Origin of the sequence: Streptomyces sp. NPDC005648, from assembly GCF_040605395.1 — a bacterium.
Taxonomy (GTDB): domain Bacteria; phylum Actinomycetota; class Actinomycetes; order Streptomycetales; family Streptomycetaceae; genus Streptomyces.
Map to the genome: position 1 here is coordinate 166,963 of NZ_JBEXCS010000001.1, position 115,343 is coordinate 282,305.

98 protein-coding genes are annotated in these 115,343 nt (G+C 72.1%); 60 read left to right on the forward strand and 38 right to left on the reverse strand.

Annotated features, from left to right (window positions below):
- Positions 1-141: 141 nt before the first annotated feature.
- The gene (locus tag ABZT17_RS00835; RefSeq protein ID WP_356342000.1) at positions 142-819 is read right to left on the reverse strand and encodes a DUF6082 family protein; all 678 of its coding nucleotides are present in this window, start codon (positions 817-819) and stop codon (positions 142-144) included.
- A 235-nt stretch (positions 820-1,054) separates the two neighbouring features.
- On the opposite strand from ABZT17_RS00835, the gene ABZT17_RS00840 reads away from it, so the two are divergent.
- Positions 1,055-2,122, forward strand: a complete 1,068-nt coding sequence (locus ABZT17_RS00840; protein ID WP_356342003.1) for an NAD-dependent epimerase/dehydratase family protein — start codon at positions 1,055-1,057, stop codon at positions 2,120-2,122.
- A gap of 18 nt (positions 2,123-2,140) precedes the next feature.
- Here the strand turns inward: ABZT17_RS00840 and ABZT17_RS00845 are convergent, their stop codons facing one another.
- Both ABZT17_RS00845 and ABZT17_RS00850 read right to left on the reverse strand, forming a co-directional pair.
- Positions 2,141-3,382, reverse strand: a complete 1,242-nt coding sequence (locus ABZT17_RS00845) for a helix-turn-helix domain-containing protein (protein ID WP_356342006.1) — start codon at positions 3,380-3,382, stop codon at positions 2,141-2,143.
- Between the two features lie 3 nt (positions 3,383-3,385).
- Positions 3,386-3,538 carry a hypothetical protein gene (locus ABZT17_RS00850; RefSeq protein ID WP_356342008.1) on the reverse strand — a complete coding sequence of 51 codons (153 nt, stop codon included), beginning with the start codon at positions 3,536-3,538 and terminating at the stop codon, positions 3,386-3,388.
- 163 nt (positions 3,539-3,701) lie between these two features.
- Here ABZT17_RS00850 and ABZT17_RS00855 point away from each other — a divergent pair, with 163 nt between their 5' ends.
- From ABZT17_RS00855 to ABZT17_RS00925, 15 genes are all read left to right on the forward strand, one after another.
- Entirely contained in the window at positions 3,702-4,688 is a 987-nt protein-coding gene (locus ABZT17_RS00855) for a DUF3068 domain-containing protein (protein ID WP_356342010.1), read from the forward strand.
- Between the two features lie 193 nt (positions 4,689-4,881).
- Positions 4,882-6,033: a glycosyltransferase family 4 protein gene (locus tag ABZT17_RS00860; protein ID WP_356342012.1), complete on the forward strand. Its 1,152-nt coding sequence runs from the start codon at positions 4,882-4,884 to the stop codon at positions 6,031-6,033.
- Positions 6,030-6,827, forward strand: coding sequence for a class I SAM-dependent methyltransferase (locus tag ABZT17_RS00865; protein WP_356342013.1), 798 nt, complete (start codon positions 6,030-6,032; stop codon positions 6,825-6,827). The genes ABZT17_RS00860 and ABZT17_RS00865 overlap by 4 nt, the downstream gene beginning before the upstream one ends.
- Positions 6,824-11,392 carry an alpha-(1->3)-arabinofuranosyltransferase family protein gene (locus ABZT17_RS00870; RefSeq protein ID WP_356342015.1) on the forward strand — a complete coding sequence of 1,523 codons (4,569 nt, stop codon included), beginning with the start codon at positions 6,824-6,826 and terminating at the stop codon, positions 11,390-11,392. Before ABZT17_RS00865 ends, ABZT17_RS00870 begins: the two co-directional genes overlap by 4 nt.
- Before the next feature lie 4 nt (positions 11,393-11,396).
- Entirely contained in the window at positions 11,397-12,782 is a 1,386-nt protein-coding gene (locus ABZT17_RS00875; RefSeq protein ID WP_356342017.1) for a condensation protein, read from the forward strand.
- Positions 12,779-13,516, forward strand: a complete 738-nt coding sequence (locus ABZT17_RS00880) for a class I SAM-dependent methyltransferase (RefSeq protein WP_356342020.1) — start codon at positions 12,779-12,781, stop codon at positions 13,514-13,516. The genes ABZT17_RS00875 and ABZT17_RS00880 overlap by 4 nt, the downstream gene beginning before the upstream one ends.
- Positions 13,517-13,530: 14 nt before the next feature.
- A complete protein-coding gene (locus ABZT17_RS00885) occupies positions 13,531-14,460 on the forward strand; it encodes a hypothetical protein (protein WP_356342238.1) in 930 nt (309 codons plus the stop codon).
- Positions 14,457-14,681 carry a Trm112 family protein gene (locus tag ABZT17_RS00890; RefSeq protein ID WP_356342022.1) on the forward strand — a complete coding sequence of 75 codons (225 nt, stop codon included), beginning with the start codon at positions 14,457-14,459 and terminating at the stop codon, positions 14,679-14,681. Before ABZT17_RS00885 ends, ABZT17_RS00890 begins: the two co-directional genes overlap by 4 nt.
- The gene (locus tag ABZT17_RS00895) at positions 14,678-15,520 is read left to right on the forward strand and encodes an FkbM family methyltransferase (protein WP_356342024.1); all 843 of its coding nucleotides are present in this window, start codon (positions 14,678-14,680) and stop codon (positions 15,518-15,520) included. The genes ABZT17_RS00890 and ABZT17_RS00895 overlap by 4 nt, the downstream gene beginning before the upstream one ends.
- The gene (locus ABZT17_RS00900; protein ID WP_356342026.1) at positions 15,486-16,097 is read left to right on the forward strand and encodes a hypothetical protein; all 612 of its coding nucleotides are present in this window, start codon (positions 15,486-15,488) and stop codon (positions 16,095-16,097) included. Before ABZT17_RS00895 ends, ABZT17_RS00900 begins: the two co-directional genes overlap by 35 nt.
- Before the next feature lie 109 nt (positions 16,098-16,206).
- Positions 16,207-16,377 (forward strand): FxSxx-COOH cyclophane-containing RiPP peptide, encoded by a 171-nt coding sequence (gene fxsA / locus ABZT17_RS00905; RefSeq protein ID WP_356342028.1) that lies wholly within the window; start codon positions 16,207-16,209, stop codon positions 16,375-16,377.
- A 161-nt stretch (positions 16,378-16,538) separates the two neighbouring features.
- Complete coding sequence (locus ABZT17_RS00910) at positions 16,539-17,840, forward strand: TIR-like protein FxsC (RefSeq protein WP_356342031.1); 1,302 nt, start codon at positions 16,539-16,541, stop codon at positions 17,838-17,840.
- Positions 17,830-21,798 carry an FxSxx-COOH system tetratricopeptide repeat protein gene (gene fxsT / locus ABZT17_RS00915; RefSeq protein WP_356342033.1) on the forward strand — a complete coding sequence of 1,323 codons (3,969 nt, stop codon included), beginning with the start codon at positions 17,830-17,832 and terminating at the stop codon, positions 21,796-21,798. Before ABZT17_RS00910 ends, fxsT (ABZT17_RS00915) begins: the two co-directional genes overlap by 11 nt.
- Before the next feature lie 96 nt (positions 21,799-21,894).
- The gene (locus ABZT17_RS00920) at positions 21,895-23,151 is read left to right on the forward strand and encodes an FxsB family cyclophane-forming radical SAM/SPASM peptide maturase (protein WP_356342035.1); all 1,257 of its coding nucleotides are present in this window, start codon (positions 21,895-21,897) and stop codon (positions 23,149-23,151) included.
- Complete coding sequence (locus ABZT17_RS00925; RefSeq protein WP_356342037.1) at positions 23,148-24,941, forward strand: AAC(3) family N-acetyltransferase; 1,794 nt, start codon at positions 23,148-23,150, stop codon at positions 24,939-24,941. Before ABZT17_RS00920 ends, ABZT17_RS00925 begins: the two co-directional genes overlap by 4 nt.
- A 41-nt stretch (positions 24,942-24,982) precedes the next feature.
- Here ABZT17_RS00925 and ABZT17_RS00930 read toward each other — a convergent pair whose 3' ends face one another.
- Positions 24,983-25,858 carry a hypothetical protein gene (locus ABZT17_RS00930; RefSeq protein WP_356342039.1) on the reverse strand — a complete coding sequence of 292 codons (876 nt, stop codon included), beginning with the start codon at positions 25,856-25,858 and terminating at the stop codon, positions 24,983-24,985.
- 215 nt (positions 25,859-26,073) lie between these two features.
- Between ABZT17_RS00930 and ABZT17_RS00935 the strand changes: the two genes are divergently transcribed.
- The 10 genes from ABZT17_RS00935 (at position 26,074) to ABZT17_RS00980 (ending at position 40,371) form a co-directional block, all read left to right on the forward strand.
- Positions 26,074-27,141 carry a MerR family transcriptional regulator gene (locus ABZT17_RS00935; protein ID WP_356342042.1) on the forward strand — a complete coding sequence of 356 codons (1,068 nt, stop codon included), beginning with the start codon at positions 26,074-26,076 and terminating at the stop codon, positions 27,139-27,141.
- A 122-nt stretch (positions 27,142-27,263) separates the two neighbouring features.
- Complete coding sequence (locus ABZT17_RS00940) at positions 27,264-28,349, forward strand: S1 RNA-binding domain-containing protein (protein WP_356342046.1); 1,086 nt, start codon at positions 27,264-27,266, stop codon at positions 28,347-28,349.
- A gap of 42 nt (positions 28,350-28,391) precedes the next feature.
- Positions 28,392-29,852 carry an acyl-CoA synthetase gene (locus ABZT17_RS00945; RefSeq protein ID WP_356342048.1) on the forward strand — a complete coding sequence of 487 codons (1,461 nt, stop codon included), beginning with the start codon at positions 28,392-28,394 and terminating at the stop codon, positions 29,850-29,852.
- Entirely contained in the window at positions 29,845-31,314 is a 1,470-nt protein-coding gene (locus ABZT17_RS00950; protein ID WP_356342050.1) for a carboxyl transferase domain-containing protein, read from the forward strand. Before ABZT17_RS00945 ends, ABZT17_RS00950 begins: the two co-directional genes overlap by 8 nt.
- A 90-nt stretch (positions 31,315-31,404) precedes the next feature.
- The gene (locus ABZT17_RS00955; RefSeq protein WP_356342053.1) at positions 31,405-31,755 is read left to right on the forward strand and encodes a CU044_2847 family protein; all 351 of its coding nucleotides are present in this window, start codon (positions 31,405-31,407) and stop codon (positions 31,753-31,755) included.
- Positions 31,752-33,416 (forward strand): trypsin-like peptidase domain-containing protein, encoded by a 1,665-nt coding sequence (locus ABZT17_RS00960; protein ID WP_356342055.1) that lies wholly within the window; start codon positions 31,752-31,754, stop codon positions 33,414-33,416. Before ABZT17_RS00955 ends, ABZT17_RS00960 begins: the two co-directional genes overlap by 4 nt.
- Positions 33,417-33,451: 35 nt before the next feature.
- Positions 33,452-34,474 carry a MoxR family ATPase gene (locus tag ABZT17_RS00965; RefSeq protein WP_356342057.1) on the forward strand — a complete coding sequence of 341 codons (1,023 nt, stop codon included), beginning with the start codon at positions 33,452-33,454 and terminating at the stop codon, positions 34,472-34,474.
- 6 nt (positions 34,475-34,480) lie between these two features.
- Positions 34,481-38,425 carry an SAV_2336 N-terminal domain-related protein gene (locus ABZT17_RS00970; RefSeq protein ID WP_356342060.1) on the forward strand — a complete coding sequence of 1,315 codons (3,945 nt, stop codon included), beginning with the start codon at positions 34,481-34,483 and terminating at the stop codon, positions 38,423-38,425.
- A gap of 250 nt (positions 38,426-38,675) precedes the next feature.
- Positions 38,676-39,713, forward strand: coding sequence for a rod shape-determining protein (locus ABZT17_RS00975; protein ID WP_356342063.1), 1,038 nt, complete (start codon positions 38,676-38,678; stop codon positions 39,711-39,713).
- A 121-nt stretch (positions 39,714-39,834) separates the two neighbouring features.
- Positions 39,835-40,371, forward strand: a complete 537-nt coding sequence (locus ABZT17_RS00980) for a hypothetical protein (protein ID WP_356342065.1) — start codon at positions 39,835-39,837, stop codon at positions 40,369-40,371.
- Between the two features lie 86 nt (positions 40,372-40,457).
- Here the strand turns inward: ABZT17_RS00980 and ABZT17_RS00985 are convergent, their stop codons facing one another.
- On the reverse strand, positions 40,458-41,375 hold the full coding sequence (locus ABZT17_RS00985) for a DUF4231 domain-containing protein (protein ID WP_356342067.1): 918 nt from the start codon (positions 41,373-41,375) through the stop codon (positions 40,458-40,460).
- A gap of 578 nt (positions 41,376-41,953) precedes the next feature.
- Between ABZT17_RS00985 and fxsB the strand changes: the two genes are divergently transcribed.
- From fxsB to fxsT (ABZT17_RS01005), 4 genes are all read left to right on the forward strand, one after another.
- Complete coding sequence (gene fxsB, locus ABZT17_RS00990) at positions 41,954-44,101, forward strand: radical SAM/SPASM protein FxsB, inactivated metallohydrolase extension form (RefSeq protein ID WP_356342070.1); 2,148 nt, start codon at positions 41,954-41,956, stop codon at positions 44,099-44,101.
- Between the two features lie 64 nt (positions 44,102-44,165).
- On the forward strand, positions 44,166-44,900 hold the full coding sequence (locus ABZT17_RS00995) for an AAC(3) family N-acetyltransferase (protein WP_356342072.1): 735 nt from the start codon (positions 44,166-44,168) through the stop codon (positions 44,898-44,900).
- Positions 44,901-45,003: 103 nt separating this feature from the next.
- Entirely contained in the window at positions 45,004-46,371 is a 1,368-nt protein-coding gene (locus ABZT17_RS01000) for a TIR-like protein FxsC (protein ID WP_356342075.1), read from the forward strand.
- Positions 46,368-50,309, forward strand: coding sequence for an FxSxx-COOH system tetratricopeptide repeat protein (gene fxsT / locus ABZT17_RS01005; RefSeq protein WP_356342077.1), 3,942 nt, complete (start codon positions 46,368-46,370; stop codon positions 50,307-50,309). The genes ABZT17_RS01000 and fxsT (ABZT17_RS01005) overlap by 4 nt, the downstream gene beginning before the upstream one ends.
- Before the next feature lie 7 nt (positions 50,310-50,316).
- Here the strand turns inward: fxsT (ABZT17_RS01005) and ABZT17_RS01010 are convergent, their stop codons facing one another.
- From ABZT17_RS01010 to ABZT17_RS01020, 3 genes are all read right to left on the reverse strand, one after another.
- Positions 50,317-51,195, reverse strand: a complete 879-nt coding sequence (locus ABZT17_RS01010) for an alpha/beta fold hydrolase (RefSeq protein WP_356342079.1) — start codon at positions 51,193-51,195, stop codon at positions 50,317-50,319.
- Positions 51,196-51,355: 160 nt separating this feature from the next.
- Complete coding sequence (locus ABZT17_RS01015; RefSeq protein WP_356342081.1) at positions 51,356-52,309, reverse strand: anti-sigma factor RsbA family regulatory protein; 954 nt, start codon at positions 52,307-52,309, stop codon at positions 51,356-51,358.
- Positions 52,306-53,166 carry an STAS domain-containing protein gene (locus tag ABZT17_RS01020; RefSeq protein WP_356342084.1) on the reverse strand — a complete coding sequence of 287 codons (861 nt, stop codon included), beginning with the start codon at positions 53,164-53,166 and terminating at the stop codon, positions 52,306-52,308. Before ABZT17_RS01020 ends, ABZT17_RS01015 begins: the two co-directional genes overlap by 4 nt.
- Positions 53,167-53,517: 351 nt before the next feature.
- On the opposite strand from ABZT17_RS01020, the gene ABZT17_RS01025 reads away from it, so the two are divergent.
- From ABZT17_RS01025 to ABZT17_RS01045, 5 genes are all read left to right on the forward strand, one after another.
- Positions 53,518-54,126, forward strand: coding sequence for an ANTAR domain-containing protein (locus tag ABZT17_RS01025; protein WP_356342086.1), 609 nt, complete (start codon positions 53,518-53,520; stop codon positions 54,124-54,126).
- Positions 54,127-54,560: 434 nt separating this feature from the next.
- The gene (locus ABZT17_RS01030; RefSeq protein WP_356342088.1) at positions 54,561-55,166 is read left to right on the forward strand and encodes a toxin; all 606 of its coding nucleotides are present in this window, start codon (positions 54,561-54,563) and stop codon (positions 55,164-55,166) included.
- The gene (locus ABZT17_RS01035; RefSeq protein WP_356342090.1) at positions 55,163-56,353 is read left to right on the forward strand and encodes an MAB_1171c family putative transporter; all 1,191 of its coding nucleotides are present in this window, start codon (positions 55,163-55,165) and stop codon (positions 56,351-56,353) included. The genes ABZT17_RS01030 and ABZT17_RS01035 overlap by 4 nt, the downstream gene beginning before the upstream one ends.
- On the forward strand, positions 56,346-57,764 hold the full coding sequence (locus tag ABZT17_RS01040; protein ID WP_356342093.1) for an FAD-dependent monooxygenase: 1,419 nt from the start codon (positions 56,346-56,348) through the stop codon (positions 57,762-57,764). The genes ABZT17_RS01035 and ABZT17_RS01040 overlap by 8 nt, the downstream gene beginning before the upstream one ends.
- Before the next feature lie 894 nt (positions 57,765-58,658).
- A complete protein-coding gene (locus ABZT17_RS01045) occupies positions 58,659-59,192 on the forward strand; it encodes a hypothetical protein (protein WP_356342095.1) in 534 nt (177 codons plus the stop codon).
- Between the two features lie 99 nt (positions 59,193-59,291).
- Here ABZT17_RS01045 and ABZT17_RS01050 read toward each other — a convergent pair whose 3' ends face one another.
- Together ABZT17_RS01050 and ABZT17_RS01055 are read right to left on the reverse strand one after the other, a co-directional pair.
- Positions 59,292-59,816: a hypothetical protein gene (locus ABZT17_RS01050; RefSeq protein WP_356342097.1), complete on the reverse strand. Its 525-nt coding sequence runs from the start codon at positions 59,814-59,816 to the stop codon at positions 59,292-59,294.
- Positions 59,817-60,027: 211 nt separating this feature from the next.
- Positions 60,028-60,945 (reverse strand): expansin EXLX1 family cellulose-binding protein, encoded by a 918-nt coding sequence (locus ABZT17_RS01055; protein ID WP_356342240.1) that lies wholly within the window; start codon positions 60,943-60,945, stop codon positions 60,028-60,030.
- Positions 60,946-61,224: 279 nt separating this feature from the next.
- On the opposite strand from ABZT17_RS01055, the gene ABZT17_RS01060 reads away from it, so the two are divergent.
- The 4 genes from ABZT17_RS01060 (at position 61,225) to ABZT17_RS01075 (ending at position 67,189) form a co-directional block, all read left to right on the forward strand.
- A complete protein-coding gene (locus tag ABZT17_RS01060; protein ID WP_356342099.1) occupies positions 61,225-61,608 on the forward strand; it encodes a hypothetical protein in 384 nt (127 codons plus the stop codon).
- 58 nt (positions 61,609-61,666) lie between these two features.
- Positions 61,667-62,323, forward strand: coding sequence for a DUF3105 domain-containing protein (locus ABZT17_RS01065; protein WP_356342102.1), 657 nt, complete (start codon positions 61,667-61,669; stop codon positions 62,321-62,323).
- Positions 62,324-62,415: 92 nt separating this feature from the next.
- A complete protein-coding gene (locus ABZT17_RS01070; RefSeq protein WP_356342104.1) occupies positions 62,416-65,433 on the forward strand; it encodes a LuxR family transcriptional regulator in 3,018 nt (1,005 codons plus the stop codon).
- Between the two features lie 124 nt (positions 65,434-65,557).
- Positions 65,558-67,189, forward strand: coding sequence for a S53 family peptidase (locus ABZT17_RS01075; protein ID WP_356342106.1), 1,632 nt, complete (start codon positions 65,558-65,560; stop codon positions 67,187-67,189).
- Between the two features lie 110 nt (positions 67,190-67,299).
- Here the strand turns inward: ABZT17_RS01075 and ABZT17_RS01080 are convergent, their stop codons facing one another.
- The gene (locus ABZT17_RS01080; RefSeq protein WP_356342243.1) at positions 67,300-68,319 is read right to left on the reverse strand and encodes a helix-turn-helix domain-containing protein; all 1,020 of its coding nucleotides are present in this window, start codon (positions 68,317-68,319) and stop codon (positions 67,300-67,302) included.
- Between the two features lie 268 nt (positions 68,320-68,587).
- Between ABZT17_RS01080 and ABZT17_RS01085 the strand changes: the two genes are divergently transcribed.
- Complete coding sequence (locus tag ABZT17_RS01085; protein WP_356342108.1) at positions 68,588-69,379, forward strand: peptidoglycan-binding domain-containing protein; 792 nt, start codon at positions 68,588-68,590, stop codon at positions 69,377-69,379.
- A 272-nt stretch (positions 69,380-69,651) separates the two neighbouring features.
- On the opposite strand, the gene ABZT17_RS01090 is transcribed toward ABZT17_RS01085, so the two are convergent.
- Positions 69,652-70,098 (reverse strand): DUF1772 domain-containing protein, encoded by a 447-nt coding sequence (locus tag ABZT17_RS01090; RefSeq protein WP_356342110.1) that lies wholly within the window; start codon positions 70,096-70,098, stop codon positions 69,652-69,654.
- 123 nt (positions 70,099-70,221) lie between these two features.
- Here ABZT17_RS01090 and ABZT17_RS01095 point away from each other — a divergent pair, with 123 nt between their 5' ends.
- Together ABZT17_RS01095 and ABZT17_RS01100 are read left to right on the forward strand one after the other, a co-directional pair.
- Complete coding sequence (locus ABZT17_RS01095; RefSeq protein ID WP_356342112.1) at positions 70,222-70,800, forward strand: TetR/AcrR family transcriptional regulator; 579 nt, start codon at positions 70,222-70,224, stop codon at positions 70,798-70,800.
- 123 nt (positions 70,801-70,923) lie between these two features.
- On the forward strand, positions 70,924-71,151 hold the full coding sequence (locus tag ABZT17_RS01100) for a hypothetical protein (protein WP_356342114.1): 228 nt from the start codon (positions 70,924-70,926) through the stop codon (positions 71,149-71,151).
- 529 nt (positions 71,152-71,680) lie between these two features.
- On the opposite strand, the gene ABZT17_RS01105 is transcribed toward ABZT17_RS01100, so the two are convergent.
- The 3 genes from ABZT17_RS01105 to ABZT17_RS01115 all read right to left on the reverse strand — a co-directional run bounded on the left by ABZT17_RS01105 (position 71,681) and on the right by ABZT17_RS01115 (position 73,215).
- The gene (locus tag ABZT17_RS01105) at positions 71,681-72,076 is read right to left on the reverse strand and encodes a DUF2267 domain-containing protein (RefSeq protein ID WP_356342116.1); all 396 of its coding nucleotides are present in this window, start codon (positions 72,074-72,076) and stop codon (positions 71,681-71,683) included.
- A gap of 163 nt (positions 72,077-72,239) precedes the next feature.
- Positions 72,240-72,635: a DUF2267 domain-containing protein gene (locus ABZT17_RS01110; RefSeq protein ID WP_356342118.1), complete on the reverse strand. Its 396-nt coding sequence runs from the start codon at positions 72,633-72,635 to the stop codon at positions 72,240-72,242.
- Between the two features lie 145 nt (positions 72,636-72,780).
- Positions 72,781-73,215, reverse strand: coding sequence for an Hsp20/alpha crystallin family protein (locus ABZT17_RS01115; RefSeq protein ID WP_356342120.1), 435 nt, complete (start codon positions 73,213-73,215; stop codon positions 72,781-72,783).
- Between the two features lie 129 nt (positions 73,216-73,344).
- Here ABZT17_RS01115 and ABZT17_RS01120 point away from each other — a divergent pair, with 129 nt between their 5' ends.
- The 3 genes from ABZT17_RS01120 to ABZT17_RS01130 all read left to right on the forward strand — a co-directional run bounded on the left by ABZT17_RS01120 (position 73,345) and on the right by ABZT17_RS01130 (position 75,901).
- A complete protein-coding gene (locus ABZT17_RS01120; protein ID WP_356342122.1) occupies positions 73,345-74,040 on the forward strand; it encodes a type III effector protein in 696 nt (231 codons plus the stop codon).
- A gap of 105 nt (positions 74,041-74,145) precedes the next feature.
- Positions 74,146-74,712, forward strand: a complete 567-nt coding sequence (locus ABZT17_RS01125; protein ID WP_356342124.1) for an isochorismatase family cysteine hydrolase — start codon at positions 74,146-74,148, stop codon at positions 74,710-74,712.
- 250 nt (positions 74,713-74,962) lie between these two features.
- Complete coding sequence (locus ABZT17_RS01130; RefSeq protein ID WP_356342126.1) at positions 74,963-75,901, forward strand: chlorophyllase; 939 nt, start codon at positions 74,963-74,965, stop codon at positions 75,899-75,901.
- Here ABZT17_RS01130 and ABZT17_RS01135 read toward each other — a convergent pair whose 3' ends face one another.
- On the reverse strand, positions 75,902-76,777 hold the full coding sequence (locus tag ABZT17_RS01135; RefSeq protein ID WP_356342128.1) for a LysR family transcriptional regulator: 876 nt from the start codon (positions 76,775-76,777) through the stop codon (positions 75,902-75,904).
- A gap of 121 nt (positions 76,778-76,898) precedes the next feature.
- On the opposite strand from ABZT17_RS01135, the gene ABZT17_RS01140 reads away from it, so the two are divergent.
- On the forward strand, positions 76,899-77,897 hold the full coding sequence (locus ABZT17_RS01140) for an NADP-dependent oxidoreductase (protein WP_356342130.1): 999 nt from the start codon (positions 76,899-76,901) through the stop codon (positions 77,895-77,897).
- Positions 77,898-77,952: 55 nt separating this feature from the next.
- On the opposite strand, the gene ABZT17_RS01145 is transcribed toward ABZT17_RS01140, so the two are convergent.
- From ABZT17_RS01145 to ABZT17_RS01165, 5 genes are all read right to left on the reverse strand, one after another.
- Positions 77,953-78,540 (reverse strand): sigma-70 family RNA polymerase sigma factor, encoded by a 588-nt coding sequence (locus ABZT17_RS01145; RefSeq protein ID WP_356342132.1) that lies wholly within the window; start codon positions 78,538-78,540, stop codon positions 77,953-77,955.
- A gap of 166 nt (positions 78,541-78,706) precedes the next feature.
- The gene (locus ABZT17_RS01150) at positions 78,707-79,372 is read right to left on the reverse strand and encodes a hypothetical protein (protein ID WP_356342134.1); all 666 of its coding nucleotides are present in this window, start codon (positions 79,370-79,372) and stop codon (positions 78,707-78,709) included.
- 68 nt (positions 79,373-79,440) lie between these two features.
- On the reverse strand, positions 79,441-80,454 hold the full coding sequence (locus tag ABZT17_RS01155; RefSeq protein WP_356342136.1) for a hypothetical protein: 1,014 nt from the start codon (positions 80,452-80,454) through the stop codon (positions 79,441-79,443).
- A gap of 182 nt (positions 80,455-80,636) precedes the next feature.
- The gene (locus ABZT17_RS01160; protein WP_356342138.1) at positions 80,637-81,368 is read right to left on the reverse strand and encodes a hypothetical protein; all 732 of its coding nucleotides are present in this window, start codon (positions 81,366-81,368) and stop codon (positions 80,637-80,639) included.
- 27 nt (positions 81,369-81,395) lie between these two features.
- Positions 81,396-81,941, reverse strand: a complete 546-nt coding sequence (locus ABZT17_RS01165) for an RNA polymerase sigma factor (RefSeq protein ID WP_356342140.1) — start codon at positions 81,939-81,941, stop codon at positions 81,396-81,398.
- Between the two features lie 107 nt (positions 81,942-82,048).
- Here ABZT17_RS01165 and ABZT17_RS01170 point away from each other — a divergent pair, with 107 nt between their 5' ends.
- The gene (locus ABZT17_RS01170; RefSeq protein ID WP_356342142.1) at positions 82,049-82,957 is read left to right on the forward strand and encodes a serine/threonine-protein kinase; all 909 of its coding nucleotides are present in this window, start codon (positions 82,049-82,051) and stop codon (positions 82,955-82,957) included.
- A 32-nt stretch (positions 82,958-82,989) separates the two neighbouring features.
- Here the strand turns inward: ABZT17_RS01170 and ABZT17_RS01175 are convergent, their stop codons facing one another.
- Positions 82,990-83,382: a hypothetical protein gene (locus ABZT17_RS01175; protein ID WP_356342144.1), complete on the reverse strand. Its 393-nt coding sequence runs from the start codon at positions 83,380-83,382 to the stop codon at positions 82,990-82,992.
- Positions 83,383-83,642: 260 nt separating this feature from the next.
- Positions 83,643-85,154 carry an amidase family protein gene (locus ABZT17_RS01180; RefSeq protein ID WP_356342146.1) on the reverse strand — a complete coding sequence of 504 codons (1,512 nt, stop codon included), beginning with the start codon at positions 85,152-85,154 and terminating at the stop codon, positions 83,643-83,645.
- Positions 85,155-85,284: 130 nt separating this feature from the next.
- Here ABZT17_RS01180 and ABZT17_RS01185 point away from each other — a divergent pair, with 130 nt between their 5' ends.
- Positions 85,285-85,941 (forward strand): TetR/AcrR family transcriptional regulator C-terminal domain-containing protein, encoded by a 657-nt coding sequence (locus tag ABZT17_RS01185; RefSeq protein ID WP_356342148.1) that lies wholly within the window; start codon positions 85,285-85,287, stop codon positions 85,939-85,941.
- 70 nt (positions 85,942-86,011) lie between these two features.
- Here the strand turns inward: ABZT17_RS01185 and ABZT17_RS01190 are convergent, their stop codons facing one another.
- Entirely contained in the window at positions 86,012-87,571 is a 1,560-nt protein-coding gene (locus tag ABZT17_RS01190) for a GH32 C-terminal domain-containing protein (RefSeq protein WP_356342150.1), read from the reverse strand.
- Between the two features lie 184 nt (positions 87,572-87,755).
- Between ABZT17_RS01190 and ABZT17_RS01195 the strand changes: the two genes are divergently transcribed.
- Genes ABZT17_RS01195 through ABZT17_RS01210 form a run of 4 tightly spaced genes read left to right on the forward strand, consistent with a single transcriptional unit; the run spans position 87,756 to position 92,371 of the window.
- Positions 87,756-89,165, forward strand: a complete 1,410-nt coding sequence (locus ABZT17_RS01195; protein WP_356342152.1) for an extracellular solute-binding protein — start codon at positions 87,756-87,758, stop codon at positions 89,163-89,165.
- Positions 89,162-90,112 carry a sugar ABC transporter permease gene (locus ABZT17_RS01200; protein ID WP_356342154.1) on the forward strand — a complete coding sequence of 317 codons (951 nt, stop codon included), beginning with the start codon at positions 89,162-89,164 and terminating at the stop codon, positions 90,110-90,112. The genes ABZT17_RS01195 and ABZT17_RS01200 overlap by 4 nt, the downstream gene beginning before the upstream one ends.
- 13 nt (positions 90,113-90,125) lie before the next feature.
- Complete coding sequence (locus tag ABZT17_RS01205) at positions 90,126-90,980, forward strand: carbohydrate ABC transporter permease (protein ID WP_356342156.1); 855 nt, start codon at positions 90,126-90,128, stop codon at positions 90,978-90,980.
- Positions 90,977-92,371: a glycoside hydrolase family 32 protein gene (locus ABZT17_RS01210; RefSeq protein ID WP_356342158.1), complete on the forward strand. Its 1,395-nt coding sequence runs from the start codon at positions 90,977-90,979 to the stop codon at positions 92,369-92,371. The genes ABZT17_RS01205 and ABZT17_RS01210 overlap by 4 nt, the downstream gene beginning before the upstream one ends.
- Here ABZT17_RS01210 and ABZT17_RS01215 read toward each other — a convergent pair.
- The gene (locus ABZT17_RS01215) at positions 92,334-93,398 is read right to left on the reverse strand and encodes a LacI family DNA-binding transcriptional regulator (RefSeq protein WP_356342245.1); all 1,065 of its coding nucleotides are present in this window, start codon (positions 93,396-93,398) and stop codon (positions 92,334-92,336) included. The genes ABZT17_RS01210 and ABZT17_RS01215 overlap by 38 nt on opposite strands.
- A gap of 241 nt (positions 93,399-93,639) precedes the next feature.
- Positions 93,640-94,203, reverse strand: coding sequence for a methyltransferase domain-containing protein (locus ABZT17_RS01220; RefSeq protein WP_356342160.1), 564 nt, complete (start codon positions 94,201-94,203; stop codon positions 93,640-93,642).
- Between the two features lie 132 nt (positions 94,204-94,335).
- Between ABZT17_RS01220 and ABZT17_RS01225 the strand changes: the two genes are divergently transcribed.
- The 5 genes from ABZT17_RS01225 to ABZT17_RS01245 all read left to right on the forward strand — a co-directional run bounded on the left by ABZT17_RS01225 (position 94,336) and on the right by ABZT17_RS01245 (position 99,253).
- Positions 94,336-95,604 (forward strand): histidine kinase, encoded by a 1,269-nt coding sequence (locus ABZT17_RS01225; RefSeq protein WP_356342162.1) that lies wholly within the window; start codon positions 94,336-94,338, stop codon positions 95,602-95,604.
- Complete coding sequence (locus tag ABZT17_RS01230; protein ID WP_356342164.1) at positions 95,601-96,305, forward strand: response regulator transcription factor; 705 nt, start codon at positions 95,601-95,603, stop codon at positions 96,303-96,305. Before ABZT17_RS01225 ends, ABZT17_RS01230 begins: the two co-directional genes overlap by 4 nt.
- Before the next feature lie 335 nt (positions 96,306-96,640).
- Positions 96,641-97,636 carry a hypothetical protein gene (locus tag ABZT17_RS01235; RefSeq protein WP_356342166.1) on the forward strand — a complete coding sequence of 332 codons (996 nt, stop codon included), beginning with the start codon at positions 96,641-96,643 and terminating at the stop codon, positions 97,634-97,636.
- Between the two features lie 167 nt (positions 97,637-97,803).
- Positions 97,804-97,986 (forward strand): hypothetical protein, encoded by a 183-nt coding sequence (locus ABZT17_RS01240; protein ID WP_356342168.1) that lies wholly within the window; start codon positions 97,804-97,806, stop codon positions 97,984-97,986.
- A gap of 7 nt (positions 97,987-97,993) precedes the next feature.
- The gene (locus tag ABZT17_RS01245; protein ID WP_356342170.1) at positions 97,994-99,253 is read left to right on the forward strand and encodes an MFS transporter; all 1,260 of its coding nucleotides are present in this window, start codon (positions 97,994-97,996) and stop codon (positions 99,251-99,253) included.
- Here ABZT17_RS01245 and ABZT17_RS01250 read toward each other — a convergent pair whose 3' ends face one another.
- Both ABZT17_RS01250 and ABZT17_RS01255 read right to left on the reverse strand, forming a co-directional pair.
- Entirely contained in the window at positions 99,254-101,029 is a 1,776-nt protein-coding gene (locus ABZT17_RS01250) for an alpha/beta fold hydrolase (RefSeq protein WP_356342173.1), read from the reverse strand.
- The gene (locus ABZT17_RS01255) at positions 101,026-102,168 is read right to left on the reverse strand and encodes a pyridoxal phosphate-dependent aminotransferase (RefSeq protein ID WP_356342175.1); all 1,143 of its coding nucleotides are present in this window, start codon (positions 102,166-102,168) and stop codon (positions 101,026-101,028) included. The genes ABZT17_RS01250 and ABZT17_RS01255 overlap by 4 nt, the downstream gene beginning before the upstream one ends.
- A 43-nt stretch (positions 102,169-102,211) precedes the next feature.
- On the opposite strand from ABZT17_RS01255, the gene ABZT17_RS01260 reads away from it, so the two are divergent.
- Positions 102,212-102,736 carry a pyridoxamine 5'-phosphate oxidase family protein gene (locus ABZT17_RS01260; RefSeq protein ID WP_356342177.1) on the forward strand — a complete coding sequence of 175 codons (525 nt, stop codon included), beginning with the start codon at positions 102,212-102,214 and terminating at the stop codon, positions 102,734-102,736.
- Here ABZT17_RS01260 and ABZT17_RS01265 read toward each other — a convergent pair.
- The 8 genes from ABZT17_RS01265 to ABZT17_RS01300 all read right to left on the reverse strand — a co-directional run bounded on the left by ABZT17_RS01265 (position 102,681) and on the right by ABZT17_RS01300 (position 112,674).
- Positions 102,681-105,449 (reverse strand): hypothetical protein, encoded by a 2,769-nt coding sequence (locus ABZT17_RS01265; RefSeq protein ID WP_356342179.1) that lies wholly within the window; start codon positions 105,447-105,449, stop codon positions 102,681-102,683. The genes ABZT17_RS01260 and ABZT17_RS01265 overlap by 56 nt on opposite strands.
- Positions 105,450-105,453: 4 nt before the next feature.
- Positions 105,454-106,740: a pitrilysin family protein gene (locus ABZT17_RS01270; RefSeq protein WP_356342181.1), complete on the reverse strand. Its 1,287-nt coding sequence runs from the start codon at positions 106,738-106,740 to the stop codon at positions 105,454-105,456.
- Positions 106,737-107,312, reverse strand: a complete 576-nt coding sequence (locus ABZT17_RS01275; RefSeq protein ID WP_356342183.1) for an NAD(P)H-dependent oxidoreductase — start codon at positions 107,310-107,312, stop codon at positions 106,737-106,739. The genes ABZT17_RS01270 and ABZT17_RS01275 overlap by 4 nt, the downstream gene beginning before the upstream one ends.
- Complete coding sequence (locus tag ABZT17_RS01280; RefSeq protein ID WP_356342185.1) at positions 107,309-108,274, reverse strand: NAD(P)-dependent oxidoreductase; 966 nt, start codon at positions 108,272-108,274, stop codon at positions 107,309-107,311. Before ABZT17_RS01280 ends, ABZT17_RS01275 begins: the two co-directional genes overlap by 4 nt.
- On the reverse strand, positions 108,271-108,999 hold the full coding sequence (locus tag ABZT17_RS01285; protein WP_356342187.1) for a class I SAM-dependent methyltransferase: 729 nt from the start codon (positions 108,997-108,999) through the stop codon (positions 108,271-108,273). The genes ABZT17_RS01280 and ABZT17_RS01285 overlap by 4 nt, the downstream gene beginning before the upstream one ends.
- On the reverse strand, positions 108,996-109,571 hold the full coding sequence (locus ABZT17_RS01290) for an NAD(P)H-dependent oxidoreductase (protein ID WP_356342189.1): 576 nt from the start codon (positions 109,569-109,571) through the stop codon (positions 108,996-108,998). The genes ABZT17_RS01285 and ABZT17_RS01290 overlap by 4 nt, the downstream gene beginning before the upstream one ends.
- Positions 109,568-111,850, reverse strand: a complete 2,283-nt coding sequence (locus ABZT17_RS01295; protein WP_356342191.1) for a tetratricopeptide repeat protein — start codon at positions 111,848-111,850, stop codon at positions 109,568-109,570. The genes ABZT17_RS01290 and ABZT17_RS01295 overlap by 4 nt, the downstream gene beginning before the upstream one ends.
- A 452-nt stretch (positions 111,851-112,302) precedes the next feature.
- On the reverse strand, positions 112,303-112,674 hold the full coding sequence (locus ABZT17_RS01300; protein ID WP_356342194.1) for a MerR family transcriptional regulator: 372 nt from the start codon (positions 112,672-112,674) through the stop codon (positions 112,303-112,305).
- A gap of 118 nt (positions 112,675-112,792) precedes the next feature.
- Here ABZT17_RS01300 and ABZT17_RS01305 point away from each other — a divergent pair, with 118 nt between their 5' ends.
- Positions 112,793-113,875 (forward strand): alkene reductase, encoded by a 1,083-nt coding sequence (locus tag ABZT17_RS01305; RefSeq protein ID WP_356342196.1) that lies wholly within the window; start codon positions 112,793-112,795, stop codon positions 113,873-113,875.
- A 26-nt stretch (positions 113,876-113,901) separates the two neighbouring features.
- Positions 113,902-114,240: an antibiotic biosynthesis monooxygenase family protein gene (locus tag ABZT17_RS01310; RefSeq protein WP_356342198.1), complete on the forward strand. Its 339-nt coding sequence runs from the start codon at positions 113,902-113,904 to the stop codon at positions 114,238-114,240.
- 118 nt (positions 114,241-114,358) lie between these two features.
- Here the strand turns inward: ABZT17_RS01310 and ABZT17_RS01315 are convergent, their stop codons facing one another.
- Complete coding sequence (locus ABZT17_RS01315; RefSeq protein WP_356342200.1) at positions 114,359-114,883, reverse strand: hypothetical protein; 525 nt, start codon at positions 114,881-114,883, stop codon at positions 114,359-114,361.
- Between the two features lie 241 nt (positions 114,884-115,124).
- Positions 115,125-115,250 (reverse strand): hypothetical protein, encoded by a 126-nt coding sequence (locus tag ABZT17_RS01320; RefSeq protein ID WP_356342202.1) that lies wholly within the window; start codon positions 115,248-115,250, stop codon positions 115,125-115,127.
- Positions 115,251-115,343: the final 93 nt, after the last annotated feature.

Sequence of the window (115,343 nt, forward strand, 5' to 3'; positions counted from 1 at the left end):
ACCCTCCCACCGGGCTCAGGTATCGGCGAAGGAGAAACGCTCGTAGTGGTTCCGCGAGAGGTTCTGATGAGTGCGGGCTGGAATCCACCTAATCCATGAAAACTCGGCCCGGATCGGCACTCCGCCGGTCCGGGCCCGTCGCTACTCCGGGATATCCAGTCTGCGCGCGTACGCGACCTCGGCCATGTCATAGAATTTCCGCATCACGCCGCCGTGCGGGGTCGTACGATCCCGACCTCGGCGGGTCGCCTGCCAGAAATCGCGCACGACCCCGCTTTCAAAGATGTGATATAGGCTGTACTCGACCTCGGCATCCGTGAAGTAGCCCAACTCGTAGCACATGCAGTGATGCGAGATGATGAGGTTGCAGTACATGTACTGCTTCTGCCGGCTCGCAGAGACCCCCGCACCGTACCTGGGCCAGCACTCCATCAACACCGGGTCCTCGATGGCCATATGGAGCAACTTCCGGTGCTGGCTCCGCACCGCCGCCTCGGCCGCGCGCTGAGCGCTCCTGTACTGCTCCTGGGCCCCCTCGCGCTGCAATGCCAATTCCAGGCGCTGCGCTTCGAGTGCTTCCCTGTGCATCCGAGCCTCTTCGCCCTGCTGATGAAAAGTCCGGGCGATATATATGAGGACGACGACCGAAGCTGTGGCGGCAGCAGCACCGTACGCCTGACCGGCATTTCCCTGAGAGTTCGACTGAATTCCCGGGAGATTTGTCAGCGCAATGGTCAGGCCTACGGAAACCAGGCAGGACGCCACGACGACAATTCCCATCATGCGAATCTCACGCACCCAACCCGAGCCCGTCATCATGCCCCCTGGACCCCGTCTGCGCATTGGCATCGACCGCGCCATCCGGAGAATTCCCTCGAATTGACACCCGGAAACCAGCGACAGAAGCACGGATGGCGCACGGAAGCACGGAGCTGACCCACCTTTTTTCCGTCCTGTCCCAACCGACCGTTCCGGCAACAGCCGTCGGACCGATAGGCTCGCCGAACGGAAGGCTCCTCTTCCTTCGACCGACACAGACGTTACCGGAGTGCGAGTGAGCGACATAGAGAACAACGGGGACGGAGTTTCTGTCCTCGTGACCGGTGGCAGTGGTTTTGTGGGGAGTCATCTTGTTCTGGGGCTGCTGCGGCGGGGGTATCGGGTGCGCGCCACCGTCCGCGGTACTGCCGCCTCCTCGAAGGTCGCCCCGCTGCGGGCCATGCAGGACGAGCACCCCGGCCGGCTGGAGCTCTTCGCGGCGGATCTGCTCGTCGACGGGGCCTTCGACGAGGCGATGAAGGGGTGTGAGGTCGTGTTTCATGTGGCCTCGCCGTTTCTGATGCCGGAGAAGATCAAGGACGGGCAGCGGGACATGGTCGAGCCCGCGTTGACGGGGACGCGGAATGTGCTCGGGAGCATCGAGCGCACGCCGAGTGTGCGCAGGCTGGTGTTCACGTCCACCGTCGGCGCCGTCTTCGGGGACTACGTCGACGTCATGGCCATGGAGGGGCGGGTGTTGAGCGAGGGGTACTTCAACACCACCAGTACGGTGGAGAACAACCCCTATCACTACGCCAAGACCGTTGCGGAGCAGGCCGCTTGGGAGGCCGAGCGGGCGCAGGAGCGGTGGCGGATGGTGTCCGTCAATCCGGGACTGGTGCTGGGCCCCTCCCTCACCCCCGCCTCCGAGTCCGGCAGCCTCTTCCTCCTCGAAGAGCTCTTCAAGGGGTACTTCTTCTACGGCGCGCCCGACTTCAGCTTCACCACCGTCGATGTGCGCGACCTCGCCGACGCTCATATCGCCGCCGCCGAGACCCCCGACGCGCACGGCCGGTACATCCTGGCCGCCGAGACGATGTCGTCGTTCCATGAGATGGCCCGGATCATCCGGACCCGGTATCCGAGGGATCTGCGGCTGCCCCGAACCCGCCTTCCCCACTGGCCCGTTCGTATCCTCGGCCCCGCCTTCGGCCTCACCCAGGACTACATCCGCAAGCATCTCGGCATCCGCTTCGAGGTGGACAACCGGCGTGGCGTACGGGAGTTGGGGATCAGCTACCGGCCCGTCGAGGAGACCCTCCTGGACCACTACGAGGCATGGCGGCGGCAGCGCGGCAGGTGAGGGGAGCGCGGAGTCCGGTCACCGCCGTCCCGTCTCCCCCAGGACCCCCCTCAACCGCTGCGCCCTGAGCACCAGTTCCAGCTCGAAGCGGCGGTCGGGGTCGTCGATCTCGTCGCCCCACAGTTCGCGGATCTGGCGGAGCCGGTAGCGCACCGTCTGGGGGTGGACGCCGAGTCTGGCGGCCACCTCCGGTGCTCCCCCCCGCGTCTCCAGCCATGCCAGCAGGGTCTCCGCGAGGCGCCGCCCGTGCGTCGGGCCGCAGTGTCCGAGGGGGGCGAGGCAGCGCAGGGCGAGGTCGTCGATGAGTTCCTCCGGCTGGAGAAGGACCAGCGCCTCCGTGTGCTCGGTGCAGTACAGGACGTCCCCGGCGGGCAGCAGCCGCCGTTCCATCAGATGTACGGCCGCCTCGGCCCAGCGCAGCGACTTCGCCGCGTCGGCGAGGGGGACGGGCGGGCCGATCGCGCCGGACCAGCCGGTCAGGGCGCGGTGGAGGAGTTCGGGGCGGCCGGCCGCGTCCGGTTCGGGGACGACCATACGGGGCTGCTCGTACTCCATGTCGAGCAGGATGCCCTGGCCGACGGCGGGTGCGACCGCCTCGCGGGCCGGGCGCAGAAGCACCCCGACGGCGACCTTCCGGGGCAGCGGCCAGCCGACCCGGGCGGCCCGCTCGGTGAGCGCGTCGGCCGGATCGCCCCGGTGGTGTTCCGCCAACAGCAGTTCCATCAGACGGCGTTGGAGGCGCAGCCGTTCGCCGGCCTGTCTCGCGGCGGCCTCCGCGTAGCCCCGTACGGACTGGTCGACCAGGCCGTCCAGGTACTGGTAGCCCGCGTCGACGAGTTCGTACATCGCCGGGGGCGGGATGTCGACGCGCTGGCCGATGTCGGCGAAACGGCGCCAGGTGAGTCGTACGCCCATGCGGTAGATCGCCTGGAGCGAGTCGAGGCTGCGGCCGTGCAGGCCCTCACCGCGGCCGAACTCCTGGAAGACGCCCGGCGGAACCGTCGGACGGCCCTCCGACTTCTCCAGGTGCTCGATGAAGACCTCCAGGGCGCGCCGGATGCCGATCAGGGCCATCGGCTCCCCCGACTCGTCCAGGACGAGCGGCAGTTGGGGGTACTCGCGCTGGATCTCGCTCAGGATCTCCTCGGCGAGCGCGGGTGCCTCCGCCATGGCGAGGGCGGCGAACCGGCGGACCTGGAAGCGGGGGACGTCGTGCCATGCCGAGCGGGCGGCGACGGCCGGCGGGCGAGCGGGCGTCACGGGTCAACTCCCTTGCCCGGCTTGCTCGTACGTGATCAGCGGGGTGTTGGGCTGGTCGGGGGTCCGGTCGAGCAGCCCGACGATGCCGAGGGCGGCGCCCACGGCGAGTGCGGCGGCAGCCACGACGGTGAGTGCGGCTGCGAGCAGTCTGGACATCGCAGGGTCAGCCTCTCTGTCCGGAGGTCGTCCCCACCCCGGTGTCCCACCCCTGCCTGTCGGCCCAGTTTCGACAGGCATTGACACTTTCGTCAAGAGGAGCCTACGGTCTGCGGCCCATAGAACGGCCCGAACTCCGTCACCACGCCCCAGGAGTGTCCGGATGCGCCGTACAGCCTCCCCTCTTTCCCTGATCCTGCTGGGACTCGGCACGTTTCTGCTGGTCCTGGCGCCGCTGCTGGTCTGGTACGTCGAGCCCAGGGCCGCCGTGAACCCGATCGACATCGACACCACGGCCGTGTACCGCGGCACCGGTGCCTACTTCGACACCGACGAGCTGGACACCGTTTACGACAAACGCATCACCGTCACCCAGCAGGTGCGCGGCAATGTCGCGGACAGCGAGAAGAGCGGGCGGGCGGTGTGGGACGTGACGACGACGGTCGACACGGACAAGACCCTGCCGGCCGCCGATCCGCATGACGCGCTGGAGTTCTTCGTCAATCGCTGGGTGACGAACCGGCGCACCAACCAGCCGGTGCACTGCTGCAAGGAGAACCCGTACTTCGAGGGCGACGCCTATCTGAAGTTCCCCTTCGACGTGCAACGACGCTCCTACACCTGGTGGGACAACTCCCTCGACGACACCGTGGTGCTGCACTACGCGGGTACCAGGAAGATCCAGGGGTACACGGGTTACCGGTTCACCGGAACGGTCCCGCCCACCAAGATCGGAACACGTCTCGTCCCCGGAGCGCTGGTCGGCCAGAACGACAAACCGCAGGTCCTGGCCGAGGAGTGGTACTCCAACCACGGCATCGAGCTGGTCGTCGACCAGCGCACCGGCCGGGTGCTCTACGCCCAGGTCGGACCGCGCCGGACGCTGCGCGCCCCGGGGCACAAGTACGACGACGTGTTGCTCCTGGACAGCAAGAAGCTGGGGTTCACCACCGCGACGCAGAAGGCCCAGGTGAAACTGGCGAAGAAGGAGAGCGGTCAACTGCGCATGGTGGGACAGACGTTGCCGATAACCGCCGCTGTGGCTGGATTCGTACTGGCGGTGGTGGGTGGCGTTTTGGTGGTACGCGGGCGCAAGCGCCCGGAACCGGAGGAAATGGCCGAGTTGCCGGAGCCCCAACTCACGATGTGACATGACGTCAGTTCTAATAAAGCCGCAAATTGTCACCTCGGTGAGTAGCCGCGGCGGACGGCTGGGCGAAAACTGTCCAACCCCACCCCGCACAACGAGTCCACATCCCACACCGACGAAGAGCTCAGTCCCCCCACAGCAAGTCCAGAAAGCCACCACTGAGTTCCGCACCCCGAGACGAGTTGGAGCACCCATGCCCCAGCACGTGCCGTCCCCGCTGCAAGCGGCCCACCCCTGGGCTCCGCAGCACCTCCAGGCGCTCCCCCCACAACCGCGCCGCATCGTGTTCCTCGCCCACCGGGACCTCGGCAACCCGGCCGCCGGCGGCTCGGAGCTGCTGGTCGACCGGCTCGCCGAGGGCCTGACCGCCCTCGGCCACCAGGTGACGCTGATCTGCGGCGGGCCGGCCGCGTTCCGCGACTACCGGGTCGTGTCGGCCGGCGGAGAGTTCGCCCACTATCTGCGCGCCCGTTCCGCCTTCGCCCGCCAGGTCGGCGAGACCGATCTGCTGGTCGAGGTCTGCAACGGGATGCCGTATCTCGCGCCCCTCTGGCACCACGGCCCCACCGTGTGTCTGGTCAACCATGTCCACTCCGACCTGTGGAAGATGCGGTTCGGCGGAGCGCTGACACCGGCCGCGCGGATCGGGCGAAGACTCGAACAGTGGGCGCTGACCGGTGCGCAGCACCGGAGCCTGCTGGTCGCCGTCTCCCCCTCGACGGCCCATGCCCTGCGGGCGCTCGGTGTCGCGCGGGACCGGATCCGGGTCGTCCACAACGGGGTCGAGGAGCCGGGGCCGCTGCTGCCCAAGGACTCCGAGCCGCTGTTCGTGGCCGTCGGAAGACTGGTCGAGTACAAGCGGATCGATCTGCTGCTCAGACTCTGGGAACGGGTGCGGCCGGTCACCGGCGGCCGGCTGGTGATCGTGGGCGACGGGCCGGAACGCGGACGGCTGGAGCAACTCGCCGGTCCTGGCGTGGAGTTCACCGGCCATGTGTCCGAGGCGGAGAAGCACCGGCTGCTGTGCGCGGCATGGCTGTTGCTGCATCCCTCCGCGGTGGAGGGCTGGGGTCTGGTCGTGACCGAGGCCGCGACGCGTCAGACGCCGGCGGTGGCCTTCGACGTGCCCGGGCTGCGGGATTCCGTGGTGGACGGGGAGACGGGGGTTCTCGCGCAGGGGGAGTCCTCGTTCGCGGCCGCCTGGTGCACGTTGGCCCTGTCGGGACATCGCCGTGAGGCGATGGGCAAGGCGGCGCGGGACCGGGCGGCCCGGTATCGCTGGCATCGGACCGTCAGACAGTTTCGGGCGGTGGCCGCCGAGGCGGTGAGGGGCTGGGAGCCATGAGGGGGCGGGTGCGGCGCCGTCGTGGCCGGTCGCGCAGTTCCCCGCGCCCCTTCTCAGCCGACCGGCGCTACAAAGATCCGTCGTTTCAGCGCTCTCTCGCCCTCTTTCGGGCCTTCCGGCATGAGCAGGAGGACCCGGAGACCTGTTACTCCCTCCTCGCCCACGACGCCGCCGACCAGGTCGAGGCCTACGACGGTCCCGTCGTCGGGCGCACGGTCGTCGACGTGGGCGGTGGCAGCGGCTACTTCACCGCGGAGTTCCGGCGGCGGGGCGCGTACGCGTACCTCTTCGAACCCGATGTGACCGAACTCGGTGCGAAACCGCCCGAAGGAGCCGTCGTCGCGGACGGCTATCTGCTGCCGTTGTCCGACGGGGTCGCCGATGTGACCTTCTCCTCCAATGTGCTGGAGCATGTCGCCGATCCGCAGACGTTCCTCAGTGAGCTCGCCCGGGTCACCCGGCCCGGCGGGCTGATCTATGTGTCGTTCACCAACTGGCTGTCCCCCTGGGGCGGCCACGAGTGGGCCCCCTGGCACTACTTCGGTGCCGAACGGGCCCGCGCCCGCTACCGGCGCCGTACCGGAAGACCGGCCAAGCACACCCTCGGCGAGAACCTGTTCGCCGTGCACATCGGCGCCACCCTGCGGCAGGTCCGCGCCCGCGACGACGTCACGGTCGTCTCGGCGCGCTCCCGCTACTGGCCGTTCCTCGCCGAGACCGTCGTGAAGGCGCCCGGCATAAGGGAGTTGGCCACCTGGAACCTCCTCCTCATTCTCCGGCGGTGTCCCCCATGACGACCACGGTCCAGGCTCCTCCTCCGGCAGCCGTCCCCACCACCGCGGCCACCTCGGGCCCGCCCGAGGGCCCGCGGTCGCGGCGCTGGCTGGTCGGGTTCTGGGCCGTGGTGTTCGTCCTGTTCCTGGTGGTGCACCCGGGCCGGCAGACCTTCGACACCAAACTGGGTGTGACGGTCGACCCGGGCGCGTTCCTCTCCGACCTGGGGCAGCTCTGGCACGACCAGGGCGGTTTCGGCGGGATTCAGGACCAGTACGCCGGCTATCTGTGGCCGATGCTGCCGTTCTACTGGCTGGCCCACGCCCTGCGGTTGCCGGTGTGGCTGGCCGAGCGGCTGTGGCTGTCGTTGATCGTGTCCGTCGCCTTCTGGGGCGCGCTGCGGCTGGCGGAGCGGCTGCGCGTCGGCAGTGACGGATCGCGGCTGCTCGCCGGGGTCGTGTACGCGCTGTGGCCGGTGTTCACGATCGTCATCGGGTCCACCTCCGCAGCCGCGCTGCCGGGCGCGTTTCTGCCGTGGGTGCTGCTTCCGCTGGTCGACGAGCGGTACAGCGCCCGGGTCGCGGCCCTGCGTTCGGCGCTCGTCGTGCCGTTCATGGGCGGGGTCAACGGAGCCTCCACCCTGGCCTCCCTGCTGCCGGTCGGGCTGTATCTGCTGTCCCGGCCCCCCGGCCCACGGCAGCGCAAGCTGATCGCCTGGTGGGTGCCGGGCGTGCTGGTGGCGACGGCCTGGTGGTGGATACCGCTGCTGATGCTCGGCGTCTACGGCGAGAACTTCCTTCCGTACGTGGAGACTTCGCAGACCACGACGGCCACCATGTCGGCGACCGAGGCGCTGCGCGGGTCCGGCAACTGGGTCGCCTATCTGCACTTCGGACAGGCCTGGCTGCCGGCCGGCTGGACGGTCGCCGCGTCGGTGGTCGTCATCCTCTGCTCGGCGCTCGCGGCCGGGCTGGGCCTCGCGGGACTGGCGAGACGTGACATGCCGGAGCGGCGGTGGCTGGTGCTGACCGTCGTCTCCTGTGTGCTGGTGCTGCTCGCCGGGTACGGCGGCGCGTTCGGCGCGCCCTTCCACGGGGTAGTGCAGGATTGGCTGAACGGCGCTCTCGTCCCCTTCCGCAACATCTACAAGTTCCAGACCGGCCTGGCGCTCGCCCTGGTCCTGGGTCTCGCCCATCTGGTGGGGGTCGCCACCGAGCCGCGCGGCGCACGCCCGGTGCGCGGACGCCGGTTCGCCCCGCTGATCGCGGCGGTGCTGATCCTGCCGGGGCTGCTGTGGCCGTACCTCAACGGGTCGATCCTCAACCCCGGCTCCTTCCAGGGACTCCCCAAGTACTGGAAGACCACCGCGAGTTGGTTGGAGAAGTACTCCCCCGACTCCCGTGCCCTGGTCGTCCCGGCCACCGCGCACGGCATCTACAGCTGGGGCTCCCCCATCGACCAGCCCCTCGACGTCCTCGCCAAGTCCCGCTGGGCTCAGCGTGACTACGTCCCCTTCGGCACCCCCGGCAACCGGCGCGCGATGGACGCCGTGGAGGACGCGCTGACCTCGGGCGGCCAAGTCCCCGGACTCGCCGACTACTTGAGCCGGGCGGGCATCTACTACGTCGTCGTGCGCAACGACCTCGACCCGAACCAGATCGGCTCGGTGCCGACCACCACCGTGAAGCGGACGCTGGAGCAGTCGGGATACACCCGGGTGACGGGCTTCGGACCGGTCATGACCGGCGGTGTCATCGCGCATGACGCGCCCCTCCAGGTGGAGGGGCTGTATCCGCGGCAGCGGGCGGTCGAGATCTACGAGCCCTCCGACAAGGACGTCCCGCGGCCGGGGCAGGCCCATCTGCTGCCCGTCTCCGACACGGCCGTGGTCTCCGGCGGCCCCGAGGCACTGCTGCCGCTCGCCTCCGAACTGCGCGGCCGGGCCACCGTCCTCACCGGCGACAACACGCCCGGACTCGGCACCCCCGCCCTCCAGATCGTCGGGGACGGACTGCGCCGGGCGGACACCAGGTTCGGCCTGGTCAGCGCCAACACGTCGTACACGTACACGAGTTCGGAGCGCAACGCGCCGGACGCGGTGCAGGACGCGGGCCGGGCGCCGCACCAGATCCTCCCCACCAAGGGCATCGCCCACCAGACGGTCGCCCAGCTGCGCGGTGCCCGCTCGGTGACCGCCTCCTCCAGCGGCAACTGGCTCTTCCACCTCCCGCAATACGACCCGGTGAACGCCTTCGACGGCAACCCCGGCACCGCGTGGGCCGAGGGCGCGCCCGGTTCGGCGGACGGGCAGTGGCTGCGGATCGGGTTCAGCGGCACCTACGACATGCCGTCGTCCTTCAAGGTGACCCCGCTGCCGCAGCAGAGCGTGCGGTCGGCGGCGACGAAGGTGCGGGTGCAGACGGAGAAGGGGACGAGGACCAGCTTCCTGCGGCCCAACGGGCAGACGCAGTCCATCAAGGCCCCGGCGGGGGAGACCGGTTGGATGAAGCTGACGATCGTCGACTCGGTGGAACGGCACTCGGGTCTGACCGGCGCCGGATTCTCCGAGATCGCCCTCCCGCACATCCAGGTGACCCGGCTGCTGCGGCTCCCCTCCGACGCGGACGGCGCCACCGACGCCGACGCCACCCAGATCTCCCTGCACCGCACCCCCGACCCCACCGGCCTCTCCGCGACCGGCACGGAGGCGGGCCTGCACCGCCGCTTCACCACGGCCACGGCGGGGACGTACGAGATGAAGGCGAACGCGGTGCCGGTGAGCGGCGCGGAACTCGACAAGCTGCTCTACCGGGTCGCCCCGGACCAGCAGAGCCGGATCGTCATCACGGCCGACTCCACCGCCTCTCTGGGCGCGGATCTGTCGGCGCGCAACCTCACCGACGGTGATCTGACGACTGCGTGGATCGCAGGCGACCGCCCGACCCTCCACCTCTCCTGGCCTGGCAAACAGGCCGTCGGCGAAGTGGTGTTGGCGCCGGCGGGCGGACTGTCGACCCGTGCGACCCAGGTCGACATCAGCTCCCCGGACGGCGCGACGATCGCCGGTGTCGACGAGAACGGCGTGGTCCGCTTCGATCCCATCACCACGGACCACCTCGACATCACGATCACCCGGACGGCCCCGCTGACCCTCCACAACCCGGTCGCCGACGAGGACCTGCAACTCCCCGTGGGCCTGAACGAGGTGTACATCCCGGCTCTCAACCAGTACCGCACCCCGCAGCCGAGCCCGTCGCGCACCTTCTCGCTGCCGTGCGGGCAGGGGCCGGACGTGGCGGTGGACGGGAAGCTCTACCAGACGAGCGTCAAGGGGACGGCCGAGGACCTGGTGGAGCGGCGGCGTGTTGATGTGACGCTCTGCCAGCAAGGGCGCAGCGACAGCGAGTTGGAGCTGACCGCGGGTGCGCACCGGGTCGAGGCCGGTGACGCGGGCCCCCTCACCCTCACTGATGTGACGCTGACACACGGCACGGTGACCGAGCCCACCGCCGAGAGCCGTCAACTGACCGTACGGGACTGGCTGGGCGACCGCCGTGAGGTGACGGTCGGCTCGGGAGCGGCCACGTACCTGACGACGTACGAGAACTACAACGACGGCTGGAAGGCCACCCTCAACGGCAAGGAGCTGACCCCGGTCCGGCTCGACGGCTGGCAGCAGGGCTGGCAGGTCCCGGCCGGATCCGGCGGCACGGTCAAGCTGTCGTACGGGCCCTCGACGACGTACAAGGGCGGGCTGATCGGCGGTGCGGTGGGCCTCGCTGTGCTGGTCGGCCTGGTCGTGTGGCGGCGCCGCGAACCGAACACGGACGCGCCGCAACCGGTGCCGCCGCTGCCGGGGCTGTGGCTGGGCGCGGTGGTGCTGACGGCGGTGGGCATCGTGATCGCCGGCTGGTTCGCCCTGCTCGTCCCGGCCCTGGCCCTGCTGGCGTCCCGCCGGCACGCGCTCCTCGTGCCGCTCGCGTTCGTCGCCCTCGCCGGGGCCGGGATCGCGGCGGCCATCGGCGCCGGGGACCCGGTGGGCGCGGGCCACGGAGCCTTCGGTCATACGGCCCAACTCCTCGCGTTGATCGGCCTGTTCGCGGGACTCGTAGGCGTCCGCGAGCCGGACGAGGGACCGGGCCGTACGGCGGTACTGCCACCGGTGACCGCATCCGGCCCCTGGCCCGGGTACAGCGCGGAGGCACCGACGCGCCCCTTGCCCCGGCGCCGGCGCGGGGAGAGCGGGCCGGGGGCTGACGAGGAGGCCGAAGGAGCGGCTCCCGAAGGGGCTCCGGGGGCTCCGGGGACTCCGGGGGCTCCGGGGAGGGCGGAGCCGCCCAGAACCGCCGAAGCCACTGAACCCGCTGACCCCGCTCAATCCGCTGACCCCGCTGAACCCGATCAACCCACCGGGACCGCCGCACCGGAGACCCGCCCCGACGCCGGTCCCACCGTCTCCGCGCGCGGGCCCGGTGCCGCCGGGCCCGATGCGCCCACCGCGCGTATCCCGCTGCGCAAGCCCGGGTCGCGGCCGGCCGGGTCGGAGGCGGCGCGGGAGCCGGACGACGACACGGGGAGGGGCTGATCCCATGACCGCAGTCGAACATCCCGCACGCGCCGGCGGGCCGGCCCGGCAGCCCGCCCGGATCCCGTTCCCGGTGGTGGACGAGGTCTCCCGGCACTGCCTCCAGGAGGAGGAGCCGGAGACGGTCCACATCGAAATCCATCTGCCGGGCCGGCTCGACCGGGAGCGCCTGCGTACGGCCTTCGTGGCGGCCCTGCGCCGCCACCCCCGCATCCTGATGCGCGAGGCCCCCGGCGGCTGGTTCCGGCGCCGCTACGAGTGGGAGCTGACCGCGGAGCCGGACGTGGAGGTGGTGACCTTCCTGCCGGCGGGCCGGTGCGCGCTGCGGGACGCCCGGACGCGCGCCCTGACGACGGCGCCCCCGCTGACGCTCTCCCCGCCCATCAGGCTGGAGGTGGTGGAGGGGGCGGGCCCGGTGGAGGGGAGCGAGGCGACGGACGCCGTCGGTGTGGCACCGCGCCAGGACGAATCCCCGCTCCGACAGCCCGAAGGGACCGTCCTCTTCCTGACCGTCAACCACACCGCCCTGGACGGTCCCGCCTGCCTCCGCATCCTGGCGACCGCCGCCGAGATCTACGGCGGCAGGGACAACTCCCCCGCCGCGCCTCCCGTACGGGCGACGCAGGCCGCCCAGGACCCCGTCGACCTCCCCTCCAACTGGTCCCCACCCGCACGGGTCGCCCCCGGCACCCCCGAGCCCTCCCCCGGCAACGGCCTGCTCGTCACCGAACTCCCGCTCCCCCACCGCCCCAAGGGCTCCCCCTACACCGTGAACGACCAGCTGATGGTCGCCACCGCCCTGACCCTCACCCACTGGAACAGGGAACACGGCGCCCATCCCCGCCCGTTGCGCATCACCATGCCCGTGGACGACCGCCCCCGAGACACCAGCATGCCGATCGGCAACGGCACCCGGCTGGTCGAAGTCTCCTTCTCGGCAGAGGAGTTGGCGGTACACGCGCCCGCCGACATGCCCGGCCTCCTGCACCGCACGGCCACCCGCACCCGCGCCCTCAAGTCCCTGCCCCGCCCCCAACTCGGCCACGGGGCATCCCTGTTGACCGCGCCCGTCACCCCGGTCGCCTGGCGGGCCGCGCTCACCCGAGGGCTGCGCAGAGCCGCCGGGCCCTGGACCTCCACCACCCTGCTGAGCAACATCGGCCGTATCCCCTACCCGCTGGACTTCGGTGAGGGGGCCGGCCGTGCGCACGCCGTCTGGTTCTCGGCGCCGGCCCGGATGCCCCGCGGCCTCACCGTCACCACCGCCTCCACCGCCGGCCGCCTCCATCTCGCCCTGCGCTGGTCCCGCGCGCTGCTCAGCCATGGCGACGGCGCCCATCTCAGGGACCTGTTCGAGCACTATCTGCACACCACGGAGGTGACCCCGTGACCACGGCCCCCGTGAAACCCCCCGAACTGCGCGACTTCTACGAGGACCCGTCCGTCCCCGTCGCCTCCGGCGCCGCCCGCAGCCTCCGTCAGGCCCGCATGCTGGCCGCCGCGCTGGACACCGACGGCGCCGGGGCGCCCCAGGTCATCCTGGACATCGGCTGCGGTGACGGCTCGGCCGCGGCGACCGCCCGCCCCCTGCTGCCCGGGCACCACCTCATCGGCGTCGACTGGTCCCAGGACGCCCTCACCCGCGCCCGCGGCCGTCTGACGCACACGGTCCGCGGCGAACTCACCGGCGGCGGGCTGCCGTTCAGGTCGGCCTCCGCGGACGCCGTGCTGTTCAGCGAGGTCGTCGAGCATCTCGTCGACCCCGACGCGGCCCTCGACGAGATCCACCGCGTCCTGCGCCCGGGAGGCCATCTGATGCTGTCCACACCGAACCTGGCCGCCTGGTACAACCGCGGACTGCTGCTGGCCGGGGTGCAGCCGGTGTTCTCGGAGGTGAGCCTGCGCGCCGTCCACGGCCGCCCCGGCAAGGAGGTCGTGGGCCATCTGCGGCTCTACACGGCGCGTGCGCTGCGGGAGTTCGTCGCCGCGTCCGGCTTCGAGGTCGTACGGCTGGCCGGGGCACCCTTCCACGGCGTGCCCCGTCCGCTGCGCCCCCTCGACCGGCTGGCCTGTGCCAGACCGTCCCTCGCGTCGATCCTGCTGCTGCACGCGCGAAGGACCTAGCCATGTGGTGGGGAGTGGCCGCGGCCCTGCTGGCGAACACTCTGTACAGCCTCGGTTTCGTCCTGGAGAAACGCGCGCTCACCGCACTGCCGGAGGTGACGATCCGCCGGCCCGCCCGACTGCTGCGGCTCGTGCTCGGCAGCCCGCTGTGGATCGGCGGCTCCCTCGCCCTGGCCTCCGGGTTCGGCGCCCAGCTCGTCGTCTACCGCACCCTGCCGATCGCCGCCGCCCAGGGCATCTTCGTCTCCGGCCTGGTCCTGCTCGTGCTGCTCTCCGCCCGGCTGCTGGGCGAGGAGACGACCGGCCGCGAACGGTACGCGCTGGGCGCCATCCTCGCCGCCCTGCTGATGGTCGTGCTCTCCCTGAAGGAGGCCGGCACCCACGCCGACACCGTCAGCCGCAGCGCCCCCTACCAGCTGATCCTCCTGGTGTGCGTGCCCTCGCTCGCCGCCGGCGTCTGGCTCTACGGCGCCGCCGAGCGCCGCGCCCGGCACCGGCACCGGGCGCCGACCACCGGCGTGGAGTACGGCGTGGCGGTGGGCCTGCTGTACGGGGTCAGCTCCCTGGCGATCAAAGGGGTTTCGAGCTACCTCACCACCAGTGGGCTGTCGGGCGCGGTGGTCGGCGTACTCAAGTCGCCGTACCCCTATCTCCTGCTCTTCACCGGCGCGTTCGGCCTCGTCCTGTCGCAGGCCGCGCTGCAGCGCTGCCGGGCCTCGCTGATCGTGCCGGTGTGCACGACGGTGACCTGTCTGTACACGGCGGTGATCGGCACGCTCTCGTTCGGTGAGGCGCTGCCCCACGACCCCGTGCGTCTCGCGCTGCGCCTCGCGGGCACCGCGCTCGCCGTCTCCGTACTGCTGGCCATGCCCAGACACGACCCCGCGCCCTCGCCCGCCCCACCCCAACCCCCCATAGGTGCCAAGGAGTTGACGCCGCCATGAACCCCGACGACCCGCTGCTGCAGATCCTCGCCTGCCCGCTGGACAAGGGCCCGCTGCACCTCGTCAAGCCCGACGGCCCCAAGGCACCGGAGGCCCTCTACAACCCACGTCTGCACCGCCGTTACCCGATCGTCGACGGCATCCCGCAGTTGCTGCCGTCCTCCGGGGAGCAGGTGTCGGACGACGAACACGAGGCTCTGCTGAAGCGGATGGCGCAGTGACCTCCACGACCCCGCCCCGCACCCTCGCCGCCCGTCTCGCCCCGCTGCTCCCCACCCGTCTGGTCGCCGCCACCGCCCGGGCCGTGTATCCGCGCTTCGAACCGGAGTTGGCGCGGCTGGCCGAGCTGTGTCCGGCCGGATGTGGAACCGCCGTGGACGTCGGCGGCTGGTACGGCCCCTGGACGCGGCGCCTGTCGAAGCGGGCGCGCCAGGTGGTGACCGTGGAACCGGTCCCGCACCTCGCCCGCCTCCTCACCGCCGCCGCCCCGCCGAACGTCCGTGTCGTCCAGGCGGCCGCGACGGACCGCCCGGGCATCGCCCGCCTCTGGCTGCCACCGGACGACGCCGGTGACCGGGGCGTGTCCTCGCTGGTCCGCCGGGACATCCACGGACAGGCGCTGGACGTCCGCTGTGTCACGCTCGACGAACTCGGACTGCGGGACGTCGGTTTCATCAAGATCGACGTGGACGGCAACGAGCTGGCCGTGCTGCGCGGCGCGACGGGTGTGCTGGCGCGTGACCGTCCCGCGCTCTTCGTCGAACTGGAGTCCCGTATCCAGCCGATCGCGCCCGTGGTCACCTACCTCGCGCTGCTCGGCTACGACGGCTGGGTGCTGCCCGGCCGTTCCTGGGTGCCGCTGGCGAAGTTCCCCCTGGAGGAGCATCAGGCGGCGGCCCAGCACGTGGTCTCCCAGGGCCTGCTGGGCCGCGTCCTCCCCTTCCGCAGACACCCCCGCTACATCAACTCGGTCCTCTTCCTCCCCGACGGCCGCCGACCCGGCACTGTCAGTGCTGTGAGCGACCATGGGAGTCATGTCGTCCGCCAAGCGCCCCGGTAGCGCGTCCACGCCGTTCACCCCGCTCGACTTCCAGCTCGTCCTGCTGCGCCGGATGGCCGACCACAACCCGGACCTGGTGGAGGACGCCCGGCACGAGCTGGGTGTCTCCATCGCCGACATGCGGGAGGCGAACAAACGCTGGCAGGCGATGCTGCACTCGCCCCGCGCGCGTGCGGCCGCGTCCCGCTATCGCTCGATCCTGGGCGCGCCGGAGTCCTCCGTCCGCCGCAGGATCGGCGACCTGGACTGCGAGGCCTGGCTCTGGCCCCTCCCCCTCTGGCCCGACCTCCGCTTCGAGGTCCTCCTCGCCCCGAACGGCGCCGTGTGGAACGAGTGGCTGGTCCGCGCCCCGGGCGCCCAGGCCCCCGTCCTCAAGACCCTCGACGACCTCACCCCCTGGTCCTGCACGGTCGACGAGGCAGCCCACGCCTTTCCCCCGGCCCGCCCCCTGGAGGGCACGGCACCGACCCGCTGGGGCCTGGCGTTCAGGGCACCGGACGGGAAGGGGGTGCGCAGGGATGTGGCGGCGGAGTTCACTTGGGGGTTGTTGCAGCGGGTGGCGGTCGAAAATACGTGAGAAAGCCGGTCTGGGACTAGGCTCTGTCCTGTCGCCCGGTGCCCCGGCGTGGCACCGGAGAACGAGCACACTCCACAGACGGAGCGTGCGGGGTAGAAAGGCACTGCAGGTGCTGAGAGAGACGAGCGGTCCCGAGTACGTCTCGGACCTGGTGGACATCACCGACCTGCCCATGGACGCACTGGAAGACCTGCCGGACACGGTCCTGGCGGCGGTGCTCCACGATGTGCGGTTCCCGTCGGGCGAGAGCTACGCCGCGTTCACATCGGCTCTTCTCTGACCCTCCGAAGGACCCTCCGCGCCACGTTTCGGCCAACTACGATCCGTCCCCTCACCGGGAGTTGAGCCCCGGCCCATCGGGGTATCACGTTGCCACGCACGTATCCCGGCTCAAAGGCGCGGTGAAACGCCTGCGGCCGGATACGGCAGCCGGGGGGTGCTTTGGAGCGAGAGCCGTACTTTTTCCTCAGCTACGCGCGCCGGGACGACCGTGGCAGCGCATTCGTGGGCCGTTTCTACGACGATCTGGTGGAGGAACTGGCCCGTCTGGGCGCGGACTGCAGTGGTCAGCAGCCGTTCCTCGACATCGAGCGCATCGGCCTGGGCATGGACTGGGAGAGCGCGCTCGGCAGCGAGATCGGGCACTGCCGTGCCCTGGTGGCCCTGTGCTCGCCGGCGTACGTCAACAGTCTCTACTGCGGCAAGGAGTGGGCCGCCTTCGAATCCCGGCTGCTGAAGTACCGCGAGCAGACGGACATCGAGGTACCGGCGCTCATACCGGTCCTGTGGGTTCCCCTGCACCATGCGATGCCTCCGGAGATCAGCAGGTACCAGTACTTCGAACCGGCCATGGGTGAGGAGTACCTGGAGCAGGGTCTGATGGGACTGCTGCGTTCCGCTCCGGGCGGCCGGGCCTACCGTGCCGTCCTGGAAGTCGTCGCGAAGAGGGTGCGGCACGTCGCCGATCTCTTCCGGCTGCCCCGCGCGCAGGGCCTCGACCTGAAGACCGTGCGCAGCCCGTTCGAGGGGCGAGAGCCCACGGGACCGGGGGGACGTAGCACCGGACACGTCCGGGTCTTCATCGCCGCGGGCGTCACCGATCCCCTGCCCACAGGCCGACGGAGGCGGGAGTACTACGGGCCCTCACCACTCGACTGGACCCCCTACCACCCTCCGGTCCACCCCACCGTGGCCTACCGGGCTCAGCGGGTGATCATCGACGAGGGCTGCACCAGCAGCCTCGAGGTCGTCGACGGTGGTCTCGGTGAGAAACTCGACGAGGCCATGAACAACAACCAGACGTCGGTTCTGCTGGTCGACGCGTGGGCCGCGAGGGAGAACCGGTACCGCGCTCCGCTGTCCGACTACGACCGGCAGAACCACCCCGTCACCGGAGTGCTCGTCCCGTGTCACGACACGGACGAGGAGTCCGGTGACGAGAAGCTGTGGACCGACCTCCAGCAGGTCTTCAGACGCAACTGGATGCGACGCAACGACCCCTATGACCCGCTGTTCCAGGTCCAGGTCGAACGGCAACGGTTCGAGGACCGGCTGGCGCGGATGGTGGTCGTCGCGCAGAACCGTCTCATGGAGAAGGCTGTACCGCGCCGGCTGCCCGCCGGTCCGTCGGCACCGCCCATGCCGGGACTCAGCGTCCCGTACCCACCTCCGTCCCGCACCGACGACCCGACCGAGCCGCCGGGCCGTACGCCCCCGCGGAAGGACCAGGACGATGAGTACTGAGACCGAGGCTCAGGACACCGGCAGGATTGTCACCTTCTACTCCTACAAAGGTGGCACCGGCCGCACGATGGCCCTGGTCAACGTCGGCTGGATCATGGCCAGCAACGGCAAGCGGGTGCTGCTGGTCGACTGGGACCTCGAGGCTCCCGGACTGCACCGGTATCTGCGCCCCTTCCTCCTGGATCCGAAGCTGCGGGACACCGACGGTCTGATCAACATGGTGAACTCCTTCGTCGGACAGGTGATGCGCCCCGGGCCGCTGGAACCCGGCGCCGGGAGCGCCGTGATGAGTGACGAGGAACTACGCTCGCTCGCACGGCTCGGCCCCCGCGCCACCGGACTGGACCTGCGCTTCCCCGCGGCCGGCCGGCTCGACTTCCTCCCCGCGGGGCGGATGTCTCCCTCGTACTCCGCGGACGTCACTAGTTTCAACTGGCGCGCGTTCTACGAGCGCCTGGGCGGCGGTTCCTTCCTCCAGGTGCTGCGGGAAGAGATGAAGGACTCGTACGACTACGTCCTCATCGACAGCCGCACGGGCGTGAGCGACATCTCGGGGATCTGCACCACGTTGATGCCGGACGTGCTGGTCGACGGGTTCGTCCTGAACCACCAGAGCATCGAGGGCGGCCTGGACGTCGCCCAGTCGGTGGCATCGGAGGTACGCCACCCCGTGCGCATCCTCCCCGTGCCCATGCGGGTCGAGGACGGCGAGCAGGAGCTGCTCGAATGGGGCCGAGACCTGGCCCGTGCCGAGTTCGGGCCGTTCCTGTCCTGGCTCGACGACTCGGAGCACGACCAGTACTGGGGAGAGGTCGAGATTCCCTACAAGAAGTACTACGCCTACGCCGAGATCCCGGCCACGGTCCGGGACCGGCCCTCCCAGCCGGGCAACCTGCTCGCGGCGTTCGAGCGGCTCACCGCGTGGATCACCGATGGCCAAGTGCGCTCCCTCGTCCCCCATCCGGAGGAGGACCGGCTGCGGATGCGCGCCACCTACCTCGACCCGAGGACGTCATGGCCGCGCGTCCACGTCAGCTACGCGCCGGCCGACCGCATGTGGGCCGAATGGGTGGCGGCGCGGCTGGAGGGCGCCGGATACCAGGTGTCGCTGCACAGTACCGCCGAGCCGGCCACCGGGACGCTGCCCGAGGTCGTCCCCGTGCTGAAGGGGCGGGGACGGGTGCTCGCCCTGCTCTCCCCGGAGTACATGGTGCAGCCGCGTGCACTGGACATCTGGACCCAGTTGAGAGGCCATGAGAGTGCCGACGGGTCACTGCTGGCGGTACGTGTCCAGGAGTTCGAGGCGTCCGCCCGGGACCCCTTCAGGGGGCGCTTCGCGGCCGACCTCACCCACTGCGGTCCCGAGGAGGCGGAATCCCATCTGCTGTCGGTCGTCGGCCCCGTCCGCCGCACGCGGGTCCCGGGCAGCGGTGTCCCGGCCACCGGCACGCCCGCGCCGCCGTTTCCCGGTACGTCTCCCGCGGTGCAGCGCGTCCCTTCCAGGAACGTCTCGTTCACCGGCCGGGGCTTTCTCCTGGAGCGGCTGCGCAACGGCTTCACCGCCGGCAGCACGACACAGGTGCTCTACGGGCTCGGCGGGGTAGGAAAGACGCAAATCGCACAAGAATATGCACATAGGTTCAAAGCGGCCTATGACGTGGTCTGGTGGGTCACCGCCGCCCAGCCCGGTCTGATCCGTCCGGCCCTCGCCGATCTCGCGCCGCGCCTCGGCCTGGAGGTCGGCGAGGACATGGCGAGCACGGCGGAGTCGGTACTGAGGGCGCTGCGCCGGGGTGAGCCCTTCGACCGCTGGCTCCTGGTCTACGACAACGCGGGACGACCCGAACAGCTCGCGGAGTTCATACCGACCGGGCCACCCGGCGGTCATGTCCTGCTCAGCTCCCGCGACCGTACCTGGGTGAACGACGCGGGGCTGGTCGAGGTCGAGGTGTTCCAGCGCCAGGAGAGCACCGACCTGCTGCACCGCCTCAACACCGGACTCACGGCCGCCGACGCCGAGGAGGTGGCCAGGGAACTGGGCGACCTGCCGCTGGCCGTCGCCCAGGCCGCGGTCTGGCTGAGCGAGAGCAGCATGCCGGTGGCCACCTATCTGGCGCTGCTCAAGGACCGCCTCACCGAGGTGCTGCAGACCACCCAGTTACCGGAGCGGGACTACCCCCACTCCGCCGCGGCGACCTGGCGTCTGGCCGTGGACGAGTTGCGCAGGGTCAACCAGGCGGCGGCGGAGATGCTGGAGATCTGCTCCTTCTTCGGCCCCGATCCCATCCCGCTGCGGCTTCTCTACAGCAAGGCCGTCACCAAGGCGCTGACCCTGCCCTCGGGTGAGCCACGCGACGAGATGGCCGTCGCCCAACTCGTGCGTGCGATCAACCGGTTCGGTCTGGCCAAGAGTGACCAGAGCAGCGAGACCCTCACCGTGCACCGGCTGGTGCAGGCGGTCATTCGCGATCAGGTCGACGACGAACGCAAACCGCAGGCGCGCGATGTGGTGCACGCCGCGCTGGTGGACGCGGCCCCGGGCGACCCCGACGTACCCGGGGACTGGGACCGCTACGCCGAGTTGCTGCCCCATCTGCGGCCCAGCCTGGCGGCCGAGAGCCCGGACCCCGAGGTGCGCAAGTGGGTCACCGACTCAGTGCGCTACCTGTGGAAGCGCGGGCTGCACACCGACGCCCAGGAACTCGCCGAACGCACACTGAACCGCTGGAAGGTGTGCGACATCGGGCACCCAGACGACCCGCAGACCCTGATGCTGCGCATCCAGCTCGGCAATGTCCTGCGCTCCAAGGGGCAGTTGGGGAACGCGTACGAGACGGATCTCGACACCTTCGAGCGCTTCCAGCGCACCAAGGGACCCGACTACGCGCACACGCTCGCGGCCGCCGGGAACGTGGCCGCCGACCTGCGCGCGCTGGGCCGCTACGTGGAGGCACGGGAACTCGACCGTCAGACCCTCGACGGGGCGCTGCGGACCCTGGGTGACGACCACCCGCGCACCCTCATGTACACCAACAACCTCGGCATGTCGGAGTACCTCGCGGGCGATCGCCGAGCGGCCCTTGCCCTCCACGAACACGCCTACCGGCAGCAGACCGACGCTCGGGGCCGGGACAACTTCTACTCCCTGCAGTTCGGCAGCAACTACGCCCGGGACCTGCGCGAGACGGGCAACCTGAGGGATGCCCTGGAACTTCTGCGCACGACCGTCCAGTTGCTCGAGCAGACCCTCGGGGACACCCACACGGAGACGCTGCGCATCCGCCGCAACCTCGCCGTGGCCCTGCGCCGGGCAGGGGACTACGAACAGGCGCGGAAGATCGACGAGGACATCCACTCCCGGTACGTCGAGGCACACGGCACGGAGCACGCGGACACGCTCGCCGCTGCCGTCGGTCTCGCGTGCGACCTGGCGGCGCTCGGCGAGCCGGAGCGGGCACGCCAGCTGGCCGAGCGGGCGAAGGACCGCTACAGCACCTACCTGGGCGCGGAACATCCCGTCACTCTGGCCTGTTCCACCAACCTCTCCGTGTACCGGCGGTTGACAGGCAGTCCGGACTCCGCACGCGAGTTGTCCCACCAGGCCCTGCACCAGATGACGCGGATCGTGGGAGAGAGTCACCCGTACAGCCTCAGCTGCATGATCAATCACGCGAACGATCTCGCCCTGGCCGGCGACCTCGAAAGCGCCACCGAATGGGACCGGCGGGCGCGACGCTACTTCCTCGACATCCTGGGCCCCGACCACTACGACACCATCAGCATCACCTCCAACCTGGGTCTGAGCCTGGGCGCGCTCGGGCATGCCGAGGAGGCGGGGCAGCTGGTGGCGGAGGCCGCGCGAAGGGCCCGGGACAAGCTGGGCGAGGCCCATCCCACGACCCGGACGATACTGTCCGGGAAACGTCTCGATTCGGACATCGAACCGCCCACCACCTGATCAGACGATGTCATCCGTCCCGCGCGTCACACGGCACTCACGGTGTCCCTATGATGGCCTCTTTCCTCCGCCGCCGTACCAGAGCGATCGATGCCGATGTCCGCCACCAGCGCCCCGCCCCTCGCACCGGACGCCGGGCAACAGTCCGTGCCCTTCCGGCAGTTCCTGCTGAAGATCCACAGCAGGTGCAATCTGGCCTGCACCTACTGCTACATGTACGAGGCAGCCGACCAGAGCTGGCGGCAACGGCCGCGGACCATGGCTCCCGGGACGGTGCGACGGGCGGCCCGTCTGATGGCCGAACACGCCGGGGAACAAGGACTGTCCGAGGTGCACGTGGTGCTCCACGGCGGTGAGCCGCTGCTGGTCGGGGCGGACCGCCTGGAGGAACTCCTCGGGACGGTCACCAAGGCTCTGGCCGGGGTCGCCGCGCCTCGGTTCACGATGCAGACCAACGGCATCCGGCTCGCCGAGGACCCTCGGCTGCTGCCCGTCCTCGATCGTCACGGGGTGCGGGTCGGGGTGAGCCTGGACGGCACCCCGGCCGGACACGACCGGCACCGGCGGCGGCCCGACGGGTCGGGCAGCCACGCCGCCACCGCCCGAGCGCTGGAACTGCTGACGACCCCGGCCCATCAGCACCTGTTCGCCGGCCTGTTGTGCGTGGTCGACCCCACCACCGATCCGCTGGAGACGTACGAGGCGCTGCTGGGGTTCACTCCTCCTCGGCTGGACCTCCTGCTGCCGCACGCGACCTGGCAATCCCCGCCCCCCGGCCTCGCCACCCGGACGGTTCCGCCCTCGGCGCCGCCCGCACCGGGTGCCGACAGGCGCCCGACCCCCTATGCCGACTGGCTGTGCGCGGTCTTCGACCGCTGGTACGGCGCCCCTCGCCGGGAGACCGGCATTCGCCTGTTCGAGGAGATCATGGTGCTGCTGCTCGGCGGTACCGCCCGCAGCGAGGTGGTGGGGCTGGCGCCCGTAGACCTCGTCGTCGTGGAGACCGACGGGGCGATCGAGCAGGCCGACTCCCTCAAGGTGAGCTACCCGGGCGCCCCTGCGACCGGGTTGCACGTGCTGCGCAACACCTTCGCGGAAGCCGCCGCTCATCCGGCCTTCCGCGCAAGACAGCGTGGGTTCACCGGGCTCGGTGCGGTCTGCCGCTCCTGCGTCCGCTCCCGCGTCTGCGGTGGGGGTCTGTACGCCCACCGCTACTCTCCCGGGGCCGCCCCGGTCTTCTCGGCGCCCTCCGTGTACTGCGACGACCTGGCGGTTCTGGTCGACCACATCGGCGCCCGGCTGCGCCGGGACGTGGCCGAACTGACCAGATCCCCGGGGAAGGCGTCCCGATGAGCACAGCGACACATCGGCGAAGCGGCGGCCCATCGCATCCCGGTGAGGCTCTGGTCCGGCACACCGTCCCGGCGCCCGTCTTCAGCGCCCTGGCCCGGGCCCGCGGCGGCGCGACCGCCGTGAACCTGCTTCGGGGCGGACAGCTCAGCAAGCGTACGCTGATGCTGCGGGCCTTGCGCCAGGCCGCCGGCGGCCGACCGGAGGAGAGCGTCGCCGAAGCGGCGTACCGCGGCCTGGTCGAACTGAACCGGCGAGACCGTACGGCCTGGCGCGACATCATGCTGCGGCCCTACCTGGACGAGGGACTGACCAGGGCTCTCACGGCACTGGAGAGCGGTCTGCCGACTGATCTGCGGTGGCTGGAACAACTGACGTCGCCCCCCGGCCCCGAACCGTGGCATCGCGTCCACCTCGCCTGTGACGGCAACGGATTCGAACTGCGTCTCGCCGACCGCGGCCCCTTCCGGGAGATCCATGGCCACCCGCTCGCCGAACCCCTCACCGCCGAGCAGGTTCAGGAGTGGACACGCGCTCTGCGAGCCGCCTGGACGGTGCTCGTGCGCCGGCACCCCTGGCACGCGGAAGCCATCGCCGCCGGCCTCACCACGCTGGTTCCGCTGCTCCCCAACCCCGATGGCACCGAGGTGAGTTCAGCGGCCCGCCGGGCTTTCGGCGCCGTCGCCGCGTCCCTCCCCGCCGACCCGGTGCTGCTCGCCCTGACCCTGGTCCATGAGTTCCTGCACGTCCAACTCGGCGCCCTGCTCGACCTGTTGCCGCTGCACGGCGGTCATACGGACGCCCGCTACCACGCCCCGTGGCGGCCTGATCCACGTCCTGTGGGGGCGCTTCTCCAGGGGACGTACGCGCATCTCGGCGTGACGGACTTCTGGCGTACCGAGTGCGCCTCCGGCGCCGGGGGCGCCCGCGCTCGCCGCGAACACCGCGTCTGGCGTGAACATACCGATGCGGCGGTGGACACGCTGCTCGGCAGCGGAGAACTCCTCCCCGCGGGCAGGCAGTTCGTGACGGAGCTGCGCGGAGCCGTGCGCCGTCGGCCTGTGCCGGCAGGCGTTCTGCGCAACAGGGCGGACCTCGTTCCCGACCTTCGTCGCCTGGGTCTCCGGGACGGAGACACCGTCCTGGTGCATTCCGCGCTGAGCACCGTGGGACCCGTCGCGAAGGGCGCGGACACCGTGGTGGACGCGCTGTTGGAAGTGGTCGGCCCGAACGGGACACTCGTGGTGTACACCCCGGCACCTGACGACCCTCCCGCCAGTCGTCGCCCCGCGGCGCCGCCTCAGCACCCGGAGGAGACTCCGTCCCGGATGCCGGTGCCCGCGAAGGACACGGCACCGAGTTTCGGTGTCGGTGTGCTCGCCGAGGCGGTGCGGACCCGGCCGGCCGCCCTGCGCAGCGCCCATCCGCACAGTTCCTTCACGGCGCTGGGCGCACAGGCCGAGTACCTCACCTCCGGCCACTTCCCCGACTGCGCCTTGGGTGAGGAGTCCCCCCTGGGCAGGCTGGAGAAGCTCCACGCCCGGGTGCTGCTGATGGGCGTCGGCTTCGATGTGTGCACCGCCTTCCATCTGGCGGAGTACCGCATTCCAGGCCGCGGTCGACGGAGGCACTCGGACGTCGTGCCGTCGTTCGCGGAAGTGGGTGCCGGATACGAGGCGACCGGGGCGGTGCGCTCGGGCCGGATCGGCCACGCCGACTGCCGGCTGTTCGACCTCGGGGACGCCGTCGCGTTCGCGGTCGGGCGGTTGGCGGACGGGCTCGCCCGGGACTGACGTCTCGGGCACAGGGGTTCCCGGCGCACCCGCCCGTGCCGTCATGAACGGTGTGCCGCCGCCAGGATCGCGTCCCGTACCGTCTCCAAGGACCCCGGATGCAGGAACAGGAACAGGTTCGGTTCGACCAGTTCCAGTTCCATGACCGCCGGTCGGCCGTCCTCCCCGTCCACGAGGTCCACGCGTGCGTAGAGGAGCTCCGGGGCGTCCGGTACGGCGGCCAGGGCGCGTTCGGCGACGGTGAGTTCGGCCGGGGTCGGGGTCCAGGGCTCCAGGTCCGGGTGGGCGACCTTGGCCGCGTCGAAGGCCGTGCCGGGGGCGAGGACGGCGCGTTTGCGGCTGGCGTGCAGCAGGCGGCCGCCGAAGAACTGCAGCGCCCGTTCGCCGGACGCGTCGATGCCGCGCATGTACGGCTGGACCATCGCGGTCAGCCCCTCGTCATGCATGCGCGCGAGATGCCGTACGGCCGCTTCCCGCTCGTCCGCCCGGTAGCGCGCGGCGTATCGCGCACCGGCTCCGGAGGTCGGCTTGATGACGTACTCGCCCGTGTCGGGGAGGTCGGCGGGGTCGCCCGGCGCGAGATAGCGGGTGGGCACGACGGGTACGCCGGCCGCCGCCAGCTCACCCAGATACCGCTTGTCGGTGTTCCACCGCACCACCTCCACCGGGTTCGCCAGCCGGGTCAGCGCGGCGCACTTCTGCGCCCAGGCCAGGAACTCCGCCGCCCGCCAGCTGTAGTCCCAGGTGGACCGGATGACGGCGAGGTCGTAGGCGCCCCAGTCGGCCTCGACGTCGTCCCAGCACAGGGCGTCCGCCTCGGCTCCGGCCGCGCGCAGGGCCTCCAGCAGGACGGGCAGGTCGCGGTCCTTGCTGGGCTCGGGGCGGGGGTCGTAGGTGACGAGGGCTACGCGGGGCACGGTGGGGCTCCGTTCTGGTCTTGTCCGGCACTTCTGTGACTCTTGTCCGCCCGCAGGCTAACCAGCCGGTCCGCAACCGCCGCAACCCTGTTGACCTTCCCCTTCGGTGAAGCCCCAGCATCGACGGCAGGAACCGGAAGGGCCGGAAGACCCGGAGCGGCGGCAAGAGCGACAAGGGCGTCAAGGACGACAAGAGCGACAAGAGGTGGACAGCGATGGACGTACGGATGCTGACGATCGGCGCCTTCGCCAAGGCCTCGCGTCTATCCCCCAAGGCACTGCGGCTCTACGACGAGCTGAACCTGCTGCGGCCGGCCCGCGTCGACCCGGACACCGGGTACCGCTACTACGCGCTCGGTCAGCTGGAGCGGGCGCGGCTGGTGGCGTGGCTGCGGCGGCTGGGGATGCCGCTCGCCCGTATCCGCGAGGTGTGCGCGCTGGACCCGTCGGCCGCGGCCGGCGAGATCCGCGCGTACTGGGCGGGGGTCGAGGCGGAGACGGCGCTGCGGCGGGATCTCGCCGGGTTCCTGATCGAGCAGCTGGCGAGCGGGGCTCGCCCCATCCGGAAGGACACCACCATGCTGGAACTGCGTTACTTCGCCCACTCGGACCGCGGTCTGGTCCGCGCCGCCAACCAGGACACGGCGTACGCGGGCGGCAGGCTGCTCGCGGTCGCCGACGGCTTCGGACCGGCGGGCGCGCCGGCGAGCGGCGCGGCGGTGGAGGCGCTGCGCTTCCTGGACACCGGCGAACTGCCCGCCGGTGACGTCCTCAACCTTCTGCAGGACGCGGTGCGGGGCGCCACGGACGCGGTCCGCGACGCGACGGACGGCACCGACGAGAACGGCACGACGCTGACGGCCCTGCTGTGGACGGGCTCGCGGCTGGCCCTGGTCCATGTGGGTGACTCACGCGCGTATCTGCTCCGCGACGGCGGGCTGTTCCGTATCACCCACGACCACACCATGGTCCAGTCGTTGATCGACGAGGGCCGGCTGACCCCGGAGGAGGCGACGTCACATCCCCAGCGCGCGCTGCTCCTCAAGTGCCTCGGCACCACCGCCCCCGACCTGCGCCTGCACGACGCGGCCCTCGGCGACCGCTATCTCCTCTGCTCCGACGGCCTCTCCTCCGTGGTCCCCGAGGCCCGCGTCCGAGACCTTCTGAGCACGACGGACAGCCCCGACGAGACGGTCCTCGCCCTGGTCGCGGAGGCGAACGCGGCGGGCGGCCCGGACAACGTCAGCTGTGTGGTGGCGGATGTGGTGGAGGCAACCGCCTGACCGACTCATCGGCCGACTCCCTCGTTCTTACGGCAGTGCCGACTCCGTTGACCGTACGGCAGTGCCACTCCCTTGTTCGTACGACAGTGCCAACTCCGTTGTCCGTACGGCAGTATCGGCTCATGGCGATCTCCGGTACGGACGCGTACGCCGGCGAACCCGGTCTCCCCCCGCTGGTCGAGCGGGCCCTCACCGCCGCCCGCGCGCACGGCTTCCCCCACTCCTGCCGCCCGGAACAGGGCCGCCTGCTGCGGGTCCTGGCGGGCGGCGCCAGGGAGGCGATCGGGGAGACGGGGACGGGCTGCGGGGTGGGGCTGGCATGGCTGGCCTCGGGGGCCCCGGACGGCGTACGTCTGGTCGGTGTCGAGCGGGATCCGGAGCGCGCCCGGATCGCCGCCGAGGTCTTCGCCGACCGTCCGGAGGTGCGGGTCCTCACCGGCGACTGGCGCCGCATCGCGGACCACGGCCCCTACGACCTCCTCGTGCTGGACGGCGGCGGCACGGGCAAGACCCCCGGCGACACCCCCGCCGACCCGGACCCCCTCCTCACCCCGGGCGGCAGAATCGTCATCGACGACTTCACGCCGTCCACCGACGACCCGCCCCTCCACGAGGGCGCGGTGGACCACGCCCGCCTGCACTGGCTGCGGCACCCCACCCTGACCACGGTCGAGATACCCCTCGCCCCCGACCTGGCCACGCTCATCGCCGGCCGGCGCCGGACCGCGGGAGACGAGGCCACCTGGCGGGGGTTCGCACAAGGCCAGATCGTGCGGGGCGTCGTCACCGCCGTCGAGTCGTTCGGCGTGTTCGTGGACATCGACGGCACCGAGGGCTTCATCACCGCCCCCGAGCTCTCCCGGCGGCCGTACGGCTCCTTCCACGACGTGGTGCGGGTCGGCCAGGAGATCACCGCCGAGGTGCTCGGCTTCGAACTGCCCCGGGAGCAGGTCCGGCTGTCCATGGCGGCCCTGGAACCCGACCCCTTGGCGGAGTTCGCCCGGCGGGGGCCGGGCCGCGTGGTCCACGGGACCGTCACCAAGGTGGTCCCCTTCGGCGTGTTCGTCCGGCTCTCCGACGACCTGGAAGGCTTCGTCCACCGTGACCTGCTCACCGACGGGCAGCTGCCGGAGACCGGTGCTCCGCTGGTGGTCAAGGTGACGGAGATCAATCTGTGGCAGCGGCGCGTTCGGCTCGTTCCGGTGTAGGAACGACGGTGTCGTCGTTTCCCGTCGCGAGGAGTGCGTCGCGTGTCCTCTCTGTTTCCCGCCCTGTCGGACGAGTCGAACCGGCGCGTCGCCCTGCGCTTCGGTGCACGGTCGTTGACGTATGAGCAGCTCGCGGTGGCCGCCGGTGCGCTCGGGGAGCGCGTCCGGGCGGCCGGCCGGGTCGCCGTCTGGGCCACTCCGGCGCTGGAGACCGCGGTCGCCGTGGTCGCGGCGCTGGAGGCGGGTGTGGCCGCGGTGCCGTTGAACCCGAAGTCGGGCGACAAGGAACTCGGGCACATCCTGTCCGACAGCGCCCCCACGGTGGTGCTGGCGGCGCCCGAAGATGAACTCCCCCTGGCTCTACGGGGCTTGGAGCGCGTCGATGTGGAGGTGAGCGGCGCCACGGACCTCGCACCCGGCCCCGGCGAGGACTCCGGCGTCACCGACGAGGACCCCGCGCTCGTCGTCTACACCTCCGGCACCACCGGCCCGCCCAAGGGTGCCGTCATCCCCCGTCGGGCCATCGCCTCCACCCTCGACGCGCTCGCCGACGCCTGGCAGTGGACCGGCGACGACGTGCTGGTGCACGGGCTGCCGCTGTTCCATGTGCACGGCTTGGTGCTGGGCATCCTGGGCCCGCTCCGGCGCGGCGGCTCGGTCCGGCACCTCGGCAGGTTCAGCACCGAGGGCGTGGCGCGCGAGCTGAGCGGCGGCGCGACCATGCTGTTCGGTGTGCCGACGATGTACCACCGCATCGCCCAGTCCCTGCCCGGGGAGCCGGAGTTGGCGAAGGCGCTGGGCCGGGCGCGGCTGCTGGTCTCCGGTTCCGCCGCCCTTCCCGTCCACGACCACCGGCGGATCACGGCCGCGACCGGACAACGCGTGATCGAGCGGTACGGCATGACGGAGACCCTGATGAACACCAGCGTGCGGGCCGACGGCGAGCCACGGCCCGGAACGGTGGGCGTGCCACTGCCCGGCGTCGAACTCCGGCTCGTGGAGGAGGACGGGTCGCCGATCACCTCGTACGACTCCGAGACCGTCGGTGAGATCCAGGTGCGCGGCCCGAACCTCTTCACCGGCTACCTCAACCGCCCCGACGCGACCGAGGCGGCCTTCACGGCCGACGGCTGGTTCCGCACCGGTGACATGGCGGTGCGGGAGGCGGACGGGTATGTGCGGATCGTCGGCCGCAAGGCCACCGACCTGATCAAGAGCGGGGGTTACAAGATCGGGGCGGGTGAGATCGAGAACGCGCTGCTGGAGCATCCGGGGGTGCGCGAAGCGGCGGTCACGGGTGAGCCGGACGCGGACCTGGGCGAGCGGATCGTGGCGTGGGTGGTCCCGGCCGATCCCCAGTCCCCGCCGTCCGCCGAGGAGTTGGCGGACCATGTGGCGGACCGCCTCGCCCCGCACAAGCGGCCCCGTGTCGTCCACCACCTGGACGCGCTCCCCCGCAACGACATGGGGAAGATCATGAAGCGGGCCCTGCACCGTGACTGAACGCCTCTCCGCGCGCGCGTTCCTGAGGCTGGTCACGGACACCGGCTCCTTCACGGAACTCCCGTACGCCACAGGGCAGTCCGCGCTTCCCCACCCCTCCCAGGACTCCGCGCCCGACGGCCCCCTCGCCTGGCCGGGCTACGGCGCCTCACGCGTCCGCGCCGCCGAACGCACCGGCGAGCAGGAGTCCGTGATCTGCGGCACCGCGACCGTGCGGGGCACGCGAGCCGTCCTGCTCGCCTTCGAGTTCGGCTTCCTGGGCGGCTCCCTCGGCCGACGCACCGGCGACCGTCTGGAGTCGGCGTACGCCTATGCCCGTGAACACCGGCTCCCGGTCGTCCCGTTGGTGGCCACGGGCGGCAGCCGTATGCAGGAGGGCATGCTAGCGCTCACCCAACTCCAGCGCGTGGCACGCCAGTCGACGCTCACGAGGGAGGCGGGCCTCCCCCAGATCGCGGTGCTGCGGGACCCGACGACGGGCGGCGGCTGGGCCACCCTGGGCGCGGGCGCCGACGTGATCCTCGCGCTGCCCGGCGCCCAGGTGGGCTTCGCGGGATCCCGCGTACGGCCACCGGACGCCGACCCCACGGCATACACGGCGGAGGCGCAGCTGGCGGCGGGGGCGGTGGACGCGGTGGTGCCGGAGGCGGAACTGCGGGAAACCCTGGGCGCATGGCTGCACTTGCTGACCAACGCCTCGCCGCCACACGGGCAGGCGACCCCTCCCCCGATTCCCGACACTCCTCACGCCACCACCCCTCCCCCGATCCCCACCACCCCTCACCCCGCCCCCGTCCCGCCCGCCCTCGGCTCCGCCCGTCTCCCCGACACCGGCTGGTCCGCCGTCCGTCAGGCCCGCTCCCCCGACCGCCCCCGCGCCCACGCCTACCTGGACGCCTACTTCACCCGCCGCCTCCCCCTCAGCGGCGACCGCTGCGGCGGTACCGACCCCGGCATGCTGTGCGGGTTCGGGGAGCATCAGGGTCGTACCGTCGCGTACGCCGCCCAGGCCGGCACCGCCACCCGCCCGGCCGGCTATCGCACCGCGACCCGGCTGGTGCGGCTCGCCGGCCGGCTCGGCATCCCCGTACTGACCTTGGTGGACACCCCGGGCGCCGCCAATGACGCGGAGGCCGAGCGGCAGGGCTCGGGAGCCGCCATCGCGGAGCTGTTCGGGGCGGTGGCCGGTGCCCGTACGCCCGTCACCACGCTGGTGATCGGCGAGGGCGGCTCCGGCGGCGCGCTCGCGCTGGCCGCGCCCGGCCGCACCTGGGCGACACCGGACAGCTACTTCTCGGTGATCGCCCCGGAACTCGCGGCGGCCATCCTCAAACGGCCAGCCGCCCAGATCGAGACGACCGCCGGCCAACTGCGCATCCGCCCCCAGGACTTGGTGGAACTGGGAGTGATCCGGGGCGTCGTGGGCCACGGTGGCCGTGGCGGGTTTCCGCCGGTCTCGTGAGACGGGCTCACAGGAAACGACGACACCGCCCGGCACCGTCCGTAACATGGGGCGTTGCCTGAGTCACCGTCACGGGGGAGTTGCCACGGCATGGACGCGCTGGTGGAGTTCAAGACCGAGGACGGCGCCATGATCGTCGTCGAGGGCGTGGACGAGGATTCCGGGGCCCGGACGGTCTCGCGCGGCGACGGACCGACCCAGGCGGCCCGCACCTTCGAGAACGCGCTGGACAGCGTCCGGGCGGCCGCCGAGTCGGCGCTCAGGGTGTTCAGGGACGGCACCCTCAGGCCCGACTCGGTGGAGCTGGAGTTCGGGGTGAAGCTGAGCGCCGAGACCGGGGCGGTCATCGCGAAGGGTGCCGCGGAGGGCCATCTGGTGGTGAAACTCAGCTGGTCGCCCGGGCCGTCCCCGTCGGCCCCGGAGGCCGCCGCCCGGTCATGAACGGCTTCACCTGGCACGCCCGGATCATCTGCGGCAACGAGGTCGGAGCGGGCTTCCTCGTCTCCGAGCGCCATGTGCTCACCTGCGCCCATGTCGTCCGCGCCGGCGACGCCCGCCCGGTGACCGTGTCCTTCCCCGGCGGCCGTGAACTCGGCGAGCTGTCCGCCACCGTGGCCGTCCACGGCGGCTGGGCGGGCGGCGGGGCCGACCCGGGCGATCTCGCCGTACTCGAACTGGACCGTGAAGTACCGCTGACTCCGGCCGAGTTCGCTCCGCCGGGTGCCGAACTCGCGGGTGACGGCGGGCCGCTCCTGGTCGCGTACGGCTTCCCCAAGGGGTACGACGAGGGAATGCTCGCCCGCTATCACGCCGTACCCGGTGCGCTGGTCTCGGGCGAGTGGCGGCAGTTGGAGGCCGCGACCGCTCATGGGCAGGCTTTGGCGCCCGGGTTCAGCGGGGCCGCCGTGCACCTCGCGGACGGCAGGGTGGTCGGCATGGTGACCACCGTCGCGGGCGCCCGGGACGGCCGCGTCGGGCGGATGCTGCCCACCCAGGTCATGGCCCGCTACTGGCCTGAGCTCGGCGCGCTGGTGCCGGCCGCGGAGCATGCCCCGGAGTCGGTGCGACGGCTGTACGCGCTGGTGCGGCGGGCCGTGGCCGAGGGTGTGGACTGCGACCCGAAACGGCTGGTCGTCGATGCCGTCGGCCCCTTCGGACACGAGCCGGAGGAGGACTTCCCCTCGCTGGAGGCGGCCGCCGGCTATGTGCGGTGGGAGGTACCGGGCAGCGAGGCGGTGACCCGGTTCGCCGACCGGCTCCAGGAACTGCTGGACGGACCGCGCTCACGGCCCGCCGCCGCCCCGGTCTGGTCCCCGATCGTCGTGGAGATCGACCGCAGCGGCGCCGGGGCCGACCAGGTCACCGTCGAGGTGTCCGCCTACCGCGACGGACAGCGCCGCCGGGTGGGCTCACGCCGTCTGCCGCGCTCCGCCGTCCGCGCCTACGTGCAGGAGCGCATCGATGACGCGTTCACCCGACTCGCCCCGGACGCCGAGGAGTTGATCACCTTCGTGCTGCCCCGCGAGTGGCTGAACCTGCCGGTGGCGCACTGGGAGTGCGGCGCCGACGACTCCACTCCGCTGGGCTGCGCCTACCCGCTCGTCGTCGTGGACCGCTCCCGGCACCGCAGCGGGCGGCTGCGCCACCAGCTGGCCAAGCGGTGGCAGAAGCTGGACGCCTCGCCCGGGGCACGTCTGCACCGGGTCGACTGCGGCACCCCGGAGCGTCCGCAGAGCCTGCGCAAACGGCTGAAGGACGACGACGCCGACCTGGCCGGCTTCGCCTTCCCCCCGGCGACCGCACGGCCGCACTTCGAGGCCGGCCTCAACACACCGGTGCCGGTGCTGCTGTGGCCGCACACGGGCTGTTCCGGCGCCGGACACGACGGCCCCTGCTCCGGTACGACGTTCCTGGACGCGCTCGCCGAGCGCCTCGCCGGCGTCCCGCCCGCCGAACTCCCACGCCATGTCATGGCGTTGCGCGAGACCGCGGACGCGGACGAGGACCCCGACCGGCACTGGGCGAGCGGGGTCCAGCTCCTGTGGGACGATCCGCGCTGCTTCCCCGAGCCCGCCGCCTCCCGCCACTCGCCCGTCGCCTGAACCGCCTGCCCCATCCCCCACGGAGTTGAAGATCCATGGCCCTGTGGCCCGTCTACACCGGCGGCAACGAGCCGCACGACGGCATCACCCGACTGCCGGCGCCCCCGCCGTGGCGCGCCTTCGACGGCGCGCCGGTGCTCGACTCGCCGGACGAGAGCGACACCGCGACCGCCGCCTCCCCCGACCGGGTCCACCGTGCCGAGACCTACCGGGCCACCCCGCAGATCGTCCAACTCGTCAACGCCGCCCTCTACCTGCGCCGTCCGCTGCTGGTCACCGGCCCGCCCGGCACCGGCAAGTCCTCGCTCGTCTACGCGGTCGCCCGCGAGCTGCGCCTCGGCCCCGTGCTGCGCTGGAACATCACCAGCCGCAGCACCCTCCACGACGGCCTCTACCAGTACGACCCGCTCTCCCGCCTCTACGCCGCCCGCGGCACCGCCGCCGAGCCGGACACCGCGGCCGGCGGGACCGGCATCGAGGACCATCTGCGCCTGGGCCCCCTCGGCACCGCCCTCCTCCCCTACGGCCGCCCCCGCGCCCTGCTCATCGACGAGATCGACAAGAGCGACCTCGACCTGCCCAACGACCTCCTGAACGTGCTGGAGGAGGGCCAGTACGAGATCCCCGAACTGGTCCGCAGCGCCCGCCGCACCCCCACGGCGGAGGTGATGGTCGACGGCACCGACGAACGCGTCCCGGTGGACCGCGGCCGGGTCCGCTGCCGGGCCTTCCCGTTCGTGGTCCTGACCAGCAACGGCGAGCGCGAGTTCCCGCCCGCGTTCCTGCGCCGCTGTGTCACCCTGCGGCTGCGCCAGCCCGACGACGGCCATCTCGCCGCGATCGTGCGCGCCCACTTCGACGGGGAGCCGGACGCCTACGCGCAGACCCTGATCAGCCGGTTCCTGTCCCGGGTCGGCGGCGGCGACCTGGCCACCGACCAGCTCCTCAACGCGATCTACCTGGCCCGCTCCTCCGATCTCGACGCGGAGAGCCTCGACGAGCTGGCTGAGCAGCTGATGCCGTACCTGGGCGACGCCCCGTTGCCGGACGCCTTCTGAGCCCCCGTGCCGTCCGCCGCCCCTGGTTCCCGGGACCCCCTGGCCCGCCTCGCCGACGTCCTCGCCGCGGCGACCTCCGGCACCCGCCCGAGCCCCCTGGAACTGGCCGAACTCCTGTGGCTGGCGCGCCACATGGAGCCGACGGCGTCGGCGCCGCAGCCGGCCGCGCCCACGTCCGGGAAGCCCGGTCCGGCCGAGGACACCCACCCCGCCGAAGTCACCCCGACGCCCCCACCGCCCCCTCCGCGGCCCTCCCCGGAATCCTCGCGCACACCCCTGCACCTGCCGCCCGCCTCCCCGTCCGTGGGCACGAACGGCACCCCTCACACCACCCTGCTCGCCCCCGCACCCCCGATGCTGCGCCACCCACTGGGCCTGCAACGCTCGCTCCGCCCGCTCAAACGCCGTGTCGACGCACCCGTCGGCCAGGAACTCGACGAACACGCCACCGCCGACCGCATCGCCCGGCTGGGCGCCGCCCCCGAGTGGTGGCTCCCGGTCATGCGTCCCGCGCGGGAACGGTGGCTGCGCCTGAACCTGGTGTACGACACCGGGCCCACGATGCCCGTCTGGCGCCCCCTGATCCGCGAACTGCACACGGCGCTGGCCCAGTCGGGCGTCTTCCGTACGGTCACCCGCTACAGGGCGGAGCCCGACGGCACGGTGCGCGGACCGGGCGCGCCCACCCCGGCCGACGGCCGTACCGTCACCCTCCTGGTCAGCGACTGCATGGGGCCGCAGTGGCGGCAGGGCCCGGCGGGCGACCAGTGGTACATCACCTTGCACCGCTGGGCGCGCCGGATGCCGCTGGCGGTCGTACAGCCGCTCCCCGAACACCTGTGGCGGACCACGGCCCTGCCGACGACCCCGGGCCGGCTGTCGGCACCGCATCCGGCCTCGCCGACGACGGAGCTCGCCTTCACCCCGTACGAGCCGCGGGAAGAGGCCCCAACGGCCGTGCCCCTGCCCGTCATGGAGCCGGACCCCCGCTGGCTGGCCAACTGGGCGGCCCTGATCGCGGCTCCGGGAGGCACCGAACTACCCTCCGCCGTCGCCCTGTTGGACCGTATGCCCGACTTCCGCGACGACCATGAGGACATCGGGCTGCTGTCCGCCGAGGAGCTGGTGCTCCGGTTCCGGGCGACGGCCTCACCGGAGGCGTTCCGGCTGGCCGGACATCTCGCGGTGGGGCGGCCGGACCTGCCGGTGATGCGGCTGGTGCACGCGGCGCTGGAACCGGACCCACGGCCCCAGCACCTCGCCGAGGTGATCCTCAGCGGCATGCTCACCACCGTCCCCGGCCCGCCCGGCTCCTACGCCTTCCGCGACGGCGTACGCGACCTCCTGCTGCTCGGCCTGCCCCGCACGGCCCGCGGCCGCACCACCGAACTCCTGGAGCAGGTGGGCGGGTTGATCGACCGCAGGGCGGGCCGCGCACCCGGCGAGTTCCGCGCGTCGGCACCGGCGCCGTCGGGCACGATGACGGGGCCGGCCGAGGAGGCGTTCGCGACGGTGCGCCCGGAGAGCGTACGGATACTGTCGGATACGCCGGGGACGGCGCCGGACACGTTCGAGGGGCTGTTCGCGGGGCGGTACCGGTTGGTGCGGGAGATCGGTCCGGCGGGCACGCACTGGCTCGCCCGGGACACCGGACGGGGCGACACGGCGGTCGTGGTGCGGATGTATCCCCGCACGACCGAGCGGCGGTCCGGATTCCTGGACATCTGCCGTCGGCTCTCCCGGATCCGCCATCCCGCGATCGCCCCGATCCAGGACTACGGCATCGAGGGCGAGGTCCCCTACCTGGTACGGGCGTTCATCGACGGTTGGCTCCTGTCCCGGCGTGTGAAGGCGGCACCGCACGGCCTCCCGGCCGCTGAACTCGGCACGCTCGTCCCCCCGCTCGTCGAAGCGGTGGAGGCCCTGGAGGCGCTGGGCGCCATGCCCGCCGCCCTGGACGCGTCGCACATCGTCATCACCGCGGGCGGACCGGTGCTGACCAGCCTGGACGCCCTCCCGATCGACGCCGGAAGCCGGGGGGACACCCTGCGCTCACTGGGACACATCGTCCGCTCCATGCATCTGGGCGCACGCGAGCACTCTCCGTTCTTCGCGGACCCGCTCGACACCGCGCTGGAGGAAGCCGTCGCCGACCTCCTCTCCGACGACCCCGAACGGCAGGAACGCGGCGCCGGACGTCTCCGTCTGCTGCCTCCGCACCGGGACGGCCCTCTCGCCTCCGTCCCCGAACTCCCCCACCCCACGGTCGTGTTCGAGGCCGACGACCTCAGCGGGCGTCCCGAGGCGCGGATCGCTCTGGAATACGCGGTGGACCAGATCCTGGAGCGGGCCGGGCTCGCGCAGCGTGAGGTGCGGGTGCGTGAGCACGGGTATCTGGTGCGGGCGCAGCCCGGTGCCTACGTCCTGCCGGTCCTGGTCGCGACCATGCGCGGGCTGCCCGAGGCGCTGGGCGAGCTCGCCGACCCCCCGCGACTGCGGGTGACGTTCTGGCACACGCCCGACGCCATGACCGCCGCCCCCGGACTCGCCGTACCGCCGGAGGTGCGCGCCCTTCAGGAACGTACGACCGCGGACATCCTGGTCGTCGTCTCCCCTTCCTGGTACGAGGAGTTCGCGGCCAGTTCCGCCGCCTACGACCCGCCCCGCTTCACACCGCTGCACGGCGGCGCACCGGACGCCCCACCGGTGGCCTGGTACCGGGCGGTGTCGACGGCCGGGTCCGAGACGGAGGAACGCGACCTGGTGAAGGGGCCGTTCCTCACCCACGACCTGGGTTCGCTGGGCATCCCCGCCCCCGGCCGCGCGGCGATCGTGCACACCCGGGCGGACGGCCCCCTGACCCTTCTCAACCCGGCCCAGCCGCACGGCACCCGGCCGCCCCGGCGCACCACCTACTACGAGGTCGACCTCACCACCCACCAGGCCTTCCACAGCGTCTCCCTGCCGAGTTCGGGCAAGGGTGCCTTCGCCGCCGCCGTCGAGCTGTCCTGGCATGTCGTCGACCCGGTGGCGTTCGTCCGCGGTGAGACGACCCGGGTCGCCGAGCGGCTGCTGGACCATGTGCTGGAGGCGGCGCCGCGGATCACCCGCCGGCATCCCCTGCGCCGGGCGGGCGCGGCCCAGCGCGCGGTCAACTCCGGGCTGGGCCGGTGGCCGGTGCCGGGACTGGCGATCTCGTACTCCGTGCAGCTCAGCACGGAGGGCACCCCGCTGCCCGTACTCCGGCGGCCGGCCCCGCTGCCCCCGGCCGCCCTGCTGGCCGACGCCGAGACCGTGCTGTTCGGTTTCGACGGACCGCTCACCCGGCTGTTCTCGGCGACGACCGCGCGGGAGGCCGCGCTGGATCTGCTCGCCGTGGTCGCCGAACACCGTGACCGCGAGGGCGAGTCGGTGAACGGCCCGCCGCCGGGGGCCCCGGGACGGGAAGGGTTCGGGCATCCGCTGGACGTACTGCGCGCCTTCGCCCACGACCGGCTCGCGCGGGTGCTGTGCGACCGCCTCGACGAGCTGGAGCTGCGGGCCGTCCCGGACGCGCCGCTCACCCACAACTCCGTGGCGCTCGTACGCGCCCTGCACCACACCGGCCGCCGTACGGCCGTCGTCACGGACGTCTGCGAACAGGCGGCACGGCGCTATCTGGAGCCGTACCGGCTGCCGCTCGCCGGTGTCCACGGCCGCGCCGCCGAACCCGGGCTGCTGACGCCCGACCCGGACTGTCTGCTGCGCGCCCTGCGCTCCCCCGCCGGGCCGGTCCCCACCGGCCTGCTGATCGGTGCCACGGTCGCCGAGCTCACCGCCGCCCAGCAGCTGGGCCTGCCCTTCATCGGGCTGGCCCGGAACCCGACGATCGAACACGGTCTGCGGGAGGCGGGCTGCGAGGTCACCGTGCCCTCCCTCGCGCCGCTCCTCGAAGCGGCCCACTCCCTGTAGCCCGGGTCCAAGCCGTCCAGCCCACTCCCCGCAAGGGCCTTTATGCATGCTTTATATGGGACATAAGCCGCAAAACCGCCCATTCAGCCGCACCCCACCCGGCCCCCCAGAAAAGGCGCCCGCTCCCCCGCCCCCGCACGATTCCAGTGAGGCCCGCCGCCCGGCGAAGCCCCCCAGCACCAAGGAACAGAGCACGAGGCCCGCCCCCTACCGGCGGCCCCCACGGTCTGCGCTCTCGGGAGGACCTGCCATGACCGCCAGTCTGGAGCAGTTGCGCCGCTGCCATTTCGCCGTCGACCTGGGGGCCGCCCGGACCCGCGTCTATGTGAAGGGCGCCGGGCTCGTCGTCGACCAGCCCTCCGTCGCCGCGGTGAACACCCGCACCGGCGCGCTGATCGCCGTAGGAGAGTTCGCGGAGAAGATGACGGGCCGTACTCCGCACTACATCCGGGTCATGCGGCCCGTCTCCGGCGGTACGGTCGTCGACATCGAGATGGCGCAGCGCATGCTCAGGCACCTGCTCGGCGACAAGATCCGCCGCACCCTGCGCCGGAAGCCACGGCTGAGGGCGGCCGCCTGCACCCCGCACGACGCCGACCCGCTGGCCCAGCGCGCCGCCATCGAGACGCTCGTCGGCCTCGGCGCCCGCCGCGTCGAACTCGTCGACACCCTCATCGCGGCCGCCGTGGGATGCGGGCTGCCCGTGGAGCGGCCGGAAGCCACCATGATCATGGTGTGCGGTGCCGCGGCCACCCAGGTGGCCGTGCTCTCCCTCGGCTCCATCGTGACCGCCGAGCGCATTCCCGTCGGCGGCGAGGCCGTCGATCACGCGATCGTCCAACACCTGCGGCACGAGCACGAGTTGATGCTCCCGAGCCAGTCCGTACGACCGCTGCAGCTCGCGCTCTCCGGCAACGGGCTGACCCTCCAGGGCCCGGCGTCCACCGAGATCCACGGCCGGGACGTGGCCACCGGTCTCGCCCGCTCCGTCCAGGTCGACACCGCCGCCGTACGGGACGCCATCGAGACACCGCTGACCGCCGTGCTCGACGGTATCGGCCGGGTGCTGCGCGACTGCCCGCCCGACCTCGTGGCCGACCTCGCGGACCGCGGCATCATGATGGTCGGCGGCTCCGCCCTGCTCCCCGGCCTCGACCAGATGCTGCGCGCGGCCACCGGCATGCCGGTGCACATCGCCGAACGCCCCGACGTGTGCGCCGTACAGGGGCTGGGTTACATGCTGGAGGGGAAGATCGAGCCGCTCGTCCTCGACCCGCTGGCCACATGAGCCACATGGGCCACATGGGCCCGCCCCGAAGTCACCGATGTGAACCGATGCGCCCCCCTGCGCTCCCTCGCGGCATCGCGTTAGGGTGTACTCGCCGATGGTGACGGGGAGAGGACGTTCCGTGACGACCGATACCGCCGAACTCCAGTACGAGGCTGCAGCGGTCCCCCATCTCGCGGTCATCCGCGTCGGCGTGACCGGGCATCGCTCGATCCCCTCGACCGTCCTTCCCCACGTCCACTCCACCCTGCGACGCCGGTTCAGCCGCAGCGACGTCGAATGGGAGGCCTTCAGCAGCCTCGCGGCCGGCGCCGACCAACTCTTCGCCGACATCGCCCTGGAGCACGGCGTCCCGGTGACCGCCGTGATCCCCGGCATGGACTACGAGGCCCATCTCGGCGGGCGTGAGGTGCAGACGTCGTACCGCAGAATCCTCAGGTCCTGTACCTCCCGTGTCGATCTGCCCGTCCAACCGACGCACGAGGAGGCGTACTTCGCGGCCGGCCGCTGGATCGTGGACCACTGCGACGAGCTGATCGCCGTGTGGGACGGCAGGCCGGCCCGGGGCCTTGGCGGCACCGCGGACGTGGTGGCGTACGCGCGACGTGTCGGGGTGCCGGTGACGGTGCTGTGGCGGGCCGGGGCGCGCCGGGACTGAACCGGTATGCGCCATCCGCACTGTTTCGCCGAAGTCACGTGTTACTAACGAAAGTTGATGCTCCGTCAGCCATTACCGACGCCCCGTCAGCCACCGAACCGCACCAGCCATTCCGTGTGGGCCGGCGACATCAGGCGCTCCGCCTCGCCCACCGCTTCGGCCCAGCCCGCCTCGGTCACCGTGGTGGACATGGCGATCCGGGTCGTCTCCAGGTCCTGTTCGATGAGGGAATGGGCGTGCGTGAGGGGCCCGTGCCGGCGGACCTCCTGCCAGGCGACACCCGCCGCCGCGGCCGCGCTCAGCAGCCCCGCCAGATCCGCGCCGCCCAGCATGCCGGCGGTCCGCAGCATGGCCGCGGCCAGCGCGAGCAGGGTCAGCACGGCGGTGAGGGCCGACCAGCGCGCGGCGGAGCGATGCGCTCGCGAGGCCCGGTTCTTGTACCAGAGCGCCTGCTCCAGCAGACGGTCCCGCAGGTAGATGTCCCGGCGCGCGGCGTAGGACTTCGCCCGCACAGCCCGCATCCGGGGTGTGATCTGCCCCAGACCTCGTTCGCCGATTCCGCGGCGGGAGTCCTCCCAGCCGCATTTCCGCAGCTCGCGCAGCCGCTCCTCCAGCCGCTCGGCGAACATCGCGTCCGGGTCCGCCACCCGGGAGTGGAACGGGCCGCCGTGCGCCATGTACTGCCAGGCCAGCGTCTTCACCACTTCCGCCACCGCCCGGTGTGCCTGCCAGTGGGCGCGGGAGCGACGGCGCGCGGTACGGAGGCCGAGGAGGATCGTCAGCCCGTACAGAGCGGCTGCGCACACCGCCATGAGCCGGCCGGAGGCCTGCTCGACCAGCATGGCGGCCGTGGTGGCCAGCAGCAGCACCAGCAGATGGGTGCGCACCCCTTTGAAGCTGTCACTCTGATGGCGTAACGCCCCTTGATCACTCAGTCGGAACAGCGGCGGAAGGTCCCTGTCGCTGAGAACGAAGCTCGGTGCCGGAGTCGTAGCGGCCGTCATGGCGCCCCCGTTGTCACTGCGCGCCCCCGAGATTTTTCGCGCGCCCCCGCATCCAGGGTACGAGTCGGTCAAGAGCGCGAAACAGCCTCGCGCGCAAGAGCTTCTTCCTGGTTTAGGATCCGCATCATCGGGACCAGACTCGCTCGACAGGTTCGCTTTCCCTTGGACAACCAGGGGCACCCAAGACGACGCACCCCGACTCCAACCGTTCCATCCCATCGAACCGGAGCGACGAACGACCATGAATCTCACGAAGCCTGTTAGGCGCCCTTCCCGCCCCGCCGCGTCGGCCACCCGGCGTACGCGCATGACCGACATCGCCGCGCACGCGACGACGGCCACGCACACCGCGGCCCGGGTGACCGACGTCCCCGACCGGCGCTCCGGCCGCCCGATCACCTTCAACTCGGCCTCCTGACCAGCAACGCCGAGGCGAGAACCTCACACTGACGGGGTACGCCCCGGCGCACGCCCGCGCTTCGCGTGCCCCGTCAGTGAGCTGACATGGCGTCAAGGGGCCGTTCCGCTTGTGCCGTATCGGTGGAAGCCTGCGCGCGGATTCTGGCAGACTGCCGTCGGTGACGAGTCAGGAGCCCGCCGATCAACCTCTGAGACAGCTGGTACTCAAGGTTCACAGCCGATGTGACCTGCTGTGTGACCACTGTTACGTGTACCAGCACGCGGACCAGAGCTGGCGGTCCCGTCCGACCTTCATCCGCCCGGACACGGTGCGCTCGGTCGCGCGCAGGCTCGCGGAATACGCCGCCGCCCAGTCCCTGGAGTCCGTCTCCGTGATCCTCCACGGCGGAGAGCCCCTTTTGGTCGGCCCGACCCGGCTGCGGGACATCTGCGCGGAACTGACCCGCGTCCTCACCCCTGTCACTACCCTCGATCTGAGGATGCACACCAACGCGGTCACCCTCAATCGCCGTCATCTGGACGTCTGCGAGGAGTTCGGGGTCCGGGTCAGCGTGTCGCTCGACGGCGACCGGGTGGCCAACGACCGGCACCGGCTCGACCGGCAGGGACGCAGCAGCTACGACCGGGTGGTCCGAGGCATCCGGCTGCTCCAGGAGCCGGAGTACCGTCACCTGTTCAGCGGAGTGCTCTGCACGGTGGACGTGGCGAACGATCCGGTGGCGGTGCATGACGCGCTGTCGGAGCTCGATCCGCCGCGCATCGACTATCTCCTCCCTCATTCCACCTGGGACAGCCCCCCGCCCAACCCGGCCGGGACCGCCACGCCCTACGCCGACTGGCTGCTCGCGATCTTCGACCGCTGGGAGCAGCAGGGCCGGCCGATGCCCGTGCGGACGTTCGACTCGGTGCTCTCCACCCTGCGCGGCGGGCCGAGCCTGACCGAGGCCATGGGGCTCGCGCCCAGCGATCTCGCCGTGATCGAGACGGACGGCACCTTCGAGCAGGCCGACTGGCTGAAGACCGCCTACGCGGGCGCTCCGGAGACGGGCTACGACGTCTTCCGGCACGGTTTCGCGGAGTTCGCCGAGCATCCCGGGGTGCAGGCACGGCAGTTGGGGATCGACGGGATCAGCGACACCTGCCGTCGCTGCCCGGTGGTGCGGTCCTGCGGTGGCGGCCTGTACGGGCACCGGTACAGCTCCGCACGGGGATTCGACAACCCCAGCGTCTTCTGCGCCGATCTGCGGTCGCTGGTCGACGGCATCGCCGACCGGGTGACCGACCCCACCCTGGCACCGGCCGTCCTCGGCACCGCTCAACTGCTCACCGCTCAGCGCGAGTTGGACGCGGTACTGCTGAGCCGGCTGCATGAGCGCCTGACGTCCGAGCCGGACTGGGCGGAGGCCTGGCGGCTGATCGTGGCGATCGACAAGGACCCGGACACCGCGCCCTTCCTGGACGAGGTGCTGACGCACCCGTATGTGCGCACCAGCCTTGTGCACTCGCTTCAACGCCCGGCCGACACAGCGCGGTTCATGTCACTGGCCGTCGCCGCGGCCCTGCGGGCGGGCGTGCCGGCCACCCTGGCGTGGGACCAGCCCGGCAGCCGGCTGCATCTGCCCGCACTGGGGACCTACCGACTTGACGGCCCCGGCCGGATCGAGGTCGACGTGGCACCGGACTCCTTCCGGGTACGGGACGCCGGAAGTCCGGGGTACGGGGCGTGGGTCCGGCTCGGCGAGGTCCCCGCCTCCCCGCGCTGGCGGCCCCTGGCCCCGCTGTGGGCACAGGACGGCCCGCTGATCGACGACGCCGACACCTACCGTGACTGCTATCCCGTCGCGGTCAGCCCGCCGCTGGAGAGCGGTGAGTTCGCCGAGCGGCTGACCCGGGCCTACGAGCTGCTGGAGAAGGACTCCCCGGACCGGCACAGCGATCCGGACGCCTTCCACCCCACCGTCATCACCCCGCTGGAGGCGGGCAGCGGGCTGGTGCTCGGCGAGCACGGGTTCGGGGCGCTGGGGGTGGCCGTGGACATCGAACCCAAGGAGTTCGCACGGGAGTTGCCGCGCGTCGGCCGGCTGGCCCGGCTGACGGCCCTGCGCGCGGTGAGCGATCTGCACCGCCTCGGCGGTCCGGCGGGCGAGCTGCTCGACCGTGCCGACGAAGGGCTCGGCCGTGAGGCCTACGACGAGGCCGCGCGGGCGCTCACCGCGCTCACCCTGCTGCCTGAGGGCGAACTGACCCTGACCGGCGCGGTGTTGGTGGCGCGGATGTGGTCGCAGTGGGCGGCGGGCCATGTCTGAGGGCACGCGCGTCCGGACGACCGATCGGACACAGGACGAGGAACTGAGCCATTTATTGGGCTCGTTGCCCATCAGGAGGGGCGGTGTCCTGATGGTGCACGCCTCGCTGAGCGGCACCGGGACCGCGCCGGAGACGGTCCGGGACGCCCTGCTGGCGGCGCTGGGGCCCCAGGGCACTCTGATCGTGCCCGCTTTCACTCCGGAGAACTCCGACACCTCCCGGGCCCACCAGGATGCCGTCGCGGGCTGGAGCGACCTGGAGGTGGCCGCGTACCGCGCCTCGATGCCGCCGTTCGACCCGGACTCCACGGAGTGCCCGACGATGGGGGCGCTGGCCGAGTGCGTCCGGTCGACCCCCGGCGCCGTGCGCAGCGCGCATCCGCAGACCTCGCTCGCCGGACTCGGGCCGGGGGCACGGAAGTTGCTCGGGCGGCATCCGATGCGCAGCCATCTGGGCCGGCTCTCCCCCATGCGCGGGCTGTACGCCGCCGACGCCCAGATCCTGCTGCTGCGGGTCGGGTTCGAGGTGTGCAGCGCGTTCCACTACGCCGAGTACCTGATGCGGCCGAGGCCGCCCAGGCGCACCTACCGGTGCGTGGTCCAGGACAAGGGGAACTGGGTCTCGTATCGTGATGTCTCCCTCGACGACAGCGACTTCGGCGCGATCGGCTCGCGGCTGCCCGGCGAGTTCCTGACGGTGGGTGACTGGGCGTCAAAAACCGTCGTGCTGTGCGGAATGAGGGACGTGGTGGGGCACGCGAGGGGGCAGATGGCCAAATATCGACAGGCTTTGGCCTGAATACGACGAACCGTACGGGCGCGGTTCAGGCACATTGTTGATTCCGGTTCAAGGCGCCGTCGGCGGGGGCAGTCCAGCGACTTGTCGGCGGGCGGGGGGACGTGTGGACATAGCTGAACGGGTGCACGATCGGGTTCCGGACAACCGGCCCCACTTCTTCCTGTCCTACGCCCACACTCCGCCGTGGGGCCCGGACAGCGGGGACCCCGACCACTGGGTGCACGTCCTGTTCAAGGATCTGTGCAGTCACATCATGGCCCTCACCGATCTGCCGGCGGGTTCCGCCGTCGGTTTCGTGGACCGGGAGATGCGCTCCGGGGAGGGCTGGCCGGAGAAGCTCAGCGAGAACCTCGCCACCTGCCGGGTGTTCGTGCCGCTGTTCTCGCCGCGCTACTTCTCCAGCGAGATGTGCGGCCGGGAGTGGTTCGCGTTCACCGAGCGGCTGCTGCACGCGAAGACCACCGGAGCGGGCACCGTGCCCGCGGTCGTACCCGTGCTGTGGACGCGCGTCGAACCGGCCGAACTGCCGGACTCGGTACGCCACATCCACCTGGACAGTTCGGGCTTCGGCAGCCGGTACGCGGCGGGCGGGATCTACGGACTGATCAAGCTCAACCGTTTCCGCGACGAGTACGAGGAGACGGTGCTCGGCCTCGCCGAGCGCATCGTGCGGGTCGCCCGCGAGTCACAGCTGCCGCCCGGCCGGCCCCGCGACTACGAGACCACCCCGAGCGCGTTCAAGCCGCGCGGCACCGGGCCCCGGCACATCCATCTGACCGTCGCCGCCCCCACCCGGGACACCGTCCCCGAGTACCGCGACCGACTCCCGTACGGCGACGACGCGTTGAGCTGGAACCCGTATCCCTCGGAGTCGACACGTCCGCTGTCCGCCCTCGCGGAGGACCTGATCCGCTCCTTGGACTACCGGGTCACCGTCTCCGACTTCGACGACGGGGACGCCGGCGAGAACGGGCCGGCGCCCGCCGCCTTCGAACCCGAGGCGGAGCGGCCCGGCATCCTGCTCGTCGACCAGTGGGCGCTGACCGACGAGGAACGCCGGCGCAGGCTCAAGACCTTCGACGCCGCCGCCCGTCCCTGGGTGAGCGCGGTCGTGCCCCGCAACCGGACCGATCTGCAGTGCCGGGGCGAGGAGGGCCAGCGCCTGGCCGACGAGCTGGAGCGGTCGATGCCGACCATCCTGGAGCGGGCCCGGCGCGGGGACAGCCGTATCGCCGTCAACGGCGTACCCACCCTCAACGCGTTCACCAACGTGCTGCCGGCGGTGGTGGCGCACACCACCCGGCAGTACCTCAAGCATGCCGAGGCCCGGCTGCCGCAGGCGCCGCACGTGCCCCGGCTACGGCTGACCGATCCACCCCAGCCGGATCCACCCCAGCCCGATCCCACTCGCACCGACCCACCCCGACCGCCCGGCCCCAATGCGGGAGACGACACCGGAGGACAGGCATGACTGCCGCCAGGGACGGACGCATCATCACCTTCTACTCGTACAAGGGCGGTACCGGGCGCACGATGGCGCTCGCCAACACGGCGTGGATCCTCGCCGCCAACGGCAAGCGCGTCCTCGCCGTCGACTGGGACCTGGAGGCGCCGGGCCTGGACCGGTTCTTCCACCCGTTCCTGGATCCGAACGCGCTCACCGCGACCGGGGGCGTCTTCAACATCCTCCAGGACTACGCGGGGGCGGCGACCGACGGCACGCTCCGCACCGGCGACTGGCACCTGGCGTTCGCCGACGTCGAGCAGCACGCGATATCACTCACCCCGGAGCGGCTGGGGCTCAGCTTCCAGGCCGGCGGCTCGCTCGACTTCCTCTCCGCGGGCCGCCAGTTCCGGGCCTACTCGGCGACGGACTCCTCGCTGGACTGGGACAACTTCTACGACCGCCTCGGCGGCGGCGCCTTCCTGGACGCCCTGCGCGACAGCATGAAGAAGGCGTACGACTACGTCCTGATCGACTCGCGCACCGGGCTGTCGGACACCGCCGACATCTGCACCCTCCAGATGCCCGACGTGCTGGTGGACTGCTTCACCCTGAGCGCCCAGTCCCTGAACGGAGCCGCCGAGGTCGCCAAGAGCGTCAGCGACGACCACCGCAAGCGGCGCATCCGGGTACTGCCCGTGCCGATGCGCATCGACGAGGGCGAGAAGGACAAGGTCGACGCGGGCCGTGCGATGGCCCGGCTGAAGTTCATGGGGCTGCCCAAGGGGCCGCGCGGGGAACAACTCGGCGTCGAGGAGGCCACCGCCTACTGGGGCAGGGTGGAGATCCCCTACCGGCCGTACTACGCCTACGAGGAGACCCTCGCCACCTTCGGCGACGAGACGGGCGACCCCAAGTCGCTGCTGTCCGCCTTCGAACGGCTCACCTCGGTCGTCACCGACGGCGAGGTCACCGAACTGCCGCCGATCCCTGAGGCGGTACGGCTGCGCTGCCGCGACGCCTTCATCCGGCGCCGGCCGCCGGCCGTGGCCGCCGAGATGGTCGTCGCGTACGCGGCGGAGAACCGGATGTGGGCCGACTGGATCGACTCGCTGCTGAAGCGGGCCGGCTGCAACGTCATGCTGCAGGACCTGTCCAACGGGCCGCTGGACCGCTCCGAGCACACCACCCGCACCCTGGTGCTGCTCTCCAACGCGCTCCAGCGCTCCCGGTACGCCGACACCGTCCTGCAGGCCCTGATGTCCGGCGAGACCGCCCCCGGCGCGCTGGTGCCGGTGCGCATCGACGAGGTCCGGCTGCCGGAGGCGTACACCGACCGGGCCGGTCTCGTCGACCTGCCGGGGCTCGACGAGTCGGGATGTGTCGCCGCCCTCCTGGTGTCCCTGGAACTGCCCACCCAGCTGCCGGACGGCGGCCCCGCCGCGCCCCGGTTCCCCGGGCAGGCACCCAAGTTCTCCAACGTGCCGCAGCGCAACAGCACCTTCACCGGCCGCGGCCAGATCCTGGAGCAGGTGCGCGAGCAGCTGCGGGGCGGCATGTCCGTCGTACTGCCGCAGCCCCAGGCGCTGTTCGGACTCGGCGGCGTCGGAAAGACGCAGATCGCCCTGGAGTACGTCCACCGGTTCAAGGCGGACTACGACCTGGTGTGGTGGGTGTCCGCGGAGGAGGTCGACAACGTGGTCGCCTCGCTCGCCGAACTCGGCTCCGTCATCGGCGCGCCCGGCGGCGAGGACATGGCGCTGGCCAGCCAGGAGACCGTGCGCATGCTCTCGCGCGGAAAACCCACCGAACGGTGGATCCTGGTCTTCGACAACGCCGACAACCCCGAGGACCTCACCGGCTACTTCCCCACCGGCAGCGGCGGGCACATCCTCGTCACCTCCCGCAACCAGTCGTGGTCGCAGCAGGGCGCGACCCTCGCCGTCGACGTCTTCCTGCGCCGCGAGAGCGTGGAGTACCTGTCCCGGCGTGCTCCCGGTCTGACCGGCGAGGAGGCCGACCAGGTGGCCACCGCCGTCGGCGACCTTCCGCTCGCCGTCGAACAGGCGGCGGCCTGGCTGGCCGAGACCGCCACCCCGATCGCCGAGTACCTGCGCCGACTGACCGAGCAGACGGCCTCGGTCCTCGCCCTCAACCAGGCCCCGGACTACCCCGAGACGGTCGCCGCGACCTGGAACATCTCCATAGAACGGCTCAAGGAACGCTCACCCGCCTCCGTACGGCTGCTCCAGCTCTGCGCCTTCCTGGCACCCGAGCCGATCTCGTCCCAGCTGCTCTACAGCAAGGAGATGATCGACGCCCTCAAACCGTACGACCCCGCCCTCCAGGAGAGCCTGCTGCTCGGCCGGGTCATCCGGGAGATCGGCCAGCTCGCGCTCGCCAAGGTGGACCAGGTCTCCAGCTCCATCCAGGTGCACCGGCTGGTCCAGGCCGTGATCCGGTCACAGATGACCGAGGAGGACCGACGGGTGGCCCGGCACACGGTCCACACGGTGCTCGCCGGCGCCCGGCCCGACGGCGACGAACCCACCGACGACCCCGAGACCTGGCCCCGGTTCGGTGTCATCTGGCCGCACCTGGCCGCCTCCGACATCCGCAACTGCACCGAGGCGGACCCGCGGCGACTGCTCATCGACCGCGTCCGCTACCTCTGGAAGCGCGGTGAGTTCCCGCGCGCCCAGCTGCTCGCCGAGGACCTCCTGGCGCACTGGAAGCCGCTGCTCGGCGAGGAGGACGTGCAGTACCTCTACCTGCAGTGCCAGCTCGCCAACGTGCTTCGCTCGCAGGGGCGTTACGTCGAGGCACAGGAGATCGACGAGGATCTGCGCGAGCGGCAGCGGCGGGTGCTGGGCACCACGCACCCGCACACGTACGTCACCACCTCCAGCCTCTCCAGCGACCTGGCCGCCCTCGGCGAGTACACCAGGGCGGTGGAGCTGGCCAAGGAGGCCCACGACGGGTTCAGCCAGATCTTCCACGAGTCCCACCCGCGCACCCTCAACGCGGCCAACAACCTCGCCCTGGCCCTGCGCATGGTCGGCAACTACGGCGAGGCCCGGCAGATCGACCAGCAGACGTACGACAGCCGCACCGAGGTGCTCGGCCCCGACCACCCCTACACCCTGGCCTCGGCCGAGAGCCTCGGCCGCGACCTGCGCGAGGTCGGCCGGTACGCCGAGTCCGTGACCATGCTGTCCCGGGCGTACCAGCAGCACAAGGACATCATGGGCAAGGAGTTCCCCGGCACGCTGCGGTGCGCCAAGTCGCTCGCCGTCTCCCTGCGCCGGGCGGGCCTGTTCGAGGACGCGCTCAGGCTGACGACGGCCACGCTGGAGAAGTACCGCCAGCCCAACCTGGCGGGCACTCCCGACTCCCTCGCCTGTGAACTCAACCTCGCCGCCGACCTGTTCGCGGCCGGGGACCGGCAGGAGGCGCGCACGGTCGCCCAGCGGGTGCTGGCCGAGTATGTGAAGGTCCCCGGAGAGGCCCACCCGTACACCCAGGCCGCGATGAACAACCTCGGCATCTTCCACTGGGGCTGCGGGGACGCCGAGCAGGCCGAGACGGTGTTCCTCCGGACGCTGGAGCGCATGACCGAGGTGCTCGGCGACCATCATCCGCACACCCTGTTCTGCTCCGCCAACTACGCCATCGTGCTGGCCGAGACCGACCGGCTGGAGGAGGCCTGGAAGCTGGAGAACCGCGCCGTGGACACCCTGCGCGGCATCCTGGGGCGGCAGCACCCGGAGACCCTGGCCGTCGTCAACAACAGCGCCCTCACCCTCGCCGCCCTCGGCCGCACCGACGAGGCCCGCGTCCGCCGCGAGGAGGCCCTCACCGAACTGGACCGCCAGCTGCGCCAACTCGGCGAGAACAACGGCATCACCAACCTCGTGTCGGTGGAACGACGGGTGTACCGGGACCTGGAACCGCTGGCGGTGTGAGGGGCTGTCACCCCCGCGGGGTGCCCGACAACAGCCAGTCCAGTACGTCGGGGAGCGCGCGCAGGGCCGAGAAGTGGGCCGCGTCGGGGTCCAGGACGGCCTTGGCGCGGGGGATACGGGCGGCCAGCCATGAGTGGTGGGCGGCGGGTGAGAAGACGTCCATGGCTCCGTGCCACAGCATCACCGGGACCCGGATCTGCGACGGGTCGAAGCCCCAGGGGCTGGTCAGGGCGAGGGCGTCGTCGATCCAGCCGTACGGCGAAGCACGCAGCGCCTCCAGGTAGTTGCGCAGCAGCATCGAGCGGATGCCGCTGTCGGAGACGATGAGCCGGTCCTCGCCCGTCAGGTCCGAGCGCAGGTCCTCCAGCAGCTTGCCCGGGTTGCGGCGGATGGCGGCCGAACGCGGGATGATCCCGGCCGCGTACCGCTCCGGATCGGTGAACGCGGTCTGGAACTCACGGACGTTGAACGGTGCCATCCCCGCGAACCAGTCGAGCCCCTCGGCGTCCCGCGGCGCGAGTGCCACCAGCGCGGCGGCCCGGGTCACCCGCCCCGGCAGCAGCGCCGCGCAGGCGAGGGCGTGCGGGCCGCCGGCGGACCGCCCGGCCACCGCGAAACGCCCCAGCCCCAGCGCGTCGGCGACCGCCGCCACGTCCTCCACGACGTCCACGACCCGTCGGCCCGGTCTGCGGTCCGAACCCCCGTACCCGGGGCGGTCGAAGCTGATGAGTCGCGCGCCCCGCTGATAGAGGAACATCGGCCGGGGCCGTGGGCCCACCCTGCTGCCGGGCATGCCGTGCAGCAGGAACACCGGGCGTCCTCGTGGATCACCCGACACCTCCACCCGCAACCGCCGCCCACCGGTCGTACCCACCAGGTCAGGCAAAGCCGTGTCCCCCTCCCGCGCCCATGGCCGGGACCACGTTGCACGAAACTTGCCCACAGGACCAGTGCACAAAACGAAAGCCCAGGTCAAGTGGCTTGGATGGGGCGGGACTCGGCCGTGGTCGGCGTGCGGGTTCGGGGGCGAACCGGCGCGGATCGGTTCAGAGGGCGAACCAGCAGCGGATCGTCGTTCCGCCCGGCTCCGTGTGCAGGCGTACGAGGTCGGAGACCAGGTTGACCAGGAGGAGCCCGCGGCCGCCTCGCTGGGCGCGGGAGGCGGGGCGACGGCCGGCGAGGGGGTCGGTGAGGTGGCCCTTGTCGCGGACCTCCACGACCACATGGCCGCCCCGCCCGCCCTCGGCCCATACCCGCACGCTGCCCGAACCCCCGCCGTGCACCACGCTGTTGGTGGCCAGTTCGGCGGTGACCAGGGCCAGGTCCTCGACGCGGGCGGGGGCGAGGCCGAGACGGACGCCCTCGGCGGTGGCGAAGTGGCGGGCCTCGGGGAGAGTGTCGGCGTCGTAACGGAACGCGAGGACGTCGGGGGCGGGAGGCAGGGGTGTGTTGTAGCGGGCGACCACGGCCTCGGGGGCGTAGGCGCCGCTGTTCCGCGTTTGTGTGGAGCCGGCCGGCAGCAGTGTCGGGTGGGTGGCCTCGGCGTCGGCGATGACCTGCGCGGGCAGGCGGCGGGTGTCGTACGGACAGAGGATGGTCACCGTGCGGCCCCGGAAGGCGGCGTTGATCAGCGCCTCGTGCTGGACGCAGGCGGGGTATTCGGTGGGGCTGCGACCGGCCCAGATCGGTTCGCCGATGATGTGCACGTGGACGCCGGGGGGCTGGGCGTCGGCGAAGGCCCGCAGCACGCCGGGGATGATCCGGCCGGGGTTGCGGCCCGCCTCACGCATGTCGAGGAGCCGTACGGCGTCGGCCTCGGCGCCCAGCTCGTCCCGGATCAGCCGGAGGTTCTCCGCGGGCACGGCGACGGCGACGGGCTCACCGGCCTCGAGCGCGGCACGGACGAACGGCACGGTTCCGGAGACATAGTCGTGCTCGTCGCCGTAGAAGAGCGCGGGATGGGCGAAGGGGTCCCGCGGGGCGGCATCCGCGGCGATCATGACGCAAAACCCCCCACCCAGAACGAACCCCCACCAACAGCCCCCGGCTGCCAGGCGTGCGACGACTCTCCAACGGCCCCTGACAGCCGCCCGGCCGCCAGCTCTGAGGCAGACCCCGGCTGCCAGGTCGACGGTGGCTCCCCGGGCGACGGCCTCCCTGGGGCGGACGGCATCCCTCCGTCCCACAGCGACTCGCCCGATGAGGGCGGCCCTCCGAGCGACGGCGGCCCTCCCGGCGAGGACGGTCCTCCAGGCGACTGCTGCTCTCCAGACGACGGCGGTCCTCCGGGCGAGGGTGTCTCTCCAGGCGGCTGCTGTTCCTCGGGCAGTCGCGGTGCGTGGGTGGGCGGGGGCCAGTCGTTCCGTGGGGCTGTCGGGGGCCGGGGGGCTGCTGGTGTCGGCCTCGGTGGTCGGGGGTGGCTTGTCGGCTGGCCTTCGGCGCCTGGCGGCCGGTCTGCGGGGCCGTCGCTCGACGGGCGGCCTCCGGCCCGTGGGGACATCTCGATCGTCGGGACACCCGGCCAGAACAGGTCCAGCAGGCGGCGCAGGGTGGGAGGCGGCTGCTGCAGCACGATCCTCCTGCCTTCGTCCAGCGACCGGGCGGCCGCCACCAGCGCGTCCGCTCCCGCGACGTCGACGAAGCTCACCGCGGACAGCTCCAGCCGGTACGCGGCCAGTTCCAGCCGGTACACCCGGTCCGCCCCATGGACGGCCCGCGCCAGCGCCCGCTCCCACACCGGGAGCGTCGCGAGTCCGACCTCGCCGCCCACCCGAAGACCGCTCTCGCCCGGCAGCGGGAACACTGTCAGCCGCGGTGCCCGGGCCGGCCCGGGCGGTGTCCGATACGGGGTGCCCACACCGTCTCCCCTCTGCTCGACGGAACCCGTCTACCCGGGCCCGGGCCGGTCATTCCGCGCCACGATCCGGCTCCCCGCCATGGCCCGGGTGTACTCCGCCGTACGACGGGCACGCGCATGGGCGAGCAGCACCGCCAGGCCCCCGCGGAGCAGCCCGAGGGTTCCGCGCGTGGTCCGGTGGTGGAGTTCGAGGACTCGACGTCGCGACGACTGTGGGGAGCAGTGAGTCGGAGCATGATCCCAGTGGCACACGCATCTCTCGGATCTCTCGGATCCCTCGGATCCCTCGGATCCCTCGGATCCCTCGCATCTCTGGGCGGACAGCCGCGCGCCCTGGTCATCGAGGGTCGGATGGAGGAGGGGCGGGCCGTGCTCACCGCGCGCGGGGAACTCGTCCACGGGTGCGCGGAGGCCCTGGCCAGGACGCTGGAAGGCCTCCCGGAGCGCCCCACCCGGGTCGAACTGGACATGACCGGCGTGGAGTTCATGGACACGGCGGGGCTGCAGTTCCTGGACGAACTGAGCGCCTACGGCCGCCACCACCACATCCCCGTACGGGCCACGCACTGGAACGGCCAGCCCCGCCGCATCCTGGAGCTGGCCGGACTCGACACCGAGGACCCCCTGCGCACGGCCCACCCGCCGACCGCCCGCGCCACCTCGGCGGTCGCCCTGGAGCGCGCCGAGCAGCTGCACGAGCTGCGGGCTGAGGTCGAGCAGCTGCGGCGCGCGATCGTCTCCCGCCCGGTCATCGACCAGGCCCGCGGAGTCCTGATGGCCACCCACGCCTGCACCCCGGCCCAGGCCTGGGACATCCTGCGGGAGGCCTCCCAGCACGCCAACACCAAGCTGCGCGAGGTCGCCGCGGCGGTCACGGCAGGCGCGGAGTCGGACGGCCCCGCACCACCGGAAGAACTGCGCAGGGCCTTGCATACGGCGATCTCACACCACCTGCGCTGACGGCACCGCTCAACCGTTCACCGACCGTATCCGCTCAGTACGGCAGTATCCGCCCCGAGGGTGTCCTGCGGTCGATCGTGGTGTCCCGGGGCGTGCTGGGCCGTCGGTTCACGCGGACGCGTATCTGGCGGTTCATGACGCCCTCCTAGGGTCTCTGAATCCCTCTGGCTGACGTGAACCAGCCTGGTCCGCACACCGCCGCGGCACATCGTGCCGGCGAAGGCGCCCGCCCTGCCTCCCCAGCAGGACCCGGCCGGGTGCCCGCTACTCCCCAGGGAGGAGGGTGACCCCAAGATCCCCCCGGCTTCGCACCGATAAACGATCGTTTTTGGCCGATAACCGCTCGCGGAGAGCCACGGGTGCCGACATAGGCTGCGAGGCACAACACCACAGCTGTCCGCCGTCACGGCCCACCAGGGGAGGGACACCGCCCGATGACCACCAAGGCGATGAGGTCCCTGCTCGCCGACCTGGGCGCGAGGGCCGCGCGATCGCTGGGGCGGCCCGCGGAGCCGAGGGCCGTGATGGAGGGGTTCTGCCGGGCGATGAGCCTGCGCACGGGCCGGCCGATCGATCTGGTGTTCCGCGCCTTCCCGCCCGACGTCCCGGTGTCCGGTCTGCGTCTGGACTTCGGCGACCGGTCCGTGATCGTGGTGGAGGAAGGGACCGTACCGGAAGCCCAACTGGTCATCCTGGGACATGAGTTGTGGCACGAGGAGCAGGGCTCCTGCGGTCACTCCCCCGGCCCGGCGGCGGCCCGCGCCCTCGCCCCCGGCCCGACGCCGGAGCTGCTGCGGCGGGCGGCGGAGCAGATCCTCACCGCGCCGGAGGTCTCCCGCGAGGCCTATCTGACGGTGTCGGCCCGCTCCGCCTCGGCCGACGACCACGAGGTGGACGCGGAGACCTTCGGCCTGCTCTTCGGCCGCGAGGTACGGACATGGATGACGGGGCGGTACGCGCAGGGCCCGGTCACCCCGGCCACCGTGGAGGGCCGTATCAACCTGTCGATGGGAAACCGCGGCGGGCGCTTCCTGCGATGAGTCCGCAGATACCGTACGCGGTCCCCACCGTCCTGCTGGCGACCGCGCTCATCGCCAAGCTCCCGACGTTCGTCCGTGCCTGGCGCGACCCCGACGTCCGTGCCACGACGGTGCTGCTGACCTCGGCGACGGCCGTCCTGGTCGTCATCACCCCGGCCAACATCGAGCGGCTCAACAGGCTGACCGGCGTCCCCAACATCGCCTCTCCGTGGGCGTATTCGTTCCTCACCGCGTTCTGCGCCACCGGCCTGACGATGATCATCCGTTGGCGGGAGGAGCCCTCCGAGCGCCGGTCGCGCCGGATGCGCCGTATCTACTGGGCGTACGCGGGCGTGGTGGCCGCTCTGTGGGGCACCTTCCTCCTCGCCGACGCGCCCGAACCCCGCATCTACGACCTGGACACCTACTACGCGAACACCCCGTGGATGCGCGAGCACATCCTGCTCTACCTCACCGCGCACATGGTGTCGTGCCTGGTGGCGGCCTGGATGCTGTGGAAGTGGTTCCCGCAGATCGGCGACCGGTGGCTGAAGGCGGGCGTCGTCTTCCTCCAACTGGGCTATGCGATGGGCCTGTTGTTCGACGCGGCCAAGTACACGGCGATCGGCGCCCGTTGGGCCGGCACCGACTGGGACGGGCTGAGCACCCATGCCGCCCCGCCCTTCGCCCTGCTGGAGGCCGCGCTGGTGGCACTCGGCTTCCTGGTACCGCAGTTGGGCCCGTTCCTGCAGCGCTGGGTGCGCGACCGCCGCGAACACCGTCGGCTACGGCCGCTCGCGCGGGCGGTGCGCGTCCTGGGGGCCGCGGCCGCACCCGCCCGGCTCGGCTTCTGGTCGCCGCTTGATCTACGGCTCATGCAGCGCCGCCAGCACATCCACGACGCGTTGCGCATGCTGGGCCCGTACGTCGACCAGGGCCTGTACGACAGGGCGTACGCGGCCGCGCTGACCGAGCACGGTGAGGCGGGCGCCCATGGAGCGGCCGGCGCTGTCGCGGTCCGCGCGGCCCTGGACGCACACCGCGCCGGCACTCCCTGCGCTCCTCGGGCGGGCCGTGCCCCCTCCGGCCCGGGCAACCCGGTCGCCCATGACATCGAGGCCGTCTCCCGGGCGCTCGCCCACCCCCGCACCATCGACACCCTCCGCCGACGGGTGACCAGCACAGAAAGCCGGAGCGCACATGTCTGACCGACCCCCCGCCGAACGAGCCCCGAGCCGCAGACCCTCCGCCGTCGTCGTCGGCGGCAGCGTCACCGGTCTGCTCGCCGCGGCGGCCCTCACCGAGTTCGCCGACGTGACGATCGTGGAGCGCGACACGCTCCCCGAGGGTCCCGCGCCGCGCCGGGGCGTGCCGCAGTCGCGGCACGCGCACATGGTGTGGAGCGGGGGTGTGAAGGCCTTCGACGAGCTGCTGCCCGGCCTGGTGCCGGAGCTCGTCGCGGAGGGTGCCCGGTTGATGCGCATCATGGGCGACCTGGTGTCCCGGGCGCCCAACGAGATCTGGTTCCGCCGCTTCACGTCCACCCCGCACCGCAACCTGGTCTGCACCCGCGATCTGCTGGACGCCGTCATACGCCGACGGGTACTGGCCCACACCTGCATCACACTCCGTCAGAACACCACCGTCCAGGACCTGTTGGGCGACGCCACCCGCGTGACCGGCGTCCGTGTCCGCACCGGTGACGACGAACTCACCCTCCCCGCCGACCTGGTGGTCGACGCCTCCGGCCGCGGCTCACACGCCCCGCGCTGGCTGAAGCGGCTCGGTCTGCCCGAGGTCACCGAGCGGGAGGTCAACGCGGGCATCGCCTACGCCACCCGTCTCTACCGGGCTCCCGACACGGCGACCGGCGGCGCCTTCCCCATCGTCAACGTCCAGGCGACGCCGGGGGACACGCCGGGCCGGGGCGGCATCATCGTGCCGGTCGAGAACGACCGCTGGGTGGTCACCCTCTCCGGCACCCGGGGCGCCGAACCGGCCGCCGACGCCGAGGAGTTCACCCGCTTCGCCCGCTCCCTCGGCGACCCGGTGATCGCCGATCTGATCACCGGCGCGGAGCCCCTGACGGACGTGGTGACCACCCGCTCGACGGCCAACCGCCGCCGCTACTACGAGAAACTTCCGCACTGGCCCGAGGGGTTCACGGTCCTCGGCGACGCGGTCGCGGGCTACAACCCGGTCTACGGCCACGGCATCACGGTGGCCGCGCAGTCGGCGCTCGCCCTCCGCACCCTCCTGCGCGCGACCCCCCTCACCACGCCCGGCACGGCCCGTCGTCTCCAACGCGCCACGGCCCGGCCAGTGTCCGCGGCCTGGGATCTGGCGGTGGGCCAGGACGCCTACTACCCCGGCGCCACCGACACCCCGCCGCGGGCCGTGGAACGCCTCCTGCGCCGCTTCGTCGACCAGGCGGTCTCCACCGCCTCCCGCAACCCCCGGGCACTGGGCGCCCTCCTGGACGTGATGAGCCTGGAGAAACCGGCGACCCGCCTCTTCACCCCGGACATCCTGCTCCCCATGCTCTTCGGCCCCAAACTCCCCCACCTCACCGCCCCTCCCCTGACAGAGTCCGAACGCAAGACACTCCACACCCCCTGATCCCAACCAACGGCAACCAACCAACCCCCGCACCGAAGCCGACAACGCCGGAGGCAGGGCAGAAACCAGCGAGGGCGAGGGCGAGGCAGGAACGTAGGTGACAACCGGGCGCAGGCAGGAGCAGAGGCGGTGACCGGGCGCAGGCAGGAGCATGGGCGGTGACCGGGCGCAGGCAGGAGCGTGGGCGGCAACCGGGCGCGGGCAGGAGCAGAGGCGACGACTGAACCCGCAAAACGAAGCCACGCCACGTCTGGGGCCGGGGCAGGACCAGGGCCCACGGCTGGAACGCGGGCGGGAGCCTGGCCGCAGCTGGGGCACGGCCAGGAGCCGAGCGGTGACTGGGGCGGAGGCACGAGCCAAGCGATGGCCGAGATGCGGACAGAGGCCCCAGGGCATACCCGCCCAGCCGGCAGGAGCCGGAGCATGGCTGTGAGGGAGGGGTAGAGACCAGGCTTTGGCTCGAACGCGGACAGGTCCCAAGGCACGACTGGGGCGCGGACAGGTCGCAAGGCATGGCTGGGCCACGGGCCACGGGCCGGAGGCGGCCCACGGCTGGAGCGCGGGCGCGCGCAGGGCCAGGGCGAGGCACGGGCTCCGTAAACCAGCGGCACCGGCAGGCCCCCGCCGAACCGCTCCCCCTCCCGCGCGTCGGTCCCGATCGGGACGCCTCACCATCGCGGATCCGACCGACACCGCTGAGGGCGACGCGGGCGACCGTTTCCCCTCCCCCAAACTCTCGACGGCGTAGACGGGACGGGCCACGGCCAGGGCCGGGGCATGTGCACAGCCACCGCCCGGGCCGGAGCTGCCGCCCATGGCAGCCCAAAGGTGCCGGCACCTCCCCGCCCCCTCACGGCCGAGCAGGCGCACACTGGAGGAGGATCAGGAGGAGTCATGCGCATTCCCCTAGGCCGCCTTGGCCGCCTATGCCGTCTACAGCCCCGGCGCCTCCTGCGCCTCCTGCGGCGTCGGCACCGGCCCCACCCCGCCTCCGCCTCCGCCCGCTCCGCGCACCCCGACCAGCTGCCGGCCCTCGTAGCCGTGCTGGACGATGCGGTGGCCGCGCAGGTGCCGGCCGACCTGGCGGTGGCCGCCTGCGGTGAACCGGGGCCGCTGTCCCGGCAGACGGCTCGCGCCTGCGGGGAGCAGAGCATCGCCCTGCACCGCCTGTGCGCCCGCCTGGAGGCCCTCGACCTCACGGACCCGGACCTGGTGTCGGCCCGGGCCCGTGCGGCACGGCTGCTCGCCTACGACCTGTGGATGCTGCGGGAGTCGCTCGACCTTGCCTTCACGGTCCATCGCGACTCCCGCACGGAGGCCGCCCGGCTGCGCCTCAACGGCCTCGGCCGCCCCGCCGACGACCTGCGCCGTCTGCGCGACGACCTCCGGGACGGCCTGCGCGCCCGCAGCCGGATCGAGGTCGCCTGAGCGCGGGCCCGGACGCCACACCGCCCCGAGCCGTCGCAGCACCCAAGTCAGCCCACCACCGGGCTCCGGACCCCGCGCTCCGGACCCCGCACTCCGGACTCAGCTGAGCCCCAGCGACGACAGCGCCGTCGTCCAGTTCTTCGCGATGGCGCTCCGGGCGGCGCTGAGGGTGACCGTGCCGTTGCAGACGTCCTTCTTGAGCTTGTTCTCCACGGTGTCCTTGTTGGTGGCGGTGGTGTCGCCGTAGCGCGGCTCCGGCCACAGGTTCTTCGCGCTCTGGGGCGCACCGCCCAGCTCCAGCGGCACGAGGTGGTCCTCCTCGTAGTCCGCCGTGCTGGTGTCGGCGTAGCCGTACTCGGTGATCTGCTGGACCTTGAGGGCGTTGGTGTACGAGGACGAGGGCCGGACCGTGGCCGTCCATCCGGACACGCATATCGTCGTGTCGATCGTGGACTGGGTGACGTCGGGGTTGTAGGCGCCGGGCTGGCAGGTCGGGTCGGGCAGCGGCAGATACGCCTGCGAGCAGCTCTGGGCGTGGGCCGCCGAGCCGGTGCCGATGATCAGGCCCGCGACGGCGAGGGCGAGGGACGTGGACGTGGCGGTGAGACGACGTGTGACACGCATGGGGGGACTCCACGGTCGGCCCGGAGATTCCGGGCGGTCGTGGGCATGACAGCACCGCAGGGGTCTATGCGGGTAGAAGCATTGGCCGAAGATTCGGTGAACTCGCCGAAGTCTTACCTGCGCATGACGGGTGGTTGCCCAACCCCTGGCTCACCCTTGGGAGTTGGGAAACCGGCCGGAAACAGGGGGAACAAGGGGAACAGGACCGGCATCAGTGCTCGGCGAACTGAACACGGGTCGCCTGTACGGCATTCGGCCGTACCGCGACCCCGTCGACGGTCAGCCGCTCCCCGTAGATGTCGGTGATCCTGATCGCCCCACCGCACCCGCTGCCCTTCTCGGACAGGAAGTAGTTGTACGAGGTACGCGGCAGCGCCAGCCAGCCGCCCCCGCTCGACACCTCCAGACGGGCCACCGGATTCCGGTGCCCGAGCACCTGGATCCCGCACCAGTACTGGGTGGATCCGGTCTTGTACCGCACCGACAGCGGACCGACGCCACCGGGACTCAGCAGGCTCCAGCTGATGGAGATGCGCCCGGCCGACAGCGCGGCCAGCTTGGCGAAGGCCTGCTCGCTGAGGTCGATCTGTCCGACGGCACAATCCCCGGGGCATTCGTTGACGATCCGTACCGTGATGGCGGCACCACCCGCCCGCACCAGCACATACGCCCCGCAGGCCTTCGACGTCTCGTAGTCGGCGGTGTTCATGGCGGCGACCATCATGTCGGCGCTCGGTCCGAAGGAGCAGGCGCCGTCGCCGTTCCCGGCGTCGTAGTGGGTGGCGACGCCCTGGTAGGTGACGCCGGGCCTGATCCGTCCGGCGAGCGAGGCCGTGCCGGAGGCGGCCCGCGGGGTGCTCCCGGCCGGTGGACGGGCGGAGGCCCTGGCCGCGGTGGGCGAGGGCGACGGCCTGGCCGCGCGAGCCGTCCGGCTCGGGGACGGCGACGCGGACGGCGACGGCGACGTCCGGGCGGACGGCGGGGCCGAAGAGCTCGCCGACGCGGTGGCGGCGACGGCGGCGTCGGCCGCCGTGCGCCGCTCACCACCGCCGCCCCCGTGACCGGGCCGGAAGGCCACCACCAAAGACACGGCGAGCACTACGGCGGCCACGGCGGCGCAGACGAGCATCGCGCGCCGGCCGCCGGGCCGACGACCGGGAACCGGGTGCCGCTGCTCGCGGGGCCGGCGGTGCGGAGAAGGGGACGCCACGACTGGTCCTTACGTGCTTCGGGGATGGCGCGTTCAACAGGGGGCTCCGACCGGCGGAGTCTCCCGCCCCTCAGTGGCCGCCGAAGCCGGGAAGGTTGCCGCCCGTTCCCGGTTCGGCGCGCTCCCCGCCCGAACGCGTCGCCACGGGGGACGCCCCGGCCGAACGCGCCCCCACGGCCACCGCTTAGCATCACCGGCATGAGCAGCCGGCCGCCCAGCAGCCCCCGGCGCGCGTGGCGGACCACGCGTGCCGCGGTGTTCCTGCCCGCGCTGGCCGCGCTGCTCGCGACGCTGGTGGTCTGTTTCGGGTCCCCCGCGCCCACCGGCACCGCCGAGCCCCCGGTCACGGCCGCGCGAGCGACCACGGTGGCCTCCCCCGCCGACTGCCCCCACGGCAACGCGTGTTGCACCCACACCGAGCACGCCGTACGGGCCCTGCCGCGCACGGCGCCCCACCCGCCGACGGCGCCGCTCCCCCGTACCCCGCCCGTCCCCGCCGACGCCGTCCGCACCGGCCCTCTCGCCGTGCCGACCGCCCGGGGCGCCCCTGATCTCCACGTCCTCCAGGTGCTACGGACCTGAGCCGCCGCCCGCCCCCGGCAGCGACTCATCCCATCCACCGACAGGAACGTGTCCATCCATGAGCAAGACCGGCAAGAAGGCCGCCTCCGCCGCGCGCAAGGCCCGTATCGAGGAGATGCGTGCCTCCGAGAGACGGCGCGAGCGCCGTAACCGCGTCATCACCGTCACCCTCACCGCGGCGATCGTGCTCGGCCTCGTCGGCTGGGGCGCGTACGCGATCCACGACGCGAACGAGAAGAAGGAGCGGCGGGCCGCCGAGGCGAAGAAGCCGGTGAGCGGCGAGCGGACGTGGAACGCGAAGAACCTCGGCCGCGACCATGTCCAGACCGCCGTCGCCTACCCGATGAACCCGCCCGTCGGCGGCAATCACCACCAGGCCTGGATGACCTGCGACGGCACGGTCTACACCAAGCCGATAAAGAACGAGAACGCCGTCCACTCCCTCGAACACGGCGCGGTCTGGGTGACGTACAACGACAAGGCCGCCGACGCCGACGTGAAGAAGCTCGCCGACAGGGTGAGCAGGACCCCGTACACGCTGATGAGCCCGGTGGACGGGCAGTCCGGCGTGATCACGCTGTCGGCCTGGGGCCACCAGCTCAGCGTGGACTCGGCCTCCGACGCCCGGGTGGAGCAGTTCCTGGCCAGGTACGTGCAGGGCGCGCAGACGCCCGAGCCGGGTGCGGCCTGCACGAACGGGCTGACGGGTGCGTGACGGCCGTCATTGACAACCGGTTCGCCCGGGGGTTGTCATGCACACATGATTAGTCAGGCGGAGGGCGAGCAGCCCCGACGGGCGTACGGTCGTTGACCGGCCGCCGCGAGCTGCTCGCCACCGCCCGGGCCGAGTTGACGGTCCGCTCCGGACTGCTCCTCTACGGCCCCGCCGGCATCGGCAAGTCCACGCTCGTGTCCGCCCTCCTCGCCTCGCCCGGCACGGTGCTGCACTGCGCGCCGGCCGAGGAGGACGCCCGGCTCCCGTTCGTCGGTCTGACCGACCTGTTCGCACGGGTGCCGGAGAGCTGCCTCCAGGCCCTGTCGCCCGAGCCCCGGGCGGCGTTGCGGGCGGCCCTGCTGCGGGGCGGCGAACCGGCCGACGACCAGTGGCGGCTCGCGGTCCGCCTCGCCGTCCTCGACGTCCTGCGCGCCCTGGCCTCGGCGGGCCCCGTCCTCGTGGCGGTCGACGGGCTGCAGTGGCTCGACGGGCCGACCGCCGATGTGCTGGCCTTCGCCCTGCGACGGGTCGGCGGACTCGGCGTCCGGATGGTGGCCGCCGAGCGGGTGGCCGAGGGCGAGCAGCCGGAGCGGCTGCGCTGCTGCCCGCCGGACACCGTCGAACTCCCCGTCCCGCCCCTCGCGGACAGCGAGGTGGCCGAGCTGCTGCGCACCGCCACCGGCACCGAACTGCCTCCCGCGGTCCTGCGGGCGATCCAGGACACCGCCGCCGGAAACCCTTGGTACGCACTGGAGTTGGGCCGGGCTTCGGCCCTGCGCGACCCGGCACCGACCAGCTCGGCCTCGCCTCCGCACCTCGGGACCTTCCGACTGAGCGCACCCGTCGACCACACCCACGCCCCGGGGTCGACCGCCCCGCCTCCCTCACCTCTCCCCACGCCCCAGCCACTGCGCGGACACGCCTCCCACCGGCCCCCCGACTCCGGGCCGGTGACTCCCAGTCGGCCCCCTCTCCCCGTGCCGCGCCGACTGCGTACGCAACTGCTGGGAGCGGTGCGGGAGTTGCCGGACGAGGCCCGTCGGACCCTGCTGGTCGCGGGCGCCGCCACGCATCCCACGCTGACGCTTCTGCGTGCCGCCGGCCTCCCCCACCCGGCCGCCGACCTCGCCGAGGCCGAACGGCTCGGTGTCGCGGCTGTCGACGCCAACGGTGCCGTCCGCTTCCGGCATCCCGTCCTGCGTGCCGCCCTCTACGCCGACGCCCCCGAGCACGCCCGCCGCGCGGCGCACGCCCTGCTCGCGCGTGCGGTCGCGGAGCCCGTCGAGCAGGCCCGCCATCTCGCCCTCGCCCATCCGCACGAGGACGAGACCACCGCCCGTGCGCTGCTCACCGCGGCCGGGTCGGCCCGTCGTGACGGCACCCCCTTCGCCGCCTACGAGCTCGCCGCCCTCGCCGCCCTGCGCACTCCCGCCGACCGCCCGGCGGAGCGCGCCGAGCGGCTGCTGGCGGCGGCCGAATACGCCTGTGACGCGGGCCAGTCGGAGGAGGCGGGGCGGGCGGCCGAGACCGTCCTCGCCGGATCGGGCTCCGCACGGCAGCGGGTGCGCGCCCGGCTGATCCTGCTGCGCAACGCCGGACAGGCGCTGGAGGGCACCCGTGACCTGATCGCGGAGGGGCTGCGGGACGCCGTCGGCGATCCGCGCGCCGAGGCCTGGCTGCACCACTGGGCTGCCGTACGGGGCCTGCTGTGCGGGGAGTTGGAGGACGCGGCCCGGCACGCGCGGCAGGCGGCGTGGGCCGGGGACACCGACACCAGGATCGGGGCGCTCGCCACCCTCGCCCGGGTGCGTTCCCTCGCCGGTGAACCGGTCGCCGCCGACGCCGCGCTGGAGGAGGCGCTGAAGCTGGTGGGCGGCGCGGACGCCGGTCCGGAGAGCTGGGGGCTGATCCGGATGCGGGCGATCCTCGCACTGGACTCCGACCGGGTGCCGGAGGCGGGCGAGCAGGTCACCCGGCTTCTCGCGGAGATCGGCGAGTTCGCGGGGGTGGAGGAGGTCATGGCGACCCTGGTGGCCCTGACCCGCATCCAAGTGCGCGCCGGACACTGCGCGGAGGCGCTGCGCACCGCCGCCCGCTGCACGGCCACCGTGCCGGATGCGGGGGTCCAGACCGCCCCGGCCCTGTACGCGGCGGCGCTCGCCGCCACCGTGGGCGGCACCGCCGACCAGGCCAGGATCCTCGCCGAGCAGGCGGTACGGGCCTCGGAGGCGGACGGCGACCGGCTGTTCCTGCTGCGCGCGCTGGCCGCGCTGGGGCAGGCGGAACTGCTGGCCGGAGACCCGCGCGGAGCGGCCGCCGCGGTCGAGGCGCTGCACCGCGTCAAGGAGTTGGGCGAGGCGATGTGCGCCGCCGACCCACCGCTGCTGCACTGGTACGCGGATCTGGCCGAGGCCCTGGTCGTGCTCGGCGAGACCGACGCGGCCGGCACGGTGCTGGGCCAGGCCCGCGAGCGGGCGACCGGGGACGCGCCGGGGAGCGTACTGGCGGCCCTGGAGCGGGCGGAGGGCCTGCGCGAGGCGGGGCTCGGCCGGGCGAAGGAGGGTGCCGTACGGCTGCGTACCGCCGTCGACCGGTTGCGCCGGCTGCCCCTGCCCGTGGACCTCGTACGCGCGCTGATCGCCCTCGGCACGGTCGAGCGGCGGGCCCGGCGCAGAAGTGCGGCCCGTACCGCGCTCGCCGAGGCGCTGGACACCGCGACCCGGATCGGCGCGGCCCCGCTGGCGGCCAAGGCGCGGGACGAGCTGGGACGGCTGGAGGCCGGGGAGACGGGCGCCGGTGGCCCCGAACTCACCCCGACCGAGGCCCGGATCGCCGAACTGGTCGGCGGTGGAGCCACCAACAGGGAGGTCGCCGCGGAGCTGTTCATCAGCGTCAAGACGGTCGAGGGCGCGCTGTCCCGGGTCTACCGCAAGCTCGGCGTCCGCTCGCGGACCGCGCTCGCCCACGCCATGGCGGTCGCCGTCATCGCCTCCGGAGCGGCGGTCGTCAGCTCCGCCGACGACGATCAAGTACAGCCCGTCGTACAGGCGGTGACGGTCAGCCAGCCGGGACGGGCCCGCACGCCGCGCACGTTCGACACACGCCGTTGACGTGACATCCGCAGTTAACACGTGAAGCAAGGGTTCCCCCGCTTATGGGGGTGGGGCCGCTGTTCCTACGGTGATCCCGTTCCGTTTCGGGACACCACCCCCACTCTCCCTCCGGAGGACCCCAGTGAAGTCACGTCTGAAACTGCTCGGTCTCGTCGCCGCGCCGGCGCTGCTCGCCGCCGCCGTACCCGCCGCCTACGCGGCGAACGCCACCGTGCCGCACACCGCTCGCGCCGCGGTCACCGGAGATGTCCTGAAGGGTCTGGGCAAGAACGCGACCCGCACCGGCAAGGTCGCCGCGGGCAAGCGGATATCGGTGGCGATCAGCCTGGCGCCCAGAGGCGGCAAGGCCCTCGACACGTTCATCGCGAAGGTGAGCGACCCGAAGTCGAGTTCGTACGGGCACTATCTGACGAAGCAGCAGTTCGCGGCCCGCTTCGGCCGCACCGCCGCCGAGGTCGAGCGGCTCGAGCAGTACCTGCGCGCCCAGGGCCTGACCGTCGGCAAGGTCCACTCCGGCAACCTGCTCGTCGACGCGAGCGGCACCGCCGCCCAGCTGGAGAAGGCCTTCGGCACCAAGCTGTCCACCTGGAAGGACGCCAAGTCGGGCCGCGCCTTCTACGCCAACGACAGCGCGCCGACCCTGCCGTCCTCCATCGCCTCCCTGGTCACCGACGTGGCGGGCCTCAACAACCGCGCCCAGCTGCACCACACGGCCACCCCGCGCACCGTCAACCCGCACAACGGCCCGGGCGGCGGCTACACACCGGCCCAGCTCAAGGGCGGCTACAACGTCTCCGGCACGTACACCGGCAGCGGCCAGAAGATCGCGCTTCTGGAGTTCGACGGCTTCCAGCAGTCCAACATCACCACGTACGACACCAACTACAGCCTGGGCTCGCCCACCCCGACCGTGTCCAAGGTGGACGGCGGCTCCGGGGCGCTCGGCGACGGCCAGGTCGAGGTCGAGCTGGACATCGAGGTCCTGCACGCGATCGCCCCGAAGGCGAACGTGACCGTCTTCGAGGGCCCCAACTCCGACGCCGGTGAGGTCGACACCTACCAGGCCATCGTGGACTCGGGCATCCCGACCACCTCGATCAGCTGGGGTGCCGCCGAGAGCGCCCGCACCACCTCCAACATCAACGCCGTGGACGCCGTCTTCAAGACGGGCGCCGCCGAGGGCCTCGGCTTCTACGCGGCCTCCGGCGACGACGGCTCCGACGACGCGGGCGACGGCGGCACCTCCGTCGACTACCCGGCCAGCGACCCGTACGTCACCGGTGTCGGCGGCACCAAGCTGACCGTCACCTCGGCCAACGTCTGGAGCAAGGAGGTGGCCTGGTCCGGCGGCGGTGGCGGCAAGTCCTCCGTCTTCAAGATCCCGAGCTGGCAGACGGCCGTCCAGAAGAGCGCCGGCGGCGGCTACCGCCAGGTCCCGGACGTCTCGGCGCACGCCAACCCCAGCCCCGGCGTCTCGATCTACTCGCAGGGCTCCTGGTCCTCGGTCGGCGGCACCAGCGCGGCGGCGCCGGAGTGGGCGGCCTTCGCGGCCCTCTACAACCAGCAGGCCGCGGCGGCCGGCAAGGCCAACCTCGGCTTCGCCAACCCCGCGCTCTACTCGGCGAGCGGCACCGGCTTCCACGACATCACCAGCGGCAGCAACGGCGCCTACTCGGCGGCCACCGGCTGGGACTTCACCACCGGCTGGGGCTCGTACAACGCGGCCACGCTGGCGAGCAAGCTCCTCGGCTGACCTTCGGCGACCTCACGGCGCGGTCCGGGACCACTCCCGGACCGCGCTGTGCCATGAGGGGCGGCGGCCGTCGGCCGTCATGCGTCCGTCCGGGGTCGGACTCCTCGACGTCACCCGGGGGTCGCCACCGGCCTCGGCGCCGGGGCTCTCCGGTCGGGCTCGGTCGTGCCGGCCGTCAGTGCGTGGTGGCGGTAGTCGCTGGGCGGTACGCCGTGCGCGGTGCGGAAGGTGCGGCTGAACTCGGCGGGGTGGCGGAAGCCCCAGCGGGCGGCGATGGCGTGGACGGGCCGCAACCGCTGCCTCGGGTCGGCGAGGTCGACGCGGGCGCGCTCCAGACGCTGATGGCGGATCCAGGCGGCCACGGTCAGTTCCCTGGGCTGGAAGAGACGGTGCAGGTAGGCCGGCGAGATGTGGTGGTGGGCGGCAATCGTGGTGGGGGTCAACTCCGGGTCGCCCAGGTTGAGTTCGATGAACGCCTCGATCCGGGCGAGCAGCGCCTGCCGTCGGGTCTCGGGCGTGAGGTGTTCCTCGTCGCCGAGGTGCGTGGCGAGGGTGGCGGCCACCAGGTCGAGGGCGGTCCGGCCCAGCTGTCCCGCTTCCCGTTCGCCCACTTCGCCGTTCTCCACGGCGTCGGCGACACCGGTGAGGTAGCGGGCGAGGATGGCGTCCATCCCGGCGCGGGTCGGCAGTCCGCGGGCGAGCAGCTGGTCGAGGCGCCGCGGGCGCAGGGGCAGCGCGGTTCTGGGTATCTGCAGCATCAGCATGCCGCCCGGGCCGGAGCCCGGTAACGCGCGGGAGTCGAAGGGCTGCGAGGTGTCGTGCAGGAGCAGTCGGCCCGGCTCCAGCCGGCAGTCGCGGTCGCGTTGGGCGAACCAGAGGTCGTTCGCGGTGATCAGGCTGAGCCCGTACTCCTCGGGGTCGGACCGGCGGACCAGGGCCGGTGTGCGGACGGCCCGGACCTCCGGGAAGGTCAGGACGGACAGCTGGAGCGGACCCAGCTCCGCGAAGGTCACCGTCGCCCTGAAGTCACCGGCGTGGGGGCTGCTGGCCACCGTGGGGACGACGCCCTTGGCGCACTGCTCGCGCCACCACTGGAAACGGTCCGGAGCAGGCAGGTCCTCACTGCGCATGGTCACGATCACGTACATCCCCCGTTGAGGATCCCCCGACGTAGTCACTTCAAGGATGTCAGCGCATCAATCAGGACAAGTCATGCCACAGCAAAGGTTGATCGTTCTCTGTCAAAGGCCTGCGTATGCGACGGCCAAGCGGTTGACGCAGCGTCAAGGAACGGGCAACTCTGCACCAACGACACCATCGGTCCGCCCTGCCACCGTTGCTACCGGGTGATCAGCCCCTGACCCGCTGTCAGAGCCCGGCGACGAACAGGAACACAGCATGAGTACGACCGCTCAGGAAACCACCGCGCAGGTCCGGCAGGAGATGGTGGCCAACTCCCTCTGGGGGGTCCAGCACAACGCCGACATCCATTACTCGCAAACCCGGCCGATGCCCATCGGCATCCCCAAGGACCATCTCCCCTTCTCCACCGACTGCTCCGGATTCGCCACGCTCATGGCGAAGTGGAGCGGGGCCGGGGACCCGAACGGCTCCGGGTTCGACGGCGACGGCTACACCGGCACGATGCTCGACCACTGCGAGCACATCTCCGCGTCCGAGACCCAGCCGGGAGACTTCGTGGTCTTCGGCGCGCACCCGGGTACCCATGTGGTCGTCCTCGTCGAGAGCGCCGCCGGCGGCCTCGCCGCGATGTGCGTGTCCCACGGCCAGGAGGCCGGCCCGCTGCACGTCTCCCTGGAGGACGAGGCGAAGTCGCACGCGGGCGAGCCGCTGACCTATCTACGGCTGCCGGGAGCCGGCGGCGCCTCGCCGACCCCGGCCCCTCCCTCCTCCCACCGCAACCCGTTCTGTCCGCTCGCCGTGGACGGTCAGTTCGGGACGGCGAGCACCAAGGCGCTGCAGTGGGTGCTCGGTGTGCCCACCGACGGATCCTTCGGGCCGGTCACCAAGAAGGCGCTGCAGAGCCACCTCAAGGTGACGGCCGACGGCGACATCGGCCCGGCGACCGTCCGGGCCCTGCAGGCACACGTCGGTGTCACCCCGGACGGAAAGTGGGGGCCCCTGACCACGAAGGGTCTGCAACAGGCGCTCAACGCGGGCCGCTTCTAGTCCACCAGACGGTGCGGGCATCTGCTCGGTGAGGTCCACGGACTCTTCGGCGGTCCGCCGATCCGCGGCGCTCGGGCGGAGCCGGTGCCGGCTCCGCCCGAGGTGCCTCACGCCGGAGTGCCTCGCACCGTAGCGGAGGGCGGTGCCCGCCATCTCACGCGCCTTGGTGCAGTCGTCGTACGGGTTCCCGAAGCAGTAGCTGCGCTCGTTTCTTGATCGCCCGGTATCCCGCCCAAAAGGGATCAAGGACCCCCCGCCCACTGTGACGTTGATCATGCGAGGGCGGCGACCAGCAGGGTGAAGGCAGCGATGATCACGGCGACACGGACGTAGTGGTAGCGGTTCCAGCGGTCGATCTGCTCCTTCCAGTCGGCGGGCCGGGTCTCGGGGGTCCATGTCTTGTTCCGGTTGTTGATCGGGACGAGCAGCAGGAGCGACATGACCACGCTGAGGACCAGCAGCCCGGCGGCGGTGACGACCAGGCCGACGCCGTCGTGGTGCCGTCCGGCGACGGCCCAGACCGCGCTCAGCACGAGCGAGCCGATGTACCAGACCGGCATCGCCGCGCCGAGCATCCGGCCCCCGTGGCTCTGGGCCATCTGACTGGCGTCGTCGGGCAGGGCCTTGAAGATCGGGTTCATGACGAAGGCGACGGCGAACTCCACCCCCACCATCAGGCCGACGACCACGGTGGTGACGATCTCAAGTGCGTCGAGCATGAGGACCCCTCCTGTGGGATCTGGCGCCGCGGAATCCAGCGGCGCGAAAGCTAGCGTTGCTAGACGATGAAGCAACGCTAGCGCTACTGCCGCTCGAATGTCTAGCGGTGCTAGGATCGAGTCATGTCGGTACAGGAACGCAAGGAGCGCGAAAGGGCCGGCCGCGAGCGCCTCATCGTGGCCACCGCCCGTGAACTCGCCGAGCAGCAGGGCTGGGACGCGGTCACCACCCGCCGGCTCGCCGAGCGCATCGAGTACAGCCAGCCCGTCCTCTACAGCCACTTCCGCGGCAAACGCGAGATCATCGGCGCGGTCGCCCTCGAAGGCGCCACCGAACTGGCCGCCGCGGTACGGGCGGCGACCTCCGACGCCGACGGCCCCCGCGCCCGGGTCACCGCCCTCGCCCGCGCCTATCTCGACTTCGCCGAGCGCAACCCGGCGGTCTACGACGCCATCTTCCAGCTCGACGGCGGCCTGGCGTTCGCGCAGGAGGAGACCCCGGAGCCGCTGAAGGACGCCTTCGCCGCCCTGCTGGAGACGCTCGGCGAGGTGGCCGGGGCCGGCGTCCACCCGGGGCTGTTCACCGAGACGTTCTGGGCGATCCTGCACGGGCTGGCCACCCTGACCCGGGCGGGACGGCTGCCCCCGCAGGACACCGAGCGGAGGGTGGAACTGCTGGTGGACCGCCTCGCCGTCATCTGACACACCGCCCCGACGACTGAACGGTCCTACGGGAGGTGCCGCTCACGGACCTGGGCAGCGTTACGGAGACGCGGTCGGTCCCGGCGGAGCGACGCCGTTCGCGGCGAGGATCGAGTCGCCGCCATGGAGCGGGTCCGGCTGACGCCGCGCGGGCGACTCATCCTCACCGGCATCGAGCAGTCGCTGCGCGGCGACCGCCGCCTGACGCACGGCATGCGCGACGAACGGCGGCACCGCTCCTTCTCCCTGCCGCTCGCCGCCGCGCTCCTGGGCACCGCCTCGGTCTGCCTCATGTTCGTCGACATCCGCACATCGAACCCCGGGGTCATCTGGGTCTTCGCCGGGGCGTGACCCCCGACTCTGCTCCAGGCCGTCCGTCCGCTGTACCGACCGATGGGCGGAGCCCGGTGACGACGAAGGCACAACGCACCAGCTCCACAGACGGCCGCCCCGGCAGCGAGGCGGCACCGGCCCTCCCCAGGCGCTGCGCCGCAGAGTTGACGGGCAGAGCCCCGGGGCGGCAGCGGAGGCGCCGTACAGACGGCCGCCCCGACAGGGAGGCGGCACCGGCTCCCCAGCCGCTACGCCACAGAGTTGACGGGCACAGCCCGGGAACAGCGGAGGCACCGCGCGCCCGCCCCGCAGAGGGCCGACCCGGCAGGGAGGCCGCACCGGCCCTCCCCAGCCGCTACGCCACCGAGTTGACGGGCACAGCCCGGGGACAGCGCAGGCGCCGCGCGCCCGCCCCGCAGAGGGCCGACCCGGCAGGGAGGCGGCGCCAGACCTCCCCAAGCGCTGCGCCGCCTCCCCGCCGACCGCTCCCGTTTACCCGCGTCCGCCCGTTCTAGGCGTCCCCGACATCGACTGCGCCCGCTCGCCGTCAGGCCGCCTGGGTGAGTTCGGCGCGACCGAACAACAGGCCGTAGCCAGGGGGTAGTTGGGCGAGGATACGGCCCAGGAGTTCCTCGCCGGTGAGCTGCGCCACGATCCGGAAGACGGTGCCGACGTCCCAGCGGGTGGTCGCCGGGCTGCCGCCGGTGCGGGACGCCAGGTCCTTGACGAAGCCCCAGCCGGTGAGGGGGCGGGCGGCCGGGATCTCCGAGGTGAAGGTGAGAGCGGCCTCGTAGGGCAGTCTGGCGGCGAGCTCCACCCGTTCGTCGCCGGTGAGTTGACGCCCGAAAGCGGCCAGCACGGCACGCACGGCCTGTTCCGCCTGCGCACGGGTGGCGTAGGCGCCTTCGTAACGCACACGCTCCAGCATCTGCTCGAACGTCATACCCACAGTGGACCGGGACGGCTGCTGGGAGATCATCGCTGACGCGGTTGCCTTTCTCGTATGGGGTCATCCATGGCCGAAAGACCCGAGGGCCAGGGGCACCGGAGGTCTTGGCTGGGGTCGGGGCGAGGGTGTTGGGGGTGCCCCGTGGTGGGGGGCTGGGTCAGGCCGGCTGGGGGTGGCCGAACAGGAGGTCGTAGCCTGCGGGGAGTTGGAGCAGGATGCTGTGGGTGAGTTCCTCGCCCGCGGCGTCCGCGACCACGCTGAGCACGGCGCTCACGTCCCAGGTCGCGGTCCGCTCGGTGGCTCCCTCGATCCACGCCGCCGTGGCCCGCACGAACCGCTCGGGGGACAGCGGCTCGCGCGCCCGGAGCGGATTGAGCAGGACGAGCGCCAGATCCTCCGGCAGCCGGGCGGCCAGATCCGCCCTCACCTCGCCCACCAGATGCGCGCCCAGCAGCGCCAGCACCGTGCGGGCCGCGCGCTCGGCCTCCTGACGGGACTCGTACGCGCCGCGTTCCTCGATCCGGTCGAGAAACGCCTCCCAACGCATCACCATCGCTGCTCCCCTGTGTATCGGCAGGCACATGCGGCGGCGGGGGGGCGGGGGCCGCCCCGGAGAGGGAAGGCCGCCCCCGGCCCCCCCGTCCTTGTCCTTGTCCTTGTCCTCGGACAGGACGGACACGGCTGGGCCGGGCGGGGACTCAGCCGCTGATCTCCTTGCGCGCGGACTCGCCACGGATGGCGACCTTGCGGGGCTTGGCGCGCTCGGCGATCGGGATGCGCAGCGTCAGCACACCGGCCTCGTAGTCCGCCTTGATGTGCTCGGTGTCCAGGGTGTCCGCCAGCACGATCTGACGGGAGAAGACACCCAGCGGGCGCTCCGACAGCTCCAGCTGCACGTCGTCCGCCTTGGCGGCGGGCCGCCGCTCGGCCTTGACGGTCAGCATGTTCCGCTCGACGTCGATGTCGATGGCGTCCGTGGCCACACCGGGCAGGTCGAAGGCGATCACGTACTCGTCGCCCTCCCGGTAGGCGTCCATCGGCATCGGCGACGGCCGCGACCAGGTTCCGTTCGTCCCCAGGAGCTGCTGAGTGAGCCGGTCGAGCTCACGGAAGGGGTCGGTACGCATCAACATCGTCAAACACCTCCAGCGTTCAGGTCGGAAAACCGTGCCAATGCGTTTACCTGCCATCGTTGTAACATGTCATCCAAGCGATGACAAGTTCAGCGTCATCCATACGATGACATCACTGCCGGAGGCCCGATGACCAGGGACGATCGACCCCACCCCAGCGGTCTCACACCGGCGTCCTTCCTCGCCGCCGCGGCGGCACTGGACACCATCCACGAGGCCCTGCACACCGCCCGCACCGCACACGACGGCACCGCACCGGACGGCACCACCCCCGACGGCGCCCTCGGCCGGACCAGCTCGGAGCAGGCCCTCGCCGCGCTACTGCTGCTGCGCGAGGCACGCGAGCAGCTCGCCGAATGGGAGCCCGGCCTGATCGAAGCCGCGCGGGGGGCCGGCGCCAGCTGGGCCGACCTCGCCCACCCGCTCGGGGTCTCCAGCCGTCAGGCCGCCGAACGCCGCTATCTGCGCGTCCGCCCCGGCCACCCGGGCTCCACCGGCGAAGAGCGCGTACAGGCCACCCGCGACCGCCGCGCCGCCGACCGCACCGTCACCACCTGGGCCCACGCCAACGCCGCCGGTCTGCGCCAGCTCGCCGGCCAGATCACCGCCCTCACCGACCTCCCCGCCGCCGCCCGCACCCCGATCGCCGAGCTCACCACCGCTCTCGCCGACAGCGACCCGGCCGCCCTGGTCGCTCCCCTGGCGGGCACGCACCCGTACCTGGCCCCCGGCCATCCCGACCTCGCGGCACGCGTGGACGACCTCGCCCGCCACACCGCCCGGCTCCGCCGCGACAGCGGAGACCAACGCCGGGGCCGGGCCTGAGCGACCGCTTCGAAGACCTCGCGGTGAGGCGCCATGCACGACCCGGTGGACACCGGGTACTCGTCAGCGGTGCCCGTCACACACGGTCCGGAACCGGGGTTCACCATGTCAGAGCCAGGAAGCGACGACGGCAGCGCGCTCGTCGTGATCGACATGATCAACACCTACGACCACGAGGACGCGGAGCTGCTGCTGCCCGCGGCCGAACGCGCCGTGCCCGTCCTGGCGAAGCTGATCGCCCGGGCCCGTGACGCGGGCGTCCCGGTGATCTACGTCAACGACAACTTCGGGCTGTGGCGCTCCCACCACGGCGAGCTCGTGGAGAGCGCGCTGTCACGACCGCACGCCGACCTGGTCGAACCGATCCGCCCGGACGACGACTCCCTGTTCGTCCTCAAGACCCGGCACTCGATCTTCTACGACACCCCCCTGTCCTACCTCCTGTGGCAGCTGGGCGTCGGCACCCTGGTGCTGACCGGCCAGGTCACCGAACAGTGCGTGCTGTACTCCGCCCTGGACGCGCACATCCGCCATCTGGACGTCACGCTGCCGAAGGACGCCGTCGCCTGCATCCACCCGCATCTGGAGGCCGCCGCGCTGGAGATGATGGAACGCAACATGGGCGCCCGGATCGTCGCGGCGAAGGAGATCGGCTTCCGGGACCCGGGGTGACCGGCTGAACAGCCGCATCGACGAGCCCCACCCGGGAACCCGGTGCCCGTGAACGCGACGGGCAGGGAATGGCCCGTACGCCGAGACCGCGCAGCCGGCCGACGTGGTGCTGGAGCAGGCGCCGGAATCCCTGTCACGGCCCAACCGCGACGCAGCCCATCAGTACCGTCCCCACCGCCCCTTGGTTCCCCGGGTGCTAACGCACCGCAGGTTACCCACCGGTGCCTGTCGGGTCCCTAGCGTCGAGGGCATGGAACTTTCTTCCGGTATCGGTCGGACACCCTCTCTCGGCCGTCGGGTCGTCGCCGTCAAGCCCATTCCCGTGCCCGCCGCCGAGCGAGGGGGCACGGGACTGGAGGTCAAGGTCACCGCGCCTGTCGACGGGACAGAGCTGCCCGTCATCGTCTTCTCCCACGGCAACGCCTGGTCGATGGACGGGTACGAGCCCCTCGTCGACCGCTGGGCGGCCGCCGGGTTCGTCGTGGTCCAGCCCACCCATCCGGACTCGCGGCGCAACGGCATCGGGCTCGACGATCCCCGTTTCGCCACCATCTGGCGTGTGCGCATAGCCGATCTGCACGCGGTCCTGGACGGCCTCGACGGCATCCTCCAGCAGGTGGTGGGCGGCTTGATCAGCCGCGTCGACCGCGATCGCCTCGCTGTCGTCGGGCACTCCTGGGGAGCGCAGACCGCCGGCGCCCTCCTGGGTGCCCGTGTGTTCGACAGCGAGGGCAGGCCGGGAGAGGACTTCTCCCACCCCGCCGTGAAGGCCGGCGCACTCATCGCGGCGACCGGCACCGGCGACACCCTGACACCCTTCGCGCTCAAGTACCTTCCGTTCGCGCGCCCGGACTTCTCCAGCATGACCACCCCCGCCCTGGTGGTCGCCGGCGGAAAGGACCAGTCGGCCATGTCCACCCGCGGGCCGGACTGGTTCACCGACGCCTACCACCTCAGTCCCGCGCCGAAGCGACTGCTCACCGTCGCCGAGGCCGAGCACCTCTTCGGTGGCATCTCCGGCGAGGCCGTCAGGGACACCACCGACGAGGACCCCGCCCGTGTCGTCCTCGTCGCCGACGCGGTCTCCGCCTACCTGCACGACGTCCTGAACACCGACGCGGAATCCCGGCACGCGACGCCGGACCCGATCGGCCAACGCGTCGGCGGCTTCAGCACCGAGAGCAAGTAGTCAGGCAGCCGAGGCGGTCAGCACCGTCTCGGCGGTCAGGCGGAGGCTTCTGATCATCGGGTTCGGGTCGCCCTTGCGGGTGACCAGGACGACCTGGCTGGGCGGAGCGCCCTCGATCGGGACGCTGACGAGGCCGGGGCGCAGTGAGCTGCGCCGGTCGCCGGCCGGCAGCACGGCGATCGCCCTGCCGCTCGCGACGAGTTCGAGCTTGTCCTCGTAGCTCTCGATCGGCGGCACACCGGCCCCGAGGATCCGGTAGGACGTCCAGTCCCCGGTCTCGAACGCGCACGGCGCCGCCTCCTCGCCGGCCAGCTCCTCCACCCGCACCGATGCCCGCCCGGCGAAGCGATGGCCGTACGGGACCACGAGCATCCGGGGCTCCTCGTACAGCGGAGTGGTGGACACGTCGTCGGCGGTGAGCGGCAGCGGGGTCCGCGCGATCAGGGCGTCGACGCGCCCGTCGGACAGCGCCCCTACGTCGCCGCAGCTCAGATGCCGGGTGGCTATCTCGGCGTCGGGGTGACGGTCGCGCAGTTCCCGTACGGCGGCGGTGATCAGCAGGTCTTCGACGTAGCCGATGGCGATCCGCTCGGTCCGCGCGTGCTCACGTACCGCCAACTCGGCCTGGCGGGCGGCCCGCAGCAGGTCCTGGGCCCGGGGGAGGAAGGTCCGGCCGGCCGGAGTGAGCCGGGTGCCCTGGGGAGTGCGGTCCAGCAGCCGGGCGCCGAGGTGTTTCTCGAGCCGTTGGATCTGGCGGCTCAACGCGGGCTGGGCCACGTGCAGTTCGGCGGCGGCCCGGCCGAAGTGCCGGTGCGCCGCCACCACGGTGAAGTAGCGCACCAGCCGCAGTTCCAGATCCTGTCCGAGATCGTTCATCCGTGCAGCGTACGCGTCATGCCGTTTCGGAATGACCGGTTGCCGAAGGGGTCTTGGACGGCCCTGCCGTCCCGGGCCTTGACTGGAGGAACGACGTTTCCCCGAGAAAGCGACAGGCGCGATGAAGGCGATCCAGTTCCATGAGGCGGGCGGGCCGGAAGTCCTGCGGTACGACGAGGTGCCGCTCCCCGAGATCGGTCCGGGCGAGGTGCTCGTCCGCGTGCACGCGGTGGGCGTCAACCCGCCTGACTGGTATCTGCGGGAGGGGATGAAGGTCATGCCGGCCGAGATGAGGCCGGCGCTGGAGTACCCCCTGATCCCCGGCACGGACCTGTCGGGCATGGTCCGTGCGGTCGCTCCGGACGTGTCCGGGTTCGCCGTCGGCGACGAGGTCTTCGGCATGTTGCGGTTCCCCGGGTTCGACGGCCGGACGTACGCCGAGTACGTGGCCGCGCCCGCCTCCGACCTGGCGCACAAGCCGGCCGGTATCGACCATGTGCGGGCGGCCGGGGCACCGATGGCCCTGCTGACGGCCTGGCAGTACCTGGTCGATCTCGGCCACGACGTGCCGTCCCCCTTCACCGGCCGGGTGCACCGGCCGGTGCCGATCACACCGGGGATGACCGTACTGGTCAACGGGGCGGCCGGTGGAGTGGGCCACTTCGCGGTGCAGTTGGCGAAGTGGAAGGGGGCGCATGTCATCGCGGTGGCCTCGGGCCGGCACGAGGAGTTCCTGCGGAAGCTCGGCGCCGACGAGTTCATCGACTACACCACGACGACGGCCGCGGACGTGGTCAACGGCGTCGACCTGGTGATCGACACCGTCGGCGGCCCGGCCGGCTCACGCCTCCTGAGCGTGCTCAGGCGCGGCGGCACCATCCTTCCGGTCTTCTTCGCCGAGTACGACCCGGAAGTGACGGCACGTCTGGGCATCGGCGTCTCCAACATCCAGGTCCGTTCCAACGGCCCCCAACTCGCCGAGATCGGGCGCCTGTTCGACGAGGGCAGGCTCCAGGTGGGCGTGGACAGCACCTACCCGCTGTCCGAGGCGGACCGCGCACACACGCGAGCCGCCCAGGGCCACATCCAGGGCAAGATCGTGCTGACGGTGATCCCGTGAGCGGGGTCGGCCCGGAAGACGTCCAGGAGTTCCCCGCGGCGCGGACGGACGGTGCTCAGACCGTCGCCGGCACCGCGGCGGGTTCCTCCGTTTCCTCTTCCTCCGCCTCCTCCAGCAGGTCCATCAGGCTCTCCCGGGCGCGGGCCACGCGGGAGCGGACCGTGCCGATCGGGCAGTCGCTGACCGCGGCGGCCTCCGCGTACGGGAGACCGACCAGCTGCGTGAGGACGAACGCCTCCCGGCGCTCGTCGGGAAGCGCCGCCAGCAGATCCAGCAGCGCGACGCCGTCGTCGAAGCCGGGCAGGCCGCGCGGCTGGGCCAGCTCGACGGCCAGTTGCCAGTCCGCCACGTCGGACGGGCGCGGGCGGGCGGCGGCGTACCGGTAGCTGTCCATGACGGCGCGGCGGGCGATCGACAGCAGCCAGGCGCGCGCCGAGGAGCGGCCCTCGAAGCGGTGCAGGCTGCCCAGCGCCCGCAGGAACGTGTCCTGGGCGAGGTCGTCCACGATCTGCGGATCGGCGCACAGATGGGCGACGTAGCGCCGGACGTCCCGTTGCAGGGCGCGCACGAACTGCTCGACCGCGTCGACGTCGCCGCCTCGGGCGGCGAGGGCGCAATGCGTGATCGACTCGTCGGTAATCACCAGGTGTCCTTCTCGGGATCCGTGATCCGCACCGGCGCGCGCAAGGGCACGCGGGCGGTCCGGTGAGCGGGGAGACGGCCTACGGCACCGCGGCGCTACAGAGCCTGTGCGGTCGTACGGCCATGGCCCGAGGCGCACACGGGCGGCCTCGGGAAACCAGCTGTCGTCAGGCGACAGCCGTGCCCGTGGGCGGGCCCCGAGAGGTGATCGAGTGGACGAGGAGGAGCAGTCGCGGCGCCCGGTCCGAGCGGCGGCGCCCCCTGGGCGTGCGGGGGTGCTCCGGGGTGTCCGGCAGGGCCAGCAGCAGCCTCAGCGGTGCGGCCAGCCATCCGGCGACGGCACGCAGAATGCGGAAGGCGGCCTTCTCGCCGTACGCCAGCCACAGCCCGCACAGCAGCGCGGCCAGCAGGTGGGCGGCAAGCATGCCCGTGGAAGGTGAAGTACTTGCGGCAGCGGGACCCATGGGGGCCGCACCCATGTGGACCACACCCATGTGGGGCATGTCCATGGAGCCCATGTGCATGGAGCCCATATCGTCCATGTCCATGGAGGCCGACGACCCGGACGCCGCCGCCGTCATCGACTGGGCCAGTGAGAACGTCTTGTGCAGCACCGTCTGGGCGGCGATCACGACCGTCACGATCAACGGCAGCCCGCGCTCCCGCCCCGCGAGGCACCAGCCCGCGATGCCGGTTGCGGCCGTTGCCGCGGTCAGCGCCCAGGGGGGCACGTCGTTGCCCGACATCAGGATGTGGCCCAGGGCGGCGAGCAGCACACAGACGGCCGCGAACACCGCGGCCCGTACCGTGCGAGAACACCACCCTGCTGTCATGGCGCCTCATCCTCGCATCCGGGCGTCGCTCGTCAGGTGGGGGTACGGAAATCCACAGGGGACCACACTCAATCCACAGTGTGTGATCCAGACCATGGAAATCGACGGGAACTCTTCAGGCCCTCGGCCCGACGCCTTCGTGGCCAGAGGACCAGGGCGAACAGCACCAGAGGAGGGCCGGTTCCGGGGTCGGTGGCGTGGCCCGTCAGGAGTCCCCCGAGGTCCTGGCCGAGGAGGCCGCCCGCGACCGCCAGTCCGATACCGGCCGACAGGGCCACCCGTCGCGTGCGCGGGGCCAGGACACCCGCGCCGACAGCGACTTCGAGCAGCGCGAGAACGACGACGAACACCGTCGACCAGCCGCCGACCAGCCCGCCGACGGCGTGGTTGACGGCGGCGATCGGGGCCGGCTCGCCCTCGCCGGTGTCGGACAGCTGGGCGGCGGGCACATGGGCGGCGGGTTCGAGTTCCAGCGCCGCCGTGGCGACCCATACGACCAGCCACGCCCAGCGCCCGACCGCCCCGCCCAGGACACCGCCGTCCGCGATGCTCGACGTGCCGAGGCCGCAGTGGTCGGGGCGGCCAGGGCTGTCGGGGCGATCGGGGCGCGGCCACAGCGCCAGGGCGACCAGCGCATAGAGCAGGGCCGCGCCCGGCGCACCGGTCAGCAGATCGGAGCCGCTCATGAACAGACCGCCGAAGCCCTCGCCCACGGTCCACACCCCCAGCGCCCACAGGACCGTGAGAGCCAGTGCCGGGCGAGCGGTGCGCCGCCACAGCAGGCCCAGGCCGAGCGCCAGCTGGAGGGAGGCGAACAGCGCGTTCCACAGCGCGGGGTGGGCGGCGAGCATGCTCGTCAGGTCGTACTCCACCGTGGCCACGGGTCCCGGCAGCCCCATGTTCGCCATGCCCAGCGTGTCCACGAAGAAGCCCCGGGTGAACATGGACGGCTGGAACTGCAACACCCCGTCCACCAGCCACAGCGCCCCCAGCGCGATCTCCACTCCCCGCCGTGTCACCCAGGGGGTACCGCCCCGATCCCGAAGGGGCGAGTGCTGGACCTGCCGGTCGTCGACGGCCATGAGCGGCACCTCCGATCGCTGACCTCACTCATGGATACGAGCAGGGGCCGCCGGACATTCACTTCTTGTCCGTATATGCACTTGGTGGGCGCAGGACGATCAGGGCGGCACCGGCGGAGACAACCGCTCCTGCCGTACGACCGCGACGATTTCCGTGATCCAGATCAGTTTGCGGGGCCGTCTCACAGCCGCGTCAGGGCCGCACGGACGATCCGGGTCATCGCGGCGGTGTCCAGACAGGCGTCGACCTCCAGGATCCCGTAGTGGGAGCCGCTTCGGAGCACGGCGATGCCGCCACACGGCTCCTTGCCGCGGGGCGCGGTCCCGGTGGTGTTCAGGTCACCGTCGTAGGAACCCATCCAGTTCGCGGTGACACCCGGGGCGACGTCGACGGTGCGCGTCGGGCCGTAGACCCAGCGGCCGGCCGGTTCCGTCTGGCACGGCACTTCCTCCAGCAGCAGGCGCTGGGCGAAGTTCCGCGCCAACGCCGGGGTCCCGGCGTCGCCGGCGACCTCACGGGCCACCTGATCCTCGCTGCGGACCGCCAGCGTCGGATCGTCGGTGTCCGTGTCCTCGGTCGTCACGAACCCGCGGAAGTGCGCGCCGGGGCCGCCCAGGGTCTGGCCGAGGGTCTTCTCCCCGGCACAGGCCGCGTTGGCGTATCTGCCGTCCCCGACGCGATCCCGCACATGGACGGGCTTGGAGACCCCGGCCTTCCTGAACACGTCCGCCGCCAGCAGGTTCCCGTCCGTCACAGGTCCGTGGGCGGGCTTCGACGCCGATGAGGGAGTACCAGTGCCCGTCGTCGGCGACGGGCCGGCCGGAGCGGAGCGACCGGGAAGGACGAAGCCGCCCGTCAGCAGGCCGAGTCCGACGGCTGTGGTCATGATGACGGCGATCGTCCGGGTCCGCACGGCGGCACCTCCCGCTTCCCGTTCGGCTCAGCGGCCACTGGCCAGACGCTCCCGCATGAAGCGACGGGCCTGGTGGATACGGTCCTTGACGGTCCCCAGGGGAGCGTCGGTGATCTCCGCGACCTGGATGTACGTCAGGTCTCCCAGATCGCGGAGCACAAAGGATTCCACCAGGGCCGGATGCCGCTCCTCGAGTGCGGCCAGCGAGTCCATCAGGTCCAGGCGGGTCCCCGCGATGACACTCGTCGTACGGGGGTCGGCGCCTTCGGGAAGGAACGCGTGGCTGTCCTCCGCGCGTCGGCGCATCGAGCGGTACGTGGACCTGGCGGCGTTCGAGGCGATCACCGTCACCCACCCGAGGAACGAGCCCCGCCCGCTGTACTCGTGCAGATGGGTGCTGATGGACAGCAGGGCGTCCTGCGCGGCCTCTTCGGCGTCGGCGTGATGCGGAAGGAATCTCGAGCAGCGGCGCATGACCGTGGGCCGAAGCCGGACGAGAAGGCGTTCCAGGGACGCCCGGTCACCCGCCTGGGCGGACGCCACGAGCTGCACCAGCTCCTCTTCGTCGATCATCCTGCTCTCCCCCCGTTACGGCCTGCCCTCGGACTCCACTGACCTGGACTCCACCTGACCGCATCGCAGTTCCAGCGGGCCCGAGCGTCTCGGGCAGAATGCGTCGCATGCGGAAGCTAGGTCGTTATCTCCTCGAGGACAGGCTGGGAGCCGGTTCGTTCGCGACCGTCTGGAGAGCATACGATCCCGAACTCGACACCTGTGTCGCGGTCAAGGTGCTGGCCGACAACTGGGCGGCGAACGCCGATGTGCGGCAGCGCTTCCTGGCGGAGGCGAGGCTGCTGAGAAAAATCTCCAGCCCACGCGTCGTACGCGTGCACGACGTGGGCGTCCAGGACGATCGCCCCTTCTTCGTCATGGACTACGTCCGAGGCGGCACGCTGGCCGAGAAGGTCGGGCACTGCGGGCCCGAGGAGGCACTCCATCTGGCGGCCGAGGCCGGATACGCCGTCCAGGTGCTCCATGACGCGGGCGTGGTCCACCGTGACATCAAGCCGTCCAACCTCCTGCTCGACGTCGACCGCACGCCCACGGCCGTACTCGTCGCGGATCTCGGCAGCGCCAAGCAACTGGCTGACGCGTCGGGGCTGACGGTGACCACGGGCACTCCCGCGTACATGGCGCCCGAACAGGCCTTCCAGACCGGCGGGTTCGACGGCAGGGCCGACGTGTACGCCCTCGGTGTCGTGACGTACGAGCTGCTGACCGGGCGCAAGCCGTTCGGTTCGGGCGGTCGCGCCACCCTCGTGGCGACGCAGGCACCGCCGTCGTCGTCGCCGGCGATCCCCGCGGAACTGGGTGCCCCGGCAGGCATCGACGCTCTCCTGCGCGCCGCGCTGTCCATGGAACCGGAGAACCGGCCTCGCACGGCCCAGGCGTTCGCGGACGCGCTGTCGTCCCACGGGGAGGAGGAGCAGGCGCCGACCGGGTCCCCGAGGCCGAGGCCCCTCGTGGTCTGGCTCGCGGCGGCGGTCGTGTTCCTGGTGACAACGGTGCTGACCTGGTCGGTCCGCTGAACCCGGACTCACCGGGGCCCGGCGCCGGAGTGCTAGTCGATCAACCCGATCACTCCCCCGGCGATCCCGCTCACCACGGCCACCGCCAGAAGGACATCCGCCGGCCGGCAGGGTCGTACGAGAGTCCTCTTGACCGGCTCCCCCTTCGCGGAGGGCCGTCGCGCCCTCGGCAGCCGTTGCCTGATCTCCAGGGCCGCCTTCTCCGAGGTGCCGAACAGGAGGTCCACCAGCGATCCGCCGAACACCATGGGAGAGAGGGTCTCGCCGCGGACCGTCACCACCTTGAGGCCTGCCGCTGATCCGGCCACCACTGCGCGGATGTCGTCATACCTGACCTCTTGGGCCCCGACGGGATTGACGACGACGAGTGACTCGGCGCGCAGGACGACCGCGCACGTCCCCATCCGCAGGAAGAGCACGCTCACCGCACAGAGAATCGCTGTGACGAAACACAGGTCGCGATACTGTCCGCGATCCATGCTCACTCGCACCACCCAGGGGTAGACCCCAGCCGCGGCGGTGACAAAGATCCCGTTCAGGACGGGCCATGACCGCCGCCGCAGGACTCGCTCTTCCATCGACTGGCTCCCACTGCCCCAGGACGTAGGTCATGTCACCGACGTCGGCGACGCTCCCCAGTCTGCCGTCGCGCATTTGGCACCGAGCGGCCGGGGTATCGGCCTCGCTACGCCCCGACTCGCGCTTCTCCGGCGTCGACCGGCGGTTCCAGATGTGCCCAGGGGCGGGCCTCTTCGAGTTGCGCGGCCAGTGACAGCAGCAGTGCCTCGCCACCGAGCGGGCCGACGAACTGGACGCCGAGGGGCAGGCCCTCGGGGGTGCGGTAGGTGGGCACGCTGATCGCGGGGCGGCCGGTGATGTTCGCGAGCTGGGTGAAGGGCACGGGTTCAAGGTTGGCGATCACGGCCTCCTTCCACTGGCCGGTACGGCTCAGTCGTCCGGCCAGTCCGAGGGAGAGGGCCACTCGGCCGAGCGCGCGCAGCAGGGGCGGGGTGTCCAGCTCCCCGATGCGGACCGGCGGGCGGGCCAGCGTGGGGGTGAGCAGCAGGTCGTAGTCCTGGTGGAAGGCGGCGAGTTGGCGGCCGTAGGTGTTCCAGCGGTGGTGCGCGGTGAGGTAGTGGTGCGCGCGCTGGGCGCGGCCCGCGGCGGCGATCAGATGGGTGTCGAGTTCGAAGCCGGAGCGCCCGGCTCCGGTCGCGGCGCGGACCTCGTCGATGGTGGCCGCGAGCGACGCGGACCACATGGCCAGGAAGTCGAAGGCGAGCTGTCGCTCGTCGATACCGGTGCGGGCGGGTTCGAGCGTGTGCCCGAGCTCTTCGAGGAGCCCGGCGGTCTCTTCGACGGCGGCCACGGCATGCGGCGATACGGCGGTCCCCAGAGGGGAGTCGGTGGCGAAGCCGATCCGCAGCGGCCGCGGCGCCCGCCGGGCGGACTCCGCGTAACCGGCTTCCGGCCCGGCCGGGGCGAGGTACGGCCCCCCGGGGTCGGGCGCGGCGGTGAGTACGTCGAGCAGCGCCGCCGTGTCCCGCACGGTGCGGGAGAGCACGCCGTCGACCGCCGCGCCGTGGAGGTGTTCGGCGGCGCGCGGGCCGGCGGGGACGACGCCTCGGCCCGGCTTGAGGCCGAGCAGCCCGCAGCAGGCCGCCGGAATACGGATGGAGCCGCCGCCGTCGTTGGCGCCCGCGGCAGGCACGATGCCGGCGGCGACCGCGGCCGCCGAGCCCCCGGAGGAGCCGCCCGGAGTGCGGGAGAGGTCCCAGGGGTTACGCGTGGGACCGCCGGCCTCGGGCTCGGTGATCCCCTTGGCGCCGAACTCCGGGGTGTTGGTCTTGCCGAAGATCACGAGTCCGGCGTCCAGCCAACGGCGCACCACCTCGGCGTGCTCGTCGGCGGGCAGGGAGCGAAGGGCCCGGTTTCCGCTGCCGGTCGGCAGCCCGGCGTAGTCCTGCAGCAGGTCCTTGATGAGGAAGGGCACTCCGGCGAACGGCCCCGAGGGCGTCCGCGTGGCCTGCTCGCGCGCCTCCTCGTGCATCGGGGTGACGATCGCGTTCAGGGCGGGGTTCACGGCCTCGGCCCGCGCGATGGCGCTGTCCAGCAGTTCGGCCGCCGTCACCTGCCCCGTCGCGACGAGGCCGGCCAGCCCGACGGCGTCGTGGGCCCGGTACTCCGCGTAGTCCATGCCCCTGCCCCCACCCCTCGTAAAACTAGACTCAATAGTTTTAAGGCTCGGGACACTACACTGGCAACCCCGGCCCGCCAAGGGCGAGCAGGTCACGTGACGCCGGCGACGTCACAGAGGAGGACGCAGGATGGGCAGGCCGCCGCGTCGGCTGCTGGACCGCGAAACCATCGTCCGAGCAGGTCTCGACCTGGTGGACGAGCACGGAACCGAGGCCCTCACGGTCAACCGGGTCGCCGCCGCGCTCGGCGTCAAAGGCCCTTCCCTCTACGCCTACATCACCGGGCGCGACGACCTCGTCGAGGGCATCCGCGACCGGATCGTGGCGGAGATGCGGCTGGACCTCACCATCGACTCCTGGACAGCCACGCTCGAAGCCTGGGCCCATGCCTACCGTGACGCCTTCGCCGCCCACCCCCGCGCCCTCCCCCTGCTCGCCGTCCGGACCGTCCGGTCACCGACGGCGCTGGAGGCCTACGCCGCCGCCTTCGACCGACTGCGTGCCGCCGGATGGCCGGAGGACCGACTGCTGCCCCTGGTGTGGGCCGTCGAGTACTTCGTCATCGGCTCGGTCCTGGCCCCCGGGCCACCGTCGGCCCCCTCCGCCGCGACCGCGGACGGCCCCGATCCGCCCTCCGGCCTGGAACCGCTGCTCGACGCGGGCCCCGAACACCGCGAACTGGCCTTCACGTCCGGCCTGTCCGCCCTGATCCACGGCTTCTCAACCGAACTGACCGAACTGACCGAAGCAACCGAACTGACCGAAGCGACCGAAGCGACCGACTGACCGAACCGATTCGAACAGCGCGTTCGCCCCGGCAGGCACGAGCCACAGGCCCCGCCCCGCCCCGCCGACCTCACACCGAGAACTCACGTACCACCGTGTTGCGGAACACCGCGCCGCCGCCGATCGTGAACAGAGCGAGCCGGGTGTCCAGCAGATACGGGAACACCTGGCTGGTGTGCACATGGCGCCCGTCGTCGACGAACATCTCCACGGACGTACGGTCCACCAGGATGCGCAGCTTCACCGTGCCGGCGGACGGGTCGAACGGGGTGTGGCTCTCCTGCCACTTGCCGGACGTGTCGGCGTTCACCGTGTTGCGGCGGTTCAGGAAGGCGTAGTTCGCGTAGATCCCGGCGTCGATGTGCCGGCCGCCGTCCGGGGAGCGTCTCAACTGGATCCCGGCACCGGTGAGTTGGGACCAGGTGACCTCGGTCGTCACCTCGTAGGAGATGCCGGTGTAGTCGAGCAGCTTGGTGCCGTCCACGGCCACGTCGCCCAGGTTCACCGTGCGGGAGACATACGAGTCCAGCCCGGCGACGGGCTGGGAGGCGAGGTACCAGGTGCCGTCGGACGCCTTCTCGAGGGTGACCTCGCGGACGACGGAGTCGGTGCCGTTGAAGCCGTCGCAGTCGATGGTCGGGGTGGTGTTGGCGTAGTCCCAGTCGTTCACCCAGCCGATCGCGTACCGGGCGGTCGCGTCCACCGCGCCGCTCGCGTCCCGCTTCTCGAAGGTGACGGCGGCGTACCAGTCCCAGCCGTGGTCGAGCCACTGCGGGTCGCTCGCGTCGGCGGTGAACACGCTGCCGTCGAAGGAACCCGTCCAGTAGGCGTACGTGTTGGGCAGCCCCGAGCCCTTGCCGTTGGCGCTCGCGCCGAGCACCCACTTGACGGTGCCGTCGCCGGCGGTGATGCGGAACAGGTCGGGGCACTCCAGGACGCCGATGCCGTCGTGGACGAAACCGCCCACGTACGTCCAGGACTTGAGGTCGCCGGAGTGGTAGAAGCCGATCTTGTCGTTCTCGGCGAGGGCCATCACCCAGCGGCCCCGGTCCTCGTCGCGGATCACCTTGGGGTCCCGGAAGTCGGCGACACCCGGGTTGGGCAGGACGGGGTCGGTCCCGTGAGGGGTGAAGGTCCGGCCGCCGTCGGTCGAGTAGTACAGGAACTGTTCCTGCCGGTCGGTGCCGCCGCCGGGGGACATGGTGACGATGACGACGACCGCGCCGGCGCCGAATCCTGCGGTGTTGCCGGTGTCGACCACCGCCGAACCGGACCAGAGATCGCCGTTGGGCGTGGTGTCCTTGGGTACCGCGACCCCGCGGTCGGTGAAGGAGACCAGGTCCCTGGTGGTGGCCAGGCGCCACGCGGTACCGGCGACGCCGGTGAAGTAGTCGGCGTTGTAGAGGTAGTAGTAGTGGTACTCGCCGTCGACCCAGACGGGTCGCTGCGGGTCGTTCTTCCACTGGTCGGGGACCGTGAAGTGGTACGCGGCGCGGTAACTCGCCCCGCTCACCGCGGCCTTGGCCTTCGGTGCGGCCGTGGCCGTTCCCGCGGGCAGCAGTACGCCGGCTCCACCGGCGGCCGACCCCGCGAACAACGCCCTCCGGGAGATCCCCGAGGTTCCGGGCATGACGCATCGCCCCTTCCATGACTCATGACACACCACGCGCATGGCGTGAAACAGCGGCTCGTGTGAACGAGGACTGTAGACCTAACTCGTTAAAGGTCAAGCGTTCCCGACCCTTGACAGGCCTGTTGCGCGGTTCCCATCATCTGGGCATCAACCCTGCTCTAACACGAGTTAGGCCCGTCGGATGACTGACTCGCACCTCCCCCGCCGCACGCTGCTGCGGTACGGCGCCTACGGGGCGGGAGCGGCCGCCCTGGCCGCGACCGCCGCGAGCTGGGACCGGCTCACGGGAGCCGACATACCCGGCCGCGACGACGGCTCCCTCGTCGTCGCCACCCTCGGTTCCGCCTTCGACCCGGCCACCGTCGACGCCCTCACCCAGGGCTTCCACCGCCTCCACCCCGACATCCCGCTGCGGGTGAACGCGGTGCAGGCCGTCGACTGGTCCGATTTCTTCGCGAAGATCCTCACCCAGATCGCCGCGGGCAGCGCGCCCGACCTCGTGTACGTGGCCACCGAGGGCGTCCAGTTGTTCGCCCGGCGGCTCGGCGTGCCGTTGGACCGCTGGGTGCGGCGGGACGCGGCTCAGCTGCGTGAGTACTTCGCCGACGTCCACCCCTCACTGGTGGAGTCGATGATGTACGAGGGGCACCTCTACCAACTGCCGATGGAGTTCAACGCCGCCGACATGTACCTCAACAAGCAGGTACTCGAGCGCGCCGGCGCGGGCTTCCCGGCGGCCGACTGGAGCCGCGACGACTTCACCACGCTGCTGCGGGAGATGAAACGGGCGAGCGGCACTCACTTCACGCCCTATTTCTGGACCAACCGGCTGTGGGGCGGCGTGGTGCCCTGGCTCTTCGCGAACGGCACCAACCTGCTGAAGGAGTCCAAGGCGCCCGGCGGCTCCTGGCTGTGGGACGCCTTCTACCCGGCCGCCGACCGTCAGGGGCGCGGCGGGGGCTTCCGCTGGACGACCCCGCAGGCCACCGACGCCCGGGTCGAGGAGTCGTACGGCTATCTCGCCTCCCTCGTCCAGGAGAACCTGTGCACCCGGCCCGAGGGCGGCAACGGCAGCAATCTGGTCGGTGTGTTCTCGACCGGCCGCGTCGGTGTCACACCGGCGGGCGGTTTCTGGGCGGGCGGGCTGCAGCAGGCGGGCATGAAGGCGGCCGGCTACGACGTGCAGTACTTCCCGCGCTGGCGTACCCAGCGCCACCAGTTCGGCGCGGCCGGCTACGCGCTGCTGCGCACCTCCAGGAAGCAGGAGGCCGCCTGGGAGTTCATCAAGTACGCCGCCCGCAGGGACACGATGACCCGGCTGTTCCGGAGCAACCAGACCACCCCGGCCCGGCGTTCGATGCTGACCGCCGCCCGCTACGCCGAGAGCGGCCCGGCGCACTGGCAGGTCTTCTACGACACCCTCGACCGGTTTCCCGACACCGGCCCGATCCCGGCGCCGCCGCAGGTCGCCGAGGTGACCGACGTCCTGCTCAAGTACACCGGCACCGCGCTGGCCTCGCCGCGCGCGGTGGGCCCCGCGCTGCGCCGGATGCAGGGCGACCTGGAGCGGGCCATGGAGCGTGAGGTATGACGAACACCCAGGTCCCTGCGGTACGTCCACGGCCCGCCACGCCCCCCGCCGTCGCCGTGCGGCCCTCCGTCCGCGAGCGCGGTACCCGGTTGCTGGCCGCGCTGTTCCTGGCCCCCACGGTCGTCGGCATCGTCGTCTTCACGGTCGTACCGATCATCGGGTCGGTCGTGCTGAGCCTGTTCCACTGGGACGTGATCGACCCGCCGCGCTTCGCCGGCGGCGCCAACTACCGCACGGCGTTCACGGATTCGACCGTTCTGGTCTCCTTCCGCAACACGCTCCTCTTCATGGTCCTCGCGGTCGCGCTGCAACTGCTGATCGCGCTGGCGCTGGCCCTCGCGCTGAACGGACGGATGCCCGGATGGCTGCGGTCGGTGTTCCGTTCGGCGTTCTTCTTCCCGCTGGTGCTGTCCGCCGCGTCGATCTCGGTGGTGATGAAGTACCTGTTCAACCAGGACTTCGGGGTGGTCAACCGGCTGATCGGCCTGGTCGGCGTCGCGCCCGTGCCCTGGCTGACCTCGGAGCACGCGGCCATGGCCACGGTGATCCTGGTCTACGTCTGGCAGCAGTTCGGCTTCTCGTTCCTGCTGTTCGTCGGCGGTCTGAACAACATCCCCAAGGAGATCCACGAGGCCGCCGCCCTCGACGGCGCGAGCGGTCTGCGCAAACACCTCGCCGTCACACTGCCGCTGCTGTCCCCGACGCTGCTCGTAGCGTCGGTGGTCGGCATCATCAACGCCCTTCAGGTCTTCGAGCAGCCGTACGTCCTCACCGACGGCGGGCCGGGCGACGCCACCCGCACCGTGGTGATGGTGATCTACGAACGGGCCTTCGAGCAGCTCGACTTCGGCGAGGCGTCCGCGGTGGGCGTGCTGCTCTTCGCCCTGATCATGGCGGTCACCGCCGTCCAGTTCCGGCTCAGCCGGCGTTTCGTCCACTACCAGTGAGCCGGTGAGCCGCATGAGCCAGACAACCATGACCCTCAGCCGCGTACGCCACTCGCTCGCCCCCTGGACCCGCGTCTCCGGGCTGACCGTGTGCGCCCTGCTGACGCTGGGCCCGGTCATCTGGACCGTCTCCACCTCCCTGCGCACCCCCGCCCAGTCCTTCGACCTGCCCCCGCAGATCATCCCGACGCACCCGACGACCGCGGCCTACCGGGGGGTCTTCCAGCAGATCGACGTATGGCTGCTCGCCCTGAACTCCACGCTGGTGACGGCACTGATCGCGGCGGGCCAGATGGTCACGGCGGGCCTGGCCGGATACGCCTTCGCCCGCCTGGAGTTCCGCCTGAAGAAGCCGCTGTTCGGCCTGGTCCTGGCGACCATGATGGTGCCGTTGCAGGTCACCATCGTGCCCGTGTTCCTGGTGCTGAAGTCGATGGGCCTCACCGACACGCTCCTCGGCCTGATCGTCCCGGCCTTCCCGACCGCCTTCGGCACCTTCCTGATGCGCCAGTACTTCCTCGGCATGCCGAAGGACCTGGGCGAGGCGGCCATGCTGGACGGCGCGGGGCCCTGGCGGATCTTCCGCTCGGTGTACGCGCCGCTGGCCGCGCCCGGCCTGGCGATCGTCGGCGTACTCGCGTTCAACTACCACTGGAACGAGTTCTTCCGTCCCCTGATCCTGGAGACCTCGGGCCGGAACTACACCCTTCCGCTGGGCCTGGTCTCCCTGCAGGGCAACCTCGGCACCGGGTCGATCTCCGTGGTCCTGGCCGGAGTCGTGCTGTCGATGCTTCCCGCCCTCGCCGTGTTCGTCGTCGGCCAGCGCCCGCTGCGCGAGGGCATCACCTCGGCGGGAGTCAACCGGTGAGTCACGACCTCCACGCACCCCGGTTCCGGGTCCGTCCGCCCGCGGGCTGGATCAACGACCCCAACGGCCCGTTCCGTTGGCGCGATCGCCACCACCTCTTCTTCCAGTACAACCCGAACGCCCCGGTCCACAGCGACATCCACTGGGGCCACGCATCCAGCCGCGACCTGGTCCACTGGGACCATCACCCGATCGCCCTGACCCCCACACCCGGCGGCCCGGACGAAGCCGGGTGCTGGTCGGGCTGCGTGGTCGACGACGCCGGCACACCGACCGCCGTTTACACGGGAGTCGACCGGAACCACACCGGTCTCGGCACCATCTGCCTGGCGCGGGCCGCCGACCCGCACGACGACCTGCTGATCGACTGGAAGCCGCTGCCGACACCCGTGGTGACGGGCCCGCCACCGGGCCTGGACGTGGTGATGTTCCGGGACCCGTTCATCTTCCGTCACACGCACCGCCGTTGGGCCCTGGTCGGCGCCGGACACGCCGACGGCACACCGTCGGTCCTTCTCTACGACTGCGAGGACCTGACCGACTGGCGGTTCGCCGGAGTACTGCTGGACGGCCGGGACCCGGTGGCCGCGGGCGTGTTCGGCGACCGGGGCGCGGTGGGCTGGGAGTGCCCGCAGCTGTACGGGACTTCGGGCGGCGACCACGTACTCCTCCTCTCCCTGTGGGACGGAGATCCCTACTCGACCGGTTATCTGACGGGTCGTCTGGAAGGGGACGGCGAGGGCGGGTTGAGGTTCCTGACACGGTTCGGCGGTCGGCTCGACCTGGGGCGGGACTTCTACGCCCCCGCCGTGCTCCAGGAGCCGCATCGGGCACTGATGTGGGGCTGGTCGTGGGAGTCCCGTCCGCAGGAGGAGGTGGACCGGGCCGGATGGGCGGGGGTGCTCACCGCACCCCGTGTCATGGACGTCCACCCCGACGGCTCACTGCGGGTGAGTCCGGCTCCGGAGCTCGAAGTCCCGCGCGCGGTCGAGCCGTTCACGGACGGGCCGGGCAGGGTTCCGCTTCCGCGGTCGTACGACCTGACGGTCGTCGCGCGCGAGCCGACCACGGTGAGTCTGCTTCGGGACGCCTCGGGGCGGGAGTTGACGGTCCGGGCGGACCCCGCCGAGGGAACGGTCGTCCTCGATCGAACCGGCTGGCCCCGGACCGGCGGGGAGGGCTCCGCACCGATCGCCGTGCGGGTGCCGAAGGGACCCGACCTCACGCTGCGGCTGCTCGTCGACGGCTCCCTCCTCGAACTCTTCGTCGGGGAAAGGGCGATGGTCACCGAGCGCGTCTACCGGCGCCCCGGCGACATCTCCGAGCTGACGGTCGACGGGCCGGGTGCCCGGGTCACCGGACGGGCGCCGGACCCACGGAAGCCCGGCTGACGACCGGGCAGGCCAGGCGCCGGACGGTCGCGGGGGGCGTACGGCCGGTGTCGATGGCGTCCAGGAGCAGCCGGGCGGCCGTCTCGCCCATCGACCGGTGCGGCAACGCCACCGAGGTGAGGGGCGGGGTGAGGAACGCGGCCATGTGCTCCTGGTCGTCGTAACCGACCACCGACAGATCGGCGGGGACGTCGATCCCGAGCCGGGTCGCGGCGTGCAGGACGCCCGCCGCGACCCGGTCGTTGTAGCACAGGACTCCGGTGGGGCGGCGGCCCGGTGCGACCCCGTCGAGCAGGCGCAGCGCCCCCGCGTACCCCGCCGAGATCTCCCCGCCGCCGCGCACGATCCACCGCTCGGGCACGCTCACGCCCTCGGCGCGCAGCGCGTCCCGGAAACCGCGGGTGCGTTCCGCCGAGGCGATGTCGTCGAGGCCGCCGATCACGGCGAGCCTGCGGTGACCCGCGTCGAGCAGCAACCGGGCCGCCGTACGGCCACCGGCCCGTTCCGCCGGGACGACAGCGGCCAGGGAGCCGTCCTCGGGCAGACAGTTGGCGAGCACGGAGTGGATACGGTGCAGTCCCTCCGGAACCCGGACCCGGCGCAACGACATCGCCGCGTAGATGATGCCGTCCACACGCCGGTCGAGGAGTTCCGCGACGGCCGCGTCCTCCTTGGCAAGATCACCGCCGGAGTCGACCGTGAGGACGAGATGGTCGCTGCCCCACGCCGTCTCCATGGCACCCCGCAGCAGCCGGCCGGCGAACGGCGACGACGCGATCTCATCGGTGACCAGCCCGATCACGGCCGTACGGCGACGGCGCAGACCACGGGCCACGGGGTCGGGGCGGTAGCCCAGCTGAGCGGCGGCCTGTCGGATGCGTTCCTGGGTCGCGGGCGACAGGTTGCCCTCGGCCCGGCCGTTGAACACGAAGGACACCGCGGTGTGCGACACCCCGGCCAGCCGCGCGACGTCCCGGGACGTGGGACGCCCGGTACCCGCGCTCCTGCTGTCCTCGGCACCACCCACGCCGTCCGCCGCCCTCGCCCAGCCCGCCTGTCGATCACCGTCCACCCTATCGGCGGGGAACGCCGTGCGACCAACACCCGAGAAGGACGATTCCGCAGGTCTGGACGAGGTCCCCCGTGACGACCTCGACCCTCTCCTCGCCGCATGAAGGCGCCCCGCTGTCCCCCGGCCGACGGCCCTCGTCGGGAGGAGTACGACGCGGGAACTGCACGGGATCGGATGGCGCCCGCCCGCGCCGCCGCTACGCCCTGGTGGCCCGGTGTACGAACGCGGGCGGTAGGTTCGGCCATACCGTCCGCGAGCGTTCCAGGCGGTGGAAGCGGCGGGCCAGTTCGGCGGTGAAGTGGCGGGCGGGCGGGGTCCAGGCCGCGTGCAGATAGGCGAAGGTGGTGAACCGGCCGCCGGGTGCGAGGACTTCGGCCACGGCGTCCAGGATGTACCCGCGCCGGTCCTGCGGCATGACCGTCCACGGGAGCCCGGAGACCACCGCGTCGACCGGTTCGCCGACCGCCGCGGCCAGTTCGGCCGCCGAACCCCGCACCACGGTCAGCCGTGGGTCGCGCCGGGTGGCCGAGAGCCGGGCCGCGAGCACCGGGTTGAGCTCGACCGCGACGAGCCGGGCGCCGGGGGCGAGCCGGGCGAGGATCGCGTCGGTGAACACCCCGGTCCCGGGGCCGAGTTCGGCGACCGTCCGGGCCTGCTCCAGGCCGATGCCCTCCGTCATCGCGTACGCCAGCCGTCGTGAACTGGCCGCCACGGCACCGGTCATGAGGGGCCGTCTGAGGAACTCGGTGGTGATCGACATGGCGGCCATGCTGGAAGCGCCCCGGGTGGCCGCACGTCGTATCCCCGGCCGGTGTCCGTACGACTCCGGGTGGACCTGGTGACACCCGCCAGGACGATGCCGGGGAGCGGGCCGCGGCCGTAGCGTGAGGCGGTGCATCGGCTGATCGAGACCCTGCCCCGGCTGCGGCGCGGACATCCGTGGCTGACGGACGTCGTGCTGGTCGTGCTGGTGGCCGTGCCCCCGGTGATCCACCCGCAGCCGGGCTGGCGACCGGTCTGGGTGCAGGCGGTCGTGTACGCCGCCCTGGTGCTGCCCCTGCTGTGGCGCCGCCGCCGGCCGGTGCTCGTCGCGGCCCTGGTGACGGCCGCGTTCTGGGCGCAGTACCTCGGACAGGTGTGGGGCGAGGAACCGGGGCGCGGCGCCGTCGCCCTGGCGGCGGTCCTGGCCACCCTCACGGTCCGCGGCCTGCGCCGGGCCGCCGCGGCGACGGTGGTCTGCACCGCCGGCTGTGTACTTCTGTGGATCCCCGCCTGGCAGCGGGACTACGGCGGCCCGGGCGCCCGCGGCGCCTGGCTCACCCCGCTCGCCGTGGGGCTCCTGCTGGCCGGGGCCTGGGTGTACGGCGAGTACGTCCGTGCCCGGCGCGCCTACGTCGCCGAGTTCGAGCGGCGGGTGGCGCTCGCCGAGTCGGAGCGTCTCGTCCTGGCCCGGTTCGCCGTCGCCGAGGAGCGGGCCCGCATCGCCCGCGAGATCCACGACGTCCTCGCGCACAGCGTGAGCGTGATGGTGCTGAACGCCGAGGGCGGCAGGCTGATGCGGCACACCGATCCCACGGTCGTCGACCGCACCCTCGGCGTCATCAGCGCGACCGGCCGTGACGCCCTGGACGAACTGCGCCGGCTGCTGGAGGTGTTGCGCACCCCCGACGCGGACTCCGCATCCGGCGCCGCCGGCCCCGGAGCCGGTGACGGTGGGGCCGGCGCATCCCTCTCGGCCGATCTGCGGCGGCTGGTCGGGCGCCTCAACACGAACGGCACGCGCGCCCGGCTGGACCTGCGCGGAGAGCCGGGCGGCCTTCCGGCGGACCTCACCGTGCAGACGTACCGCATCGTTCAGGAGGCGCTCACCAACGTCGTCAAGCACGCGCCGTCGGACGCCACGATCCGCGTGGGGGTCGACACGGGTGCCGAGGGGCCCGGGCGGCTGGTCCGCGTCCAGGTGGAGAACTCGGCCGGGGCCGGAGCCGTCCCGCACCACCCCGCCCGACCGCTCGCCGGCGGTCACGGGCTCACCGGAATGCGCGAACGCACCGCCCTGTACGGCGGGAGCGTCGACGCCGGCCCCACACCCGAGGGGGGCTACCGGGTCACCGCCTCCCTGCGGCCCACCGAGCCCGAGCCCAGCAGGGTGGCCCCATGACCGGCCCGACCCCGCCCCCGGCTCCCTCCCCGCCCCCGGCCCCGTCGCGGGTGCTGATCTGCGACGACCAGGAACTGATCCGGATGGGGCTGCGTATGGTCGTCGACAGCCAGCCCGACCTCACCGTGGTGGGCGAGGCCGCCGACGGGGACGCGGCGATCGCGGGTGTGGCCGCCCTGGAGCCGGACCTCGTCCTGATGGACGTACGCATGCCCGGCCTGGACGGGCTCGCCGCGACCGAACACCTCTGCGCGCAGCCCCACGGGCCCAGGATCCTCGTCGTCACCACCTTCGACCTCGACGAGTACGCCTACGCCGCCCTGCGCGCCGGCGCGAACGGCTTCCTCGTCAAGGACGCCCCCGCCGAGGAGATCCTGGTGACCGTCCGGGCGGTGCTGCGGGGCGAGGTCATGGTGGCGCCCTCACTCACCCGGCGCCTGGTCGAACGCTTCGTCCTGCAGTCCCCCGCGGCCGTGCCCGCCCAGCGCGGCCGCCTGGCCGCGCTCACCGAGCGGGAACGGGAAGTCCTCGCCCTGGTCGCCCGGGGCCTGGCCAACGGCGAGATCGCCGAGCGCCTCTTCGTCGGGGAGACCACCGTCAAGACCCACCTCGGCCGCATCCTGGCCAAACTCGGCCTCCGCGACCGTGTCCACGCGGTGATCTTCGCCTACGAGAGCGGGCTGATACGGGCCGGGGACTGAATATCTCCGAAGATCCGAATCACCCGGCGGGCGAGTTCATTTCGGACAGCACCCAATTTCCCCGACATCCCTTTCGGGCCGTCGTTTCCGAAGTGCGTCACGCCTCCCGGAGGACTCCGGTATTTCGAACCAACACCCCCTGACGTGCGACGACACCCTGTGACGATGTCAAAGTCACGCTCAAGAATCGCAAGCGGGGATACCCCGGCGGGAACCTTCGTGATCAGATGAATGCAACGAACCGCGTGCCTGACGAGTTTCAGCCAGAAAGCGTCGGGCGCCACGGCACGGAAGGGGGAACCGCCGGCCATCTCATGGCCCGGCGGTGATGAGACATGTCTGATGAGCCCGAAATACAGCGAGCGGACGACCTCGCACGCCAGCTCTACGAGACTCTGCGAGCCGGCGGGCCGCTGCCCGAGGAACAGCCGCATTCCCGCCCGCCCGTCTCGAAGGAGCGGCTCTCCACCGCTCTGGACGACCTGCGCGCCCTGCGCCTGGTGAAGCCCGCCGCCCAGAACCACAAGATCACCGCTGTGCCCGCGGGAGCCGCCCTCAAGGAACTCCTGCGCGAGCAGCGCGAGCGGCTCAGCACCGCGCTGGACGACATGCTCCAGCACTCCGACACGGTCGAGCGGCTGCTGAGCGACTATCCGCTGCAGTACGACGGGGAGCTGACGGGGCTTCCCATGACGGTGCTCACCGGCCGTGAGGAGATCGAGCAGTTCCTCCTCGGCCTCACCGAGACGGCGTCCGCCACGCTGGAGTCGATGCACCCCGGCCCGCTGCCGTCGGCCGAGAAACTGTCCGCCTCGCTGGCCAAGGACCGGCGGCTGCTCAGCCGTGGTGTCACGGTCCGGTCCCTGTACCCGACGAGTTTTCCCTCGGCCACCCGGCTGCGCCGCTACTTCCAGGACGCGGCCGAGGCGGGCAGCTGCATACGGCTCAGCAGCCACGTCCCGGTGGACCTGCTGATCGTCGACCGGCAGTCCGTGGTGCTGCCGCTGGACGTGGCCAACCCCGGCAGGGGTGTCTGCGTCCTGCGCGGCGGTCCGGTGGTGCGGTCCTTCGTGTCCTTCTTCGAGTGCTTCTGGATGCTGGCCGCGCCGCCGCCCGACGGGACGTCCCGGCAGCCGGCGCAGCCGCTGAACAGCCAGCAGGCGGCCCTGCTGAAACTGCTCGCCGGCGGTATGAAGGACGAGCGCATCGCTCGTGTGCTCGGTGTCTCGCCGAGGACACTGAGCCGGCTGATCTCCGAACTCATGATCACCACGGGGGCGGACAGCAGGTTCCAGGCCGGCGTCAAGGCCGCTCAGTGCGGCTGGCTCTAGCGGGCCTGGGCGGCGGCGGAGACCCGGACGTGCGAGTGTCCGCCATGGCAGGGACTCGCCTCTTCCTTCCGTGGACTGCCGCGCCTTCCCGAATGAGAATTCTCGCCGAGTGTTCGCGCGGCCCGGCGTCGAACCTCGTTCCCGTTTCCCGGATGTCAAGGACACCTATGCCTCTCCGCGTCGTCAGCAGGCTCCTCTCCCTCACCGCCGCCGTCGCCCTCACCGGTCTCGTGTTCCACGCGCAGGTCCCGGCCGCCGCACACGCGGCCACGGGACGTACGGTGGCCACGGCCGAGGGCGGTCTGATCTGGTGGCCGGATTCGGCCGAGCAGCCGCAGCGACTGGGCTGAGGCCGCCATGAGCCTGCGCGCCGACCTGGCGCCCCTGCGGATCCCGGCGTTCCGGACGTACTGGACCGGGCAGATGGTCTCCTCGCTCGGCGACGGGATGGTCCCGGTCGTGACGGCGTTCACCGTCCTGGGCACCGGGACCGGCGCGGGCGGCCTGGGACTGGTCCTGGCCACCGGTATGGCGTGCCGGGTGCTGGCGGCGCTGCTGGGCGGCGTCACCGCGGACCGCACCTCGCGGCGGGGGCAGATGGCCCTCGCCGACACGGTGCGGTGCGCGGTGCAGGCGAGTCTCGGCCTGCTCGTCGCCACCGGCCACGACTCGGCGGCGCTCCTGGCCGTCGGCAACGGTGTCTACGGCATCGCGGCCGGCTTCTACGGGCCCGCCTCGCAGGGACTCGTCCCGGCACTCGTCGACAAGGCGTCGCTGCAGAAGGCGGCCGGCCTGCAGTCGCTGACCCGCAGCACCGCCATGATCGCCGGGCCCGCCGTGGCCGGTCTGCTCATCCCCTGGGCAGGCAAGGAAGTGGTCTACTTCATCGACGCCGCGTCCTTCGCGGTGAACATCGTGATGCTGCTGCGCCTGCCCGTGCTCACCGTCGCGGCCCGGACCGGCCGCACCTTCGCCGCCGACCTGCGCCGCGGCTGGCACGAGGTCGTGGGCCGGCGCTGGCTGATCCTGAATCTTCTCGCCCACGCGGCCTGGAACTTCGCCATGGCGGCCTTCTTCGTCCTCGGCCCCGTCCTGGCCGAGCGCCACCTCGGGGGCTCCGCGGCGTGGGGACTGGTGGCCGCCGGCATGTCCGTGGGGTCCTTCGCCGCCGGGGCGCTCGCGATCCGCTGGCATCCCCGGCGTCCCCTCGTCGCGGGCAACCTGGCGCTCACCCTCGCCGCCCTTCCGCTCCTGGCCCTGTGGAGCGGTGTGCCGGCACCCGTCGTCGCCCTCGCGGCCGCCGCCTCCAACGGCGGGGTCGTCCTCCTCAACTCCGTCTGGTCCGCGACCCTGCAACGCGTCATCCCGGACGAGGTGCTCTCCCGTGTCTCCTCCTACGACACACTCCTGAGCCTCGTCTCCATGCCGCTGGGCTACGCGCTGGTGGGCCCCGTCGCCCGGCGGGTCGGCGACGGCCACACCCTGCTGATCGCCGCCGCCTTCGCCGTGGTGCCGTGCTCGCTGGTGTGTCTGGCCCCGACGGTACGGCGGCTTACCCGTCCCGAGCCCGCGCCGGAGGCGTCCGACACCGCCGCCGACCTGCCCGCCTCGGCCTGATCACACGGGCCCGGCAGGGCAGTGCCGTAGCGCGAAGTCGATCTGTGTGGTGATCCGGTCGAGCAGATCGGCGAGCCTGCGCTCCTCGTGTCCTCCGTCGTAGCGGTGGTGCTCCAGGTGTCCGCCCGCGTCGCGCAGGTCACCGGCGTAGGCCTCGATCTGCGCGGGAGGGCAACGGGGGTCCCGCGTCCCGGAGATCAGCAGGACGGGGGCCCGTACCGAAGGGGCGTACGTACGAGCGGAGGCGCGCAGGTAGCGGTCCGGGACCTCCTGCGGTGATCCGCCGAACAGCGTCCGGTCCAGGGCGCGCAGGCGGTCGGTCTCCTCCTCGTAGGCGAGGGCGAAGTCCGCGACGGGCGCCACGGCGAAACCGGCCGCCCAGTGGTCGGGCTGGACTCCCAGGGCCAGCAGGGCGAGATAGCCGCCCCAGGAGCTCCCGCCGATCAGGGTCCGCTTCTCGTCCAGCAGCCCCAGCCCGGCGAGTCGGGCGCGGACGGCGGCGATGTCGGCCAGCTCCGTGTGGCCGACGTCCCCGCGTGCGGCGTCCCGCCAGGCGCGGCCGTATCCGGTGGAGCCGCGGTAGTTGACCCGGGCGACGCGGTAGCCGTGGGCGACCCAGGCCGACACATAGGGGTCGTACGCGTCGCGCTCGTGCGCGGCCGGCCCCCCGTGCAGGAGGAAGAGGGTGGGCACGGGCGCCGAGCCGGGGGCGGGGGAGGAAAGCAGGGTGTGCACCGGGCCGCCGGGTCCTTCGGTCCAGAGGTCCTCGACGGCGGCGCCCGGCGGGCGGCCGGTACCGCCGTAGAGGCGCCCGCGGTGCGTGGAGAGGACCCGCGGGGGCTGCTGTGCCGAGGACCACAGGTACTCGACGTCTCCGTCCGGGCGGGCGGTGGCGTCGCGGATCTCCCCCGGATCGTGGGGGACGCGTTCGAGGGTTCCCGTGTCGAAGCGGAGGGTGTGGAGCGTGTCCCGGCCGTGCCAGGAGTGGCACAGCAGGGCTCCGGAGCCGTCGGCGAGCCATTCGGCGCGCAGATCGCCGGACAGGCCGTGGCGCACCTCGCTCGGCGCACCGGTCCGGGGGTTCCACAGCAGGAGCCGGTGGGCGCCGTCCTCCTCCGACAGGACCAGCAGCCGGCCGTCGCCCGGGTCGGGGGCGAAACCCAGCGGGCGGGGCACGGCGTCACCGCGGGCGGGCAGCTCGGCCAGGACCTCGCCGGTGGCCGTGTCGAGGACCCTCAGGTCGGGGCGGAGCGGGCCGAGCGGTCCTACGTCCGTGACGGCCAGCAGCGTTCCGTCGGCGGACAGTTGCTCCACCTGCCGGTCGCCCTCGAAGTCGGCGGCGGTCTCCCGCTCGTGGCCCGGCCGCCGGCTGTGGAACGCCACGGAGGTGGTGCCCCCGTGGTGGATGCCGAGTGCGAACTCGTGTGTGCCGAGGGCGAGTCCGGCTGGCCGGCCGTGCGGTCCCACGGGCGTGCGGCCACCGCCGGAGAAGGGCTCGCGCCGCCACTGGCCCCGGCCGGTGCGTTCGGGGTCGGCGAACCACCACACCCACCGGCCCGCCGGGTCGATGGCGTACCGTCCGGTTCCGCCGGGCTGGTCGGTGACCTGCCTGCGGCTTCCCGTGCGCTGGTCCCAGGCCTCGACCTCGGGTTTGCCGTCGACGGTGGTCAGCAGAACACAGCGGTGCGGGGCGTGCCTGGCGTAACGGGGCAGGTGGAGCCGGCCGCCGGCGAACCGCTCGCGCCAGTCCCCGGACGCCGGGGCGGACTGTGTCATCGGGCCACCTCGGCCGGCCTCGCGGAGGCGGCGGGCCGCCAGCCGTCGGCCGCCCACGCGGAGACCCGTTCCAGCGCCGCGTCCAGTTCGGCGGGGCCGACGGCGAAGCTGAGCCGTACATGGCGCGTGTCGTGCGGGGCGAACTCCGTGCCCGGGGCGGTGAGGACGCGCAGCCGGACGGCGGCGGCACGGCTCCAGGCCTCGGCGTCCAGGCCCGAGGCGGAGACGTCCGCCCAGGCGAAGCAGCCCGCCTCCGGGGTGGCGACGGACAGGCCGCTCGCCCGCAGGCCCGCCACCAGCCGGTCGCGCCCGCTCATCAGGGCAGCGCGATGCCCGGCCGGGTAGTCCCGGGCACCTCGGGCGACCGCCAGGGCGCAGACCTGCGAGAGGGTGGGCGTGGACATGCTCCAGGCGTAGTGGCGGCGGGCCACGCGGGTGGCGAGGTCCGGTCCCGGGGCGTGGACGTAGCCGACGCGCATGCCCGTCATCGCGTAGCCCTTGGAGAAGCTGAACACGGACACGAAACGTGCCGCCAGGTCGCCGGCGCGCGCGGCCGGGGACACATGCCGGGTGCCGAAGCACAGGTCCTCGTAGACCTCGTCGCTGACGACGGTGAGGGCGGGGTGTTCGCGCAGCACGGCGTACAGGCGCGGGTACCAGGCGGGGTCGGCCGTCCGGCCGGTGGGGTTGGAGGGGAAGTTCCACAGCACGGCGGTGGCGCCGGCGGCCGACCGGGCGAGGGCGTCCCAGTCGGGCTGGGCGGCGGTGTCGTCGCCGGCCGGTACGCCGTACCCGGTGACGGTCAGCCCCAGCGACCGGCACACCGCCCGGTAGGCCGGGTAGCCCGGCTCCGGGACCAGGACGCGGTCCCCGGGCCGGCACAGTTCGGCGAGCGCGGCGGCGATGCCCTGGCTCGCCCCGTTCGTGACCACGACCTCCCGGGCGGTGGCGTCCAGGCCGTTGACCGCCGTGAGCTTCTCGGCGAGCGTCCGGCGCAGGGCGGGGAGACCACCCGGCGGGGCGTAGCCCAGGGAGGGGCGGTCGGCCATCTGACGCAGTGTGGCCGACACCACGGACGGCATCGGGTGAGCGGGATCGCCCAGTCCGAGGTCGATGGTCGGCGGCGGGCTCGTCGTCATGGGTGAACTTCCCTTTCCCCGAAGTGGCCGATAGAACGGCCTGATGAACGAATCGGCGGAGGATCTGACCGCACTTCAGGAACTCATCGACGACAGCGCGCGCCGCGCCTCGCCGTCCCTGCGTGCCTCGTTCGGGCTGCCCGCCCAGTCACTCTCGGCCGCGCAGCTGGTCCGGCGGTGCGACGGGGTGTTCCAGGTGATCCTGGCCACGGTCACGGCCTCCGGCGCGCCGCGCTGCGCCCCGGTGGGAGCCCTGTTCGTCGCCGGCCGGCTGTATGTGCCCACCGGCGCCGGATCGCACCGGGCCAGGAACGTCGCGGAGCGTCCGGCGCTGAGCATGAGCCTGTCCGACGAGGCCGGCTTCGCGCTGATCGTGCATGGCAGGGGGCGGATCATGGACGGCTCCGACTCCGGTTTCGCGGCGGTGGAGGACGCGCAGTACCGGGCGCGCGGCACGCGGGTGTCCGACTGGGGGCAGGGGGTGTTCATCGCCGTCGAGGCCGAGTCGCTGTTCACGTACGCCCGCGATCCGGCGGCCTACCCGGAAGCGGCGCCGGTGTCGCGGTAGCCGCGACCGGGGCGGGCGGAGTCCGTGCGGCTTGTCGGGGGGCGGGGTCCCACAGGCCGGGACGCGCGTCGGCGGCGCGCAGCAGCACCCACAGCGGGCCGCAGACGCCGTCGGCGAGGGTGTGGTTGGCGTACGCCCCGGAGTCGTCGGGGACGGTGATCCGGCCGTATCGGACGTTGGTCCGTGCCGCGAGGGCGGTGATCAGGTGATCCGCGCCGCGGCCGCCGGCGTCCAGCAGGAACTCCGTCCACCCGCTCAGGCCCCGGGCGAGTCCGGTGGGGGCCGTGCTGTCGCGACCCTCGATGGCGTCCTCGATCCGTCGCAGCGCCTCTCCCACGGGCAGGCCGTGGCGGGCCGCGGCGGCCAGGAGCCGCCCCTCGCCGGTCAGGCCGTCGTGATGGCCCAGGGGCGCGTCGGGTGCCTCGGCCGCGCTCATCACCTGTGCGGCCCGCCCGTCCACCGCCTCACGGGCGGCATGGAGGGCGGGAGCGTGGTCCAGGCCGTGGCCGAGGGCCAGCAGGAACCAGACGATTCCGGCGGGTCCGGCGAGGAGACCGCCCGCCGGAGCGCTGTTCGCCCGCGGGCCGCCCCCTGCCGCTCCCCCGCCCGCCGGGCCGTCCGCCGCCCGGGTGACGAGCAGGGCGTCGGCGCAGGTCAGGGCCGAGGCACGGAGATCGGTGCGGCCGGTGGCGAGGTGCAGGCGCAGCAGGAGGGTGCCCAGGCCCGCGATGCCGTGGCCCAGGCTCAGCCGCGTCCCCGCCGCGCCGGACCGGGCGAGCGGGGCGACCGTATCGGCCAGTTCGACCGCCCGTGTCATGAGCCGCTCGCGCAGTGCCTGGTCCCGCAGCACCTCGGAGGCGTCCCACAGGGCCCACAGACGGCCTGCTTCTCCGGTCGCCAGGCCCAGGCGGGGACCCGAGGTCAGGGACTCGGGCCAGGGCTGCCGCTGGACGTGGTCGGTGGTCCGCCGGACCGCGTCGTGCAGCCGGGTCGGGTCGGCCCCGGTGAGCGAGGAGGGTGCCGCCAGGGCGCGGGTCAGCACCAGCAGCGGCCCGCAGACACCGAAGTCCACGCCGAGCGCGTCCCGTCGGCCGCGCCAGGGCGTGTCGAGACGGAACGCCCCGGGCCCGTGGACCCGGACGTGGTCCACCAGTTCGCCGATCCCGTCGGCGAGCACCGCCCGGGGATCGGGGCCGGTGGCTTGGACAGGAGTGGCGAAGGCGCCGGAGCGGGCGGGGAGCGCCGGCGGTCCCGGCCGGGCCGACGCCATCCGGACCAGCCGGGACAGGGCCGCCGCCGCGGTGGGCCGGTGGGCGGGGTCGTCCCGCAACAAGGCTTCCACCAAGGGCGCCACGGCCACGGCGAATCCCTGCCGGTCCCGCAGGGCCGCCAGTTGACCGGCCAGCCGCTCGCCCGCGCTCCACATGCCGTTCAGGTGCAGCGGGTCGCGTCCGGCGCCCAGCAGGAACAACAGACCGCCCAGCGCGTGGCAGTCGGCCGCCGGGCCCGGGGCCCGGTCGACGAGGGAGGCGTAGTGCTGCTCCGGGGCCGCGTAGCCGGGGGTGTTGTCGCGCAGCACCGGGTCGCCGGGCCGGGCCGCGAGCTCCAGATCTATGAGGGTGCAGCGGGCGTCCGGACCGACCATGACATTGCCCGGGGAGAGGTCGCACAGGGTCCAGCCGGCGGCGTGCACGGTGGCGACCGCGTGCGCCAGCGACACGGCGACCCGCCACACCGTGTCGCCGACGGTCCGGCCGGGGCGCCAGCGCGCGGTGACGAGCCGGCGCAGGGTGCCGCCGTCGGCCTGTTCCTCGACGAGGTACGCGGCCTTCCCGGTCTCCACGAAGTCGACCAGGCCGGGCACGACTCCGGTGCTCGCCAACTCCCGCAGCGCTTGCGCCTCGTGCCGCAGCACGTCGCGTGCCTCACTGCCGTCGGGGGTGACTCCGACGTGCGCCCGCGCGTGCTTGATCACCACCGGCCGGCCCGTGGTGAGGTCCTGGCCGGTGAAGACACCGCCGCGGGCGGAGCGTCGCAGCACCGACCGGACGCGGTACCGGCCCGCGACCAGGACGGCGCCGCCGGCGCCCCGGGTGCGGGTGGCGTCGGGTCTGGGCAGCGCGGGAGCCCAGGAGGGCGGGGCGAACCGGTCGCGGACATCGCGTTCGGCGGTTCCGTCCGGACCGATCAGGACGGGCACGAGCCTGCCGTCGTCGGTGAGCCGGTCCTCGCCGGTGAAGCCTCCGTAGCGGTAGTGGACGGGTGAGTCCGGCCGCCAGACGGAGTCGGAGACGACGGGCGGCCCCTGCAGCCCCGCGGTGGCCTCGGCGAGCAGGTCGCCCACGGTGACACAGGCGTCGGCGTCCGGTGGATAGACCGTCAGGAACTTGCCCATACCGCCGGCTTCGTACCGGCTGGACAGCAACTGCAGCAGTACGGCCATGTCCTCGGCGCACTTGAAGGCCACCCGGTGCTCGCGCAGGACGGGCACACAGGCGGCGAGGACCCGCGCCGCGCTCCCGGGGACGGCCGACACATGCAGTTTCCAGCCCTGGACGGGCAGGGTGGCGCCGATCGGGCGGGCGTGCAGCCAGAAGCCGTCCGCGTGGGTCTCCCATGCGTCGTCGAGCAGGGGTACGACCACGGGGGCGTACGGGGTGTCGCCGTCCGCCGTCAGCGCCTCCCGCCATTCGCGGACTCGGTCACCGGACACTGGTTCACCCCACCAGCTTCCAGGCGCCGGGCAGTTCGGGGGTCTCGGTCAGGGGATGGTGGGTGCCCTGCGGACCGACGACCGCGCACCGCGTCTGCCTCGGCAGCAGGACCCGCCGCGCCGTGGCCAGGACCTCCTCGGCCCCGATGTCGCCCCACAGGGCGAACTGCTCCTGCTCGGGCAAGGGCGTGCCGCGGCGCAGTATCTCCCGGCCGTCGACCAGGCACCGGGCGGTGGGTGTCTCACGGTCGCGCACATGGATCCCCCGGTTCATGGCGACGGCCCGGGCCAGCTCCGCCTCGCTCACCGGTGCGTCGAGTGCCTCGTCGAGCAGGCGCGTCACCGCGCGCACGGCTTCGGCCACCCGGTCGGGCGCGCAGGTGAACAGCGTGATGAGCGCGCCGGTGGCGGCGTGCGGCTCCAGCACGGTGCGGGCCTGGTAGGCGAGGCCCAGTTCGTCGCGCAGCCGGGTGCCGAGACGGCTGCCCGCGATGCCGCCCAGGACGCTGTGGAACAGGCGCACGGCGTACATCTCGCGGGTGGTGAGCCGGTAGGAGACGCCGGGCGTCGCGAGGGCGACGACGGCGGTCCGGCCCGGGAGTTCGAGCGCCAGGTGCGTCAGGGGACCGTAGCCCGTGGGGGCGGGTCCGGCGGCCGGCCGGCTCTGTCGGGGTGCGAAATGGCGGGCGATGACGTCGTCGAGACGGCTGTCGTGGGCCGGGCTGTCGATGAGCACCGTGAGCCGGTCGGGACCGGCGTGGTCCCGGGCGAAGGCCGCGACGTCGCCGCCGGTGAGGCCCGCGATCTCCGCCGCCCGGCCGAGCGGCGGCAGCGCGAAGGGTCCGGGACCGTGCAGGGCCTCGGTCGCGAGCTGGCGCACCCGCCGTTGCCGGTCGTCCGCGAAGATGCGCAGCTCGTTGTCGATCGCCCGGCGCTGGATGGCCATCTCCCCGTCGTCCCAGCGGGGCGCGGTGTAACAGGTGAGCAGCAGGTCCACGGCCCGGTCGAGCGTGTCGTCGGGGCCGCTCAGGTAGAAGTAGGCGTACTCGGCGGCGGTGTGGGCGTTGAAGGTGTGGCCGAGCTCGGAGACGGCGGCGGCGATGTCGCGCGCCGTGCGGTGGGGGCCGGACCCGGCGAAGAACGCGTGCTCCCACAGGTGGGCCAGCCCTGACCGGCCCGGCGGGTCCGACCAGGATCCCGCCGCGACGAACACCATGGCGCAGGCGGAACGGCCGAGCCCCGGGCTGCCGCGATGGATCGCGGCGGGGACCGCGGTGGCGGCCGGGGTCACCGGCGGGCCGCCTTGACCACCGCGGCGGCCAGGTCGTCGACCCGGGCCCGCATCGCGGGTGCCGAGAGCCGGCACTCGCCGTGGTCGTCACGGTCGTAGTCCTCGGGTGTCGTGACGGCCTGCTCGGGCACGCAGGTGCCGTAGAGGCCGCGGACGACGATGCGCAGGTGGTCGCAGGCCTGCACGGCGGTCAGCCGGGGCCCGTGGGCGAGCAGTCCGACGGACTTGTCGGCGAACTCGGCCATGGAGACGCAGTCGAGGGCGTTCTTCAGCACTCCCGAGTAGGAGTTGTGGTAGACGGGGCTCGCGAGGAGGAAGGCGTCCGCGCGGCGCGCCGCCGCCACGAACTGCCGTACCGCGGGGTCCGGGTTGGCCGCCGGATCACGGTGGTAGGCGGGGTCCGCTATGGGCAGCGGGCGTTCGGCGAGGTTCCAGAGCATGGCCCGGTGGCCCTCGTCGTGGAGCCGGGCGGCGGCGTACCGGGTGAGGGCGCGGGTGTGTCCGTCGGGACGCACGCTCCCGCACACGATGAGCACCTCGGCCGACCGGGCGGCGGCGGATGGGTGGGTCACGGTCCTTCCTTTCTCAGACGCGCGCACCAGGCGGCGAGCCCGTCGTACAGGGTGATTCGGGCGGTGAAGCCCAGGGCCCGGGTCGCGGTCGACACGTCCAGGGGGCGGCGGGCGGTGACGCCGGGTCGTACGTCCCCGTCGCCCACGACCGTGGCGCCCAGGGCGGTGAGGACCTCGGCGAGCTCCGCCGCCGGCACCAGCCGCCCGGTGCCGATGTTCACCACTTGCGGGGTGTCCCGCGGCGCGACGGCGAGCAGGGCCAGTGCCGTGGCGGCGTCGTCGACGTGGAGGTACTCGCGGTCGTGCAGCGCGGGCGGAACGGTGATCGGGCGGCCGGTGAGATACAGGGCGAGCAGCCGCAGCAGCCCGCCGGCCATCCAGCCGCCGCGCGGGCGGGCACCGGGCCCGTAGACACCGCTGAGGCGGCCGATGCGTACGTCCGTGCCGGTGCCGGCGCAGTAACCGGACAGGATCGCCTCCGCGGCGGCCTTCGCGGCGCCGTAGGGGGTGACGGGGCGGGTCGGTGCCGTCTCCGCCGTGGCGGCCGGGCCGCTGTCGGGCGGGCGGGCCGGTGCGCCGTAGACGGCCAGGCTCGACAGCAGGAGCACCCGGGGCACCCGGGCGGACACCGCCGCCTCGGCCAGGTTGGCCGCCGCCGACGCGGTGCCGGTCATGAGCCGGCCCGCGTCCGCGGCGGACTCGGCCGTGACACTGCCCGCGGCGTGGACGACGACGTCCGGGGCGACGGAACGGACGGCGGAGACGGTCGCGGCGCGGTCGGCCAGGTCGAGTCGCAGCCACTGACCGCCGGCACCGTCCGCGCCGGTCCGGGCGCGGCTCTCGTCGAGGTCCGCGCAGACCACGTCCCCACCCGCGGTGTGCGCGCGGGCGGCGACGGCCGCGCCGAGCAGGCCGGCGCCGAGGACCAGCACCCGCCGGCCGCGGAGTTCACCGGGTGTCACGCGGGACTCCCGGACGGGCCCGGCCAGCGGGAGACCTCCAGTCCGCACACGTCGACCGGCAGGGTGGTGGTCGCCACCGCTCCCTGTCCCCGGGCGTGTCCGGCGTATCCGGCGAGGTCGTCGGCGAAGGCGGGGTGGCGTACGTCGTGGGCGACCACGACGGCGCCCGGCGCGAGATGGGGGGCCCACCGTTCGAGGACCCGGTGGTATCCGGCCTTGCGGGCGCCCGGTTCGTCCACGTCGATCAGGACCAGGTCCCAGGGCCCCTGTGCGGTGAAGTCGTCGGCCGCGTAGGCGTCGGCGCACACCGCAACCGCCCCGGGCGCGTAGCCGGCCGACCGCAGGTTGCGTTCGGCGAGCGCGACCGCCGCCGCGTCGACGTCCAGGCCGACGGCGCGGATGCCCGGGTAGCAGGCCTGCGGGGCGAAGCCCGGTCCGGCGACCCAGCTCAGCAGGTTGCCCGCGTAGCACCCCAGCACGGCCAGCCGCCTCGGCCGGCGCGCCACGGCGATGCCGTACAGCAACCGGGCGGCGAGCGGGGTCAGATGGGTGTCGGGGATGGTGACTGTCTCGTACAGCCGGGACCGCAGCCGGTGGTAGCCCTGCCAGAGTCCCTGTGGGGCGGGCGGCAGGACGCCCCGCTCCCGGCAGTGGTCCAGCATCCTGTCGGCCAGCGCGTCCGTCTGGGCGACGGTGAGGGTCGGCGGTACGGCGGCACCGCTCATCGTCCGCCCCCGGGGCGCACCGTGGCGGCGTAGCGGCCGAGTTCCCGGATGTCCCGCACCACGGCGGCGAAGTCGGGGACCTGACGCGGGTTGCCCACGACGGTCTCCCGGGGTGCCACCCACGCGCCCATCGCGGACAGCGTCGAGCGCAGCTGCGCGGCGGCCAGATGGGCCGAGGAGTGGTCGGCGCCGACCACCAGCAGGATCACGACCTTGCCCTGGAGGGGCAGTTCACGGTCGGGCGTCAGATCGTAGTTGGCGCCGCCGAGCACGTCGAACAGGTTGAGCAGCGGGCCGGAGACGGCGTTCCAGTAGGCGGGCGCGGAGACGACGATCACATCGCTGGCGTCCAGTGCCGCGCGGACCTTGTCCAGGTCGGGGCTGCCGTACTCCGCGCACGTGCGGCCGTCGAACTGCGGTATGTCGAGATCACGCAGGTCGAGTTGTTCGAAGGAGGTCTGTTCGTCGGCCAGCCCCGCCTGGACGGCGAGCAGCAACTGCCGTGCGGAGCTGGGGCGTTCCACGCCCGGAGCGGGTTTGCGGCTGCCGCAGAACAAGGTCACCCGGTTCATCGCGCCTCCCCCTCGGTGCGCGGGCGTTCGGTGGTCGCCACACCGGCCAGGAACCGGTTGAGGTCCCGGCCGGGGCTGCCCTCCAGATCGACGGAGGCCACATAGGAGGGCAACTTGGACGAGGGCACGAGGAGTTGGGCGTCGGCGGCGGTCAGGGCCCCGATCCGGCGGTCCCGGTCGTCGGCGGCCAGTCCGGTCACCGCCGTGGGGAACCAGATCCGGGCGGCCTCCAGGGTCTGTTCGTCGAGCGGGCGGCCGTCGAGGACGACGGACCAGAGCAGACCGGTGAGCTGCTGCCGGTAGGCGTCCTCGTCACGCAGCCAGCGGGCCAGCCGGACGCCCTCCCGGAAGACGTCGACGGCCTCGGCGTGGTGGCCGCGCCGGTGCAGGACATAGCCGAGGGCCGACAGCATGCGTTCCAGATAGAACGGGTCGTGGAGCGACTCGGCCAGGTCGATGGCGCGACGCAGGGACTGTGCCGCGCCGTCCAGGTCGTCGGTGCGCAGTCTGAGCAACCCGATCGCGTACTCGTACAGGGCGCCGTAGTCCGCGCGCTCGGCGGACAGCAGCACGGAGGAGACGGAGGCGAGGAACGACTGGGCCTGCTCGAACCTGCCGGTGATCTCCAGCAGGAAGGACAGGTTGTAACCCAGGTTGTAGCGAAGGTAGAAGGCGCTCATCCCGGGCAGTCCGCGGACCGCGGCGAAGGCCGCGAGCTCCTCCCGGTACGCCTCGGCGAACCGCTCCTCGCGGACGCGGGGGTCCTTGGTCTCGCGGGCCTCCATGACGGCGACCAGAGCCAGTCCGTTGCCCACCCAGGCGCGTTCGACCAGGGCTTCGACGCCGGGGTCGGCCAGATCGTCCACCGCCGCGCGGGCCCGGCCGTAATATTCACGGGCCGTCGCGAGGTCATAACTGCGCTTTGTGGAGATGAGCGCGAGCAGATAATTGAGATGGGCCCGGTCTTCCGGCCGCTCCGCCGTTCCGAGGGCCTCACCGAGCAGTTCCTCGGCCTCCGCGACATCACCGACCTGGGCCGCCGCGATCGCCTCGAGGCGCTTTATCTGGACAGGGAGGTCGGGCCCGCCGTCCACGGATATCAGGGATTCCCGGTACATACGCAGGGCGGTGGCGGAGATCAGTCTCGCCCGCTCGAAATTCTGCATGGCCAGCGACCCACCGACAACCCGGAGAAGCCCGGGCAACCCCTCAGCCAACGAACGACGCACGATGTCTTCCATGCCTTCCGCATCTGCGGCGAACCCGGCGAGCCCAGCAGGCTCGGCGGCTCCGACAGCCGGGGCGGGGCGGGGGGCTGGGGCGGGCACGGGGGCCGGGGCGGGCACGGCAGGCTCGGCGGCTACGGCGGCCGAGACGGGCACGGAGGCCCCCACGGGTCCGGAAGGCTCGGCGACGCCGGCAGGCACAGAAGCCTCGGCGACCCCGGCGGCCGGAGTGGGCGCGGCAGCCCCGGCGGGCGCGGGGGCCGAGGCGGGCGCGACACCCCCGGCGGTCACGGAGGCCGAGGCGGGCACGGCAGCCCCGGCGGGCGCGGGGGCCGAGGCGGGCACGGAGGGCACGGCGGGCGGGCTATCGTCGTCCTCGGCGGTGGTGTGGGTCACGACGCCGCGCCGTTGGGCGAGGTGGGTGAAGAAGGTGTGCCGCAGGCGTCCGAGCACCTCGTCGGTGCGATGGGCGACGGTCAGCCGGCCGCGCACCACCAGGCCGGCCCGGTCGCCCGCCGCCACCAACGCGGAGCGGTAGAGCACCCGCAGGGAAGGCCGGTCCCAGCGCTCCAGTCCCTCGACATCGAGCAGCAGCGGGCCGTCGACCGACACCAGCCGCGCGCAGTCCGCGATCAGCCGCGCCGCCTGGTCGATCCAGAGCGCGCTGGTGTGGGACTCCCTGCTGATACGGCGGGTGGTGCCCAGTGCGGCCGCCTCCGAGATCGGCAGCAGACGGCCGATGCCCTGGCGGTGGGCGGGCGAGGTCAGCAGGTCGAGTGTCGCGTGATGGCGTGCGCGCAGTTCGGCGGCGGCGTCCCGGTCGGCGCGTGCGTCGACCTCTCGCAGCAGTGCGCGCAGCAGGACGTCGACGCCGGCGAGATCCTCGAACCCGGTGGACGGTGCGCCGATCCCGAGTCGCCCGGCGGGCCGGTCCAGTCCGGCCGCCTCCAGGCACTCGGAGGTGCCGTGCTCCCGCGAGCACAGCACGAGGAGCCGGTGATGCGGACGCCAGGCCAGGCCCGTCTCCTCCTGCCACGGTGCCCGAGATCCCACTGATGACGCCGCCCCGGCCGTCAGCTGCGAACTCACCACTGCGCACACCCCGCTGTTTCCTGGAATTAGGGACAGCGCGGCCCCCAATTCTCCGGGGGCCGCACCTTTGTTACTTCCGGTTGATTCCCGGATCGACCTCTTGAGTTACCAGGCCTTGGTCTCGCGAGCGAGCTCGTACTCACGCTCGCTCATGTTCTCGTCAGCGGCCTCGAAAGAAGCGAGAACCTCTTCGAGGGCGGCGTTCAGGTCGGCGTCGGTCATGACAACCACCTTTCTCTGGATAGGGAATCCGGACCTCCGAGAAGCCGGAGGGCCATGAAAGAAGAGTGGAGGACGGGAATCGACCGCAGCAATGATTCGAAGGTGCGGACACCTGCCATGGCATACGGTCGCCATACCGACCGCGGGTGTGCACGTGTTGTCCGCCGGCCAGGCGAACTGCGCGGACGACCTCAGGCCACGGAACTGCCGGTGTCGCGATGGGCCCGGGCCGCGGCGATCAGGCCGTCGAGGGAGTCACGGGTGCTGAGCAGCTCCACGATGTGGGCGGAAAGCCGGTCGCGTTCCTCGGCCATACGTTCCAGTGCCGCGCCGGAGTTCTCGTCGCTGGGCGCGTCCCGGCACGGCATCAGCTCCATGATGGTCCGGCTGGACAGCCCTGCCGCGTACAGCCGCTGGATGAAGACGACACGGTCGATGTCCCCCTCCGTGTAGTGCCGCTGCCCGCCGGCGGTGCGCGTGCTGACGAGCAGGCTCTGCTCCTCGTAGTAGCGCAGTGAACGGACACTCACTCCGGTCCGCGCCGCGAGTTCACCGATCCGCATCTCACCCTCCCGGCGGTGCCCCCGCCCCAGGACTTGACCCTCACATTGATGTCAGGTTTTAGCGTACGTGCCGGGCCCGCCGTTACTGGGCCTTCGACCCGTACGAAGGAGATGTGGCATGACCGGCAGGACCACGTTGTTCGACCCCTACCGCCTCGGCGGTCTGGAGCTGCCCAACCGGGTGGTGATGGCCCCGATGACCCGGGCGAGGGCGGCGGCCGGGAGCCTTGCCACCCCCTCCATGGCGGTCTACTACGCCCAACGGGCCACCGCCGGTCTGATCGTCACCGAGGGCGTGCAGCCGAGCCTGGTCGGGCAGTCCAACCCGGGCACCCCGGGCCTGTACACCGACGAACAGGTGGCCTCGTGGCGCCCCGTCACCGACGCCGTGCACGCCAACGGCGGCCGGATCTTCGCCCAGATCATGCACGGCGGCCGGGTCTCGCACCCCGAAACCACAGGCCTGCGACCGGTCGGACCGTCGGCGGTCGCCGCCGCGGGCGACGTGTTCACCCCGCGCGGGCCTCGGCCCGCGCCCGTCCCCCGCGCCCTGGACCTCGCCGAAGTGCCCGAACAGGCCCGCTCCTACGCCGAGGCGGCCCGGCACGCCGTCGACGCCGGTTTCGACGGCGTAGAACTGCACGGCGCGAACGGCTACCTGATCTCACAGTTCCTGTCGTCCAACGCCAACCTGCGCACCGACTCCTACGGCGGCCCGATCGCCCACCGCATCCGCTTCGCCGTCGAGGCGGTCGCCGCCACGGTGGACGCCGTGGGCGCCGCCCGCACCGCGATCCGGCTCTCCCCGGGCGGCACCTTCTGGGGCGTGCAGGAGAGGGAGGTGCCGGAGCTGTACGCGGCCCTGCTCGCCGAACTCGCCCGCCACGACCTCGCCTACGTACACCTGGAGGCGACCGCCGAGGAGGAGGTACTGGTCGGACTGCGCCGCGCGTGGCCGGGGAGTCTGGTCGTCAACCCGGTGGTGCCGATGGGGCCCGAGCAGGCCGACCGGGCCGCCGCCGACCACTGGCTGGGACTGGGCGCGGACCTGATCAGCTTCGGCCGCGCCTTCCTCGCCAACCCCGACCTGGTGGAACGGCTCCGCACCGGTCTGCCGATCGCGCCCACCGACCCGGCCACGTACTACCAGGGCGGCGACGCCGGCTACCTCACCTACCCCGCCTACCAGCACACCGCCTGACCCGACACCAAGGACGCAGAAGAAGCATGAATACGCTGAACAACCTTCAGGACGACGTCCGAACGGCCGTCATCATCGCCGGCCGGGTCTTCGTTCCCGCCGAGGACGTCGAGACGTTCGTCGCCGAGGCACGGGCGACGTCGTACCCGCTCGCCGCGGCGAACCCGGGGAACGTGCTGATGTCGTTCTGCGTGGAGGACGCGGCGACCGGAACCGTCACGGTGCTGGAGCAGTGGGCGTCCCAGGATGCCCTCGACCGGCACGTGGCCACACCGGAGATCACGGCACTCCTCACCAAGTGGGGCCCGCGCATACGCAATGAGGTGCGCAGGTTCGACACCGACGAGAAGGACCTCCGTCCCTGAGCGGCGCCGGGTCGGGAGTGACGGCGTCGGCGGCCGCATCCCGCCGGCGCCGCAGGTCGGCCGAGGCGGACGGGGAGAGCAGGGCAGGTCACGGCCCGGCTCTCCCCGTCCGCCGCCGTCAGTGCCGGCCCATGTAGTGGAAGCTGCCGTAGTGATCGTTCGTCCAGAACACGTCGCCGGTCCGGACATTGCGGACGATCCGGTTGGCGTCACGCCGGGGAATGGCGGCGTTCAGCTGCTGGTGGTAGACGGTCGTGTTGTACTCCTGGAACGCGCCCCCGGCGTGCACGCTGGACGGCCCGGCCTGCCCGCTGTCCATGAAGCGGCGCAGCGAGCCGTCCCGGTCCTGGTACCAGCCGCCGGTGAAGACGATCTCGTTCACCCGCTGGCGGGTGCTCGGGTTCACGAACGAGCCGGCCGTGACCCAGTCCCGGTTGCCGAGGTTGTGGAAGTTCGGCCAGCCGAGCTGCTCCCACAAGCGGATGCCCTCGTCCATGTAGGTGGGCGGCTGCTGGGGGTGCGCGGTGCTGCCGGACACGGGGGCCGGCGCCGGGGGCGGCGGGGGCGCCTGGGCGACGGACGTGCCGGCGCCGACGAGGGTCAGGCACGCGCCCAGTGCCGCCGACGCGAGGCCGGCGGCCATCGCTCGCCTGGTTCGGGAAGCGCGCTTCATCTTGACTGATCCGTTGGACGTGGGAGACATGGCGTTTTTCCTTCTGTGCGATCGGCGGAAAGCGGACCTCGATCTCCGGCGCGGTACTCGACCGGTACTCGACACCGGATGACCTGGTCACGGCTCGATCGTCGAAGCCGCAGGGTTGATCGGCCAGCCGATTCATCGATGCGAACAATCCGATCGCCGGCCCCCGGGCGGCCCCACACCGTCAGGCAACGAGGCAGGCGGTCGCCCAGTCGCCGCCCCGTGCGTCGATGACGCCGAACCAGACGGTCGACAACGCGCCCAGCATGGCGGCCGGGTAGCAGTCGCCGAACTCCTCCGCCTCATGCACTGCCGGTACCACCGGAGCTGACCACGCCCTGCCCTCGATCGTGCGTGAGCGACCGGGTGCTGCGCTCCGCGGCCGATGCCGCGCAACGGGCAA

Bases quoted from the DNA above. Each gene is read 5' to 3' on its own strand.
- ABZT17_RS01285 (WP_356342187.1), bottom strand. From the start codon at position 108,999: ATGAGCGGTGCCGCCGTACCGCCGACCCTCACCGTCGCCCAGACGGAC.
- ABZT17_RS01205 (WP_356342156.1), top strand. From the start codon at position 90,126: ATGAGCCAGACAACCATGACCCTCAGCCGCGTACGCCACTCGCTCGCC.
- ABZT17_RS01305 (WP_356342196.1), top strand. From the start codon at position 112,793: ATGACCGGCAGGACCACGTTGTTCGACCCCTACCGCCTCGGCGGTCTG.
- ABZT17_RS00870 (WP_356342015.1), top strand. From the start codon at position 6,824: ATGACGACCACGGTCCAGGCTCCTCCTCCGGCAGCCGTCCCCACCACC.
- ABZT17_RS01195 (WP_356342152.1), top strand. From the start codon at position 87,756: ATGACTGACTCGCACCTCCCCCGCCGCACGCTGCTGCGGTACGGCGCC.
- ABZT17_RS00875 (WP_356342017.1), top strand. From the start codon at position 11,397: ATGACCGCAGTCGAACATCCCGCACGCGCCGGCGGGCCGGCCCGGCAG.
- ABZT17_RS01170 (WP_356342142.1), top strand. From the start codon at position 82,049: ATGCGGAAGCTAGGTCGTTATCTCCTCGAGGACAGGCTGGGAGCCGGT.
- ABZT17_RS00985 (WP_356342067.1), bottom strand. From the start codon at position 41,375: ATGACGGCCGCTACGACTCCGGCACCGAGCTTCGTTCTCAGCGACAGG.
- ABZT17_RS01315 (WP_356342200.1), bottom strand. From the start codon at position 114,883: ATGGCCGCCGGCCTCGCGTCGGCGGCACTGGGCGCGTGCCTGACCCTC.
- ABZT17_RS00835 (WP_356342000.1), bottom strand. From the start codon at position 819: ATGATGACGGGCTCGGGTTGGGTGCGTGAGATTCGCATGATGGGAATT.
- ABZT17_RS01095 (WP_356342112.1), top strand. From the start codon at position 70,222: ATGTCGGTACAGGAACGCAAGGAGCGCGAAAGGGCCGGCCGCGAGCGC.
- ABZT17_RS01080 (WP_356342243.1), bottom strand. From the start codon at position 68,319: ATGCGCAGTGAGGACCTGCCTGCTCCGGACCGTTTCCAGTGGTGGCGC.
- ABZT17_RS00940 (WP_356342046.1), top strand. From the start codon at position 27,264: ATGGCGATCTCCGGTACGGACGCGTACGCCGGCGAACCCGGTCTCCCC.
- ABZT17_RS01130 (WP_356342126.1), top strand. From the start codon at position 74,963: ATGGAACTTTCTTCCGGTATCGGTCGGACACCCTCTCTCGGCCGTCGG.
- ABZT17_RS01035 (WP_356342090.1), top strand. From the start codon at position 55,163: ATGAGTCCGCAGATACCGTACGCGGTCCCCACCGTCCTGCTGGCGACC.
- ABZT17_RS01125 (WP_356342124.1), top strand. From the start codon at position 74,146: ATGTCAGAGCCAGGAAGCGACGACGGCAGCGCGCTCGTCGTGATCGAC.
- fxsT (WP_356342077.1), top strand. From the start codon at position 46,368: ATGACTGCCGCCAGGGACGGACGCATCATCACCTTCTACTCGTACAAG.
- ABZT17_RS01090 (WP_356342110.1), bottom strand. From the start codon at position 70,098: ATGCTCGACGCACTTGAGATCGTCACCACCGTGGTCGTCGGCCTGATG.
- ABZT17_RS01190 (WP_356342150.1), bottom strand. From the start codon at position 87,571: ATGCCCGGAACCTCGGGGATCTCCCGGAGGGCGTTGTTCGCGGGGTCG.
- ABZT17_RS01100 (WP_356342114.1), top strand. From the start codon at position 70,924: ATGGAGCGGGTCCGGCTGACGCCGCGCGGGCGACTCATCCTCACCGGC.
- ABZT17_RS01045 (WP_356342095.1), top strand. From the start codon at position 58,659: ATGCGCATTCCCCTAGGCCGCCTTGGCCGCCTATGCCGTCTACAGCCC.
- ABZT17_RS00965 (WP_356342057.1), top strand. From the start codon at position 33,452: ATGGCCCTGTGGCCCGTCTACACCGGCGGCAACGAGCCGCACGACGGC.
- ABZT17_RS01235 (WP_356342166.1), top strand. From the start codon at position 96,641: ATGTCTGATGAGCCCGAAATACAGCGAGCGGACGACCTCGCACGCCAG.
- ABZT17_RS01065 (WP_356342102.1), top strand. From the start codon at position 61,667: ATGAGCAAGACCGGCAAGAAGGCCGCCTCCGCCGCGCGCAAGGCCCGT.
- ABZT17_RS00935 (WP_356342042.1), top strand. From the start codon at position 26,074: ATGGACGTACGGATGCTGACGATCGGCGCCTTCGCCAAGGCCTCGCGT.
- ABZT17_RS00900 (WP_356342026.1), top strand. From the start codon at position 15,486: ATGGGAGTCATGTCGTCCGCCAAGCGCCCCGGTAGCGCGTCCACGCCG.
- ABZT17_RS01250 (WP_356342173.1), bottom strand. From the start codon at position 101,029: ATGACACAGTCCGCCCCGGCGTCCGGGGACTGGCGCGAGCGGTTCGCC.
- ABZT17_RS01140 (WP_356342130.1), top strand. From the start codon at position 76,899: ATGAAGGCGATCCAGTTCCATGAGGCGGGCGGGCCGGAAGTCCTGCGG.
- ABZT17_RS01055 (WP_356342240.1), bottom strand. From the start codon at position 60,945: ATGCTCGTCTGCGCCGCCGTGGCCGCCGTAGTGCTCGCCGTGTCTTTG.
- fxsT (WP_356342033.1), top strand. From the start codon at position 17,830: ATGAGTACTGAGACCGAGGCTCAGGACACCGGCAGGATTGTCACCTTC.
- ABZT17_RS01290 (WP_356342189.1), bottom strand. From the start codon at position 109,571: ATGAACCGGGTGACCTTGTTCTGCGGCAGCCGCAAACCCGCTCCGGGC.
- ABZT17_RS01185 (WP_356342148.1), top strand. From the start codon at position 85,285: ATGGGCAGGCCGCCGCGTCGGCTGCTGGACCGCGAAACCATCGTCCGA.
- ABZT17_RS01255 (WP_356342175.1), bottom strand. From the start codon at position 102,168: ATGACGACGAGCCCGCCGCCGACCATCGACCTCGGACTGGGCGATCCC.
- ABZT17_RS00850 (WP_356342008.1), bottom strand. From the start codon at position 3,538: ATGTCCAGACTGCTCGCAGCCGCACTCACCGTCGTGGCTGCCGCCGCA.
- ABZT17_RS01230 (WP_356342164.1), top strand. From the start codon at position 95,601: ATGACCGGCCCGACCCCGCCCCCGGCTCCCTCCCCGCCCCCGGCCCCG.
- ABZT17_RS00955 (WP_356342053.1), top strand. From the start codon at position 31,405: ATGGACGCGCTGGTGGAGTTCAAGACCGAGGACGGCGCCATGATCGTC.
- ABZT17_RS01060 (WP_356342099.1), top strand. From the start codon at position 61,225: ATGAGCAGCCGGCCGCCCAGCAGCCCCCGGCGCGCGTGGCGGACCACG.
- ABZT17_RS01310 (WP_356342198.1), top strand. From the start codon at position 113,902: ATGAATACGCTGAACAACCTTCAGGACGACGTCCGAACGGCCGTCATC.
- ABZT17_RS00890 (WP_356342022.1), top strand. From the start codon at position 14,457: ATGAACCCCGACGACCCGCTGCTGCAGATCCTCGCCTGCCCGCTGGAC.
- ABZT17_RS01245 (WP_356342170.1), top strand. From the start codon at position 97,994: ATGAGCCTGCGCGCCGACCTGGCGCCCCTGCGGATCCCGGCGTTCCGG.
- ABZT17_RS01030 (WP_356342088.1), top strand. From the start codon at position 54,561: ATGACCACCAAGGCGATGAGGTCCCTGCTCGCCGACCTGGGCGCGAGG.
- ABZT17_RS00860 (WP_356342012.1), top strand. From the start codon at position 4,882: ATGCCCCAGCACGTGCCGTCCCCGCTGCAAGCGGCCCACCCCTGGGCT.
- ABZT17_RS00975 (WP_356342063.1), top strand. From the start codon at position 38,676: ATGACCGCCAGTCTGGAGCAGTTGCGCCGCTGCCATTTCGCCGTCGAC.
- ABZT17_RS01105 (WP_356342116.1), bottom strand. From the start codon at position 72,076: ATGACGTTCGAGCAGATGCTGGAGCGTGTGCGTTACGAAGGCGCCTAC.
- ABZT17_RS01300 (WP_356342194.1), bottom strand. From the start codon at position 112,674: ATGCGGATCGGTGAACTCGCGGCGCGGACCGGAGTGAGTGTCCGTTCA.
- ABZT17_RS01115 (WP_356342120.1), bottom strand. From the start codon at position 73,215: ATGTTGATGCGTACCGACCCCTTCCGTGAGCTCGACCGGCTCACTCAG.
- ABZT17_RS01050 (WP_356342097.1), bottom strand. From the start codon at position 59,816: ATGCGTGTCACACGTCGTCTCACCGCCACGTCCACGTCCCTCGCCCTC.
- ABZT17_RS00925 (WP_356342037.1), top strand. From the start codon at position 23,148: ATGAGCACAGCGACACATCGGCGAAGCGGCGGCCCATCGCATCCCGGT.
- ABZT17_RS01220 (WP_356342160.1), bottom strand. From the start codon at position 94,203: ATGTCGATCACCACCGAGTTCCTCAGACGGCCCCTCATGACCGGTGCC.
- ABZT17_RS00855 (WP_356342010.1), top strand. From the start codon at position 3,702: ATGCGCCGTACAGCCTCCCCTCTTTCCCTGATCCTGCTGGGACTCGGC.
- ABZT17_RS01120 (WP_356342122.1), top strand. From the start codon at position 73,345: ATGACCAGGGACGATCGACCCCACCCCAGCGGTCTCACACCGGCGTCC.
- ABZT17_RS01240 (WP_356342168.1), top strand. From the start codon at position 97,804: ATGCCTCTCCGCGTCGTCAGCAGGCTCCTCTCCCTCACCGCCGCCGTC.
- ABZT17_RS01015 (WP_356342081.1), bottom strand. From the start codon at position 52,309: ATGATCGCCGCGGATGCCGCCCCGCGGGACCCCTTCGCCCATCCCGCG.
- ABZT17_RS01025 (WP_356342086.1), top strand. From the start codon at position 53,518: ATGGAGGAGGGGCGGGCCGTGCTCACCGCGCGCGGGGAACTCGTCCAC.
- ABZT17_RS01165 (WP_356342140.1), bottom strand. From the start codon at position 81,941: ATGATCGACGAAGAGGAGCTGGTGCAGCTCGTGGCGTCCGCCCAGGCG.
- ABZT17_RS00960 (WP_356342055.1), top strand. From the start codon at position 31,752: ATGAACGGCTTCACCTGGCACGCCCGGATCATCTGCGGCAACGAGGTC.
- ABZT17_RS01150 (WP_356342134.1), bottom strand. From the start codon at position 79,372: ATGACAGCAGGGTGGTGTTCTCGCACGGTACGGGCCGCGGTGTTCGCG.
- ABZT17_RS01260 (WP_356342177.1), top strand. From the start codon at position 102,212: ATGAACGAATCGGCGGAGGATCTGACCGCACTTCAGGAACTCATCGAC.
- ABZT17_RS00865 (WP_356342013.1), top strand. From the start codon at position 6,030: ATGAGGGGGCGGGTGCGGCGCCGTCGTGGCCGGTCGCGCAGTTCCCCG.
- ABZT17_RS01200 (WP_356342154.1), top strand. From the start codon at position 89,162: ATGACGAACACCCAGGTCCCTGCGGTACGTCCACGGCCCGCCACGCCC.
- ABZT17_RS01135 (WP_356342128.1), bottom strand. From the start codon at position 76,777: ATGAACGATCTCGGACAGGATCTGGAACTGCGGCTGGTGCGCTACTTC.
- ABZT17_RS01155 (WP_356342136.1), bottom strand. From the start codon at position 80,454: ATGGCCGTCGACGACCGGCAGGTCCAGCACTCGCCCCTTCGGGATCGG.
- ABZT17_RS00920 (WP_356342035.1), top strand. From the start codon at position 21,895: ATGTCCGCCACCAGCGCCCCGCCCCTCGCACCGGACGCCGGGCAACAG.
- ABZT17_RS01180 (WP_356342146.1), bottom strand. From the start codon at position 85,154: ATGGACTACGCGGAGTACCGGGCCCACGACGCCGTCGGGCTGGCCGGC.
- ABZT17_RS01040 (WP_356342093.1), top strand. From the start codon at position 56,346: ATGTCTGACCGACCCCCCGCCGAACGAGCCCCGAGCCGCAGACCCTCC.
- ABZT17_RS01110 (WP_356342118.1), bottom strand. From the start codon at position 72,635: ATGGTGATGCGTTGGGAGGCGTTTCTCGACCGGATCGAGGAACGCGGC.
- ABZT17_RS01085 (WP_356342108.1), top strand. From the start codon at position 68,588: ATGAGTACGACCGCTCAGGAAACCACCGCGCAGGTCCGGCAGGAGATG.